Consider the following 115,343-nt stretch of genomic DNA (forward strand, 5'->3'; position numbering starts at 1 on the left):
GTGGCGAGGGAGCTTGCTCCCGCTGGGTCGCGCAGCGGCCCCTCTTTTTTGGGCCTGCTGCGCAGTCCAGCGGGAGCAAGCTCCCTCGCCACAGGTTTTGTGTTTTCTTGGCGGAGCCGCATTGCCCTATGCCGGCGCACAACCGCTGCCGATTCGGGATAACGGGAAAGTGCCCCCTGCCGCAAGATAACCTCGCCCACCGCTCAAACCGTGCTGGGCACAGAACAATAAAAATCCCCACGCGCAGGAAAACCTCAGCATGTCCTTCACTCGTCTCTCTATCCAATGGCGGATCACGCTCCTGAGCGGCCTGTGCCTGCTGGCCGTCGTCGGCGCACTGACCGGTGCCTCGCTGTATCAGAGCCAGCAAAGCGCAACGTTGCTCAAGCAGCAAAGCAGTCAACTGCTGGGGCGCTCGGCCCTGGAAGGTTTGCAGGCACAGGGCTTGGCACACGGTCAGCGGGTGGAACGGTTTTTCAGCGAAACGGCGATCTATGGGGAAGGTTTTGCCCAGCAAGTCCTGCAACTGCGCGCCCAGGCGTGGAACGGGCGACTGACACCGGGGCAACTGCGTCGGGACTTGATCGCCGCGACCCGCCAGGCTCTCCAGAACCGCGAAAAAGTGCTGGGCTTCTACGTGGTGCTGCTTCCCGACGCGCTGATCGGTGAAGATGCCGGCTTCACCGGCCAACGGGATCTGGCCGGCAATGAAATAGGTCGCTTTGCCCTGTACTGGTCGCAAAGCCAACCCGGCCATCTGGTGCAAGAAGTGCTCAGCGAAGCCCAGATCAGTGCCAACACCGCGCCACCGGGCAGCGAGCCGGCCAACGCCTGGTACGTCTGCCCCCAGACCCAAGGGCGCACCTGCGTGACCGAGCCCTACGCGATCGAGGTCGAAGGCCAGAAGACGCTGATGAGCAGCATCTCCATACCGCTGCTGGACCAAGGCAAAGTTATCGGTGTCGTCGGCATGGACATCAGCCTCGATACCCTCCAGCAACTCGCCGCCAGCCTGGCCAACGACCTGTATCCCGGCCACAGCGAAATCAACATCCTTTCCCCATCCGGGCAAATTGCCGGCCACAGCGGCACCGTGGCGGGTACGTCTGTCGATGTGCAGCAAACCGTGCAAACCGCTCCGGCAAACGCCCCTTGGCAATTGCAGATACGCGTGCCGGAAACGCTGGTACAAGCGCCGGCCCTGCACATGCAGGCCCAGTTGGACGACAAGCATCGCCAGGCCAATTGGTTCAATCTCAGCCTGGGCTTGCTGGCTGCCGGCTTGGGCCTGTTACTCATCTGGCTCACCGCCTACGGCGTGACCCGGCCACTGCTGAGGGTGGCGCAAATGCTCGATGCGATTGTCGACGGCGACGGCGATCTCACCCAGCGCCTGCCCGACGACCGCCACGATGAATTGGGCCATCTGGCCCAGGGTTTCAATCGTTTTCTCGATAAACTGCAGCCCATCATCCGCGATATCCAGCAAGCCTCCCTGGACACCCGCAACACCGCCGACACCTCGGCGCAGGTGGCCCGGGAAGTCAGCGCGGGCATGCACACGCAGTACCGGGAAGTCGAACTGGCGGCAACCGCCTTGCATGAAATGAGCACCAGCGCCCAGGAAGTGGCGCGCCATTCCCACCAGGCGGCCGATGCCGCCACCGTCGCCGAAAACGCTAGCCGATCAGGGCGGGAACTATTCGCCAACGCGGTCAACAGCATAGACAGCCTCGACCGCTGCCTGGAAACCACCCTCGAACAAGTGCAGGCACTGGCCGGCAACAGTCAGCACATCGGCCAGGTGTTGGATGTGATTTGTGCGATTGCCCAGCAGACCAACCTGCTGGCATTGAATGCCGCCATCGAGGCCGCCCGCGCTGGCGAACAGGGCCGTGGCTTCGCGGTGGTGGCCGACGAAGTCCGGCATCTGGCGAGCAATACGCAGAATTCGGTCGAACAAATACGCTCGGTGATCGAAGCGTTGCAGCAACTGAGCCAGGACGTCGTGCACAGCACCCAGTCGAGCCGCGAGCTGGCCAGGGACAGCGTCGTTCAAGTCGATAAGACCCAGGCGGCGCTGCAGCGCGTCACCGATGCCGTGGAAGTGATCGAACACATGAACCAGCAGATCGCCAGCGCGGCCTTGGAGCAAAGCGCTGTCGTGGAAGACATCAGCCATCGCGTCAGTGACATTCGCGGCATCAGTGAAACCTTGACCAGCCGCATGGAGGAAGCCTCGCAGGCGAGCCACTCGTTGCATGCCATGGCCAACCACCAGCAGCAGTTGGTGGGGCATTTTCGGATATAAGGGTGCTTGACGATTCACTGTAGTTGCCGGCACCCGCCAAACCCTGAGTGACACTCATTCGTCACTCGTGTCTGGCTTCGTCAGGCAGATCAACAACTTGAGTACCCAGATCGCCACCGCCGCTCTGGAGCAAAGCGCTATCGTGGAAGACATCAGCCATCGCATTAGTGACATTCGCGAAATCAGCGAGATCCTTGACCATTCGGATGGAAGAAGCAGCATCGCAGGCGTGTCACTCGTTGCACGCCATAGCCTCTTGCAATCTGCTTAACCAGCCTACGTGAACCGCCAATCTTAATTGAATCCAAATAAAGCTTGGCGAGCCACGGACGTTTGAAGGCCCGTGGCTTTCCACCTCATCGTGCTGCCGCTTTTCATCAATCGTTGGGTTTTTTACTAATAACGGGCGTGATCATCAGGATTCATTGAAGCATCAAGATGCCTCTGCGCGTCCTCGAGGGTGCGCTGAGGAAGCGTTATTTTGTTACCGTTTTTTGAGAAAACCTGGAATTGATTTGGATACTCCGGATCATCGGCGGAATATGCGCGAATTTCATATCCCCTATAATCGCTCGTTGTGTAGCTCATAACGTTCTCCTTGTCTGACGGTCTATTTCAAACTCAATCACCTTGATGGTGATTGCTGCATATTCTCAGCAAAAAAAAGATTGTCGCTACTGTCAGAACTAACAGGTGACGCCAAAAAATACGCCTACCTATAAAAATCAAATCCTCCTCCCCTGCATTCTGATGGGCCAACCATCATCAGCAAATGGTCGGTCAATTTCGGATCTAGCGGCCTGTGTGGTTACACAATTTCACAGAGCGCCTACAAAGCTTCACCCCTGCCACAGGCCTCGGTCCCTACCATGGGCGGCTCAATCGTGGGGAAGCACCATGTCCAAGACTCCTTTCGTCACACTGGGCCTGTTGGTCGGCGCGCTGCTGCTCAGTGGCTGTGACAGCGCCTCGAACCCGGAAGCCTCCGCCCCGCTGCCCAGCGTGCGTGTCGAAACCGTCCAGGCCCGGCCACTGTCGATCAGCAACGAGCTGAGCGGCCGGATCGCCGCGCCACGGGTCGCCGAAGTCCGGGCGCGGGTGGCCGGCGTGGTCTTGCAGCGGGTGTTCCATGAGGGCCGCGACGTCAAGCAGGGCGAGGTGCTGTTTCGTATCGATCCGGCGCCGTTCAAGGCCGACCTGGACAGTGCCGAGGCGGCGTTGCGCAAGGCCGAGGCCAATGCGTTCCAGGCCCGCTTGCAAGCCCAGCGTTATGCCCAGTTGATCGATGACAAGGCGATCAGTGGCCAGGACTACGACAACGCCCGGGCCAACGTGCGCCAGACGGCCGCTGACGTCGCCGCCAGCAAGGCCGCGGTGGAACGGGCGAAACTGAACCTGGGGTATGCCACGGTGACCGCGCCGATTTCCGGGCGCATCGGCCGCGCCCTGGTGACGGAGGGCGCCTTGGTGGGGCAGAACGAAAGCACGCCGTTGGCGCTGATCCAGCAACTGGACCCGATCCACGCCGACCTCACGCAGTCGACCCGCGAACTCAACGACCTGCGCCGCGCCTTTCGCGCAGGGCAGTTGCAAGCAGTCGGCCAGGGCCAGGCCAAGGCCACCTTGATCCAGGACGACGGCAGCCCTTACCCGTTGCCCGGCAAGTTGCTGTTCACCGACCTCAGCGTCGACCCGAGTACCGGCCAGATCACCCTGCGCAGCGAATTTCCCAACCCCGACCTGGACCTGCTGCCGGGCAGTTTCATCCGCGTGCGCCTCGAACAGGCGGTCAACAGCCAAGGCATCACCGTGCCGCAACGGGCCATCCTGCGTGACAGCGCCGGGGTCGCCCAAGTGTTGCTGCTGGACGCCGAGCAAAAGGTCAGCCAGCAACCGGTACAATTGGGCGCCGCGCAAAACGATCGCTGGGTCGTTACCCACGGCTTGAAACCCGGCGACCGCATCGTCATCGAAGGCCTGCAACACGCCCGTCCCGGCGAGCAAGTCCGGGTCGACGATTCCCCACTTCCCCTCGCCCAGGTTCCCGGGCCACAGGCAGGACACTAAGCCATGCCGCAATTCTTCATCGACCGTCCGGTGTTCGCCTGGGTCGTCGCCTTGTTCATTCTGTTGTCCGGTGTCCTGGCCATTCCACAACTGCCGGTGGCCCAATACCCGGTCGTGGCCCCGCCACAGATCGAGATCTACACGGTGTATCCGGGCGCTTCGGCGCAAACCGTGGACGACAGCGTGGTCAGCCTGATCGAGGAAGAACTCAACGGCGCCGACAACCTGCTGTATTTCGAATCCCAAAGCAGCCTGGGCAGCGCCACCATCACCGCGACCTTCCAGCCCGGGACCAACCCGGAACTGGCCCAGGTCGATGTGCAGAACCGCCTCAAGGCGGTGGAGTCGCGCCTGCCGCAAGCGGTCACGCAGCAGGGCTTGCAGGTGGACAAAGTCTCGGCCGGCTTCCTGCTGCTGATCACCCTCACCTCCAACGACGGCAAGCTCGACGACGTGGCCCTCAGCGACTACCTGGCGCGCAACGTGATGAACGAGATCAAGCGCCTGGACGGTGTCGGCAAGGCCCAGCTGTACGGCGCCGAGCGGGCCATGCGGATCTGGATCGACCCCCGGAAACTGGTGGGGTTCAACTTGACCCCGGCCGACATCAATGCCGCCATCGTGGCGCAGAACGCCCAGGTCTCGGCCGGCAGCCTGGGGGATCTGCCGAGCCGCAGCACCCAGGAAATCACCGCGACCATCGTCGTCAAAGGCCAGCTCAATACGCCGCAGGAGTTCGCCGACATTGTGCTCAAGGCCAACCCCGATGGCTCGACGGTGCGCATCGCCGACGTGGCCCGGGTGGAAATCGGCAGCCAGGAATACCAGTTTTCCACGCGCCTGAACGGCAAGCCATCCACTGCGGTGGCGGTGCAACTGTCACCGGGCGCCAACGCGCTGAACACCGCGACCCTGGTGCGCAGCAAGATGGACGAGCTGTCGCGCTACTTCCCGGCCGGTGTGGAATACAAGATTCCCTACGACACCTCGCCGTTCGTCAAAGTCTCGATCACCAAGGTGATCTATACCCTCGGCGAAGCGATGCTGCTGGTGTTCGCGGTGATGTTCCTGTTCCTGCAGAACATTCGCTACACGCTGATCCCGACATTGGTGGTGCCGGTGGCGTTGATGGGCACCTTCGCGACGATGCTGGCGCTAGGGTTCTCGATCAACGTGCTGACCATGTTCGGCATGGTGCTGGCCATCGGCATCCTGGTGGACGATGCCATCGTGGTGGTGGAGAACGTCGAGCGAATCATGGCCCAGGAAGGCTTGTCGCCCAAGGAAGCCACGCGCAAGGCCATGGGGCAGATCACCGGTGCGATCATCGGCATTACCCTGGTGCTGGTGGCGGTGTTCATTCCGATGGCGTTCATGCAGGGCTCGGTGGGGGTGATTTACCAACAGTTCTCGCTGTCGATGGCGACGTCGATTTTGTTCTCGGCCTTTCTCGCCCTGACCTTGACCCCGGCACTTTGCGCGACCTTGCTCAAACCGGTCGCCCAAGGTGATCACCACGGCAAAAACGGTTTCTTCGGCTGGTTCAACCGTGGTTTCGACCGATTCGGCGACCGCTACCAAGGATGGGTGGCCTACGCGCTGAAACGCAGCGGCCGATACCTGCTGATCTACGGCGTGCTGCTGGTGGGCATGGGCCTGCTGTTCAGTCGCTTGCCCTCCTCGTTCCTGCCGGTGGAAGACCAGGGCTACACCATCACCGACATCCAGTTGCCACCGGGCGCGAGCAAAAACCGGACGGTGCAGGTGGTGGAGCAGATCGAGGCGCACAACGCCGGTGAGCCGGGGGTCGGCGACAGCACGGTCATCCTCGGCTTCAGTTTCTCCGGCAGCGGGCAGAACGCGGCCCTGGCGTTCACCACCCTCAAGGACTGGTCGCAACGCGGCGCCGAGGACTCGGCGGCATCCATCGCCGACCGCGCGAACCTGGCACTGAGTCAGATCAAGGACGCCATGGCGTTCTCGGTGTTGCCGCCGCCCGTGGACGGCCTGGGCACCTCCAGCGGTTTCGAGTTCCGCTTGCAGGACCGTGGCGGCCTCGGCCACGCCACGCTGATGCAGGCCCGCAGCGAATTGCTCGCCGCCGCCGAAAAAAGCCCGATGCTGATCAATGTCCGCGAAAGCGCCCTGGCGGAGGCGCCGCAGGTGCAACTTGAAGTCGACCGCAAGCAAGCCAATGCCCTGGGCATTTCCTTTGCCGACGTCGGCAGTGTGTTGTCCACGGCGGTGGGTTCGGCCTACATCAACGACTTCCCCAACCAGGGGCGGATGCAGCGGGTGGTGGTGCAGGCCGAGGGTGACCAGCGCAGCCAGGTCGAGGACTTGTTGAAGATTCACGTGCGTAACAGCAGCGGGAAAATGGTGCCGTTGTCGGCCTTCGTCCAGGCCCGCTGGACCCAGGGGCCGGCGCAATTGACCCGCTACAACGGCTATCCGGCGGTGAGCATTTCCGGCGAACCGGCCCCGGGCTACAGCACCGGGCAAGCCATGGCTGAAATCGAACGGTTGGTGGCCCAAGGGCCGACGGGCCTGGGCCAGGAATGGACCGGGTTGTCCTTGCAGGAACGCCTGTCCGGCAGCCAGGCGCCGATCCTGCTGGGCCTGTCGCTGCTGGTGGTGTTCCTGTGCCTGGCGGCGCTGTACGAGAGTTGGTCGATCCCGACCTCGGTGTTGCTGGTGGTGCCGCTGGGTGTGCTCGGCGCGGTGCTGGCCGTGTCGTTGCGCGGCATGCCCAACGATGTGTTCTTCAAGATCGGGCTGATCACCATCATCGGCCTGTCGGCAAAGAACGCGATCCTGATCATCGAGTTCGCCAAGAGCCTGTACGACGATGGGCATGACCTGATCGACGCTACGCTCCAGGCCGCCCGCCTGCGCCTGCGACCGATCATCATGACGTCCCTGGCGTTCATTCTCGGCGTGGTACCGCTGGCAATCGCCACCGGTGCCAGTTCGGCGAGCCAGCAGGCCATTGGCACCGGGGTGATCGGCGGCATGATCACCGCCACCCTGGCGGTGGTGTTCGTGCCGGTGTTTTTCGTGGTGGTGATGAAGCGTGTCAGGCGTGTTGATTCAAAATGAGGCCAGGCCGGGCCACCGCTATCGCGAGCAAGCTTTGCTCCCACAGGGATTTGAGTTGAACGCCTATCCGGCGATCACCTGGGACAAACTGTGGGAGCGAGCTTGCTCGCGAAGAGGCCGGCACATTCAACATTTTTATTGACTAGGACGCCGCCTTCGCGAGCAGGCTCGCTCCCACAGTGGATCTTCAGCAGGCACAATATCTGCGTGCATCGGAAGTCCTTCTGTGGGAGCGAGCCAGCTCGCGAAGACGGCAGCGAGCCTAGCCCTCAGTCCGCCTGCACAGTCACCTGACACTGTTCGCCCAAGCCCTCAATACCCAAGCGCATGGTCTGGCCCGGGCGCAGGAATATCGGGTTGGGCTTGATGCCCAGCCCAACACCCGGTGGTGTGCCGGTGGAAATCACATCCCCCGGTTGCAGGCTCATGCAGCGGCTCAGGTAGGCGATCAGTTGCGGCACGCTGAAGATCAGCGTCCGGGTATTGCCGTTTTGATAGCGATGCCCGTCGACTTCCAGCCACAGATCCAGCGTATGGGGGTCGGCGATTTCGTCCCGGGTCACCAGCCAGGGTCCTAGAGGGCCGAAGGTGTCGAAGCCCTTGCCCTTGTCCCAGGTGCCGCCGCGCTCCAGTTGCCACTCGCGCTCGGACACGTCATTGATGACGCAATAACCGGCGACATGCTCCATGGCATTGGCTTCGTCGATGTAGCGCCCGCCCTTGCCAATGATCACGCCCAGCTCGACTTCCCAATCGGTCTTGAGCGAGCCACGGGGAATCTGGACGTCGTCGTTCGGCCCGCAAATGGCACTGGTCCATTTGTTGAAGATAATCGGCTCTTTCGGCACGTCCATGTTCGACTCGGCGGCATGGTCGGCGTAGTTCAGGCCGATGCAGATGAATTTGCCGACCTGGCCGACACAGGCCCCGATGCGCGGCTGCCCCTCCACGAGCGGCAGGCTGCGGGGGTCGAGGGCGGCGAGTCGCGCCAGGCTTTCCGGGCCCAAGGCCTGCCCGGCGATGTCCGCGACGTGGCCCGACAGGTCGCGGATCTGCTTGTCTTCATCCAACAGTCCGGGTTTTTCCGAACCTTTTTCGCCGTAACGCAACAGTTTCATGAAGTGCTCCTGCTCAAGTGAAAATTCAGAGGCTCATGCCGCCATCGATCACATGCACCGTCCCGGTGGTGTAGGCGGACGCGTCGCTGCCCAGGTACAACGCCAATTGCGCGATTTCCTCGGTGTGGCCAATACGACCCATGGGCTGGCGGTCGAGAAACTGCCGATAGACCTCTGCTTCTTCGACACCTTGTCGCGCAGCCTGGTCGGCGATGCGCTGGCGTAGCGAAGGCGAGTCCACCGTGCCGGGGCAGATGGCGTTGCAACGAATGCCCTGGCCGACAAAGTCGATGGCGACGGATTTGGTCAGCCCCACCACCGCCGCCTTGCTGGCAGCATAGGCGAAACGATTGGGCACGCCCTTGATGCTGGACGCGACCGACGACATGTTGATGATCGAGCCGCCGCCACGGGCGAGCATGCCCGGCAGGAACGCGCGGATCATGCGGTACATGGCCGTGACATTGAGGCCCATCGAACGTGCCCAGGACGCTTCATCGCATTCCAGGATGTTGCCGCTGTGCACATAACCGGCGCAGTTGAACAGCACGTCCAGCCCGCCGATGTGGTCGCGAGCAGCGTCGATGGCATCGGCCGAGGTGACATCGAGGATCATCGGCGTGATGCCTTCGATACCCGCCAATGCGCCAATATCAATGTCGCTGGCGAACACTTCGGCGCCCGCCTGGACGAAGGCAATGGCGCTGGCCAAGCCGATGCCTTGCCCGGCCGCCGTCACCAGGACTCGCTTGTTTTGCAGACTCATGCGGTCTCCAGTTGCGCTGCCGTGGGCGCGGTCTTGGGCGTCCTGCCGAGCATCGAGGCAGGGATCGCGAGGATCAATCCACCGCTGACCAACAGACACAAGGCCAACACGTAAGTACCGTTATTGATATTACCCGTCAGCGTTTCCGCCACGGCGGTAATCATCGAACCGGTGAAGCCCGACAGATTGCCGATGGCGTTGATCATGCCGATCCCGGCTGCGGCGGCGACGCCCGACAGCACGGTGCCCGGCAGCGTCCAGAAAATCGGCATCAGGCTGAGGATCCCCGAGGCGGAGACACTGAGGAACAGGACCGACAGCACCAGGTTATCGGCGAAAAACGCGCTGAGGATCAGCCCGACACCGCCAATGAAGGCCGGGATCGCCGCATGCAGGCGCCGCTCGCCGGTACGGTTGGAATGACGGGCGTTGAGCAGCATCGCCACCACCGCCACCGAGTAAGGAATGGCAGTGAGCAAACCGATATGCAGGCTATTGGTGATGCCGGTGCTCTTGATGATCGACGGCATCCAGAACGCCAGGCCATAGAAACCGGTGTTGAAGGTCAGCAGGATCAACACCAGCAACCACACCCGAGGGTTGAAAAACACTTCGCTCAAGCGCGTGGCCTTGCCCTGGTTGTCGGTTTGCAGATTGGCCTTGAGCAAGGCTTTTTCCGCGACGGAGAGCCATTTGGCCTTGTCTATGTTGTCGGCCAGGCAGACGATCACCACGAACGCCATGATGATCGACGGAATGCCTTCGATGATCAGCATCCATTGCCAACCGGACATCCCGTGGACGCCCTGCATGCTGTTCATCAGCCAGCCGGAGAGGATGCCGCCCAGGGTCAGGCTGACCGGCAGCGCCAGCAGGAACCCGGACATCACCCGGCTCTGCCGGTGGGTCGGGAACCAGTAGTTGAGGTAGAGGATCACGCCAGGGAAAAAGCCCGCTTCGCAGATCCCCAGCAGGAAACGCAGCACGTAGAACATCGTGCTCGATTCGAGATGGAAAAACGCCGCCAGCGGCACGGTGTAGGCCACGGCCATGGAGATCACCGCCCAGCTGAGCATGATCCGGGCGATCCAGAACCGCGCGCCAAAGCGATGCAGCAACAGGTTGCTGGGGACTTCGAAGAGGAAATAGCCCCAGAAAAACATACTGGCGCCCAAGGCATACACGGTGTTGCTGAATTGCAGCTCGTTGAGCATGTCGAGCTTGGCGAACCCGATGTTCACCCGATCGAGGTACGCCGCCATGTAGCACAGGAGCAGGACGGGAAGGATGCGCCAGATGACCTTGCGGTAGGTCCGTTCTTCGAAGTCGAGCTCGCCAGCTTGCGCCTGGGCGGGCAACTGCTCGGAGATGGTTTGCATAAGTAACCCCTGATTGTTTTTATTGGGTCACGTCGAATGAGCGAGTCATCCGGCGATTGAACGAGGACTCTACTGTCGGGGATCGATTCTTTCCCAATGGCATTTTTGGATTAGTTGATAACCATCTGTTATCGGAATCCAAAGGGGCTACTGCGTAGCCCAGCGGGAGCAAGCTCCCTCGCCACGGGGATTGCAGCAAGCCGCCCCACCGCTATCGCGAGCAAGCTCGCTCCCACACTGGATCTTGAGCAATTGCAGAATTCAGCTGAACCGCAGCCACCGGTGGGGGCGAGCGTGCTCGCGTTATCGGTGGGACAGTCCACCCCTCTGGCGGGCGTTGTCCTTGAGGATCTCGGCGAACTCCAGCGCCGCGCCCACCAATGGCTCATCCTTTCGCGTCAGGATCCCGTAATCCTGCGGCACCAGGTGCAGCGGCGTATCGAGGGTCTTGAGCTGGCCGCTTTCGAGCAGCGGATCGACCATGGCATTGGGCAGCATGCCGATCATGGGGCCGCGTTGCAGGACCTGGAGGAAGGTCTGCATGGAAATGGTGTCGATGGTGTTGCGCGGCATCCCCACCCCGGCTTCGGCGAAGGCCAGTTCCATGCGGGCGCGGATCGGCGTGCCGACCGGGTAGAGAATCCACGGCTGGTCCACCAGTTGCTGCAAGGAGGTCGGCCCGGCGTTCGCCAGGGGGTGGCGGTCGTTGACCACGATGCAGAACGGCTCCGGGGCCAGGGGCTGGAAATCGTAGCGCTGTTGCTGGCTTTGCTCGGTAAACCGCGCCACGGCCAGGTCAAGTTTCTTTTCTTCAAGCATCTTCATCAGATGGTTGCTGGTCTGCTCCACCACCTCGATGGACAGCAAGGGCCAGCGTTGCTTGATCTGCAGGATCGCCTCGGGCAAGGCCACCGCCGTCGCGGCAAAGATACCACCGACCTTGAGGTAGCCATGGCCGCCTTCGCGCAGGCTGCTGATTTGCTCGACGAACGAACGGGCGTCGTTCAAGGCGATCTGCGCGTAACGCAGCACATGTTCGCCCAGTGCGGTGGGCGGCATGCTCCGGGGTCGGCGTTCGAACAGGGCAAAGCCGAGCAGGCTTTCGATTTCCTTGAGCATCTTGCTCACGGCCGGCTGGCTGAGGTTCATCTGCTCGGCCGCCAGATGCATGTTGCAGGTGCGCCCCAAGGTATCGATCAGCAGCAGATGGCGAAATTTGAGCCAGCCGCAGAAGCTGGAGAAAGACAGGTCGGACATGGGCAATCCTCGACGATGCAATAACCGGACGTTATCAGATACTGAATATATCTCATTGGAGTTCATCAACAGCGCGCCCTAGCTTGAACGCTTTACTCACCAGGAAGACTGCCCATGTCGCTGATGCTGACTCCCGAGAACACCCTGCCCGTCGATGGCGTTGCCGGCACCCTGATTGGTCGTGCCTGGGTACCTGGCCGTATCGCTGGGCCTTCACCCGTGGTGCTGCGCAGCGACGGGGTGTTCGATCTGTCGGAGCGTTTTGCGACATTGAGCGACTTGCTGGAAACAGAATCCCCCCTGGCCGCTGTCAGGCAAACGCCCGGTACCTTCATCGCCAGCGTCGAAGCGTTGCTGGCCAATACCGGCATTGATGCCGACCCGACCAAGCCGTTCCTCTTGCCGCCCCTGGACTTGCAAGTGATCAAGGCCGCCGGCGTGACCTTCGCCGCCAGCATGATCGAGCGGGTGATCGAGGAACAAGCCGGCGGTGACGCGGCAAAGGCCGAGGCCGTCCGTGCCACCGTGCACAGCGTGATCGGCGACAACCTGCGGGCCATCGTGCCGGGGTCCGAGCAAGCCATGCGCCTGAAAGCCTTGCTCATTGAACAGGGCATGTGGTCGCAGTACCTGGAAGTCGGCATCGGCCCGGATGCGGAAATCTTCACCAAGGCACCGGTCCTGGCCGCCGTGGGCAGCGGCAGCCGCATCGGCATTCATCCGATCTCGCAATGGAACAACCCGGAACCGGAAGTGGTGCTGGCGGTGAACAGCCGTGGCCAGATCCACGGCGCCACCCTGGGCAACGACGTCAACCTGCGGGACATCGAAGGCCGCAGTGCGCTGTTGCTGAGCAAGGCCAAGGACAACAACGCGTCTTGCGCCATCGGCCCGTTCATTCGCCTGTTCGACGAACACTTCAGCCTGGATGACGTCCGCGCCTGCGTGGTCGATCTCAAGGTACAAGGCGAAGATGGCTACCGCCTGCACGGTTCGAGTTCCATGAGCCAGATCAGCCGTGACCCGCAGGACCTGGCGGGCCAGACACTCAACGCCAACCACCAATATCCGGACGGGTTTGTGCTGTTTCTCGGTACCCTGTTCGCCCCCACCGAAGACCGCGACCATCCCGGCAGCGGTTTCACCCACAAGCGCGGGGACGTGGTCAGCATCAGCAGCCCGTTGCTTGGCAGCCTGCATAACCAGGTCACCCACAGCTGCGACGCCGCCCCCTGGACCTTTGGTGTCGGTGCCCTGATCCGTAACCTCGCCGCCCGAGGACTGCTGGGCCGCTGACGCCACCACCGTGACCGATTCATCCAATTACAAGAGAGACATGAATCATGAGTGACACGCCTAAACGCCGCCTGCGCAGCGAGCAATGGTTCAATGACCCGGCCCACGCGGACATGACCGCGCTGTATGTCGAACGCTACATGAACTACGGCATGACCCGCGAAGAGCTGCAATCGGGACGCCCGATCATCGGCATCGCCCAGACCGGCAGCGACCTGACGCCCTGCAACCGTCATCACCTGGAACTGGCCCAACGGGTCAAGGCCGGCATCCGCGATGCCGGCGGCATCCCCATGGAATTCCCGGTGCACCCGATCGCCGAACAGTCGCGCCGGCCCACGGCGGCGCTGGACCGCAACCTGGCCTACCTGGGGCTGGTGGAAATCCTTCACGGCTACCCGTTGGATGGCGTGGTGCTCACCACCGGTTGCGACAAGACCACGCCCGCCTGCCTGATGGCGGCGGCGACCACCGACCTGCCCGCCATTGTCCTGTCCGGCGGGCCGATGCTCGACGGCCATCACAAGGGCGAACTGATCGGCTCCGGCACGGTGCTCTGGCATGCGCGCAACCTGATGGCCGCCGGCGAAATCGACTACGAAGGCTTCATGGAAATGACCACCGCGGCCTCGCCCTCGGTGGGTCACTGCAACACCATGGGCACCGCCTTGTCGATGAACGCCCTGGCCGAAGCCTTGGGCATGTCGCTGCCCGGTTGCGCGAGCATCCCGGCGCCCTATCGCGAGCGCGGACAAATGGCCTACGCCACTGGCAAGCGTATCTGCGAATTGGTGCTCCAGGACGTGCGCCCTTCCCAGATCATGACCCGCCAGGCCTTCGAGAACGCCATCGCCGTCGCCTCTGCCCTCGGCGCTTCGAGCAATTGCCCACCGCACTTGATCGCCATCGCCCGGCACATGGGCGTCGAACTGAGCCTGGATGACTGGCAACGAATTGGCGAAGACGTGCCGCTGCTGGTCAATTGCATGCCGGCGGGCAAGTACCTGGGCGAAGGGTTCCATCGGGCCGGCGGCGTGCCCTCGGTCATGCATGAACTGCAAAAAGCCGGACGCCTGCACGAAGACTGCGCCACGGTCAGCGGCAGGACCATCGGCGAAATCGTCAGCAGCAGCCTGACCAGCAACGCCGATGTGATCCATCCCTTCGAGACGCCGCTCAAGCACCGTGCCGGTTTCATCGTGCTCAGCGGCAATTTCTTCGACAGCGCGATCATGAAGATGTCAGTGGTGGGCGAGGCGTTTCGCAAGACCTACCTATCCGAGCCCGGCGCCGAGAACAGTTTCGAAGCCCGGGCCATCGTCTTCGAAGGACCGGAGGATTACCACGCCCGCATCGACGACCCGGCGCTGGACATCGATGAGCGCTGCATCCTGGTCATTCGCGGTGTCGGCACGGTGGGCTACCCCGGCAGCGCGGAGGTGGTGAACATGGCCCCGCCAGCCGCATTGATCAAGCAAGGCATCGACTCCCTGCCCTGCCTGGGCGATGGTCGCCAGAGCGGCACCTCGGCGAGCCCATCGATCCTCAACATGTCCCCTGAAGCGGCTGTGGGTGGCGGCCTGGCGTTGCTGAAAACCAACGACCGGCTGAAAGTGGACCTGAACACTCGCACGGTGAACCTGCTGATCGACGACGAAGAAATGGCCCGGCGCCGACTCGCGTGGACGCCGAACATCCCGCCTTCGCAAACGCCCTGGCAGGAGTTGTACCGGCAACTGGTGGGGCAACTCTCCACCGGGGGCTGCCTGGAGCCGGCGACGTTGCACCTGCGGGTGATTGCTCGTAGTGGTGAGCCGCGTCATTCGCACTGAGTGCGCGATTGTTCACGCACGTTGAATGCAGATGCCAACCCAGAGGGATTTATTCCACGGACCTAAAGGAGAAAGATGCGCGCCAGGGGCCCTCGCCCCTGCCGAATCTTTCACACCCACGGAGTCGATCCATGCCATTTGCCAACTACAAATTTCCCGAAGGAATCCTGGACCACGCGCGCAAGGAAGAGATCATCCACCGCACCACGGAGATGTTCGTCGAATACTTCGGCGAGGGGGTGCGTCCGTTCACCATGGTCCTGGTGGAAGAAGTGTCGGACGGTGGTTGGGGGCGCGCCGATGAAACGCTGACGCTGGAAAAGATGGGGCTGCCGGCCAAAGGGCAATAGCGCTGTTCACTTAAGACCTGTTTGAACCCCTGTGGCCAGAGATTGCTCCCTCGCCACAGGGCGGGTGTTTGGCTGGAACAGTCAGTTCTATGAGCCTCAGAAAAACCTGTGGGAGCGAGCTTGCTCGCGATGCCGGCCATATATTCAATGCCTTCATCGACTGTCATACCGCTATCGCGAGCAAGCTCGCTCCCACAATTGGATTTGCGGCGAAACGCAGGCAACAGGTTCATCGTTTTTCTTAAGCGAATAGTTTTTACAGGGTGGCCCTTGGCTTGAGCCACCCCTCGCCCTGCCTCAGAAATCGACCGTGGCCGACAACTGCAAGGTACGTGGAGAGCCTGGCGAGAAGGCACCATACGAGGCGACGCCCGACCAGTATTCACGGTCAAAGACGTTCTGGACCGTGGCCCTGAATGTCGTCGGTCGACCTTCGATCTTGGTGGCGTAGCGAGCCCCCGCGTCAAAGCGCGTCCAGGCATCCAGCTCCTGGGTGTTGGCCTGGTTCACGTATTGGCTGCTGGTGTAGATCGCACCGCTGGTGAGGGTAAAGCCTTCCACCCACGGGGTGTCCCATTCCGCCCACAGGTTGGCTTGGACGTCTGGCACGCCGACCGGTTTATTGCCACGGTTGGCCACCGTGGCGGAATCCGTCAGTTCGCCGTCGAGCAGTGTCACGCCGCCCATCAGGCGGGTGCCGGGGGCCACTTCGCCGAACACGCTCAACTCCACGCCACGGTTGCGTTGTTCGGCTTGCACCGAGAAGACATTGCCCGCGCCGATTTCGCCACTGGGCTTCTCGATCTGGAACAGCGCCAGGGTGGTCATGAAGGTGCCGTGCTCATACTTGACCCCAACCTCATGCTGCTTGGATTCATAAGGTGCGAACGTTTCGCCGGCATTGCTCGCGGTGCCTGGCGCGACGTCACCTTTACTCAGCCCCTCGACATAGTTGTAGTAGAGCGACACATCTTCCCAAGGCTTGACCACCACGCCGACCATCGGGGTCGTGGCGCTGTCGTCATAACGGGAACTGACCGAACCGGCGGCATTGTAATTACGCGACTCGATGTTCTGCCGGCGCAACCCCAAGGTCAGTTGGACCCGGTCATCCAAGGCCGATAACGTGTCACTCAAGGCAAAACCGGACAACTGCGACTCGGAGACGCGCAACACCTTGGGTGCGTTGATGGCTGGCTTGGCCACGTCCACCGGGTGATAAATGTTCGAAAGGACCGTTGGCCCGTTGGTGATCCCCCGAGACAATTCATCCTGATAAGTGCTCGCCATCAGCGTGGTGGTGTGGGTGACAGGACCGGTGTCGAACACGCCGCGCACGCCCACATCAGCCGTCGAGCGATCCACGTTGAACTTGTAATAGCCCGGTGTGTTGCTGATATCACCGGCATTGTTAAGAATCCTCGGCACCTGGTCCGACATCCGCTTGACGTCCGACCGACCGCCACCGGCATGGGCAAACACCGTGACCGCGTCCGTCAGGTCATATTCGCCACCGAGCAAGGCCGACTGCTCCTTGGTGTCCGACCAACCCCATTTCTGCGACGCGTTGGTTCGGCCGTTGGGGGCCGATGGAATCTCCACGCCAGGCGCGACGGTGAAGGGCCGCGAAGCACCTTCGAAGCTTTCTTTCTGGCTGATGAAGTCGAGGTTCAAGCGCAGGCGCTCACCCCGATAATCGAAGGCGATGGCGCCGATATCGAGCTCGCGCTCCTGATCATCGACGGCCGTGTCGCCCCCCTGGAGGCTGCCGTTGAAGCGCACGCCGAACTGGTTTTCCGCGCCGAATCGGCGGCTGACGTCCAGGTGCCCGCCCACGTAGGAATCAGACGCATAGCTGCCGGTAAAGCGCGTCAGGTCTTCTTCCAGCGGCCGCTTGGGGACGATATTGATCACCCCGCCCACGCCGCTGTTGGGCGACATGCCGTACATCAGCGCACCCGGTCCCTTGAGCACTTCGATCCGTTCGGCATAGTCGGTGAACACCCGATAGTTGGGCGCCACACCGTAGACACCGTCGTAGGCCAGTTCGCCAAGGTTGCCCTCGCCGATGGGAAAACCACGGATAAAAAACGAATCGACGATGCCGCCCACCTGGCCCGTCGATCGCACCGAAGGGTCGCGTTGCAAGGCATCGGCCGCGGTCACGGTTTGCAGGTCGGCCAGGGTCTTGGCGGTGTAGCTGGTCACGCTGAATGGCGTGTCCATCACGTCCTTGTTGCCCATCATCCCCAGGCGCGCGCCACGCGCCACTTGACCACCGGCCAGCTCGGCCGGCAGGGCGCTCGGGTTGTCGTGGGTGCCGGTGATGTTGGTGGCGTCAAGGGTCAAGCCTGGGCCGTTGTCGACCGCAGGGACGTCCGAGGTTTGCTCGGCGGCGGGCTTTTGGCCGGGGGTTGCCGCCCAGGCGGTGGCGCTTCCTGCGACCAGCATGAAACTCAGGGTGGCGGTACGAATCGCGAGGGATAACGCAGACTCACCACAAGGTCGACGTGCAACAGACATGGCTTAAGGATCCTTTCCGACGAGAGAAAATGGTAATCACTCCTATTGCCAGTCGACCTGCGGAAAAGTATCACCCCCCGGCGGTTATTTTTTTCAGCCGGCCCCCGAACGCTCGGGCACACAGCCGCTGTTGCGCTATCGACGCCTTGCAACCTTTCGTGCAGCCGGGCATCTTGCCGACCGAGTCATCGCCCGCAGCACACCCACCCGCTTGCCAGCGATTAACCACCGAGGTCGAGTCATGTCCCACGCAGGTGCCCTCCAGGGTTCGAACGTCAGAGTCCTGGTTTCCCTTCTGTTCGCGATCCAGCTCATTTCCATGGGCGCGATGGAAATGAGCGGGCCGTTCTGGCCGGTGCACCTGCGCGGGCTGACGTCATCGGAGTCGGTTTTCAGCTTCGCCAGCATCGCCGTGTATGTCGGGCCGATGCTGGGCATTATCCTGACCAGCGCGTTCTGGGGCCGTATCGGCGATCGCTACGGCCATAAGCTGATGATGATCCGCGCCCTGGCGGGCTTGTCGCTGACCCAGCTCGGGCTGGCGCTGAGCAGTGACATCTGGGTCATCCTGATCCTGCGTTTCCTGCAAGGCGCCTTTGCCGGTTACATCGCCCCGGCGCAGGCCTACGGCGTCAGCATCGAAGCCCCGTCACGTCGAGCGCGGCTGTTCGCGATCCTGCAAATATCCACCAACGTCGGCTCATTGCTCGGCGCGGTGGTCGGGGGGCTGATCCTCGACTACGCCACGTTCTTCTGGATCAACATCATCGCCTCGGCCTTGTGCGCGGTGTGCACGGTGGTCGCCGCGATGACCTTGCCGGACGTGCCACCGGTGACGAAATCCGCGACCGGCCAACCCCCGGCGGCGACCCGTCGTACCGACAGCGTCAGGCAAGGCACACCGTTACTGTCGTTGCTGTGCGTCATGGGCATCCTGCTGTTGGCGCGGATGCTGCCGCAGACGTCCTTCTCCTTGTACGTAAGCTCGGTATTCGACGTCAGCCACTCGGTGGTCGGCCTCTGCTACGGCTTGCTGGCGCTGGGTTTCATCCTCTCGGCCACGGCCTGGTCGCGCTATTTCGAGCACCGTACCCAGCAGGACACCTTGCACCGCATTCTCTACGTCGTGCTCGGTTGCATCGCCCTGACCGCCCTGGCAGGGACTACGCGCAACGCCATCGTTTTTGTCGTCGCCTACTTCATCTGGGGGGTGCTGCTGGGCGCCACCACGCCGGTGCTGATGGCGCTGATCTCGAAATCCGCCGCCAGCTCGCGACAAGGCCAGGTGCTGGGCATTGCCCAGGGCACCGCCCAATTCGCGTCGATCGCGGGCATTTCCGCCGGTGGGTTGCTCAGCCAGGTCTACGGCTTGCAGTACACCTACCTGTTCGTTTGCCTGGCTTATGGGTTGGCACTGATTCCCGTCGTCGCGTTGCGATACTGGCCGATAAACCCGTCGCCTACCTGAAACAGGGTTGTCGAATGCCGCTTGCGTCCCGGACAAGTTGTCCTTTAGCATTGGGAATACTTCTCAATTGCAAAAAAACGCAGCCATGAGCGAAACCCTGCCCGCGAACAACGACCATCATCTGCGCGTGATCGAAGCGCTGTACGCCGGCCATCATGGCTGGCTGTACGCCACGTTGAAGAAGAAACTGGGCAACGCCATGGATGCTGCCGACCTGGCCCAAGACACCTTCACGCGCATTCTCGCCTCCCAAGTCACCGTCATTGACCAGCCCCGGGCCTACCTGAGCTGCGTCGCCAAGGGCATTCTCATCAACTGGTATCAGCGCAAGGCCCTGGAACGCGCCTACCTGGAAGCGCTCGCGCATTTGCCGGCCCAGGAAGTGCCGTCTCCTGAATTGCGCTTCCTGGTGCTGGAAACCCTGCACGAAATCGACGCCATGCTCGACACGCTGCCGGCGCCGGTCAAACGGGCCTTCCTGCTGTCGCAGATCGGCGGCCTGAAATACGACGACATCGCCCAACAGCTGGACGTCTCGCTGATCACGGTCAAGCGCTACATGAAGCAGGCGTTCGTGCAGTGCCTGATGCTGGTGGAATGAATGCTCACCCGACGTCATGAGCCGCCGCTCGATCCCAAGGTCCTCGAAGAAGCCGCTGAGTGGCTGATGCGCTTGAGTGAGCGCGACCTCAGCGACAGCGAGCGCGCCGAGTGGGAATGCTGGAGAGCCAGCAGCCCCGAGCGCGGCCGGGCCTGGTCCCGTGCGCAAGTGCTGCAAGGCAAGCTCGGCGGTTTGCCACGCTCGCTGGCGATGTCGGCGCTGGATCGCCCGAGCAGCCCCGAACGGCGCACGGCCCTTGGCAAACTGGCGTTGCTGCTGGCCGTGGTGCCTGCCGGTTGGGGCAGTTGGAAACTGGCGCAATCGCAGCAATGGTCCGCCGACTATCGCACCGCCGTGGGCGAGCGTCGCGAGCTGACCCTGGCCGACGGTTCCCACATCACCCTCAATACCGACACGGCCATCGACGTGCTGTTCGACACCCGGCAGCGGCTCATCCAGGTGCGCGAAGGGGAAATCCTGGTGCAGACCGCACCGGATGCTTCACCCCAGGCGCGACCGTTCCTGGTCAGTACCCGTGAGGGGCGGATGCAGGCCCTGGGCACGCGGTTCACCGTGCGCCAATTGCCATCGACCACCCATCTGGCGGTACTCGAGGGCGCTGTGCGGATTGAATTGGCCGAGGCTCGCCAGGCCGCGCCGCTCGTTGTCAACGCCGGGCAGCGCACTGACTTCTCGGCACAGGCCTTCGGCCCGTTGAGCCCGGCAGACCGCAACGTCGGCGCCTGGACCCAAGGCATGCTGATGGCCGACAAGATGCGCCTGGCGGACTTCGTCGCCGAGCTGGCCCGCTATCGCCGGGGCTTCGTGCGTTGCGACCCGGCCATTGCCGAACTGCGAGTTTCCGGCGCCTTTCCCATCAGCGATACCCAGCGCACGCTCAATATGCTGGCGCAAACCTACCCGATCCTGGTCAGCGGCCATTTGAGCGGTTATTGGGTGACGCTCTCCCCCGCCTGACCCCGCAAAAAAAATTGCTGCCCTTGGTGATACTTTTTTCGATCTCAACTGGCAAAGAAAGGAATAACCATTTCATCTCGTCCATAGGGTCATCCATCCATGCTCGTTGCACGGCCCCTGCATTCGGATCGTCCGTCCAAGCTCGTCATGCGCAGTGTGCTGTTGAGCCTTGCCTTGGGCACGGTCACCGGGTCGTTCGCCTTGGCCGCCGTGCCCGCGCAACTGGAAGCCATCGCCCCGCGGGCCTATGACATCGCCCCCGGGCCGCTCGGCGCCGCCCTGTCGAGCTTTGCGATCACCGCTGGCATTGCCTTGTCGTTCCAGCCGTCGATCACCGAGGGGCTGCTCAGTCCGGGACTGTCCGGCACTTATCCGGCAGCGCAAGCGCTCACACGCCTGCTGGGTGACAGCGGTGTGGAGATGATTGCCCGCGACGATGGCAGCTACACCCTGGTGCTGCGCCAAGTGTCCCTGCCGGAGATCAACGTCGGTGCCGCCGGCAGACCCAGTACCGACTTGCCACCCACCGACGCCAGCGGCCAGGTCGCCCGCGGAGCACGCCTCGGCCTGCTGGGCAACGCCGATGTGATGGATGCGCCGTTCAGCGTCAGCAGCTACACCTCGACGATGATCAACGATCAACAGGCGGTCACCGTGGGCGATTTGCTGGAGCGTGATGCTTCGGTGCGCGCCACTGGCCAGGCGGGCGGCATTGTCGACTCGTTCTTCATCCGCGGTTTTCCGCTGGGGGAAGGCAATCTCGGTGAGTTGGCGTTCGACGGTGTGTATGGCGTGGCGTCCAACTACCGGGTGTTCACCGATTACGCCGAGCGTATCGAACTGGTCAAGGGCCCCGCCGCCCTGCTGTATGGCATGTCACCCAACAGCGCCGTGGGCGGCGTGATCAACGTGGTCCCCAAGCGCGCCCTCGATGAGGACCTGACCCGATTCACCAGCCGCTACGCCACGGATTCGCAACTGGGCGGCCACCTCGACGTCAGCCGGCGTTTTGGTGAAGAGCGCCGGTTCGGGATCAGGTTCAACGGCAGCCTGCAGCAGGGCGACACGGCCATCGACAAGCAGTCCCGAGAGGTCGGTACCGGCGCCATCTCCCTGGATTACCAAGGGGATCGCCTGCGCACGAGCCTGGACCTGATCAATCAAAAGGAAGCCTTCGACGCCGCATCGCGGCCCTTCAGGATTGCCCCCGGCGTGCAGATTCCCTCGGCCGCCAACGGCCGGACCAGTGTCAGCCAGGATTGGGGCCGCTCCCAAGCCCGGGACAAGTCGGCGTTGCTGAGTGGCGAATATGACCTCAGCGACCAACTGACGCTGTTTGCCCACGCCGGTGGCGGAAAATCCGAGGTCGAGCGCATGTCCGACCAGACCCCGACCATCATCAACGCGGCCGGCGACACGTCATCAGATCCCGGCTATTACCAATTCAAGGTCCGGCGCTACACCGTCGACGCCGGCGCACGCCTGGGCTTCGACACCGGGCCGGTCAGTCACCGCGCGGTGCTGCAAGTCAGCCGTTATCGCGACGAGTTGTCCCGGGGCATTATTTCCGGCCCCGCCATCCTCTCGAACATCTATCACCCGATCGACCGGCCCCGGCCCAACCTCGCCGAACCCAACACCCCGAAAGTCTACGAGAGCCAATTGTCCGGCGTCGCCCTGGCCGACACCCTGTCGGTGCTCGATGAACGCCTGCAAGTCACCCTCGGGCTGCGCAGGCAGAACGTCCAGTCGGAAAACTTCAGCACCACCGTTGCCATCCCGTCCTACGACAAAAGCAAAACCACGCCGCTGCTCGGTATCGTTGCCAAGCCCTGGGAGCATGTCGCGCTGTACTACAACTACATCGAAGGCCTGAGCAAGGGCGACATTGCGCCGTCCGCTGCAACCAACGCGGATGAGGTTTTCTCACCCTACATCTCCCGCCAGCAGGAGATCGGTATCAAGCTCGACTACGACCGTTTCATGGCCACGCTGGCGCTGTTCCAGATCAAGAAACCCAGCGGTGAATTGTCGAACAGGGTGTTTTCGGTCCAGGCCCAGCAACGCAACCGTGGCGTGGAACTGAACCTGTCCGGCGAGGTGGCCCGAGGCACGCGCCTGCTCGGTGGCGTGACGCTGCTCGATGGGGAGCTGACCCGCACTGTCGTGGCCGCCAACCGCGGCAACACCCCGGTGGGCGTGCCCAAGGTCCAGGCCAACCTCTGGGCCGAATGGGACACCCCGGGCATCGACGGGCTGACGTTGACCAGCGGCGCGATCTACACCGCCAGCCAGTACGTCGACCAGGCCAACACCCAGGCACTGGATGCCTGGACCCGCTTCGATGTCGGCGCCCGCTATGCCACGCGCATCGCCGAGCGGCCCACGACTTTTCGCGCCACGGTGCAGAACGTGTTTGATCGCGCCTACTGGTCGGGGGTTGCCTCCTATGGTGCGTTTTCCCAAGGCGCACCGCGCACGCTGCTGTTGTCCGCCACCGTTGATTTCTGAAACCCGCAGGCCGGGACGGCGGTTTGCGCCGTTGTCCCGGTCGGCTTCCGTAAAGGCCTGAACCATGGTTACCGTTTTGCGTCATCACACGCTCGCCATCCTGCTGTTCGCCGGGTGGCTCGGCTTGTCGTTGTTTTCCCTGGCGCCACGCAACGCTGTCGCCGCCGAGACGGATCCGGCCCTGGGCAGCGTGACCGATCTGCTCGGGCGCCAGGTCAAGGTGCACCTCCCGGTCCGGCGGGTGATCCTCGGCGAAGGTCGCCAGTTGTACCTGGTGGCGGCGCTGGACACGCAAAACCCCATCGAACGCATCGTTGGTTGGCGCAAGGACCTGATCCAGTCCGATCCGGACACCTACGGCGCCTACCTGCGCAAATATCCCGACATCGCCAAGATCCCGACCTTCGGTGGCTTCGAGGACGGCACCTTCGACATCGAGCAGGCGATTTCCCAGCGTCCGGATGTGATCATCCTCAATATCGAAGCCCAGCACGCCACCGAGGATGCGCGCTACATCGAAAAGCTCGACGCCTTGGGCATCCCGGTGGTCTACGTCGACTTTCGCAACAACCCGATGCAGAACACCGAGCCGACCATGCGCCTGTTCGGCCAATTGTTCGGCAAGCAAGCCCGGGCCGAGGCGTTCATCGACTTTCGCAACCAGCAGATTCGACGCGTCACCGACGTCATCGAGGCGCGCCACCCGGCCCGGCCAAAGGTCTTCATCGAGCGCATCGGCGGCTACACCGATGATTGCTGCCTGAGCTTCGGCAACGAGAACTTCGGCCTGTTCGTCGAAATGGCCGGTGGCGACAACATTGCCAAAGGCATCATCCCCACCACGTTCGGCCAGTTGAACGCCGAGCAAGTGGTGGTCGCCAACCCGGCGCAGGTGGTGGTCACCAGTGCCAACTGGGAAGCCTTTGCCCCTGGCGGCCATTGGGTCGGCGTCGGCCCGGGGGCGGACCTGGCCCAAGCCAGGCAAAAACTGGCGTGGTACACCCAGCGGCCGGCCTATGCCGGCATCAAGGCTCAGGACGACCAGGCGTTCCACGCCATCTGGCACCAGTTCTACAACAGCCCCTATCAGTTCGTCGCCATCCAGCAATTGGCCAAATGGTTTCACCCCACGTTGTTTGCCGACCTGGACCCGGACGCCTCGTTCCGCCAATTGCACGAGCAGTTCCTGCCGGTCCCTTATGAACCGGGCTACGCCGTCAGCCTGCGCCAGGCCGAGGACAAGCCATGACCACGCTGAACGAAACCCTGGTGATGCAACGTGACACCTACCGACGCCTGGTGCTGCGCAAGCGGCTTATCCTTGGCGGGCTCGCGCTGCTGCTGATCTGCAGCGTGCTGCTTGACCTGGCCCTCGGGCCGGCGCGCTACAGCCTCGACGAAGTGCTCGGCGCGCTGTTTTCACCGGACAGCGCATCGCCCCAGGTCCGCGTGGTGATGTGGGATATCCGCCTGCCCGTGGCGCTGATGGCCGTTGCGGTCGGTGCGGCGTTGTCCCTGGCCGGCGCGCAGATGCAGACGATCCTCAACAACCCGCTGGCCAGTCCGTTCACCCTGGGCATTTCCGCCGCCGCCAGTTTCGGTGCTGCCATGGGCCTGGCATTTGGCGTGGCCTTGTTCCCGTTGGCGGCGCAGTACATGGTGCCGCTGAACGCGTTCATCATGGCCATGCTGTCGGCCTTGCTGATCCACTTCCTGAGCCTGCGCCGTGGTGTCACTGCCGAGACCATCGTGCTGCTCGGCATCGCCCTGGTGTTCACCTTCAACGCGCTGCTGGCACTGGTGCAATTCTTTGCCACCGAGCAAGCCGTGGCCGCCGTGGTGTTCTGGACAATGGGCAGCCTGACCAAAGCCACCTGGCCCAAGCTCGGGGTGATCTGCCTGGTGATCCTGGTCACCCTGCCGATTTTCGCCCGGCGTGCCTGGGCCTTGACCGCGCTACGCCTGGGAGACGACAAGGCCGCGAGTTTCGGCATCAACGTGCGCAGCCTGCGCTTTCAAACGCTGATCATGGTCAGCCTGCTCGCCTCGTTCCCGGTGGCCTTTGTCGGCACCATCGGCTTCATCGGCCTGGTCGGACCGCACATCGCACGAATGCTGATCGGTGAAGACCAGCGGTTCTTCCTGCCGGCGTCCCTGCTGACCGGCGCACTGATTCTGTCCGCCAGTTCGGTGATCAGCAAAACCCTGATTCCCGGGGCGATTTTCCCCATCGGCGTGGTGACGTCGCTGATCGGCGTGCCCTTCTTCATATCCTTGATTCTCGGCGGAAAGAAAAACTCATGGTAACGATCCGGCTGGAGAATCTCGGCGCACGCTACGGCCAGCGCACGGTCATTCACGGCGTGACCACGGCAGCCTTTGTCGGCGGCCAGGTGGTGGCGGTGGTCGGCCCCAACGCAGCGGGCAAATCCACTTTGTTCAAGCGCATGGCCGGCTTGATCGACGGCCCCGGGCAAGTGGTTCTGGAAGACTCGAAAAAGGGACCGCAGGGCATCAGCTACATGCCCCAAGGCTTGAACGCCAGCGCCCGGTTGACGGTGTACGAGTCGGTGTTGCTGGCGCGAAAGCAGCTTACGCCGGGCTGGGTCGTCCACGATGATGAACTGAAGTTGGTGGATGACATTCTCGCCGCGCTGGGCATCACCGAACTGTCGTTCCGTAATCTCGGCGAGCTCAGCGGCGGACAGCAGCAACTGGTGTCGATCGCCCAGACCCTGGTGCGCGAACCGGAAATCCTGCTGATGGATGAACCGACCAGCGCCCTGGACATGCACCGGCAAGTCCAGGTGCTGAACTTCATGCGGGCCCTGGCGCGCAAACGCCAGGTCATTGTGTTCATCGCCATCCATGACCTGAACCAGGCGCTGCGCTTTGCCGACCAGGTGCTGGTCATCGCCGACGGCACCGCCCAGGGCAGCGGCCCAAGCGCCGAGGTGATCAGCGAATCGATGCTGCGCAAGGTCTACAAGGTCGAGGCGCGGATCGAGCAATGCAGCCGCGGCGAGCTCCATATCCTGATCGACGACATCGTCTGAGCGCACACCCGGGCCTTGCGTCGAAGGCCCGAGGTTGCAAGAGCTAGGCGACTTTGAAGCGATTGACCAACTGTTGCTGGTGCTCGGCCAGGCGCGCCAGTTCCTGGCTGGTGATGGCCGTCTGCTCGGCGCCGGCACTCACTTGGATCACCAGGTCGTTGATCTCGTTCACGTTGCGATTGATGTCTTCGGACACCGCGCTCTGCTCTTCGGCCGCGGAGGCGATCTGGATGTTACGGTCGCTGATCGTCGCCACCCCCTCGGCGATCTCCACCAGCAACTCCCCCGCGCGCTCGACTTTGCTCGCCCCGTCCTGGGCCTTGTCCAGGGTCTGCTGCATGGACAGCGCCGCACGATCCGAACCGGCCTGCAGGTTGCTGATCATCTGTTGAATGTTGCCCGTGGACTCCTGGGTCTTTTGTGCCAGGGTGCGCACTTCGGAGGCGACCACCGCAAAACCGCGGCCATGGTCACCGGCCCGCGCCGCTTCAATCGCCGCATTGAGCGCCAACAGATTGGTCTGTTCGGCAATGCCGCGAATCACATCGAGCACCGAGGAAATGGCATCGCTTTCCAGCTTGAGATCATCAATGATTTGCGCGGTCTCCTCGGCCTGCCCGGACAATTGGCGGATCAGCCCGATGGTGCTTTCGATTTCCACGCGCCCTTGGGCCGTGCTGAGGTTGACCTGTTGCGACATGTGCGCCGCATCGTTGGTACTTTGCGCCACCTCGCGCACCGTGGCGCTCATCTGATTGATCGCCGTGGCCACCAGCTCGGTGCCTTGGCGCTGTTGCTCGACACTCATGCTGGTCTGGACCGTCACCGTGGAAGACTCTTGCGCGGCGGTGGCCACTTGCGCCGTGGCGTTGCCGATTTCCTGCACGATCTCGCTGATCTCCTGCGCCATGCGATTGAGGTTGCGCGAGATCTGGCCGAACTCATCGCGGCCTTCATAGGTGGCCCTGGCGGTGAGGTCACGCTGTGCCAGGCCGTTCAGGGCCTGGTTCACATCGCGCACCGCCAGATCAATCAGGCGGATGATCACATACGACAACACCGTCACCGCCAGCAGCGCCACGACGACCGCAGCGACGGTCAGCCACAACGCACGACTTGCTTCATCGCGGCCGTGAATCGCCAAGCGGCTGATGCTTTGACCGAGGGCGTCTTCCACCTGGCTCATCATATCGATGCGCTGAGTGGAGAGTTCAAACCAGGCCTCTGGCTTGATGCCCAGCGACTGGCCCAATGGCACTTCGAAAGCCAGGCGCTGCAACTTACCGACTTCGACCGCAGCGGGCTTGAGCATCTGCTCGGTGAACTGTTGAAGCAAGACGGGTTGGGCCTGGCGGCGGAACGCGTCGGAATACGCAGAGAACTCACCAAGATTGCGGCTAAAGCGCGACAACAAGGTCTCATCGAAACGATCCTGGCTGAATACCAGGCCCAGCACGACCCGTTCGCGTCCGGCCCGCTCTTTCATCTCGATAAACTGATTGAGGGCATTGAGCGCATGAACAATGGTGGCGTTGTTGATCGTCGCTTCCAAAGAGTGGGTATAGCCCATGAGCGCTTGAATGATCTCGGTATAACGAACACCGGATTCGGTGCTGCTGATACCCAACTTATCCACTTGCCCACGAATGACGGGCAACTGGTCCAGTGCTTGGAGAACATTGTCCAATTGCGCACTGTCCGACCCAGACAACCCACGCACCACCTTGGCCGAGGCATTGGAATCCTGGCGCGCCTGGGCCATCCGTTCACCCATGGACTTGCCGCCGCTGCCCAGGAAAACCCCGCTGGCGCCGCGCTCGCGCTGCAATACCGTGATCAGTTGACTCAACTTCTGTGCCGTGGCGCTGGCGGCGACCGTGGCGTCCATATCGCGCAGGGTCTTGTAGTTGTCCACGATAAAGACGCCGGCCAAGGACAAGAATCCCAACAGGGGAAGTAGCAGGATCAATAAAAGTTTCAGACGCAGCGGTGCATTCCTGAGCATTTCCGTTCAAGCCTCATTTCATATTGAATTAATGACGCGTGAACTTGTTGTATGAGGGTTGTTATACACGCTGACGTGGGGCGATCTTAACGCAATACCAAATAGCCATCACCCCTGTTATTGCTCCGCTTGGCACTTATAACGGTCATGAAGCGGGAATGTTTATTTGCCTTGATCAGGATCAAGTTTTCGACAGATAACGGTAAGCATCCAAACATGGAACTACCAGCCGAGCTGCTTGTTGAAACCCAGGGCGTCATAGTAGTCGTGCTGCGTGAGAATCTTGCCCTCCTTGAGCCGGATGAAACTCACCCCCTTGAAGCTGAGGGGGCGCTGGGTGGCTGGGGTCTCGGTGCTCCAAGGCCCGGTATTGTGCCCTTTGAATTCCCATTCGAAGGCAATGCTGTCACCGTTGATGATCGGCTCGCCCAGCATCGTCCATTGCAGATCCGGCACTGCGCGCATGAACACTTCGATCACCTGGGTCTTGGCATTTTCCCGGCCGACCTGGGGTGTTCCCACCGAGGCGTCGAGAAACTCACCGTCCTCGGCGAAGTACTTCGCCGCAGCCTCCGCATCACGAGCGCTCCAAGCCTTCATGTAGTCATGGATCACGCCCAGGGTATCGTTTTGACTGGCCGCCAAAACCCCATGGCTGGCCAGAATCAGGAGCAACCCCAACAGCATCGAATGGATTCGAGACGTCATAAAATGTTCACCTTTTCTCATCAGAGGAATTTGCCTGCCGCGCCCGGCGGCAGGCCGTCATGTTCCTAGGCTTTTTTCCAGGCATCGGACGCCGGAGCGGTACCCTTCTCGTAGGGACGAAACACGACCATGTAGACGAGGCCGACGAGAATCACGATGGCGCCGACCAACACGATGCCGTAGTTCACGTACCAAGGCGCATCTGGCGTACGCGGCCAGGACATATTGACGATGGCGAACAAGCCATAGCAGAGCGCAGCGATGTTCACCGGCCAGCCCCAACGTCCCAAGGTGAACTGGCCCTTGGGTGTCCAGCCCCGGAGACGGGCATACATCACTCCCCCGACGATCATCTGGAACGCCAGGTAGATACCGATGGCGGCAAAACTCACCACCAGCGCGATGGCGTTCTGAAGATAAAAGCCGACACACACGATGATTGCCGGCAGCACCCCGCAGACCATCAGGGCGGCAGTCGGCACATGGGTCGTCGGGGAGAGTTTCTTCAGCACACCACTGCCCATGAGCATTTCGTCTCGAGCGTAGGCATACAACAAGCGGCTGGCGGATGCCTGCAAGCTCAGCACACAGGAAACGAACGAGACCGTGATCACCGCCATGACCACACGGGACATGACCGGACCGAACGCCGCGCCAAATATCGTGGCCATGGGATCCTTGTCCTGCCCGGAGACAACGGCGGCAATATCAGGCACGGCCAGGATCAAGGCCAGGGCGGCGAAGATCGAAGCAGCACCGCCGATCCAGATCGTCATTCGCATGGCCTTGGGGACCTGACGGCTAGGATTGGGCGTTTCCTCGGCGACATCGCCGCAGGCTTCAAAACCATAATAGAGGAACATCCCCGCCAGTGACGCGGCCAGGAAGGCCGGCCAGTACTCCCCATCGATGGAAATATCGAACGTGTCGAACAACACGCTCAAGGGCTGGTGGCGCTCGAAAATCAGCAAATAGCCGCCGATCAGCAAAGCCCCGACCAGCTCACACAGAAAACCGAACATCGCCACCCGCGCCAGCAGCTTGGTGCCGCTAAGGTTCAGGACCGTCGCGGCGGCGGTCAGGACCAGCGCAACCAAGGTATTAGTGACCGGCGACGACTCGAAACCCAGCAGGTTGGCAATGTAGGGACCAGCGCCCAGGGCTACGGCAGCAATGGTCACGCACAAAGAAATGGCGTAGATCCAGCCGACCATCCAGGCCCATTTTTTCCCCACCAGGCGGCGAGCCCACGGATAGACACCGCCGGAAATGGGGTACTGGGACACCACTTCGCAAAAAATCAGGCACACCAGCATTTGCCCGAACCCCACCAGCAGGTAGGACCAGAACATCGGCGGCCCGCCCGCTGCCAGGCACAGGCCGAACAACGTATAGACGCCGACCACTGGCGATAAGTAAGTGAAACCGAGGGCAAAGTTCTGCCAGAGGCTCATGCTACGTTCGAAATTCGAGGTGTACCCCAGGGCACGGAGTTGCTCCGCGTCCTGGTCCACGGCTGCCGTGGAGCTTATCGAGCTGTTCATTGCGCCATCCTTCAAAAAGGAATTCGTTTGAGTAAGCGTCAAGCAGGCAGAGCCATCCCGCCCGTAACGTGGTTCACCGGAAATGCCTCAGAGCTGAATCCAGGTGGCCTTGATCTCGGTGTATTTATCAAAAGCATGCAGGGATTTGTCGCGGCCATTGCCGGACTGTTTGTAGCCACCGAACGGCGCCATCATGTCGCCGCCGTCATACAGGTTGACCCAGACACTTCCGGCGCGAAGAGCCCGGGCCATGGTGTGGGCGCGCGACAGGTTGGCCGTCCAGACGGCTGCCGCCAGCCCATAAGGCGTGTCGTTGGCGATGCGCACCGCATCCTCGGCTTCGTCGAACTCGATCACCGACAGCACCGGGCCAAAAATCTCTTCCCGGGCAATGTTCATCGAATTGCTGACGTTATCGAATAGCGTCGGCTCCACGTAGCTGCCACCGCTGTCCGCCAGCGCCACGTGTCCTCCCAGCAACAACTGGGCGCCTTGATCCTGTCCTTGCCGAATGTGGTGCAACACGCCTTCCAGGTGACGCGCATCCACCAGTGCACCGACATTGGTGTCGGGGTCCAATGGATGGCCTGGCTTCCAGCTTTTCATGGCCTCGACCACCATCGGCACGAAACGCGCCTTGATGGAAGCCTGGACGAGCAAACGTGAACCGGCGGTGCACACCTCGCCCTGATTGAAAGCTATGGCGGCCGCTGCCGCTTCGGCGGCTACCTGTAGATCAGGGGCATCGGCGAAGACAATGTTCGGACTCTTCCCCCCCGCCTCCAGCCAGACCCGCTTCATGTTCGACTCGCCTGCATACACGAGAAGTTGCTTGGCCACTCGGGTGGAACCGGTAAACGCCAGCACATCAACGTCACCGTGCAAGGCCAGGGCCTTGCCCACCGTGTGCCCATAGCCTGGCAGCACATTGAGCACACCGGCCGGCAACCCTGCTTCCAGGGCAAGCTGTGCGATACGAATGGCCGTCAGCGGCGAACGCTCCGAAGGTTTGAGAATCACCGAATTACCGCTCGCCAATGCCGGCCCCAATTTCCAGGACGCCATCATCAACGGGAAATTCCACGGCACGATGGCAGCGACCACCCCGACCGGCTCCCGCGTTACCAGCCCTAGCTGATCCACAGCCGTCGCGGCCACTTCATCGTAGATCTTGTCGATGGCTTCACCGCACCAGCGAATGCTGTCGATGGCGCCGGGCAGGTCGACCGCCAGCGAGTCGGCGATCGGTTTGCCCATGTCCAGCGTTTCCAGCAGTGCCAGCTCTTCGACATGGGACTGCAAGAGGTCGGAAAAACGCAACATGACTGCCTTGCGCGCTTCCGGTGCCTGACGCGACCAAACGCCAGACTCGAATGCCGCCCGGGCGCTGGTCACGGCCAGCTCGGCGTCCGCGGCATCGCAACTTGCAACCAGGCCCAACAATCGCCCATCCACAGGACTCACGCATTCGAAGGTAGCGCCTGAACTGGCAGGCCTGTATTGCCCGTCGATAAAGGCACGGCCCTCGATGTCCAGCGCCTTGGCTCTGGCTTCCCACTCTGCTCGGGTCAAGTGACTCATGATTGAAGTGCTCCTGGGTTCGGATGAATGCGATCTCGGCTCGCTTAAACATATGGAACCATATCTTTTAACCCATGAGAACCCCAGGAAAACCAAATTCAACCAGGTTGTTTTGACTTCAACGCCTTTTCATCCCTAGAATTCCGCGCCAATGGCCCCTGAAAATGCCTTTGAACTATGAAATAGAATTTTTGAATCCAGGCGTCGACGGCGCCGCCAATGAATGAAACGACCATGAGTCCTACATCGAGCCTCATACGCCTCAATCAGGAAGGGAAAACGGAATCGGTCACCCGCCGCCTGGTTGAAATGATTGACCTGGGGTTGCTGGTCGAAGGTGAACAGCTCCCCAGCGAAAGTATCCTGGCCACCCAACTCGGCGTCGCCACGGTCACTCTGCGCGATGCGTTGGCTGCCTTGCGAGAACGCGGGGTCATCGAAACCCGCCGTGGGCGCAACGGCGGCAGCTTTATCTGCGCCGCCCCACAAACCACCGATCAAGCCTTGTTCGATCAATTGCGTGAAATGAGCACGCTTGAATTGCGTGACCTGGCCGACGAGCACGCAGCCATTTCCGGCGCTGCCGCCCGCTTGGCAGCCCAACGTGCCGGCCCTGAGCAACATGCGCGGCTGGGTGGCTACATCGATGCGCTGGCCAAGGCACAAGAACGGCTGGAGCGCCGACGTGCCGACGCCAGGTTCCACATCGAAATTGCCGTGGCGTCGCAGTCGGTGCGGCTGACCCACAGCGAGGCCCGCTTGCAGGCGGAACTGGGGGAGTTGTTATGGTTGCCATTTGATGAGCAACCGGATCCCCAAGTGATCGAGCGGGAACACCGGGGGATTCTGGAGGCCATTATTGCGAACGATGCCAATCTGGCCGGGGCCCTGGCCGAAGCCCATGTCGCTCGCGGCGTCCGGCGCTTGACCGCCATACGCTTGCAGCAGATGGCGCAGGATGCCTGATGACTGGAACAGAACTTGCTGAACAACTGACTCCAAACACCGCCCGACAGCCTGTTCGTGTCGCCAGCAAACACCGCACTGTCCCTTCCGAGGCATGAGTTAGAGCCATGGATAACGAAATGTCAGCAAATGGGTTATCCCAATGCGCAACGTTGATCAACGCTTCCATTGGTAACGTCTTCAAGGGTCTCAACGACCTGGGCGCCCAGGTATCGAGCATTTGGGAACGGCAACGGTGCAAGACCAAGCGACCCAATCAACGCGACCTCAAGCCATTGCTGGCTGGCGTCCGGCAGATTCTCGATTCCGAAAGCCTCAAGTTTCATGGCGCCGGCGTGGTCTTCGCCCCCGGTGAACTGGAAGATTGCGAGATGCACCTGCAGTGGTGGTGCCGGACCCAGAACGAACACATCCAGCCTTTGCAGCTGAATCTCGATAGCCGTAGCGATCGTTTCTACGATTACTTGCACATGCCGTGGTACACCCGTCCGCAGCAGACTCGCCAGCCTTCCATAGACGGTCCTTTCGTCGACTTGTACGGCACCGAGCAGTACATCGTCGCCTTTTCCGTGCCGATTTTTTTCGATGATCGCTTCATTGGCGTCGCCGCCGCCGACATCTCCCTGCACTCGTTGGAGCCTTTGCTCGTTCGCAGCCTGATGAGAGTCAGCAATGAAGCACTGTTGCTCAATGCCGAGGGCCGAGTGTTGGCCGCCAATACGGCGAGTTGGTTGGCCGGCGATCTGACCCGGGGCGTGCTGAACCAGGACATGGAACAAGGGCGCGTTTTGAGCCTCATCGACACGTCGTCCTATTGGAGCGTGGTGGAACGGCCGATACCCAGGCTCTGATTGCCGGGCGTTTCGATTTCCTCTGTGGTAAGCAAGTCCTCCTGTGGGAGCGGACTTGCTCGCGAAAGCGGTGGGTCAGCTTGCATCCACTTTGACTGGGCCAAGCTCGCTCCCACAGGGGTGATACGCGGCCTCATGCAATCCCGCCGTCAGGCACTGCAAGCGTGCCGGGCTGTGGAGCGCGGCTTGGCCGGAAAGTCTCGGGCATCGCCAGCAACAGGCCGAACGCCAAGACGGCAATCGCTGCCAGGGTCAGGAATGCAGCGCTGTAGCCAGCCCCCTGCACGACGAAGCCGGCCAGGCTGTTGCTCAACGCGGCGCCCAGCCCGAACACCGTCGACAACACCCCGAGGCTGACGTTGAAACGCCCGGTGCCCTGGGTCAGGTCCTTGACCACCAGGGGAAACAGCGCGCCAAACAGTCCGGCACCGATACCGTCCAGCAGTTGCACCGCCACCAACCAGTAGGGGTCGTCCGAAAGCACATACAGCACACCGCGGATGGGCAGGATCAGGAAGCCGGCCAGCAGCAACGGCTTGCGGCCCCAGGCATCGGCCTTGACCCCCACCAGCCACGCCATGGGCACCATGACCAGCTGCGCCGCAACGATACAGGCCGACGTCAGCGGCGTGGCCAGGTGCACGTTGGCCTGGGCCAGCTTCTGGCTGACCAGCGGGAGCATCGCCGCGTTCGCCAGGTGGAACAGCCCGCAGCACATGGCGAACAACAGCAGCGTGCGGTTATCCAGCAACACCCGCAGCGCCGAGGGTACCGGGCCGTGGCCCACCTGCCCCGCCTCCAGCCCTCGGGCCACGTCATGGTCGATGGCCTCGGCGGACACGCAACTGACCGCCACGATGCTGGCCAATGCCATCGCGGCCATCAGGTAGAACACCGCAATGGGACCGAACAGCCAGGCGAACCCACCCGCCAGCAGCGCTGCGCAGGCATTGCCCGCGTGGTTGAATGTCTCGTTGCGCCCAGTGCGCCGCGTAAAGGCCTTGGCGCCAGTAATGCCCAGGGAGATGGCGGCAATAGCTGGCGCAAAGACCGAGGCCGCCACAGCGCCAAGCGCCTGGGTCAACGCCACCAGGCCGAAGGACGACGTGAACGGCAGCACCAGGCAACCGAGCGTCACCATCAAGGCCGCCACGGCCACCACGGCACGTTTGCTGTGTACCCGGTCGATCAACGCGCCAGCCGGCGCTTGGGCAACGAGCCCGGCCATCGCCGCCACCGTCATGACCACGCCAATGCTGGCCGGGTCCCAGCGATGCACCGCCAACAGGTAGATCGCCAGGTACGGGCCCAAACCATCGCGGACATCCGCGAGGAAAAAATTCAGGCCATCCAGGGAAAGGTTGTTGCGTCGGTCTTGGTTTCGATCCACAGCGGCCTCGACGAGGGCTTTGCCCAAAGATGATTGGCGCCAAGGTGTACGGTCACACGAGACGACGGTTTGCGCCCTGCGTCACCAACGCTGCGTGACGGGGCGCGCAAAGCATCCTACCAAAAGGGTGTACTGTTCACTTAAGAGCGCTGATAAATCCGTGGCGAGGGAGCTTGCTCCCGCTGGGTCGCGAAGCGGCCCCAAAACCTGCCAAACGCGTAACACAGACACACCTCACCCGCCGGCTCACGACCGCTTCGCAGCCGAGCGGGAGCAAGCTCCCTCGCCACAAGTCCGTCGTTGTTTCTTAAATAAACTGCACGCCCTACCAAAGCGCGATGTCGTAGGTGAAGTAGATCCGATTACTGTCACGCCCCCGTGAAAAGTCCGAGCGATAGACGTAGTTTCGCACCTTCACCCCCAGCCCCTTGAACGTGCCCTGCTGCACCACGTACGCGATCTCCGCGTCACGTTCCCACTCTTTGACCGCGGTGTTGGACTTGCCATCGTTACCGCTCAGGTAGCGGGTGGAGAATGTCAGGCCAGGCACACCGAGGCGCGCGAAGTCGTAGCCGTAACCGAGCATCCAGGTCTTCTCATCTTCCTCGATGAACTTGCCGATCCCGACGTTGCTGAAGGAGTACACCGTGGCGCCACTGATGTAAGGCAGGCCCGCCTCGCCGCTGAGGGTCTGGTAACCGGCACTCAACGTATGGCCGACAACGGCGTAGGACAGCGACCCGCTGAGCATGTCGTTGTCGATCTTGCCGCCGTAGGCCGAACCCGAATCGACGCTGTTGAAATAGCGCAGGTCGCTGGTCAGTACCCCGGCACCCAAGGGCAGATCATGCTGGATGCCAGCAAAATTCTGCCGATAGAAATTCTCCAGCTCGCCATAGAAGTAGCTCAGGCGGACGTTCTTACCCAACTTGTAGTCGGCGCCGGCATAGCTGAAGTCACCGGACTCATCGCCGCCGTAGCCATCGGGCACGATGGGCATGCTGTCGCTCGAATCCCGCAGTTTGAAACGCTCCAGACGCCCGCCGGTGAGGGTGAGGTTATCGATGTCACTGCTGCTGACCTGGGTGCCTTGGTAGGTCTGGGGCAACAGCCGCGCATCGTTGTAGATCAGCACTGGGGTCTTGGGCAGCAAGGTGCCGTACTTGAGCGTGGTCTTGGCGAACCGGGCCTTGGCGGTCATGCCCGCGCTGGCGAACTCGTCGGCGGCGCGACCGTCGTCATGCACTGGCAGCAGGCCGGTGCCGCTGCGGCCACGCCCGGAGTCGAGCTTGACCCCGAGCAGGCCCAGGGCGTCGACGCCGAAACCGATCGTGCCCGGCGTAAAGCCCGACTGGTAATCCAGCAGGAAACCCTGGGCCCATTCGGTGCGCTCACTCTTGGCCGTCCTCGCCGCCCGTGCGCTCATGCCGTGCTCATCGCGGAAATTTTCGTTGAAATAGACGTTGCGCAATTGCAGCTTGAGCTTGCTGTCGTCGATGAAACCTTCGGCGCTGGCCGAGGCCAGGGGCAACAGGCCAAGGAGTGGAAACAAAGCCCCGCGGGTAAGCAAAGTGGTCATGTCGAGCTACTCGTTGTTGTTATTGGGCGTGCAGGCCGGCGCACACCCCCTTGCGGGGCGTGTCAGGCAGGCAGCTAAAAGTGCGGAGGATGAATCAGGAGAACAGCGTCAGCGCCCCGGTCAGCAGGGCCAATGCAGTAATGACCAGGGAGGTGAGCACCGCCCATTTGATGGTGGCTTTCTGAAAGTCGCCCAGGTCGCGGTCGACCATGCCCACCAGCAACAGGGTCGAGGCCACCAGCGGACTCATCAGGTGCACCGGCTGGCCAAGAATGGACGCCCGGGCAATTTCCACCGGATCGATCCCGTAGGCCGCCGCGGCGTTAGCCAGGATCGGCACGACACCGAAGTAGTAGGCATCGTTGGACAAGACGAAGGTCAGCGGCATGCTGGTAATCGCCACCACCAACGGGAACAGATGGCCCCAGGACGGCGGAATCCAGTCCACCAGGGTTTGCGCCAATGCATCGACCATCTTCGTCCCAGAGAAAATCCCGGCGAAGATGCCCGCGGCAAACACCAGCAGGACCACGGTCATGGCATTGCCCGAATGGGCGAGAATGCGTTCCTTCTGAATATCCAGTTGCGGATAGTTGATCATCAGCGCCAGGACAAAACCGATCAGGAACAGGATCGCCGAGTGCATGAGCCCCATCACCAGCGCGACCATCACCGCGACCACCAACAGCAGGTTGACGTAGGCCAGTTTCGGACGTTTGTGTGGCGTGTCTTCCATGATCGCGTTGATGTAGCAATTACCACCGCCGCTTTGCAGCTGGACATTGCCGATGCGCTTGCGCTCGGCACGGCCCAACAGGAACGCCGTGAACACCACCCATGCGGCCCCACCGATCATGGTCGGCAGCAACGGCACGAAGTACTCACCGGCATCCAGGCCCAGGGCTGCGATGGCACGGGTCGCCGGGCCGCCCCAAGGGGTCATGCCGCTCATGATGCTCAAGGAGAGCATGGAAACGGTCGCCAGGATCATCGGGTTCATGCCGATGCGCTTATACAGCGGCAGCATCGCGGCACAGGTGATCATGTACGTCGTCGTGCCGTCACCGTCCAGCGCCACCAACAGCGACAACAGCGCAGTGCCCACGGCGATTTTCATCGGGTCGCCATTGACCCGCTTGAGGATCTTGCGGATCAGCGGGTCGAACAGGCCGGCGTCGATCATCAGGCCGAAAAACAGGATCGCGAACAACAGCAGTGCCGCTGACGGCGCGACCATCTTCAGGCCATCCAGCATCATCTTGCCGGTGGTGCCGCCAAAGCCGCCAAGCACGGCAAAGACGATCGGCACCACCGTCAGGGCGACGATGGGCGACAGCCGTTTGGTCATTATCAGGAAGGTGAAGACCACCACCATGGCCAAGCCAAGTAAAGCGAGCATATGTCAGATCTCTTGTTGTTATTGAGTCGCTGATGCAATGACGAGGTCTGCCTGGCTAACCGGCCAGGCGCCGGGAAACCGTGGCGTATACAAAACCTGAAAAAAGTCGGCGGGCGGTGCGTACTACCGAGGCTCGAATGGTCTCACCCTTTTCGCCGGTGTAGGACAACACGACATCGATACCGCCGCTGGGGTGCTCGATGCGAACCTGCTCCAAACGAGGCTCGCCGCCGCCACCGATCAGGTTGGCCGCGACACTGCCGTGGGTCACGCAAGCCGTCGCCAGGCCGATGGAGCCGGTGATCGCCAAGGCGCGGTGACAGCTGTGGGGCATGAAGTAGCGCACCTGGAGGGTCCCGCCAGACTTGGCCGGCGACACCAGGACCGGCTTGGGGATCACCATGTCGCTGACGTCACCCAGGCCCATCGCCCGGCCGGCTTTGAGCCGCAAGGATTCCAGGCGCCGCATGAATGCCTTGTCGGCGTCCAGTTCAGCGGGGCTTTCGTCACCGCGCTTGCCCAGTTGGCTGGCCTCGACGATCAGCATCGGCATCGCCATGTCAATGCAGGTCACCGCAATGCCGTCGATCATGTCCAGGGGTTGCCCGGTCGGGAAGAGCTTCCCCGTCTTGCTGCCCGCGGCATCGAGGAAGGTCAGTTGCACCGGGGCGGCCGTACCGGGCACGCCATCGATGGCGGTGTCGCCTTCATAGCTGACCTTGCCTTTCGGGGTTTGCACGTCGGAATTCACGAAAGTCCCGGTATTGAGGTTGCGAATGCGCACCCGGGTCAGCTCGCCGGTAGCCTTGACCAGCCCCTGCTCGATGGCGAACGGGCCGACGGCGCAGAGCATGTTGCCGCAGTTGGGCGCGGTGTCGACCCGACGCTGGGAAACCATGACTTGGACGAACAGATAATCGACGTCGGCTTCCGGGTGCAGCGATGGGCTGACGATCGCCACCTTGCTGGTCTGTGGGCTGCCGCCGCCGATGCCGTCGATTTCCAGTTCGTGGCCGGAGCCCATCAGGTTGATCAGCAACTCGTCACGTTCGGCGATGGCGACCGGCAGATCCCAGGCGAGAAACACCGGGCCTTTTGACGTACCGCCGCGCATCAGCACACAAGGGATTCGTTTCATGAACATTAACTCTTGTTGATCAATCTGGATAATTGATGTTCTGGACACAAGAGTGGCAGGGTTTAAAAAGTGTTTCCAATGCAAAGATCGTCGCCATTATTGCGTTTCACAAAAGAATTATTCTAGGATTCGCCCGGGGCTCACCGCCCTTCCCAGCGAGAGAAAAACATGGAATATGAACTGCAGGACATACGATCTTTCGTGAAAATCGCCGAACTTGGCAGTTTCCACGAAGCCGCCGATGCGTTGCACCTGTCCCAACCCGCCTTGAGCCGGCGGATGAAAAAACTTGAGGAAGGCTTGGGGACCGCTTTGCTCGATCGCACCACCCGCAAGGTCAGTCTGACGAGCGTCGGCCGTGACTTCCTGCCCAAGGCGCGGCGCCTGCTGGATGATTTCGACGACTCGATCCTTAATATCCGCGAGCTGGCGGAGCGACAGATCGGCCGGGTGACCTTGGCCTGCATCCCCACGGCGGCGTTCTATTTCCTGCCTTCGGTGATCCGCCTCTACAACGAGCGCTACCCGAAAATCCGCATCCGCCTGCTTGACCTCAGCGCCAATGAAGGGCTCGAAGCGGTGTTGCGCGGCGAAGCCGATTTCGGCATCAACATGATGAGCGGCCAGCACCCGGACATCGAGTTCGTGCCCCTGGTCAACGAACCCTTTGTGCTGGCCTGCCGGCGCGACCATGAGTTGGCCGAACGCAGCGCGGTCACCTGGTCGGAACTCAGCGATTACCGGTTGATCGGCGTTGGCCGCCTGAGCGGCAACCGCATGCTCCTGGACCACGCGCTGTCGGGCCTGAGCTGGCGCCCGCAGTGGTTCTACGAAGTGCAGCACCTGTCCACGTCGTTAGGACTAGTGGAGGCTGGCCTGGGCGTGTCGGCGATGCCCAGCCTGGCGATGCCGGCCGGGGACCATCCAACGCTGGTCAGCGTGCCGCTGATCGAGCCGGTGGTAAACCGCTCGCTGGGCCTGGTCTACCGCCGGGGCGCATCGCTCTCCCCGGCCGCGGAGAAATTCGTCTCGATCCTGCTTGAACAGTGGCCGCAATGAAGCGAGAGCCGCCACACCACCAGCGCAGCGAGGCTGATCGAGACGCCCAGCAGGCTGACCGCCATCCAGCCCCATAGCGCGAAGACCTGGGTTGCGGCCATCGCGCCCAGTGCACTGCCCACCGAGTAGAAACACATGTAGGCGCCGACCATGCGGCTTTGGGCGTCAGGCCGTGCAGCGAAAATCAGGCTCTGGTTGGTGACGTGCACGGCTTGCACCGCGAAGTCGAGCAACACCACACCGCAGACCAGCGCAATCAGGGAGGTCTCGGTCAAGGCGATGGGCAGCCAGGAAAGCGTCAGGAGCCCCAGGGACCAGCCGGTTACCCGTTGTCCAAAGCCTCGGTCAGCCCAACGTCCGGCGCTTCTGGCCGCCAGGGCTCCTGCGACGCCGGCCAGGCCAAACAGGCCGATGGTGGTATGGGAAAGCGCCAGCGGCGCGGCGCTCAACGGCAGCACCATGGCCGTCCATAACACCGAAAAAGCGGCAAAGACCAGCAAGGCCAGCAACCCCCTGGTCCGTAGCATCGGCTCGGTCACGAACAGCATGAACAGCGAGCGGATGAGCGCCAGGTAGGGCTCCCGGTTGCGGGGCGACACGGTGGCAGGCACCACGGCCCAGAACACCACCGCGATGATCAGCATCAAGCCCGAGGAAACGAAATAAACCCCGCGCCAGCCCGCCAGATCGGCGATCACTCCAGAGATGAACCGCGCCAGGAGAATCCCCAGGACGACGCCACTGGTGACGGTTCCCACGGCCTGTCCGCGTTGGGAGGGCGAGGACAGCGCGGCGGCATAGGCCACCACCACCTGGACGACCACCGCCAGCAGCCCCATCACGATCAGGGCGCCCAGCAACGCCAACCAATGCTGGGCTGCGCCGACGGCCGCCAGCGCAATCGCAGACAACACCAATTGGGCGAACACCAACCGTTTACGGTCGACCTTGTCCCCCAGCGGGACGATGAACAGCAACCCCAGCGCGTAACCCACCTGGGTGGCCGTCACCACAACCCCGATCAACCCTGAAGCGACACCCAGACTCTCGGCCATCGACGCGAGCAAGGGCTGGGCAAAGTAGACGTTGGCGACGGCCAGTGCGCAGGTCACGGAGAACAATAATGTGAGCGACGGCGAAAGGCCCGGGCAATGGTCGCCATGTTGTTCACCCAAGGAACACGAGGACCCCGTGGCGAGGGAGCTTGCTCCCGCTGGGCTGCGAAGCGGCCCCTCTTGTGAGCACTTCGCACTCAAGCGGGAGCAAGCGCCTTCGCCACACTGATTTTCCGAAGGCTGCGGGGTGAAACAGTCGGCCTCTGCTGTCATGCACGTCTCCTTGGCGCTAAACTGGTTTCAATTAAAAACCTAACTGAATTGTTGCTCGATCAGGTTTCAATTTGCAACCACAAGATTCCGGCCAACTTGGCAATGCTTTTCCAGAGGGTCAATGAAATGGAAACGGCTCCATCGCAAAACAACGAATGCCCGGTCGCCAGGACACTCGGCGTGATAGGCGATCGTTGGTCGCTGATGATCATCCGCGACGCCTTCGACGACATCCGCCGCTTCAGTGAATTTCAAAAAAGCCTGGGCGTGGCCAAGAACATCCTGGCATCGAGGCTCAAAGCCTTGGTCGAGGTCGGCGTGTTCGATGTTCGCCCCGCCTCGGATGGAAGCGCCTACAAGGAATACGTCCTGACAGAGAAAGGACGGGAGATCTTTCCGGTGGTGGTCAGCCTGCGGCAATGGGGCGAACGCTTCCTGTTCGAGCCGGGAGAAACGCGCTCCGTGCTGCTGGACAACGCCTCCGGCCAGGCGCTCATGCCGATGGAGGTTCGCTCGGCAAGCGGGGCAAAACTTGGACCGTTTGATTGCCACAGATTGAGACGGATTGTTGGCGAATCGTAAAGCGACGGTAGAATCCCCCCTTGCCAGGACGATTTCGAGGTCATTACTTCACGGCCTTTTGACTCGACCCGGCCAGGTTTTCCAGCAACGCCAAGGCCTGGTCGAAATCGAAACGCTCGGCGTGCTGGACGACCCGGCGCAACTGCTCGGCCAGCCTGGGGTCGGAGGTCAGCCTCGGCAGCGGGTGCAGGACCGTCAGCGCCTGCGTATCACTCTCGACCAGCAAGTCCCTGGCTTGGGCCAGCCGCGCCTGTAACTCGGCGTCGGAATGTGACACAGGCAGCGACTCGGTGGCTGGCCCCGGCTCCGTTAGCCCCGCCAGCCCTTCCAGCACTAGATTTAGGCAGCGCTCCACCTCCACCAGCCGATCAGCCACGACCTCCTCCTGGGAGCCGGTCAGGCAGGCCTGCTCCAAGTCGGCGGCAGCGCTCGCGACGTCATTGGCGCCGATGTTGCCCGCTGTGCCGCGCAGGGTATGGGCCAGGCGTGTCGACACTGAACAATCATCATCGCTACGGGCGGCCAGGAACTCGGTGCTGAAGGCACGGTGACTGGAGATGAACTTGCGCAGCAGGCGCAGGTAAAGGTCGACCTTGCCCATGCAAGTGGCCAGGCCGGCTCTCTGGTCGATGCCCGGAAGTTCAGCGGACAAGTGCTTGCCAGCCGGTATGGGCAACGCTGAAGTTTCCTGCGCCTGGGCGTTACGACCGGGCGCAGGATGTATCCACTTGGCCAGTGTGACGAACATGCCCTCGACGTTCAGCGGCTTGGAGATATGGTCGTTCATACCGCTGGCCAAGGCCCGCTCCCGGTCTCCCGCCATGGCGTCGGCGGTCATGGCGATCACCGGCAACTCAGCCCAGCGCGACTGCTCGCGAATCTTGCGAGTAGCGGTATAACCATCCATGACTGGCATCTGGCAGTCCATCAGTACGCCGTCGAAATCATCATCGTGCGCCAACAGGTCGAGTGCTTCTTCACCATGGATGGCCACGCACAGTTCGATGCCAGCGCTGCCCAGCAGCTCGCAGGCCAACTCGCGGTTCAGTTCATTATCTTCAACAAGCAGCAGGCGCGCGCCACGCAGGCTAGCCATCGCATTGGCATTCTGCCCGGATCGCTCACCGGCCCGAGTGTCGGCCTGAGGGACCTTGCCGAGCACCGTGCCGATCGCCTCGAGCAGCGTGGACGGCGTCACCGGTTTGGTCAGCACCACCGGCAACTGGATGCCGTGCCGGCTGGCCTCTTCGCGCGCCTCCTCGCGCCCGAATGCGGTGACCATAATGACCGAAGGTGTTTGCGCCAGGTCGGTGGCATGCATCTGTCGCACCGTTTCCACACCGTCCATGCCGGGCATGCGCCAATCCATCAACACCAAGTCATAGGGCAGTGTCTTGCGCTCCGCCTCCACCAGCATCCCCAACGCCGCGCGACCACTCTGTGCCACGTCCACCTCGACACCAAAACTGCGCGCCATGCTGGAGAGAATCTCGCGCGCGCTGGCGTTGTCGTCAACCACCAGCACGCGAACGCCGAGTAGCTCATCGGCCGTAAACATTCGCCGCGGCACAGCGTCGCGCTGCACGCCGAGGCTCACCTCGAAATGGAAGACCGAGCCCTGGCCGAGTTCGCTTTCTCCCCAGATTCGTCCGCCCATCAGCTCCACCAAGTGCTTGGAAATGGCCAGACCCAGACCGGTGCCACCGTACTTGCGCGTGGTGGAGCTATCGGCCTGGCTGAAGGGTTGGAACAGCCGACTGCATTGCTCGGGGCTCATGCCTATGCCACTGTCGCGCACCCAGAAATGCAACTGTGCCTGTTCCTCGCCGCCACCCAGTCGCTCCACACCCACCACGACCTCGCCTTGCTCAGTGAACTTTGCCGCATTGTTGCCCAGGTTGATCAACACCTGGCCCAGGCGCAACGGATCGCCGATCAGCGCCGTCGGCAGCCCTGCCGGGGTATTGAACAGCAGCTCCAGGCCTTTGTCCTCGACCTTCAGGCCAATCATGCTGACGAAGCCGTCGAACACGTCTTCCAAGTGGAAGGGAATAGCCTCGATGTGCATCCTCCCGGCCTCGATCTTGGAGAAGTCCAGGATGTCGTTGATGATCCCCAGCAGATTCTCCGCCGAGCGGTGCACCTTCTCGATGTAGTTGCGCTGCCGATGGTCCAGCTCGGTGCGCAGGGCCAGGTGGCTCATGCCAATAATCGCGTTCATCGGCGTGCGGATCTCGTGGCTCATGGTGGCCAGGAATTCGCTCTTGGCCCGGGTCGCTTCCTCGGCGATCTCCCGCGCCAGGTGCACCTCGGCCTCGGCGGCCTTGCGATCGGTAATGTCGAAGTACCAGTTGGCGCGAATGACTCGCTCGCGCTGCTCCAGCGTCGCCGCCGAAACCAGTACCTCGAAGCGCTCACCCTCGCGACGCTGCAAAGTGGCTTCGAAGTTCAGCACCGCGCCCTGCTCTGCTGCTGCGACAAAGCGCTGGTGTGCCTGCTGATCAACCCAGAAACGCCCCGGATCGGTGCCTTCGAGTTGAATGATATCGACACCGAACAGGTTTTCGAACTGCGGGTTGCAGTAGGTCGGACGACCTTCAATGTCCCTGATCAACATGGCCACCGGGCTGCTGTCGAGTACCGCGCGCAGTTGTTCCTCGCTGACTTTGAGCGCCGCCTGCAACTGGCGACGCTCGGTGACGTCACGCACCGAGGCACACACGCATACCCCACGGCCCTCCAGGCTCGGCAGGCGCGACAGGCCGATCTCCACCGAAAACAGACTGCCATCCTTGCGTACCCCCTGCAGGTCGTCCAGGCCGGCACCCATCTGCCGAGTATCGCCGTGGGCAATGAAGCCGTTGCGCAACTCGACGTGGCGCCCGCGACTCGCCACCGGCACCAGACGCTCGATAGCCTCGCCCACCAACTCGCCAGCGCTGTAGCCGAACAACCGGTCCAATTGCTGGTTGGTCCGCAGGATGCGCCCGTCAGCCCCCACGACCAGCATGCCGTCCGGTGCCGCCTCGATGATCCCGCGATACCAGGCCTCGGTGGCGCGCAGTGCCGATTGCTGGGCTTCGAGCTCCTGGGCCTGACGCTCCAACTGCAGCGCCTGTTCCGCCATTTCATCGGCTTGCCGACGGGTTTCCGCCAGCAGTACCTGGACGGCCTGATTACGTTCCAGGATGGCCATCGCCGCAGCCAAGCGAGGGGTCGCCTCCTGAAGCAGCAGTGACTGATCATCATCCAAGGGTTTTAATCCAGCGAGTTCGAGCACGCCGAGCAGCCGCTCTCCACGCTGAATCGGTTGCAGCACCAGGCACGTGGCGGGGATCTCACCGAGCTGCGAATGCAGGCGCCAATAGTGCTCAGGCAACGCGTGCATCTGGCGTGCCTGACGATCAACCGCGCATTGGCCCAGCAAACCATCGCCGAATATGACCTGCGCCTGCGGTGGCCGCTCGGAATCGGTGGCATAGCCGCCCATCAGCACCAGTCGGGTAGCGTCCTGATGAGCGCTGTAGAGAACGCCCTGGCAAATGCCGAGCAGGTTCGCCATATGCTGTAGGAACACCTGCGCCAGTTCGTCGGGAGCCTCAGCTTGCTGCAGGTCAATCTGTAACTGAGCGATCTGCGCCTTGACCGACCGCTGGCGTTCCAACTGTTGAGACTCGATTTGCAGTTTGGCGATGGCCCGCGCAAGGTCGCCGGTCTCGTTATTCAAGTCCGTATGCGGAATCGGCTGATCGAGCTTTCCTGCGGCCAACTGGTCCACGGCGACTCGCACTCGGTTCAGCGGGTGGCGGATCGACTGGCTGACCAGCCAGCAAAGCAGCAGCGCCAGCGTCAATCCGCCGAGCAACAGGGTGTAGGTCAGCGTGGTGCTGCGCTCGGCAAAGTCGGCAATCTCCTTGGCCGTGTCGCGGATCGAAGCCTCCTTGACCTCAGCGATTGCATGCAACAGGGCATCGGCCTGCTGATCGAGGCGTTGGAACTCGCTGCTGTTGAGCAGTAACATTGCTTGGCTCTGGCGGCCCAGATCGATCAATGCAAAGGCCCGCTCCCCCTCTCGCTGCAACTGTTGCAGCAGCACATCGAACTCGGCGAGACGTGCCAGGTTCTCCGCGCGCCTCAAGGTTGACTTGGCCTCGGCCAGCGACCGGTGCAGCCGGGTTTGAGTGTTACGCAAATGTTGCAGCGACTCGACGCGCACGTCCGCGCTGTCCGTCCCCACGGCACGCTGCAGCGCCTGCACCAGATGCGGCAATTGCACCCGGGCTTCGTGCAGGTGTTCCATGCCCACCAGTTCCTGGGTATAGAGATTCTGCATGTCCCGCTTCAGCGACTCCTGAGTACGTAGACTCTGCACGCCGAGAACCAACACCAGGAGTAATAACGTGGCAAAACCGAGGATCAACTTGTGGCGAAGCGGGAGACGTTCAAGCAGGGTGCGTAATCTGACCATGACATACCCCGGTGACCACGATTAGGAAGTTGGAAAAACGGCTCGCAGTCGTTCGCTCAAGGTTTCTGGGCGATACACTCCAGAGCAGCCACCTGTTTGGCCATGTCCTGATCGCTGTCGGCAAAACGCTGCGCAATCGCCTGGAACTGTTCGACATGGGCCAGGAAGGCATCGCAGATGTCCGGATCGAAATGTGAGCCGCGCCCCTGCCGGATGATCTCGACGGCCTCCTCATGGGGCATGCCCAATTTGTACACCCGTCGGCTGATCAGGGCGTCATAGACATCCGCCACCGCCATCAGCCGGGCGCTGATAGGAATATCGTCGCCTGCCAATGCTTGGGGATATCCGCTGCCGTCCCATTTCTCCTGGTGGCTGTAGGCAATCTCTTTGGCCAGGCAGAGGAAATCCACTTGGACGCCGAGCTGATCCTCGGCGCGCTGGATGGCATCGCGCCCCAACGTGGTGTGGGTTTTCATGATCTCGAATTCCTCCGGGGTGAAGCGTCCCGGCTTGAGGAGGATATGGTCAGGAATGCCGATCTTGCCGATGTCGTGCAACGGCGCCGACTTGAACAACAGGCGGATCGTTTCGTCGTTGAGGAAATGCCTGAAGCGAGGATGGTCGCGCAGCTGCTCGGCCAGGACCCTTACGTAGTGCTGGGTCCGTCGAATATGGTTGCCGGTCTCGTTATCGCGGGTCTCTGCCAGTGAGGCCATGGCCTGGATGGTCACGTCCTGGATGGCCACGACCTCGCGGGTACGCCGCTCCACCTCCTTCTCCAGGTAGTCATTCTGATCACGCAAAAAATCTGCCGCCGCCTTGAGCTTGAGCTGCGTATCCACCCGCGCCAACACCAACGGTGGGCTGATCGGCTTGGTGATGTAGTCGACCGCGCCCAGTTCCAAGCCATGGATTTCGTCCTCGATCGCCGCCATAGCAGTGAGGAAGATGATGGGAATGTCACAGGTCCGCGGATCATGCTTGAGCTGGTCCGCCACTTCATGACCAGACAGCCCGGGCATCATCACATCCAGCAGGATCAAGTCCGGTAGCGAATCGCCCTGGAGCACTCGCAGGGCTTTCTCGCCACTGTTCGCGGCCTTGACCCGATAGCGGTCCTTGAGCAGGTCCGTCATCAACATCAAATTATCCGGCGTGTCGTCGACCACCAGAATGGTGGCGTGGGGATAGTGGCTATGTTCGGCGCTCATGGCTCGCGGCTCCCTTGCCAGAGATGTGGCGTCCCTAGGGAAACTTATTTTTGTCCCCTCAATGGCCGTGAGCTTAGCTGCACTTCTGCGAGGCTGCCGCCGATTCATCGGCCCAGCGCCCACCGCCTGCCGGTTGCAGAGGACGCTATCCGTTCAGTATCAGCGACAGGTCCGGATACCTGGCGCACATGAAATCGACAAAGGCCCGCACCTTCGGCGCAGCCAGCCGCCGGGACGTGTGCAGGACCCAGAGTTCGGCTTCCTTGCCCGTTACCGTGCCCCACTGGACCAACTCGCCACTGGCCAACGGGTTCCAGGCGATCGACTGTGGGAGAAGGGCCGCCCCACCACCGGCGATGGCCGCATCGCGGATCATCAGGAACGAAGAGAAGCGCAGCCTGGGGATCGGCTCCAGGACCAGGTGACCGCCATCGAGTGTCCAATGGGTAGGCTCGAAACTCGACACCACAATGCCGGGAACCGAACGGAGGGCGCCGGGCGCAGGCTTCGGTACTTCAGGCGCAGCCACGACAACCAGCCGGTCCTTGGCGAAGCAGCGGCCGACCAGATCGCTGTCCGGGCTCGGGTTGATCCGGATCGCCACGTCAAATTGTTCCTCGACGAGATCAACCACACGGTCCTCGGCAATGGCCTCGATCGTGACGTCAGGATAGGCCGCGCAAAACTCGGCGCCGATGCGTCCCATCGCGAGCTGCGAGAACAGGACCGGGGCAGCGACACGCAAGCGTCCGCGCGGCGTCGATACGCCCTCCTTCGCCGCCGCCATGGCTTCCGCCACCTCGGCCAATGGCCCCTCGGCCCGGGCCAACAGCAGTGCGCCGGCCTCGGTGAGCTTCAGGCCGCGGGCGCTGCGCTCGATCAGCCGGACACCCAATTGCTCCTCAAGGTCGGCGATACGACGCGACAAGGTGGCCTTGGATATGCCGCTGGCACGGCTGGCCTTGCCCAACCCTTCGTTGGTGGCCACGAGGGTGAAATCGGTCAACGCGTTCAGGTTCATGGTGTTCCACTTATGCAACGGAGTGTCTACATCCTGGCGTCTTCGTTTTACTCCTGCAACACAATATCGTTTGCCCATCGCCACGGGCCGACAAGGTCGTAGCGGACTTTTCTGACCCCACCCTACCCTTTTGCAGGAGATTCAAAATGAGCATTCTCGTTACCGGCGCCACGGGCACCCTCGGTTCACTCATCATTCAACGCCTCGCCGGCGCAGGCGCCGAGGTCAACGCCCTCGTGCGCCAGCCCGGCAAAGGCACGTTCCCGGCGGGCGTCGCTGAAGTCGTTGCCGACCTCACGGACGTCCCTTCGATGCGCAATGCGCTGGCGTCGGCACGGACGCTGTTCCTGCTCAACGCCGTGACCCCCGACGAGGTGACGCAAGCCCTCATCACCTTGAACCTCGCTCGCGAAGCCGGCATCGAGCGCATCGTCTACCTGTCGGTGATCCATGCCGACACGTTCACCCAGGTACCGCACTTCACCGGCAAGCACACGGTCGAGCGCATGATCGAAAGCCTCGACATCCCGGCAACCATCCTGCGGCCGGCTTACTTCATGCAGAACGAATCGATGGTCCAGCAGACGATCCGGGACTATTCGGTGTACCCGATGCCGATCGGCTCGGTGGGCGTGTCGATGATCGATGCCCGCGACATCGCCGACATTGCCGTCGCCGAGCTGCTGCGCCGCGACAGGGCGCCTTCGGCCCTGGATCGGGTCACCCTGGACCTGGTCGGCCCGCAAGTACTGACCGGTGCCGCCGTGGCGAAAATCTGGAGTGCCGCCCTGGGTCGCGAGGTCGGCTATGGCGGTGACGATGTGGCCGCCTTCGAAGCGCAATTGGCGGCGTACGGTCCCGCGTGGCTGGCTTATGACATGCGCCTGATGATGACTGGCATCCAGACGTTTGGCATGCAGGCGGCCGAAGGAACCGTGGAACGGTTACAGGCGATCCTTGGACGCCCGTTGCGCACCTATGAAGACTTCGTTCGCGAGGCCGTCGCCGGGGTTTGATCCCCTGGCGCGAGGGAGTGGGTCCGAATCATTTGGAGAGACCTACTCCTCGGCAGGCCTCATATGAAAAATCGTATAGGGCAGGATCAACGTATCGGCGACGATACTGAAAGGCAGGTCAATGATTGCAAACGGCGCCAGCGCGCGTGAGTAAACGTCGTTGTCGTTCGTCGCGCCCTTGATGATCTCGATATCGGTGGCCGCACCGCAGTATGGCTGGCGGCCGCAGAGTTGCCCCATGCCAAAGGTTTCGTTGGCCGTCGCACAGCCTGCCAGCAGCGCCATGATCAAAGTCATTATTACGATCCGCATGACGCTCGCTCTCCCTGAAAGGCTGGACTGTAGCACCGATGGCGGACGACCTATAGGGCATGTTGGAAGACTGAAGCGGCGACGCCAGGTTCTCCTGTAGGATGCTCACCCTGTCAATCAGTCGCGAATGTGAACAATGGAACTGCACTCGATTCTCGCCTTTACCCTGGTCGCGGCCATCGCTATCGCCAGTCCTGGACCTGCCACCTTGATGGCGATCAATAACAGCCTGGCCTACGGCCCGCGCTACGCGGTGTGGTCATCGGTGGGCAACGCCAGCGGGCTGTTCTGCCTGTCGGCCGCCGCCATGCTGGGCCTCGGCGCGTTGCTCGCCAGTTCCGAATGGCTGTTCAATGCGGTGAAAGTCCTGGGGGCCGGTTATCTGTTCTACCTGGGTGCCAAGCAGTTGTTCAAGAAGAGCCCGATACTTACGCCGGATGTGCAAGTGGATGGCACGACCCGCAAGCCATCGCGTTCAAAACTGTACAAGTCGGCGTTCCTGACGGCCATCACCAACCCAAAGGCGACGATGTTCTTCACCGCCCTGTTCCCGCAATTCATCGACCAGAGCGCCGCGCTGCTGCCGCAGTTCCTGATTCTGACATCGATATTCGCCGGCTTGTCGCTGGTGTCCTTGAGCCTGTATGCAGCCATTGCCGCCCAGGCCAAAGGCGTGTTGAAACGGCCCGAATTTTCCGTGTGGATCAGCCGGCTCGTCGGCTCGACCTTCATCGGCTTCGGTGCGGCCATCCTGGCGATGCGTCGGCCAGCCGCTTAGGAGGGGGGCTTGCTGCGTGAAATCCAGGTGACTGAACCACCGTCATCGCGAGCAAGCTCGCTCCCACAGGGGATTTGGGGCCGGGCACAAGATTTATGTGCACTGAGTATCCAATGTGGGAGCGAGCTTGCTCGCGATGAGGCCGGCCCATCCAACATCACCGCAAACTGACACGCCGCCTTCGCGAGCGGGCTCGCTCCCACAGGGATTGGGGGCCGGATATAAGATTTGTGTTCACTGAGTATCCAATGTGGGAGCGAGCTTGAACTCGCGATGAGGCCATCCCATCCAACATTACCGCAAACTGACACACCGCCTTCGCGAGCAGGCTCGCTCCCACAGGGGATTTGGGGCCGGGCACAAGATTTGTGTTCACTGAGTATCCAATGTGGGAGCGAGCTTGCTCGCGATGAGGCCATCCCATCCAACATCACCGCAAACTGACACACCGCCTTCGCGAGTTCAGGCTCGCTCCCACAGGGATTTGGGGCCGGGCACAAGATTTGTGTTCACTGAGTATCCAATGTGGGAGCGAGCTTGCTCGCGATGAGGCCGGCCCATCCAACATCACCGCAAACTGACACACCGCCTTCGTTGCGCCGAGGGATCTAAACCTCAAGCACCAACGGCTCGCTCCCTTGGGCCGGCACGGCGCAGCAGATCAGCACTTCACCTTCGCCCACCGGTTCGGCCGGCTGGCTCAGGTAATGCACCTGGCCGCGGCTCAAGCGGGTTTTGCAGGTGCCGCAGGAACCGCCGCGGCAACTGAATTCCGGCGTCAGGCCGCGCGCTTCGGCCAGCTCCAGCAGCGTTCCACTGCCAGGCTCCCAACGAGCTTCCTTGCCGGAACTGGCGAACAAGACCTTCACCGCCTCGCTCGCGGCCGGTACTTGCTGGGGCGCCGGGACACTGACTTCGATATCCCGCACGAGGGTGGAAGGCCCGAAGGTTTCCGCATGGATGCGGTCGTCAGGAATGCGCAATTTACGCAGCCCGTCATACAGCGCCTGGGTAAAGCTGCCTGGCCCGCACAGGTAGAAATCGTAGTCATTGAGCGGCAGCAGCCGCTTGAGCAGTTCCACATCGATCCGTCCTGCCAGATCGTAGCCTTCACCTGCCCCCGCCTCGGTGGGCGGTTGGCTGACCATGCGCAGCACCTGCAGCTTGTCGCCGGCACGGGCGGCCAGCTCGTCGATCTCTTCACGGAACGCCAGGTCGGCCACCGAGCGGGCGCTTTGCACCAGCCAGACCGGGCGCATGCGGCTGATACGCTGCCCCTGGTAAACCACCTCGCGCAACATCGACAACAGCGGCGTGATGCCCACCCCCGCGGCCAGCAATACCAACGGACGGCGCTCGGTGGGCTGGACCGTGAAGTGCCCCTGGGGCGCCCGCGCTTCGATCTCATGCAGCGCCCGCACTTGTTCATGCAGATGGGAAGACACCGATCCATCGCGCTTGACGCTGATGCGCAGGAAATCATCCGACGGTGCGCTTGAGACGCTATAGGTCCGGATCGACGGGGCTTTGTGCCCCTCCAACAGAATTCGCACCGGCACATGTTGCCCGGCTTCAAACCGGGGCAACCCCAAGCCATCGCTCGCCTGTAGGTAGAACGAACGAATGTCTGGGCTCTCGTCCACCACCCGCTCAACCTGCAACGAACGCCAACGGCTGCGCAGCGCCTCGGCCTGCAAGCGCTCGGCGGCCTGCTCCCAACTGCCGGTCATCAATGAATTGGGCGAGTCGCCCTCGTCCTGGTCCTTCCAACGCAGCGCGATGGCGGCCGGGCGATGGACGATGCGCTGCGGCGTGAAGCGCAGCAGCCGCTCGGCGCCCTGGAAGGCACTGATCTCGGGATCGTCCAGCAGCACTTGCGCCGAACCGCTCATTTGCAGCAGATCGCCGGTCTGGAAATCGACGAACACCAGCCCGGCCCGAGGGTTGAGCAGGATATTGCCCAAGGTGTTGAAGAACAGATTGCCGGAAAAGTCCGGGATGGTCAGCGATCCGTCTTCGTCCATGCGCACGAAACCCGGCTTGCCGCCGCGATGAGAGGCATCGACCTGCCGCTCGCCGTCACGCACCACATAGGTGGCGATATAAAACGAATCGGCCGCCGTCACCAGGCGCCGCACCAGCGGGTCCGAGACGGTCAATTGACGCGGCGCAACAGCCTGCGCATCGACAAAATGGTACTGGCGCAGATTGATGTAGCGAGGGCAGTTGCCGTAGGCCTGGCTCACGGCAACCTCCAACCCTGGGGCAAGCTGACGGCGCACGACGCCGTTCATGCGATTACGTCGCCGAGTGTGCAATTCGATCCCCAGCATGCCGATGGCATCGCCCTCGCCCATGCCTTCCTGGGCCGGGTCGTTCGGCTCGGGCTCGAGGTTGATGTGCAGGGTCTGCGGATCGGGCGAGTTCATGAAGCCCGGTTGTCCTGCGCGCAGGGTTGCCCAGACGTCGCCTTGTCGATCCACCGCACCCAGCACCACGAAAGGCAACTGGGCGTAGAACGCCCGGTGCTGGTCCGGCATCCATGTGCGGGCCAGTTGCCGTTGGCCGACACTGGCCATCATGTCGACGGCCCCGACGGCGCGCTGCAGGGTCAGCTCGCCTTCGTGCCAGGGCGAGGTTTTGGCTTTCACGACTTCGTCCATCTGCGACTCCTCGCACCCGCAGCATGAATGCCTGCGCCAGTGCGCTATGGTTAAGGACTCTCCGCCAGCTTCTGCACGGGCGTGCAAGTGGCTGGCGTCATCTTCTGCCCAAAGCGGCTGCGCAGGAATACGCACAAACTGCAATCCACCGTTTCATAAAATGGAAGGGTGGGCTCAGGTCCTGACACGGGCGAAATGCTTGGTCAATTCGAGCAGGGTCACCCGCAACTCCGGAGGTCGCACGGGCTTGGCCAGGATTGAAATGTTCATGTGGTGCAGCGAATGACGAATTCTTTCGATGTCATGGCCGGTCATGATCATGGCGGGGACTTCCCAGCCCCGTTGTTCGCGAATCGCGGCGATGCATTCGGAACCGGAGACCTTCGTACCCAGGTCGAAGTCGGCAATGATGATGTCGCAGTTACTGGTCACCCCGACCCCATCGCTGTGGATTTCCACTTCGCAGCCCCATTTTTCCAGTAGCGCTGACGTTGCCATCAGCACGTTGGCGTCGTCCTCCACCAGGCACACCCGCAAACCTTGCAAACGCCCTTGCGTGGGCACCGGCCTGTGCGCCACAACCCTTGGCGCGACCCTTTCCAGCCCCTGGATCATCGCGCGTGTCCCCTTGCCCAGGCGGGAGTCCAACCGGATCTCCAGGTTGATCAACTGGCTGATTCGCTTGACGATGGACAACCCCAGGCCCAGTCCTTCGACGTCCTTGTCCCGGACGTGGCGTACCCGATAAAACTCCTTGAACACCTCGGGCAGATGCTCGGCGGCAATGCCCCGGCCCTTGTCGTAAATGACAATGGCCAAGCCACGGCCTTTCGGACGCACGCCGATCAACACCGGTTGGCCGGGGGCGTATTTGAGCGTATTGGAGATCAGGTTCTGCACCATGGTCGCCAACAGCCCGGCGTTGACATTGACCCAGTGCCGACAAGGTCGCAGGCGCAATTCGACCCCGGCCCAGCGGGCGGCTTCGGTGTTTTGCTTGACCACGTCCTGGAGCAACGTGCCCAGGTGCACGGGTTCGGCCTGCGGTTCAAGTTGGCCGTTATCGAGGGTGTAGATGTCCAGGATCGAACGAAACAGCTGCGACACGATGTGCAACGAACGGTCGATATTGTCCACCAGTCGCAACTCTTCCTGCCCCAGCCGGGCATCGCGCAGGCAAGCGGTAAACAAACCGATCGAGTGAATCGGCTGGCGCAAGTCATGGCTGGCCTGGGCCAGGAAGCGGGACTTTTCCTGGTTCGCGGCAATCGCCTCTTCCGAAGCGATGCGGGTACGGGTCAACAGGATATGCGCGTAGGCAGGCACCACGATGGTGGTGACGATCAGCATCAGGAACAGGTAGGGCTGGCCACGCCAGAACGGCGTGAGCAGGAAAATCACCACCAGGGTCGACAGCGCGATAGCGGTCGCCAGCGCCAGGTAGCGCGAGCCGAAACGCATGCCATTGCCCAACGTGACCCAGAGCAATGCCGCGTACACCGGTAGCAGTCCCTCCCCACCCACGATCAAGGCGAAGGCGAGGCTTGCATAATCCAGGGTCATCGCAAAAAGACGACGCAGGAAGAAGTGCCCGGGCCAACGCTTGATCGCCATCCGCAGCGGGACCGCGGCGCCAAAGAAAAAGGCCATGTACCACAGGATCGGTACATACGTTTCGAAATCACTGGCCAGACAGGCCACCACAATGATGTAGAGCGCCGTACAGGCACCGACCGTCAATCTCAGCGTCGCTTGATCAAGCTCGCTATTCTTTTCCGTCATAACCACAGGATTATTCCACACGAAAGGTTGTTTCAAACTTGAAACCCGAGGGAGCAGTTTAGGTTACGATGCGCGAACTTGAACTCAGAAGGATCTGAAGCATGACCTGCCGAGTTATTGTGGCCGATGACCATCCTTTGTTTCGTGAAGGTATGTTGAGAACCATCGAACGGCTTCTGCCGACGGCCACCATAGAACAAGCTGGTAATCTGGACGAAGTGCTGGCTCTGGCGCGGTCCGGCGTGGAAGTGGACTCCTTGGTGCTGGATTTGCGCTTCCCCGGTATTAAATCGCTGCAGGTCATAAGCCAGTTGCGGCATGAGTTCAAACGCACCTCGATCATTGTGGTTTCGATGGTGGATGACAGGGATGTTATTTCCCAGGTAATGGCGCTGGGTGCCGACGGTTTCATCGGTAAGAATATCGACCCCGCCGATATCGCCGACGCCATCATGGCAATTCGCGAAGGCGAAGTAGTGGTCAAGTATCAGGCGGAAAACGCCATCTTGGATGATGCACTTTCGCAACTGACCGCTCGTCAGCGACAAGTGCTTGGTTTGATCGCCGCCGGCAAGACCAACAAGGAAATAGCCCGGGCGCTGGGCATTTCCCCCTTCACGGTACGCATCCATGTCTCAAGCCTGCTCAAATCCCTGGGTGTTCCCACACGTTCAGCGGCTGCGGCGCAATTTCCCAACGTTCCAGGCGATGGCGGATGGTTGGGCAAACCGCAGACGTGAAGGTATGACGTCGTGAATAATCATTGAGCGTTATCCCCCCTGCCCGCCGCCAAGGCCATAGCACACTTGTACTATAGCTTCGCTCCGTACTCTCCCCCTAAGCTGAAGACGCTCTGAAGAAAAGCGGCTCGAACAGCCAAACATAAAACAAAACCAACGCGCCCTACCTACGCCGTGCCGTATCACTGTGCCTATTGAAAAGTTACGGCGTGCCAAGCCCGTGGATTAAATAAATCGCTCGGCGGCGCAATGCTGGATCAACTTCACCGTCTGCCCGGTTGAAGTGGAAGGGTCCTGACATCAACTCAAGGAAAGTCATTATGTCCTTCAACTATGGAAAAACACTTGGAAATGGATTGGCACTGTGCGTGCTGGCGGGCGTACTCAACGGCTGTGCGAACACCGGTGACTTGGGTAAGTTGATGAACACCCTGAACCAGGGAACCCAGAAGTACGACGTCACCTACCTCAAGCAAACGATCATTCCGGGCAAGACGACAAAAGGCCAGATCACGCAGATGTTCGGTGCGCCGACCAATGAGGAACTCAATTCGACCAGCACCAGCAACGAGTCGAACTGGACCTATGAAAAGAATGATGAGGGCCTCGATAAGTACATGAAGTTGGCTCACAAGTACGTGTCGACCGAAACGAGCCTGAAGATGTATGAAACCTCGGCGCAACTGGCCAAGGCACAAACCGTGGCCAATGACGTCAGCAGCGTGACCGGCACGAAAACTGGCCAAAGCCAGACCCAAGGTTCGGTATTGACCATCTATTTCATCGACGATGTCGTGAAGTACTACAGGGTCTACTGACGCAATGGCGCCATCCGTTGGGGACAGCGCCAGCCTGTCCCCAGCCTTCACCGAGGCTAGCGGCTACGCTTGGAGGCATCAAAAGTCATGAGATGCCAAAGCCGGTGGAAAAGAACAGTGAACTCGACCAGGCCACGTTACGCCTGACCGTCAGCGCCTGTGCGCTCTTGTATATCGTCATCCTGGCCGGCCTGTATCCAGAAGACGCCGCCAGCTACGTGCCCATCATTATTTACATCGGCACGTTCATTTTCGTCTCGGTGTTCCTGCGCATGATCATCAAGCGCTGGCCAGGACACTTCTTCTGGCGACGCCTTTTCACGATGCTGCATGACTACACAGGCATCGCTTTCGCCATGGTGCTGGGAGGTGAAAGTGCACTGCCGATCTACGCAGCACTGCTCTGGGTAACCTTGGGTAATGGCATGCGCTTCGGCTCGCGCTACCTGGCGCTGGCCACCGTTATCGCGCTGTCGACCCTGGTGCTGATTTTCTGCCTTCAACCCTTCTGGCGCACCCAGCCCTACATGTTCCTCATGCTGATCGTCACCACCATCGTGGTGCCAGCCTATGCGCACATTCTGCTCAAGCGCACACGCATTGCCTCCGAGGAAGCGCTTTTGGCCAACCAGGAGAAGTCGCGGTTCCTCGCCCAGGCCAGCCACGACCTGCGCCAACCGATCCACTCCATCGGCCTGTTCACCGCCTGCCTGCGTGACGCCAGGCTGGGCATGGAAGAACTGCGGCTGGTGGACAATATCGACCGCTCGCTGCACACCGTCTCGCAGTTGTTCCGTTCGATCCTCGATATCTACACCCTGGATCACGGCAAGCTGGTACCCCAGGCCGACACCATTCACTTGGGGGCCTTATTGCAGGACGTGGTCAAGCAGAACACCGAGGCGGCTCGCTGGGCCGGGGTCGAGCTGCGCCTGCGCGCCTGCCCTTATTGGGTCAACGTCAATCCGGGCATGCTGACCACAATGATCCAGAACCTGTTGTCCAACGCCCTCAAATACGCGCCCGGCCAACCGGTACTCATTGGCGTGCGTCGCCAGGGCAAGCGCCTGGCGGTGGTGATCTACGACAAGGGCCGCGGCATCGCCGCCGAGCATCTGCCGCAAGTGTTCAAGGAGTTCTACCGCGTGCGCCATGTACGCGATAAAGATGTCGAGGGTCTAGGCCTGGGCCTGTCCATCGTCAAGCGCATCAGCCAGATCCTCGGTGTCGATATACACATCCGCTCCAAGGTCGGCCAAGGCACCCAGGTGGCAATCAGCGGCCTGGAACTGGCGGCTCCAAGGTTCATGGAACCCAAGGTAGCGCCCGTCCAGAATCGCCTGGACGGATTGCGCGTGTGCTTGGTAGAAGACGACGCCAACGTGCTGATGGCGACGTCGGCGCTCCTGGAAAAATGGGGTTGCGAGGTTGAAACCCACAGCGACGGCGAGGGGTTGACCAGCGATTGCGACATTGTCATCGCCGATTTCGACCTGGGCACGAAAGTCTCGGGCGCCGAGTGCATTGCCGCGATACGCGAGCAGCGCGGCTGGCAAGTCCCTGCGTTGGTCATCACCGGGCATGAGATCGAGCGGATACGCCAATCGCTGCACAGCCTGAACATCTCGGTGCTGGCCAAGCCCGTGCGACCGCCGGAGCTGCGAGCGGTATTGCTCGAGCTCGTCAAACGCATGGATCGCAGGGGCGCGGACTCAGCTCACCTCAACCCACCCAGCCGATAGCCGTCTTGGGAATCACCTCGGACTCGTCGAGCTTGGACGCAAACATGCTCACCGCATCGAGGGCATCGGTGGTCCCGTTCCGGATCTGCACGATGACCGATCCGGCCTGGTCTGCCAGGGTGACGCCACGCAAGGCGCCCTCATGGGTCACGTTCATGCTCGCGACGGCATCGCGGGTTTCGGAGAGGATCATGCCGATCATTTCGGCGATCTCCGACGTGGAGCGACTGGTGCGCCCGGCCAGTTGCCGGACCTCGTCGGCCACCACCGCGAACCCCCTCCCCTGATCGCCAGCCCGCGCCGCCTCGATGGCCGCGTTGAGGGCCAGCAGGTTGGTCTGGTCGGCAATGCCGCGAATGGTGTTGACGATGGCGGTGATCTCTTCCGAACGCGCCCCCAGTTGCCCAACCAGGCGCGCGGAGGCGCCGATGTTGTCGGCGATCTCGCGCATTTCCTTGGCGGTCTGATGGATCACCTGGGCGCCCTGTTCGGCCACCCGCTCGGTCTCGGCGGAGATGTGGTACGCCCGGGACGCGCCGCGGGAATCCTCTTCGAATTTCTCCACCCGCTCGGTGATGTCGCTGGCGAACTTCGCGATTTTGCACAACTTGCCTTCGGCGTCGTAGACCGGGTTGTAGCTGGCTTCCAGCCAGACGACTCTGCCGTTCTTGCCGAGGCGCTTGAATTGCCCGCTGAAAAACTCACCGGCGTTGAGACGACGCCAGAAATCGCTGTACTCCGAGCTGCCCACCAGGCTCGGTTCGCAAAACATCCGGTGGTGCTTGCCCTTGAGTTCAGCCAATGAGTAATTCATGACATTCATGAAGTTGTCGTTGGCGGTCAGGATGTTGCCGCCCAGGTCGAACTCGATGACTGCCATGGCCCGGTCGAGGGCCGCCAGCCGGCCACGGGTTTCGGCCTCAGCGGTCACTTTGGCAGTGACATCGAGTGCGTACTTGACTACTTTTACGACGCGGCCCTGTTCGTCCACCACCGGGTTATAGCTGGCTTCCAGCCACACGTTCTGGCCTGACGCGCTGCGGCGCTGAAACGTGCCGGAAACGAATTGCCCGGCGCGCAACTGGTTCCAGAATTCGCGGTATTCGGCGCTGCCCGCCAGCGCCGGGGTGCAGAAATCCCGATGGGACAGGCTGGTCACTTGCTCCGCACGGTAGCCCATCGTTTTCAGAAAGTTCTCGTTCGCCCGCAGCACCTTGCCGTCGGGACTGAATTCGATAACCGCCATCGATCGCTCAAGGGCGCCGACCAATCCCTTGTAGGTTGCCAATTCGGCCGTCCTAGCCGTCAGTTCGTTTTTTAGTGTTTTATTAAACATGACGTACCCTCGGTGAACCCTGAAAGTAACCGGACCTTCTATTCATATCGGCGGGTTGGCTGGGGGCTGAACGGTACGGCGTAATTATGTTTCGGCGCCAAAACCCACCGAATCCATCAACCAGCTTCTAAAGGCCTGCACTTTTGGCGAATCGGCCAGTTCATGGGGGGTGACGAAATAGAAGCCCAGGTCGGACCTCAATCGCAGGTCAAAGGGTGCAACCAGTCGTCCAGCCCTCAGGTCATCCTCGACATAGGTTGAGCGACCGATGCACACACCCAGGCCGTCCACCGCCGCCTGAACAGCCATCATGGCCAGGTCGAATGTCAGCCGGCTGCCTTCGGCCAGTTTTGTGGGTTGGCCGGCGGCGCTCAGCCACGCACTCCAGTCGCCGCTGGTCACCCCGCTGACCTGCAACAACGTGTGTTGGGCCAGGTCGCCTGGGGTCCGCAAGGCGGTCGGACCGTGCAGCAACCTGGGGCTGCACACCGGGAAGATGTCGTCGGCCATCAGCCAGTCGGCCCGCACGCCCTTCCAGTCGCCGACACCGTAACGAATGGCCGCATCGACACCGCCCTTGCGCAAATCCACCCGCTCCGTGGACGCCGTGACGTGCACATCGATAGTGGGAAACGCCTGCTGGAACGACGCCAGCCGCGGCAGCAGCCATTTGGAGGCAAATGAAACCAGCGTACTGATCGTCAAGACACTGTTGTTGCGGCTCTCCAGCAACATCCCAGTGCAATAGCGCAACTCATGGAAGGCCGAACGAACGCCGGGGAAATAGGCCTGGCCTTCGCTTGTCAGGGCCAAACCGTCCTTGAGCCGCAAGAACAAGCGCACACCCAGCTCCTCTTCGAGCCGGCGAATTTGATGACTGATCGCTGTCTGGGTGACGTTCAGCTCTTCGGCAGCCTTGGTAAAGCTCATGTGTCGAGCTGCCGATTCGAAGGCTTTCAGGCCGTTCAAGGATGGGATTCTGTCGGCCATGATGGGGGGGCATGCTCATGAGATTTTGTCATACGCTAGCACCGAAGATGTCCTTTGAAAATGTTCCGGCTCTCACGGATTCTGGCGGCATGTCCCCCATCCTTGAGGAAACCATGGAACTGTACTTCGCACCCCTGACCTGCTCATTGTCCCCGCACATCGTGTTGCGGGAATTGGGCTTGCCCTTTGAATTGATCCGGGTCGACAACAAGACCAAGCGCACCGCCGACGGACGCGACTTCCTTGGCATCAACCCCAAGGGTTATGTGGCAGCCCTGGTGCTGGATAACGGTGAGGTCCTGACCGAGGGGCCCGCCATCGTCCAGTACCTGGCCGATCGGGTCCCCGGGAATACACTTGCACCGGCCAATGGCACTTGGGAGCGAGTTCGTCTGCAGGAATGGTTGAACTTCATCAGCACCGAGATCCATAGCGGCTGTGCCCCGCTGTTCAATGCCGATATCGCCGAGTCAACCAAGGCAATCTTCAGGGCAAGACTGTTCAAGCGCCTGGACTACCTCAGCCAGGCCCTTGAGCAACAGGATTACCTGATGGGCCGCTTCGGCCTGGCCGACGCGTATCTATTCACCGTTTTGACCTGGTTGCCGTTGTTCAATATCGCGATCGGCGACTGGCCGGTACTGGCGTCGTTCATGGCCCGAATCGCGGCACGTCCCAGCGTCCGGGCGGCGATGGCGGCAGAAGCGGCATGATCCATCCCAGTGCAAACTGACCCACCGCTATCGCGAGCAAGCTCGCTCCCACAAAGGTCGGCGGTGGATTCCGATTTCTTCAACGCCTCAAAACCACTGTGGGAGCGAGCTTGCTCGCGATGACGGCGGCACATCTAACATCCTGCAAGCTGACCTACCGCTATCGCGAGCAGGCTCGCTCCCACAGAGGCCTGCGGGCGACTCAAAAATTGAAGGGCTTATTCGCCCAAGGCCTGGCTGAAGGACGTGTCGATAATTCCGGCGGTGACCAACGGGGCCGGCAGCGCCTTGACCTTGAACAGGAAGTCCGCCGTGCTTTGCAGGTCGGCGGCGGCCTGTCGGTCCACCGGGCCGATGCTCATGTGAGCCTGGCGCAACCAATGGCGCGAGACGTTCTGGTCGAGGTTGGCCTTTTTCGCCCACAGGTCCGCGTATGCGTCGGTGTGGGTGTCGACCCAGCCACGGGCCTGCTTCACCCGCCCCAGGAAGTCGGCGATGGCTTCGCGCTTGCTGTCGATGGCCGGTGTCGAAGCGGCAATGGCGCTGAGGCCGGGCATGAGGTTTTTCGCCGTCAGGATCGGCCGGGCGCCGGAGAACAGGATCTGCTGCGAGATGTAAGGCTCCCATACCGGAAAGGCATCAATGCTGCCCTGGGGCAAGGCCGCCGCCGCGTCGATCGGCATCAGCTTGATGAAGTCCACATGGTTCTCCGGCAGGCCGGCCTGTTCCAGGGCTCGCAGGGTCAGTTGCTGGCTCCAGGCGCCCGGCCAATAGGCGACCTTCTTGCCCTTGAGGTCGGCGATGGTCTTGACCGGCGAGTCCTTGGGCACCAGTAGCGCGATGGTGTCCGGGTTTTGCCGCGAGACTCCGATCAGTTTCACCGGAGCCTGTTTGGCAGCCAGGAACAGGAACCCCGAATCGCCGAGGAAACCCAGGTCCAGGTCGCCGGTATTCAGTGCCTCGGCCAGAGGCGCGGCGGCCTGGAAATGTTTCCAGTCGACGCGGTAGGGAGCGCCCTCAAGCACACCCGCAGCCTCCACCGAGGCCCGCACGTTGTAATAGTTCTGGTCGCCGACGTGCAGGACCAACGGCTCGCTGGCCTGGGACAACGGTGCGGCGAACAATGTGCTGAGGAGCAGAGAACGGAAGAACTTCATGAAGGCATTCCTGAATGGATTTCATAGAACATAACGCTCTTGTAATTCCATCCGAAATTCTTTTAACGCATAAGCTCATAGTCACAAAGCAGCGAGTGTCCAGGGTGCAACAGTGCCGCAACAAAACGATTTCATTGCAGATATTTCCCAGGCGACAGCTTCGATTCTTCGGTCATGGATATACCCTACAAAGCTATACCCATAACCGTAAGAAATAATCGATCTAAACTGAGGTCCTCAAATGCCCCCACCGCGCGGGCTCAGCCGATCAACCTCGCATACACCGGCCGGTCGATATTCCCCCCGGTCAGAATCACCGCCACCTTTTTCCCCCGCATCGCTTCACGCTCCTGCATGAGCGCCGCCAAGGCCGCGGCGCCCGCACCTTCGGCGAGGTTGTGGGTGTCGGTGTAATACACCCGCATGGCCTCGGCAATTTCAGCGTCGCTGACCGCTACGATCCGCGCCGCAGCGGCACCGTAGATGGCCAAGGCCTCGGGAATGGGTTTGCGCACGGCCAGTCCGTCGGCAAAGGTGTTGGCCGAAGGGGTCTCGCAAAGTCTTCCCGTTTCAAAGGACGACTTCGCCGCGTCGGCCTCGGTGGACACGACGCCCACCACGCGGGTTTTCAGGCCCAAGGCATCGCGGGCGGCGATGACTGCGCAAATCCCCGATCCGCAGCCTATCGGCACGTAGACCGTATCCAGGTCCGGCACGGCCTGGAACAGCTCAAGCCCGTAGGTCGCCACGCCCTTGACCAATTCGGGATGAAACGGCGGCACCAGGTAGAGTCCCTGGGCGTGGGCCAAGCGTAAGGCCTCTTCGCGGGCCTCATCGAAATCGCGGCCAAACTCGACCACCTCGCCGCCAAAGCCACGCATGGCGTTGTTCTTCTCCACGGAGTTACCTTGCGGCACGACAATCAGCGCTTTCAAACCCAAGGCAGTAGCCGCCAGCGCCAGGCTCTGGCCGTGATTGCCGCGCGTCGCCGTGACGATGCCTTTTGCTTCCGGGTGTTCGCGCTTGAGCCAATGCACGAAGGTCAGGCCACCGCGCGCCTTGAAGGCCCCGGTCGGGGTGTGATTCTCATGCTTGACCCACACTGTGCAACCCAACCGTTCAGCCAGCAACGGCCAAGCGTATTGGGCAGTGGCGGGCATGAATTGATAGAGATGGCGGGCAGCCTGTTCGATGTCGTCGCGGGTCAGTGTGTGCATGATGGGCCTCCAGGTTTTTGCCCAGTCTAATCAGCGCGCCATCGGCGGGCTTTCAGAAAACTGACCTGACTTTCGGGCTTGCTCTTCATTACTATGCGGTTCATGAGCCCGCGAAACCGCCAGTCGCCGCCCCCACCTGAACCGGTCCGTCGTATCGAGGCCGGACCCTGGGCGATCGAATTGCTGCCCGGCTGCGCCTACGCCACTCGCTATGTCGCGACCCAGTCAGCCATCGGCTTTGCCTTCGACAGCCAGCGCGGCCTGCATGCCATCGGCAGCGACCGCGTGCGGCCCTTCGAGGCGCTGCCCAACGGCCTGGCATTCGTTCCCGCCGGGTGCGACGTGTTCTCCGAATCTCCCGCCGGCGGTGAATACCTGCGAGTCGTGCGTACCGACGGTATGGCGTTACCGGGGACGCATGCATTCAACAATCGCATTGACCCGCAGGCCATCACCCTCGCGTTGAGAATGCGCAGCGCGCTGTTGCGTGCCACCGCAGAGGACGATTGGGAAGCCTGGGCGCTCGGTTTGGCTGAACGCGTGATCGACCACAAAGCGTTTTCACCACGCCCTCAAGGCTCCATCACGGACGGCCGGATGCGCCTGCTCGACGACTTCATCGACGCCAGTCTCGACAGCCCGGTGGGGGTCCAGGCCATGGCGGGGCTGCTTGGCTTGTCCGAGGGTTATTTCATCCGAGCCTTCAAGCAGGCGACTGGCAAAAGCCCGCACAGCTACCTGATCGACCGGCGCCTCGCCAAGGCACGGGCGCTGATGCGTGATTCAACCGCCCGGCTGACCGACATCGCACACACCTGTGGCTTCAACTCCCAGGCGCACATGACCACGCTGTTCAAGCAACGCCTTGGCATCAGTCCGGCGCAGTTGCGCAGGTAGTTGTTCGGGCCTGATACACCGTTATCGCGAGCAGGCTCGCTCCCACATTCGACCGCCAGCAGACAGAACAGCCGTGGGCAGCACTGCCCCCTGTGGGAGCGAGCTTGCTCGCGATGAGGTCTTGCCAGTCGGCATGGATACTGAATGAAAGACCGCCATCGCGAGCAAGCTCGCTCCCACAAGGCCCCCAGGCTAGCCGGCGGTGACGGTCATGCCGCCGTCCGCCATGACCACCGCACCGACCACAAAACTCGCACGGTCCGAGGCCAGGAACGCCACCACTTCGGCAATCTCTTGCGGCTGTGCAGCCCGGCCGATGGGCGCAGCTTCACCGTGTTGGGCGAGGAATGCCGGACCGTCCTCGACCACGTCATTGAGGATGTTGGTGACCACATCGCCAACACCGATGGCATTGACACGAATACCGTGCTCGATGGCTTCCAGCGCCAAGGTGCGCGTCAGTTGCGCCAGGGCCCCTTTGGAGGCGGTGTAGGCGGCAATGGTCGGGAAGGCAAAATAGGACGCGTAGGAGGCGATGTTGACGATGGCTCCCGACTGGTTGGGCATCATCGCCTTGACCGCTTCGCGCGAGTGCAGGAAGGCAGCGGTGGCGTTGACCGCCTGGATGCGCTCCCAGTCCTGGCGCGTCATGTCGATCACTAACTTGTTGATGATGATCCCGGCATTGTTGACCAGGATGTCCAGCCGACCGAACTGCTCGACGGCCAGGCCGACGGCGCGCTCGGCGGCGCCATCCGCGGTGATGTCGGCCTCCAGCGGCACCAGCCCCGGACGGGCCAGCTCATGGACGGCGGGGTTGATGTCTTCAGCCACCACCTTGGCGCCGCGGGCATGCAACAGCAATGCGACAGCCCTGCCGATGCCACTGGCAGCGCCGGTGACCAGCGCAACCTTGCCTTCGACTTCGTGGGGAATAGTGGGTTGGATATCGGTCATGATCGCTCTCCTGCGTGAGCGGGCAGACGAGACATTCGCCGGCCCGGCGCCCATGGGCGCTGTCGTTATCGACGGCTTCACTGTCTCCCATCGGCGACTGCCGGGCTTTCGCAGGCTTGCTGGGACTGTCGGGGTCTTGCGCGAATCTGTCCGTGAGGGCCAAAGCCGTGCTCTAGCTGAACCATCGCCATCGCGAGCAAGCTCGCTCCCACAGGGGAGTGGCGGTGGATGAGCCTCTCGCAGGCGCCCCAAAAAATGTGGGAGCGAGCTTGCTCGCGATGACGGTCGCACCGTCAACATCATTTCATGAGCAGTTGATCCAGGCAGCGGCATCAGCGAACCAGATGCTGGACGCCAATCGCTGGCCTGTCGGGGATAATAGCGGCGGACTACAAAGGCTCTGCAGTCTGGATGAGCGAATTGAGCACCAGCTTTATTTCAATCGCCGGATCTTTATGCCCTTGCAATATCAAGCCTTCGGCCAAGGCCGTGAAGGTCTTCGCAAGCGCGGCATGTTCCAGCGGTGGTTTCTTGCCAGCATGGTTGAATATGACAGTAATCAACTTGCCCAAGGCCTCGCTGTTTTCCTCATGCAAGTCGTAGTAATGCTGCGAGAACTCTTCATCACGCAGGGCAATCAATTGCAACTCGGCATCGAGGATCGCACAGCGGGTATTATTCTTCAGGGTGTCGATATAGGCATTCAAGCCATGGCTCAACTGCTCTGACGAATACCCCGACGTCAGGGTCGTACTCAATCGATCGATTTCAACGCGCTTGAAGCGTTGAGTCAGTTGCAGGAGCAAGTCCGATTTACTGGAAAAATTGGAAAAGAAGGCGCCTTTGGAAAAGCCGGCCTCCTCGGCAATGACGTTGACGCTGGCGGCATGAAAACCTTTGCTGATCATCAGCTCAGTAGCGGTGTCGAATAATTTGTCTCTTGTTATTTGCTGGCTCTCTTCTCGACCTAGTCTCTTTTTAATCACGCCCTCGGCTCCTTTGGCCAGTCAAAATATGCACCTGTATCTGAATGCGACGAAGCGATTACTCACTGTAGTGAACCGGTGTCCGCCATCATATCTTATACGCGCCTCATTCAATCATTTACATTTTAACTTTCAAAAAGTGCCATGTATGTGCCATGTAACCGGGACAGCCTGCCGTGATGCAAGATGGACTATGCAGTCACGTTTTTCACGCCGGGAACAGGTAAATCCAAACCATCGAGGCTCGTTGCTGGCGAGCGGGTTGGCCCCTCTTTGACCTTCCTCAACGCCGCATTTTCCGCACCTCCATGCCACGCTATCGGATGAAAAAATCCGCGTAACGGCCGGTTCAGAGCCATCGATTCGCTAGCCTTACGAAATACCGCTTGATTTCCAGATACCGAATGGTTTTTACTTGCGCCGTTGGTGGAGCCCAACGCCTGATCAGGGCATCGAGTCAGTGACACCGATCTCGATGCAATGACAGGTCACCTCACAGGAGCGGGATTTTAATGGAATATGCCTTCGTTACAGGCGCTACTGGCCTGCTCGGGAATAATGTCGTTCGTGCGCTGTTAAAACGAAACATCAAAGTAAAAGCCCTGGTTCGTTGCGCCGAGAAAGCCAGGAAACAGTTCAGCGGCCTGCCCGTGGAATGGGTCGAAGGCGACATGCTCAATGTCGACGCCTTCAGTCATGCACTGCAAGGGTGCGATGCCTTGTTCCATACGGCGGCTTATTTCCGCGACAGTTACAAAGGCGGGAAACACTGGCAAAAACTCTATGACACGAATGTGACCGGCACCGAGCGCTTGTTGCAAGCCGCTTATGACGCCGGCATCCGTCGTGCCGTGCACACCTCTTCCATTGCCGTATTGAAGGGCAATAAAGATCAAGTCATCGATGAAACCATGTCTCGCAGTGAACAGGAGGCTGACGATTATTACTTGAGCAAAATATTGTCCGAACAAAAGGTCCAGCAATTTTTGGCGCAGCACCCGGACATGTTCATTGCCATGGTATTGCCAGGGTGGATGTTCGGCCCGGGGGATATCGGCCCGACTTCCTCAGGCCAGTTCCTGCTGGACTTTGTCGGACAAAAATTGCCCGGTGTACTTCCTGGCAGCTTTTCCGTCGTCGATGCCCGGGACGTGGCCGAACATCAAATCGCGGCCATCACCCGCGGCAGGTCCGGAGAGCGTTACCTCGCCGCCGGCAATCACATGGACATGAAGAGCATCTTCCAGGCGCTGGCCAGCGTCAGCGGCGTAAAAGCCCCTGAACGAAAAGTGCCTTTGTTCATGCTGCGACTGATCGCACTGATCTATGAAGGCTATTACCGGATTACCAAGAAGCCGGTACTGATCAGTACGTCTACGGTCAAGCTCATGGCGCAAGAACAAGACCGCACGCATTTCAGCCACAACAAAAGTTCAAGGGAGTTGCAATGCCAATTCCGCCCTGTCGCTGAAACCCTGACCGATACCCTGGACTGGTATCGGAATAACAACTACACAGATGCTTAATTGAGACCATTCATATAAAGCCTGCCTCTGTAGTACTTTTTTGACACGCCCTATATCCAAGGATTGAAAGAGGTTGGTAAATGAAAAGCCTTTCATATAAAGAAGGTTTTCTGCATCGTTTTGTCGGTTTTTCGGAATCTTTTCCCGAGCAAGTTGCTATCCGGCACTTAGACACGGAAGAAGACACCGTTACTTATCGCGAGCTGCGCATCAAGGCCGAAGCCTGCAACGGCGCCCTGACGGCACTCGGTGTATTGCCAGGCGATAAAGTCGCGCTGGTGCTGCCCAACGGGGTGGCATTCATCGCTTATTACCTGGCGATTATCGGGCGGGGTGCCATTCCGGTCATCCTCAACCACAAGTTGACCGTTTTTGAAATGAACAGTGTGGTTAGCCTCGCCAGGCCAACCCTGGTGGTCACGACCGAAGCGTTATGGATGCAACACGACGAGATATTCCAGCCCAACAACGGCGTCAGACACGCCCTGGTGCTGGACGACGGGAGCGAACCTTCATCGCCCCTGCCCGCCAATGCAACGGCCGCCTCTCAATTGCCTCAACAGCTCGAACCCTTGTTGCTGCCCGAAGGCAATCCGATCGTCTCGGTGCAGTTCACTTATCGAGGCATCGGCAGGCCCCTGGCGGTTTCTCACCGCTACCTCGACCTGACGCAATCGAGCGATGGGCTGCACGAGCATTTTCACCTGCAGGGCGTCGGCTCCGTGCACCTGGTGACACTGCCGCTGTATGCCATCTTCGGCCTGTCGGTGATGATGGTGTTTCCCTTGAGCGTGGGCGCCACCCTGCTCATGACCAACACCCTGCTCAACCGGGACCTGGCAGAAGTCCTGTCCGAGCACCAGGTCAGCTTTGCCTGCCTGGTGCCCGATGTCATTCGCTACTTCAATACGCGGCTGGCCAAACGCAAAGGCCCGCGGTTGCCGTTGCACCCGCAACTGATGATCTACTCGGGCGGCAGCCACCTGCCGGCCGATGAAGCCGAAAAGCTGGGCACGCTACTGGGCTGCAATCCGGTACTCCAGGGCTACGGTTTGACCGAAAGCATGCCGGTGATCGTCCAGAGTTCGATTGGCCCGGTCCACCGCGGCGCCATGGGCCAGCCGATCAGCGGCGTGGAACTGCGCGTCGTCGATGCCGAGGGCCAAGACGTGGCACCCGGGCGCATCGGCGAGTTACTGATCCGCGGCGCGATGGTGATCGGCGGCTACAACGATGCCGAGGACACCAATGCCCGATTCTTCCGCGACGGCTGGTTCCACAGCGGCGACCTGGTCTGGCGCGACGACGATGGGCATGTATTTTTCTTTTGCCAACGCCTGCGCATCTCGAAGATCAAGGCGCAGATGGTCGATCTGGTGGAAATCGAATCCATCGCCCTCAAGCACCCCGACGTGGTGCGCGCCAGGGCCTATATCGTCCCGGATCACAAGGAAGTCAACGTGCTGCACCTGTGCGTCGAAGGGACCGGCGAGCTGACCCAGAACGCGCTGGGCACCCTGCTTTCCCGCGATCTGTCGGGCTTCAAGCTGCCCAAGACCATCGAGATCATCCCGCTCAAGGAAGAGGCACATGCACACTAACAGCACCCAACCGGTACTGGCCGTTTTTGACTTCGACGGCACGTTGACCGACCGGCACACCTTCTGGCGCTACATGCGCTACATCGTCGGCACCCGTTCGTTCTGGCTGCGGATCATTCCCCTGCTGCCCAAGATGCTCAGCGTGATCCTGGGCATCACCCCACTGATGCAAGCGCGCCTGGCCTTCATTGCCTGTTACCTGGGCGGGCTGTCGGTGGAGCAAGAACGCGAGCACGCCAAATACTTCATCAGCGAACAGCTGCCGCTCTGGCTCAGGCCCGAGGCGTTGCGGCGACTGCAATGGCATCAGTCCATGGGGCATATCACCGCGCTGGTCAGCAACTCGCCGGAAAACTACCTGATCCCTTGGGGCCAGGCCGCGGGGTTTGACTATGTGTGCGGCACGCGCCTGGCCACGGCAAAAAACAAACTCACCGGCGGGATCGCCGGTACCAACTGTGTAGAGCGAGAGAAAGTCACGCGCCTCAAAGGCTGCCTGAGCAATCTGGATGATTTTTATATTTATGCCTACGGCGACTCATCAGGCGACGCTGACCTGCTTGGCATTGCCAACTCTCCCTTCTACAGAAACTGGTACTGATCGATGAACACGCTGAGCAACTTGGCCCCCAAGCATTTCAAGCGCCCTGACAGCGCCCCGACCGTCATGATCGTCGGCGCCGGCCCCATCGGCCTGTCCTTGGCAATCATGCTGAAAAAATGGGGCGTGGCGTTTCGCATCATTGAAAAGAACGCCGGCCCCTCGACCGCGACCAAGGCGATGGCGATCCACTCCCGCACCCTGGAAATCTTTCGAGACCTGGGCGTTGCCGAGCAAGCCATTCACGACGGTTTCACGATCAACCAGTTTTCCGTGCAGTCGAATGCCAAGCGAGTGCTGAACTACAACTTCTCCTACCTGGACGCGACCTATCCCCTGCTCTTGAGCCTGCCACAGCCGCAAACCGAGAAGATTCTCCTGGAGCGGCTGAAGGAACTGGGCGCGGAGGTGGAGTGGGACACCGAACTGGTGGACATCGAAAACCTGCCGGGTTCGGTGCGTATGACGCTCAAGCATGCCGACGGCACCGAAGAAACCTTCGCCAGTCGCTGGGTGGCCGCCTGTGACGGTGCTCGCAGCAACATCCGAAAACGCCTGGACATGACCTTCGAAGGTTCGTCCTATGACCGCTTCTTCATGCTCGCCGATGCCGATATCCAATGGTCCGGCAGCCAGGATGAGGGCGCGTTTTTCCTCGGTGCACAAGACGGTTACGTGGCGGTTGCGCCGATCAGCGCCCAGTCCCGTTATCGGCTGTTCATCGAAATGCCCTACAACCTGCCGCCAGAAGGCGAGCGTCCGTCACTTAGCCTGGAGAACTTCCAGCGCCTGTGCGAAGGACGTGGGCAAAAGATGACGCTGTCCAATATTTCCTCGACGACCATCGCCTCGTTCCAGCATCGCCGCGTGCAAACGATGCAACAAGGCTCGGTGTTCCTGCTGGGGGACTCGGCGCATATCGGCAGCCCCATCGGTGGCCAATGGATGAACCTGGGGGTTTCCGAGGCCTATAACCTGGCCTGGAAAATCGCCTATGTCGATCAAGGCCTGGCGGATCCGTCCTTGCTCGACAGCTACAACGAAGAGCGTTATCCGGTTGCCCTGGAAGTCGAGAACACCGCCCACCGGTTGACGGGGTTGATTACCGTCCGGCGGCGCGCCCTGGTCTGGCTGCGTGACAACGTCCTGCCGTTGTTGAGCAACCGGAAAAAGGTCCAGCGCAAGTTGCCGTCCATGATTTCCGGTCATCAGTATCACTACGAAAAGAGTGACTACATCCAGGAATCGCTGACGAAGAAACAGCGCTACAACTGGAACAAGAAAGGCAAAAAAACCGAGTTCCCGAGCGCAGCGCCTCGCGCCGGGCAACTGGCACCTGATGTCGAGTTGTGGCAACTGCAAGGGCTGCCCACAAAGCACTTGATCGACCTGTTCCACGGAACGTTCACGCTGTTGATCTTCAGCGCGGCCGATCAGTTTTCACCTTTATTGCCGGGCCATTACGCCTTGGCCGAGTCGGTGGAAAAGGACTACCCCGGCATCAAGGCTTATTGCGTGATCGATGCCCTGAGCAGCGCCGGGCTGCCATCCTGGCACTCGACACTGCTGGACCCGGACTGGCGACTGCACAAGCGCTACCACGCCAAGGCAGGCACGTTGATGCTGATTCGTCCTGACGGCTACATCGCTTTCCAAGGTGCCGATGCAATAACACTGGCGACCTATCTGAACGTAAGGTCCGGGTTGCTCAAGGGCGCCAGAAAAACAACTTCGTGTGAGATCGACGCAGTGGAACTCCAACTTTAAGTCGCGCCATGGCTACAGCCAATTTGCTTCATTGATATAAACAAGGCCCAGTCCTGGGCCATGATTTTTGATTTTTCTTTTGTATAGAAATATCGACCGACTTGGTTAGGAGAACCTGATGCGTTTGCAACTTAACGATGTGGTGCAGGAATTCATCGTGTCCAACGGGAGAATAGCCCACAGCTATTTCTCTCTGTCCGAAAAGATCATTGAGTCATTGTGCGAATCCAATGTCGCCAAGGAAGCGATATTGCTGCGCGTGTTGGAACAAGCCGAAACCGTTACTGCCCATTACTTCAATGCTCATCAACAAGTTCTCGAGGGCGTTTATGCCCATGGGATCGAAACCTCCGTCAGCCAGAATGTTGCAGTGCTGGAGCCTGTTCAGGCTAAACCGACCATCTTGGCCCCGATGCCCGTCGCCGAAACCGTCGCAGAGACATCGGCACTCAACTACGGGCAATGGTTGCGCGGAGAAATCAGCGCCGTCACCGGCTTCCAGGCACAACAGATCGACTTCGATCAAAGCTTCGAGAGCCTGGGGATCGACTCGCTGGGACTGGTGGATATTTTCGAGTCCCTGGCCCAGCACTTCCCGGAAAAGAAAGCGCTCACCGCTCAGCTCTTCGATGCCCCTACCCCGACCGCCTTGCTGGCCCGACTTGAAGCCGATCCACAGGCGCCGGCGGTGGATGTCCAGGGTTGGGTACTCGATCAACTCGCGGCGATCACCGGCTTTACGGTTGAGCAGATCGACCCGACACAAAGCTATGAAAGCCTGGGCCTGGATTCGCTCGTGCAGCTGGATTTCCTCGAATCGGTCGTCGCCCTCTGGCCACAGCTCAAGGCTCACAGTTCCGAGCTGGCCAATGCCAAGTTCCCGCAGGCAACCATTGCCCTGATCCAAGCCACCCTGGCCGATCCCCAACCGCAAGCGGCGCCCTCACCTGCCGCGACCGCCACTCAAGGGCAGGCGGAAAACCTGCTGTTCAACGCCCTGTCGCCGTTGATCCCGGACGCCGCGCAGTCCATCGATATCCAGACGCCGTTCGCCCAACTGGGTCTCAACGGCTTCGCCCGAGAAGCGCTCTGCCATTCCATGGCGCAACAGTGCTCGGCCAGCGAGTTTGCCGGTGAAGCGCTGATGTCCCGTCGCACGCCTCAGGATGCCTTGTCGCTGCTGGCCAGACTGAGCTGAGCCCAGCAACGAGCGACAGGAATGGAATCCGGGTGACGAACCCGTCACCCAGCAGTTTGGCGATCAGGAGACAGGGTATGAGTGGCGCAGCAACAACAGCGGACGATTTTTGCTTCAGCGCGATGGCGGGCGAGTTTCCAGGAGCACCGTCAACGGAAGCGCTTTGGCAGTTGCTTTCCCAAGGGCAGGTCGCACCGATCGAATCGATGCCGACACGCTGGGACGTGGACAAGGCGTCGATCTATTCAACCAAGGCCGGCGAGAAAGATCGCACCTACCTGGACAGCGCTTTTTGCCTGACCGACGACGCTTCGACTCCGTCACGGCACGAAGGACGACAGGTCGCCATTGGCAAGAAAGTGCTCCAGACGCTGTTCAGCCAACTGGCCGCACAGGGCTCGCTACTGAGTAGCGAACGCACGGCATTGGTGGTCGCGACATCTTGGAGTGACGAGAGCTATTTCGTCACCGGCATGTCCGGAAAACCCGATGCACCGCCGGGCTTTACCCCGGGTGAACAAGTCGCGGCGCTGGCCGCGGCCTTTGCCTTGGGTGGGCCGGCGCTATCGGTGGACACCGCGTGCAGCTCGTTCCCCTATGCCTTGGACATGGCCCAGGCGCTGGTCAACAGCGGCCAGGCGGACAACGCGATTGTCATGGCCCTCAACACCGTGCTGCCACCGGCGCTGTTCCTGGGCTTCTCGCAGTTGACGGCGTTTTCCGCGCGGGCGCGGATGGAAGCCTTCGGCCAGGACGCCGACGGCATTGTACCGGGCGAATGTGCCGTTGCGTTCCTGGTCGAACCGGTCGTCCAGGCCCTGACCGCGCAGCGCCGTCCAATGGGTGTCTTGCGCGCCTTGGGCATGTCCGCCGACGGCGCCGAAGGCTCGGTGTTTGCCCCCGGCAAACAGGCCCAATACTCGGCTTACCAACGTGCTTATCGCGGCCTTGACCCAAGGGACGTGGACTACATCGAGACCCACGGCACCGGCACACCGCTGGGGGATGCGACGGAGCTGGCCTCGCTGGACAGCTTCTTCGCCCCCCATCGCCCGCACGGCGAGAAAATCACCATCGGTTCGATCAAGTCGGTCATCGGCCATCCCCTGGCCGCTGCCGGCGGCGCTTCGCTCGCCAAGGCCCTGATGATATTGCGCCACAAAGGCATCCCCCCGCAGCCGGGCTACCGCCCCAGCGCAAAAGTCGACGCCACCTGCCTGCGACTCGCCACCCAGCAGGTACATCCTCTGGAGGCGCGTCAGTCGGCGATCCGGATTGGCATCTCCAGTTTCGGCTTTGGCGGCGCCAACGCTCACCTGGTGGTGGATGAATACGTTCCCAACGAGCGGCCTGCCGCAGCCCCCGCCAACACCTGCGGCGTGGTGATGCTGGACCTTGCCATCGTCGAGGCTGAGGCCGCGCTGGGCAGCCACCGTTCGTTGCAGGCATTCCAGCAGCAGCTCGACCAACCCGCGGCGCCTTCGGTCGTGTTCCCTTATGGGCGCTTCGTCGATTACACCCCGGCGCCCGGTCAGCCTTTGCTGGGCAAATTCCTCGCCCAGGACCACGTCATCGATATCGATGGCTTCGGCATGGGGCCCAAGCCGCTGGCCCACGTCGACCCGTTCAAACTGTTGATCACCGATCGCGTCAACCACTTGCTGCGACGCTTGCCGGGCGTGGCCGGTTCGCCCGGCACCGCGATGGTCATGTGCTGCAACATGGGCGGCGAGCGCTTCAGCAACGCCTATAGCAGCGCCCACAACTTCTTTTCCCGGACACAAGGCGCGGCGCCGGGCGTCGAAGTGACTGACGTGGCAACCATGCTGCCGAACATGTTGTCCGGCTACCCGGCACAGATTTTTGACTTCAAGGGTTTCCATCAGACCCTGGTCGGCACCGCGGGCCTGTTCTGGCAAACCTTGCTGGCTTCGCCGCAATGGTTCGACAACGGTATCACCACGCTCCTGCTCGGTGCCGGGCGTTTTCTCAGTGGTGAAATCGAGGTCGAGCGTGCCCGGCGTACCGCGACCCAGCAGGGTGAAGGACTGGGGCTGCTGGCGGTGCGTCGCTATCAGCCGCAGGCCTCAGACAAACCGTTGCTGGTGATCCGCGCCGCAGTCCTCGCCCACGCCGCCGACTCGTTGGAAGCGGCTTGCCGGTTGGTGGGCAAAGCGCCGAACCACTATGCGAACGTTGAAATCTGCGAGTTGCAGCCGGTTGCGACACCTGCCAGCGGATCGCTGCGGGAAATCACCGGTTTCCTCGCCGAAGCCAGCGGCATCGAAACCCTGCTGGCGGTGATGTTGCGCAGCGCGACCCATAGCGTGATCGAGGTGCGTGAGGCCGGCAAGACGGTGATGTGGCTGTTTACCGAACGGCTTCGCCAGTGGACTCCGACCACGGTCGAGGCCAGCTCGCCCATCAAGCATCCGTTCATGCTGCGCTTTGCCCATTCGTCATCCCAGGAACTGCAGCAGGTCATCACGCCTGTCAGCCTGGTCCACGAGCCGCAGAACGATGGCGTCGATGTGCAGCAGCTCAGCGACATGCTCACCAGCACCCTGCTCTCCGGGCTGCGGGTGCGGGTGCGCGCCATGGAAAGCCTGTTCGCCCTGCACCGTGGCGATACCACCCAGCGCCCGACACCCTGGCAGCGCAGCGCGGAACATAGCGTGATCACCAACGCCCGGCGCAGCCCTCAGTCGCTGCACGCCCAACTGGTGGTGAATGAAGCGCACCCCTACTTCTTCGACCACCCCTTGGATCACATTCCGGGCATCTTGCTGCTGGAGGGCGTGCTGCAATTGCTCGAACTGGCCATGCCGCCACTGAGCGGACGGGTCGCCTACATCAAGACCCTGACGATCAAGTTCCAGCACTACGTACAGAAGCACGGCACGGTCGATCTGCATGTGGAGCAAGGCGAAGATTCCCAGGTGTTCCATGGGAAGGTCATGCAGGCCGGGAAAGTGATGTGCACCTGCATCCTCGAAATGGCCTACAGCTCGGCGTTCGAGACCTCGCCGGCCAGCGACTTCACCGCCACGCCCTGCCGCGACAAGGCCCTGTTGCACAAGGCCCGGGCGGAAAACGTCATCGTCAGTGACATGAGCGGTGTCGCCCAGGGCCTGAGCGTGGACACGGTGAAACTGCCGCCGGAGCACTTCTTCCAGGCAGGCGATCCCCAGCACTATTCCATGGTGTATTTCCTCGAGGTGGCTCGCCAGTGCTACATGCAGATCGCCCACAGCCATCTGCGCATCCCCCTCAACACCCCGATGAACCTGCTGGCCTTGAGCTTCACCCTGGATCGGCCCATCCCCAGGAACAGCCCGCTGTCATTGGCGCCGCAGGCCGGTTTTGACGCGGCGCTCCAGGCCTTCAAGACCAACCGCATCTACATCGACCTGTTCAACCGGGGCGAAAAAATCGGACAAGCCAGCATTACCGCCCAGGTGCTGAGTCAATCCGCACCGGCAGCCTGAGCATTGAATGGATCTGCCACCCCGCATGACCGTGCCCCCCACAACCAAGGTGTCACCGTGAACGACGTCAACGTGCAAGTCATAGTCAAATCGCCGCCTTCTGAAATCTGGAAGCTCTGGAGCAACTTTCCCGAAGCACCGCTATGGGATACCGACGTTCGCCAGTGCCAGCTCGACGGTCCGTTCCAGGCGGGAACGCGCGGCAGATGTGTCCTCAAGAATGGCTTGAACATGCCCCTGAAGCTGGAAGCCGTGAGCCCGCACGAAAGTTATCGCAACAGCGCACGGCTGCTCTGGATCGACCTGGAATTCGACCATCGGATGCGCCGGCTCTCTGCCGATGAAACCCATGTCATCCATAGCGCGAGGATTTCGGGGCCGTTGAGTTTCCTGTACCGCGCACTGCTGCGCAAAGCACTGGCCAGGGCGATGACCACCGCCCTGGACAACCTCTGCAAGCTGGCTGAACAACGGGCCGCCACCTCGGCGCGGGGGAAAACCGCGACGCCCTTGCACCTCGTGTGAGCGCCCTCGGACGTGTTTCGCCTACCTATCGATAACAGCAACATTTCGGATCTAGCATGAACCTACAGAAAAACACCCGCTATCTCGTCATGGGCATCGTTGGCCTGGGTGTGATCGCCCCAACGTCGAGTTTCGCCGACACGCTCGGCCCCTATGTCAGTGGCATGGGCGGCGTGAACTGGGTCGCTGAACAGGACCTTAACCAGAACGATCTTGATTTCGTCGAAATGGAATACAACCAGCCGTTGCATTCCGGCTTCGCCACCGGCCTCGCACTGGGCTGGCGCTTCCCGACCGGGCTACGGCCCGAAGTGGAACTGAGCTACCGCCGCAACACCCTGACCCAGTTCAATCAGCGGGTCTACGAGGGCGGCGGCAGCATCGACGGCAAAGGCGAACAGGAAGCCACCAGCCTCATGGCCAACCTCTGGTATGACATCTCGAACCTGCCGGCCCCCTTGAGCCGCTTCACCCCGTATGTCGGCGGTGGCCTGGGCTACGCCGTGCTGACCATCACCGGCCTGGAAGCCGGTGGCGTCGAGTTCGGCGACACCCATCGCGACACCGTCTCGGCCTGGCAACTCGGCGCCGGGGTCGCTTATGAACTCAGCGAACATTGGTCCATGTCCTTGGACTATCGCTACTTCAAGACCGGCGAAGCGCACTTCGGCGACATCCAGGGCCTGCCCCAGGGCGATGTGCAAACGGAGTACAACGCTCAGTCCTTGATGGTCGGTTTGCGGTACTGGCTGTAGGCGGTAGATGGATCGGCGCCTCAGGTGCCGATTCGTCTCTCACGGCTTCGCTGTCCAAGCCTGGGGCCATTTACTACGGGTGAAACGCATTGCTAGATCGAAAGCACAAAGCGGCTTCCACTCTCGATGTCCTCGCCATCCGACAACGCTCCAGGTACAAACCCGCACCGCTCAAGAACCTTCCTTGAGCCGACGTTGCTCTCATAAACATAAGCCACCAGCTGTGTAAGCTTCCAACGCATCCGCGCCGCCTCGATCAGATGTTTCAGAGCCAGCGTTGCCAGCCCTTGCCCGCAAGCGCGTTGATCAATGCGATAGCCCACCTCGGCGCATCCGTGTGGTGAATGGATGCTTTTCAAATTCGCCCGCCCCACGATTCTCCCGCTGGAATCCTCGATGACAAACGGGTGCCAGGCACCCTCAGCGAAATCGGCCAGATAGCTTTCGATGTGATCGGCGACGCCCGTCAATGAATAAAAGGCCGGGTCGCGTGGGTCGATCTGCGACTCGAACCATTCACGGTTGTGGATTTCGAAGGCCAGCAGCGCTTGCGCATCGGTGCTCTCCAACTCGCGAATTCTGAATGGTTTCACTGATTGTTTCTCCGGGGCCTGGAAGCGCAATCGTAAGGTCGGGTGATAGTTCATGGCCAGGGCTTCTGCTTGAGTCGTCTGGCGCTGGGGGCTGCTGCGCCCGAAGCGTCGGACCGGCCCAGCGGGAGCAAGCTCCCTCGCCACAAAAGCGGCGCAGGTGCGTCCGTGAGAACAGATAGATGGAAAAATCCGAAAGGCCTTTGTGGCTATGCAGATGGATGACTCACGACTCCCCCAAGCCAAACACAACTCCGTGGCGAGGGAGCTTGCTCCCGCTGGGCTGCGCAGCAGCCCCAAAAAGCCGAATGCGATCTGCCTGAAACACCACTGGGTCTGGCTTGAGGTCGCTTCGCGCCCCAGCGGGAGCAAGCTCCCTCGCCACAAAAGCGGCGCAGGTGCGTTCGAGAGAACAGATAGATGGAGAAATCCGAAAGGCCTTTGTGGTTATACCGGTGGATGACTCACGACTCCCCCAAGCCAAACACAACTCCGTGGCGAGGGAGCTTGCTCCCGCTGGGCCGGTCCGACGCTTCGGGCGCAGCAGCCCCAAAAAGCTCAATGCGGTCTGCCTGAAACGCCACAGGGTCGGGCTTCAGGGCCGCTTCGCGCCCCAGCGGGAGCAAGCTCCCTCGCCACGGGTTCATTTTGATGGGGACCCTAAACGAAAAATGCTCCGTACCTTTCGATACGGAGCATTTCTTCAAGACTCCCACTGATTGCCAGGTATTCACGCCTGGTTCAATCGCCTGCAGAATCCGGAGCGATTCTGCAGTTTCTATCGGGGAAGCCAAAGTGGAACCTGCCTGGCGTCCTTCAGGCGTTCTGGTTCCAGGGACGGTCTCCATGCTCGTCCTTGATACGCGTCGGCAAGCCCATCGCATCCAGCGCCTCGAGGAACGCCTCGGCAGGCAGCTCCTCGACGTTGACCATGCGCTGCACGTCCCACTCACCACGAGCCACCAGCAAGGCTGCGGCCACGGGTGGCACGCCGGCGGTGTAGGAAATGCCCTGGCTGTCGGTTTCGGCGTAGGCGTCCTCGTGGTCGGCTACGTTGTAGATGAACATCTCGCGCGGCTGGCCATCCTTGGTGCCCTTGACCAGGTCGCCGATGCAGGTCTTGCCGGTGTAGCCCGGCGCCAGCGAGCTCGGGTCAGGCAGCACGGCCTTGACCACTTTCAGCGGCACGACTTCCAGGCCTTCGGCGGTCTTGACCGGTTGCTCGGAGAGCAGGCCAAGGTTCTTGAGCACGGTGAACACATTGATGTAGTGCTCGCCGAAGCTCATCCAGAAACGCACGTTGGGCACGTCGAGGTTCTTCGACAGCGAGTGCACTTCGTCGTGACCGGTCAGGTACAGGTTCTGCGAGCCTACGACTGGCAGGTCGTCGGTGCGCTTGACTTCGAACATGGTGTTGCTGGTCCACTGGCTGTCCTGCCAGCTCCACACCTGTCCGGTGAATTCGCGGAAATTGATTTCCGGGTCGAAATTGGTGGCGAAATATTTGCCATGGGAGCCGGCATTGACGTCGAGAATGTCGATCGAATCAATGCGGTCGAAATGCTGTTGTTGCGCCAGTGCCGCATAGGCATTGACCACACCCGGGTCGAAGCCCACGCCGAGAATGGCGGTGATGTTCTTCTCCTGGCACTCCTGGAGATGGTTCCACTCGTAGTTGCCGTACCAGGGCGGCGTCTCGCAGACCTTGCCCGGTTCTTCGTGGATGGCGGTGTCCAGGTAGGCCACGCCGGTATCGATGCAGGCACGCAGCACCGACATGTTGAGAAAGGCAGAGCCGACGTTGATGACGATCTGCGACTCGGTTTCGCGAATCAGCGCCTTGGTCGCTTCGACATCCAGAGCGTTCAGTGCAAAGGCCTTGATGTCGGCGGGTTGCTTGAGGCTACCCTTGGCCTTGACGCTGTCGATGATGGCCTGGCATTTGGAGATGTTGCGCGACGCGATAGCAATACGACCGAGTTCGTCGTTGTGCTGCGCGCACTTGTGGGCCACCACCTTGGCGACACCTCCTGCACCAATGATAAGTACGTTCTTCTTCAATTTCTTTATTTCTCCTTCCGCCAGCTCAAGAGAGGCTGGACAAGTAGTCGTCGTAAACAAACTCGCGAACCACCTCGACGCTGCCGTCGAGTTGCTTCACAACGATGGACGGCATCTTCAGGCCGTTGAACCAGTTTTTCTTGACCATGGTGTAGCCCGCTGCGTCGATGAACGACAGCCGATCGCCGATGGACAACGGACGATCAAATTTGTACTCGCCAAAGATGTCTCCGGCCAGACAGGATTTGCCACAAACCATGTAGGTGTGTTCGCCCTCGCTCGGTGCCAGCTTGGCGTCCAGGCGATAGATCAGCAGATCGAGCATGTGCGCCTCAATGGAACTGTCCACCACGGCGAGGTGCTTGCCGTTGTAGAGCGTGTCGAGCACGGTGACTTCCAGCGACGCGCTCTGGGTGATCGCGGCCTCGCCCGGCTCCAGGTAGACCTGCACGCCATACTTTTGCGAGAAGGCCTTGAGCCGTGCGCAAAAGGCGTCCAGGGCGTAGCCCTCGCCGGTGAAATGGATGCCGCCACCGAGGCTGACCCACTCGACCTTATGCAGCAAGTGACCAAAGCGTTCTTCGATAGTGCCCAGCATCTCGTCGAACAGGCCGAAATCGCCGTTCTCGCAGTTGTTGTGGAACATGAAGCCGGAGATGTGCTCGATGACCTGCTCGATCTTCACCGGATCCCACTCGCCCAGGCGGCTGAACGGTCGCGCCGGGTCGGCCAGCAGGTAATCGGAGCTGCTCACCTGCGGATTGACCCGCAAGCCACGGACCTTGCCGGCGGACGCTTCGGTGTAGCGCTGCAACTGGCCGATGGAGTTGAAGATGATCTTGTCGCAGTTGGCGAGCATCTCCTCGATCTCTTCGTCGGCCCAGGCCACGCTGTAGGCATGGGTCTCGCCGGCGAACTTCTGCCGGCCGAGCTTGAGCTCGTAAAGCGACGACGAGGTGGTGCCGTCCATGTACTGCTGCATCAGGTCGAACACCGACCAGGTGGCGAAGCACTTGAGCGCCAGCAAGGCCTTGGCCCCGGACTGCTCACGCACATAGGCGATCTTCTGCATGTTCGCCAGCAGCTTTTGTTTGTCGATGAGGTAGTACGGCGTTTTGATCATTTTCGAGGCCTCCGGGCAAGGCGAGCCAAAAAAGGATGCGCATTGTGCCTTCACTGACTGCAGATCGAAAGAGCGAAAAGCCCCGTTCGCGCAATCATCCCGATCCAGGCCGACGCTTTGCGATAACCGGACGTACCGGCCGCACAGGCGACAAGAGGCTGGATCTGGCAACGGAGGGATAACCAAAAAGCGCTGACGCTCGACCTTGAGCCGTCATCGATAAGCGTCACGGCGGGCAACCGTTCGTGATCAGCTTTTATGCATCAGGCCATGAAGCACACCGAACCTGAGGCCCGCTTCGCTAGCGAGCATGTCTGTAATACCGAAGACCTTGAACGCCGCCAGCATGATCGCCAGGCCACCGGGCAAGATGCCCAGGCGATGACGCTGCAAGCCGGCCAACCTGAGTTGCTCGACATGCCCGACTTCCAGCAGCCGCAGCGACAGGCGCAGCAACCCGCCGTAGGTGATGCCGCCTTGTCCGAAGTCATTGAGACCATTGGCCTTGAGCACCTTGGCCAACATCCGCGCTGTACCGGATGAGCCGATCACCTGCTGCCAGCCCTGCGCGCGATAATGCGCCGCCACTGCTTCAAACTGCAGGACGGCCACGCGTTCAGCCTCCAGCAGCGCCTGAGCGGTGATGCGTCCGCCCGGAAAGTAACGCGCGCCAAAGGTGCCACTGCCAATGGCAATGCTTTCCGTCAACAACGGTTGGGCGCCCTGCCCCAGGATCAGTTCGGTCGAGCCACCGCCGATGTCCACCACCAATCGCGTCTGTTCGACGCCGGGCACCGTATGGGCCACGCCGGCATACACCAGCCGGGCTTCTTCATGCCCCGACAGCACGTCGATCCGAAACCCCAGGTGCCGTTCGGCACTGGCCAGGAACAACTGGGCATTGGCCGCTTCGCGCACGGCACTGGTCGCCACCGCCCGCACCCGTCCGGCTTCAAAGCCGCGCAGTTTCTTGCCGAATCGGGCCAGGGCCTGCCAGCCTCGATCCAGCGCCAGCTCGTCCAGCGCCCCGGCCTGCAGGCCCTCGGCCAATCGGACCGGCTCGCGCAAGGTTTTCACTTCCTGGATCATCATCTGTCGATTGCGCCTGACCGACTGGCCAATCATCAGGCGAAAGGCGTTGGAACCCAGGTCAATGGCCGCGAACAGGGGGGCGTCGCCTTTCATAGCGGTATTCCTTGATTCATCAGCCAGCAGGCACAAGCGCTGCCGAGCATCCCACGATGATTTGCGAGGATCCTGCCACGGGTTCGATGACACCTGGATGACACTCCCTGTTTTAGCCAACGACAAACTCATGAAGCGTAGATGACGTCACTACTATGTAACAAACTGCAGATAGCGTGGATCGCGCCTCCACGACCGAGTTTTCCACCATGCTTTCAACCCAGGACACCTTGGTACAGCGCATCCACCGCGAATTGCTCGATCACAGTGACGAAGAACTGGAGCTGGAATTGTCCGAAGACGGGCATGACCTGAACGCCCTGTTCGATGAACACGCTCCGCAAAGCAGCGAAAAGGAAAACCGCCGACTGTATTTCAGCGAACTGTTCCGCCTCCAGGGCGAACTGGTGAAGCTGCAAAGCTGGGTGGTCAAGACTGGGCACAAGGTCGTGATCCTGTTCGAAGGACGGGACGCCGCCGGCAAGGGTGGCGTGATCAAGCGCATTACCCAGCGGCTCAATCCCCGGGTGTGTCGCGTTGCCGCCCTGCCCGCCCCCAACGACCGTGAACGGACTCAATGGTATTTCCAGCGCTACGTTTCGCACCTGCCGGCGGCGGGTGAGATCGTGCTGTTCGACCGCAGCTGGTACAACCGCGCCGGGGTCGAACAGGTCATGGGCTTCTGCACCGACGACCAGTACGAAGAGTTCTTCCGTACCGTGCCGGAATTCGAGCGGATGCTCGCCCGCTCCGGCATCCAGTTGATCAAGTACTGGTTCTCCATTTCCGACCAGGAACAGCACCTGCGCTTTCTCAGCCGTATTCATGACCCGCTCAAGCAATGGAAGCTCAGCCCCATGGACCTGGAGTCCCGTCGGCGCTGGGAGGCCTATACCAAGGCCAAGGAAATCATGCTTGAGCGCACGCACATCGCCGAGGCCCCCTGGTGGGTGGTGCACGCCGACGACAAGAAAAAGGCCCGGCTCAACTGCATTCATCACCTGCTGGGGCAAATGCCCTATGAAGAAGTGGAACTGCCGACCATCGAACTGCCGCAGCGGGTACGGCAGGAAGATTATTCCCGCAGCCCGACGCCCCCGGAGCTGATCGTGCCCCCGGTCTATTGAGACCCGCCAGGCAGGGACGCCCACCAGGGTTGTCCCAAACGGCTCTGACCTCGTGCATCTCCTGCCCGCTACATACCCATGTGGGAGCGAGCTTGCTCGCGATGGCGGAGGATCAGTTGCCAAGTTTGTGACTGATACCCCGCCATCGCGAGCAGGCTCGCTCCCACAGGACTCTTCGCCATCAAGCCCCCACAAGGGGTTTGGGTGAGTTCATAGCCAGAAACGGTTAACATCCCTTTCCTTCGTCTACCCTCACAGAACGGCGTACCGCCCCTGTGGGCTGACGCTTCAATATTTCCTTGCCTTCCTGTATCGGAGATCCTTCATGCTCAAGCCGTCCTTGGCATTGGCCGCTGGTGTTGCCCTGTCGTTTTGCAGTTGGCTGGCGCAGGCCGCCGACACCCTGAAAGTCAGCGCGATTCCCGACGAAGCCCCGACCGAGCTGCTGCGCAAGTTCAAGCCACTGGGGGCTTACCTGGAACAGCAAACCGGCATGAAGGTCGAGTTCGTCCCCGTGAGCGACTACCCGGCCGTGGTCGAGGCGCTGGCCACCGACCGGATCGACATGGCCTGGCTGGGGGGCTTCACCTTCGTGCAGGCGCGCCTGAAAACCGGCAACGCCATCCCCTTGGTCCAGCGCGAACAGGATGCCCAGTTCACCAGTAAATTCATCACCGCCGACCCTGCCGTCAAATCCCTGGCCGACCTCAAGGGCAAGAGTTTCGCCTTTGGTTCGGTGTCGTCGACGTCCGGCAGCCTCATGCCGCGCTATTTCATGCTCCAGGACGGCATCAAGCCGGAAACCTACTTCAGCCGCGTGGGTTATTCGGGCGCCCATGACGCCACCGTCGCCTGGGTCCAGGCCGGCAAGGTCGACGCCGGGGTGCTGAACGCCAGCGTCTGGGAAAAACTGGTCGCGGCCGGCAAGGTCGACACGGCCAAGGTCAAGGTCTTCGCCACCACCCCCACCTACTTCGACTACAACTGGACCGTGCGCGGAACCCTCGACCCGGCGTTGGCGGCCAAGATCAAGGCGGCCTTCCTGGCCCTCGATCCGGCCAACCCGAAGGACAAGGAAATCCTCGACCTGCAAGCCGCCAGCCGCTTCATCGAAACCAAGCCTGAGAACTACAAGGGCATCGAGGAAGCCGCGCGCGCCGCCGAACTGCTCAAATGACCCTGCAACTGACCCAGGTCAGCGTGACCCATGCCAACGGCGTCCAGGCGTTGCGGGGCATCGACTTGCACATCGGCGCCGGCGAACAGGTCGCGGTCATCGGCCCGTCCGGTGCCGGCAAGTCGAGCCTGCTCAACCTGCTGGCCACCGCCCTGCGCCCGGGCAGCGGCGAGGTGCAGCTGCTCGGCGAGCGTGCCTGGCAGCTGCCTGCCCGTCAGCGGCAGCGCTTGCGCGCGCGCATCGGCCTGATCCACCAAGCGCCGCCCCTGCCGCCACGCCAACGGGTGGTCACGGCGGTCCTGGCCGGGAAGCTCGGTCAGTGGGGCATTGGTAAAAGCTTGTTGAATCTGCTGCACCCGCTGGACATTCCCGGCGCCAGGGCGGCATTGGCCCGGCTGGACCTGGGCGACAAACTGTTCGCGCAATGCCAGCAGCTGTCCGGCGGTCAACTGCAACGCGTGGGCATCGCCCGGGTGTTGTACCAGGCGCCGGAGGTATTGCTGGCCGACGAGCCGGTTTCGGCCATGGACCCGGTATTGGCCGAACATACGCTTTCGGTGCTTTGCCAGCATGCCCGGGAACACAACGTGACCCTGGTCGCCAGCCTGCACGCGGTGGAACTGGCCTTGGCGCACTTTTCCAGGGTCATTGGCCTGCGTGAGGGGCAGGTCCTGTTCGACCTGCCCACCGAGGCGGTCGACCGTCCGCTGCTCGACACGCTCTACGCCAACGATCAACTGCAGCCTTCACCAACGCCCCCTACTACCTTGAGCGTGCAGATCCCCCGATGCTGACACGCGATACCCGAGACCCCGCCACCCGCCCTCGCCTGCTGCTCAGCCTGCTGGCCCTTGTGCTGCTGTGGCCGGGCATCCGGTTCAGCGAATTGGACCTCAGCGTATTGGTGGCGAGTGACAGCCAAAGCGAGATGGGCCGCTTTGTCGCGGCGTTCTGGCCGCCCGCCCATGGCGACGAATTCGTTGAACTGCTGTGGCAGGCCACCCTGCAGACGCTGGCCATCGCCACAGCGGGCATGGCCCTGGCGTTACTGCTGGCGGTGCCCGCGAGCCTGCTGGCCAGCCGCGCCCTGTCACTGTCGGCGGCCTCCCGCGCCGGCCACCCGGGCTATTGGGGCCAATTGCTGCGCTGGCCGGTACGCGGCCTGTTGATCTTCTTGCGCAGCGTCCCGGAAATCGTCTGGGCACTGCTCTTCGTCCGCGCCGTCGGCCTCGGCCCAACGGCCGGCGTACTGGCGATCGCGATTACCTACAGCGGCATGCTGGGCAAGGTCTACGCGGAAATCTACGAATCGGTCGACCAGCGTCCGGCCCACGCACTCTTGCAGTCCGGCAGCAGCCGGCTCGCCGCCTTCTGCTACGGGATCCTGCCCAATGTCGCGGCGGAACTGTTGTCGTACACGGTGTATCGCTGGGAGTGTGCGATCCGCGCTTCGGTGGTGATGGGTTTCGTCGGTGCCGGGGGCCTGGGCCAGCAGATGGACCTGTCGCTGCGCATGTTCGCTGGCGGAGAAGTGGCGAGCCTGCTGCTGACGTTCCTGGCACTGGTGCTGCTCGCCGATCAACTCAGCCGCCTGCTGCGCTGGAGGCTGGCATGAATCGCCTGATCAACGCGGCCATTGTCCTGTGCCTCGGCGCGGCGGTCATCGCCTCGTTCGTTTACCTCGGCATCGACCTGGGCGAGCTCGGCGACAGTCGCAATCTGCACCAGATGGGCGCTTATGCGCAGCGTTTCTTCAGTCCAGACCTGAGCCCGGCCCATTTGAAGGCGATCGGTCACGGCGCCCTGGAAACCCTGGCCATGTCGGCCCTGGGCACCCTGCTCGCGGCGGTGTTCGGCCTGCTGTTGGCCTTGCCGGCAGCCGGGCGCTTTGGCTGGCCCCTGCAGAGCGCATCGCGCCTGGTGCTCAACGCCTTGCGTGCCGTTCCAGAACTGGTGTGGGCCGCGCTGATGGTCCTCGCCGCCGGGCTTGGCCCGAATGCCGGTACCCTGGCCTTGGCCCTGCACACCACCGGCGTGCTCGGCCGGCTGTTCGCCGAAGCCCTGGAAAATACCCCCTCGGAACCTGCCGACGCCATCCGCCTGCAGGGTGGCAACGCCGTGTTGGCGTTCTGTTACGGCACGCTGCCCAATCTCCTGCCGCAACTGCTGGCCTATGTCCTGTATCGCTGGGAAAACAATATCCGCATGGCCAGCGTGCTCGGCTTCGTCGGTGCCGGGGGCTTGGGGCAAATGCTCTACGTCAGCCTCAGCCTGTTCCAGGAAGCCCAAGGCAGCACGGTGATCCTGGCGATGCTGTTGCTGGTGTTGGCCGTCGACACGTTGAGCGGTTGGAGTCGCCAGCGTTGGGTCAAGGCTTGAGGGCTGTTGTGCGGCGATGAGCCGGGAGGTTGGTCATAAAGACCGCGACATGACGTAGGCCATCGACCAGGCCAGGCTGACACAACTGGCCGCCTCCACCGGCCCGGTGGAATGCCTGGTATCCAATGCGGGAATCGCGCCACTGGCCGACGGTCTGGACCTGGCCCCAAAAAAGACTGCGCAACCCTGTGGGAGCGAGCTTGCTCGCGATAGCGGCAGCCCAGCCGACATCGACGCTGGCTGACCTGGCCTATCGCGAGCAACCTCGCGCCCCCAGGGTTACAGGCTCAGCCAAACCTACTCATCGTCTCGCCCACAAAACCGTGGCGAGGGAGCTTGCTCCCGCTGGGCTGCGCAGCAGCCCCAACAAGCAACATGCAATTGACCTGAAACACCCCGCTGCTTGATTTCGGGGCCGCTTCGCGCCCCAGCGGGAGCAAGCTCCCTCGCCACCTTGGTGACAACTGTCGATGGGGCGGATACGCCGCTGGCGGTTTCGACGGGCCGGATTCAAGCCGGCGCCAGCCCAGCCGATAACCCTATCAATGATAGCCCCTGGCCTTGCCGGGCTCTGCCAGTTGCATAGGGTAATGATCAATGGGTTTGCCGCTGAATCGCCTGCTGATGTGGGGCGTCCTGATGTTCCTCGCTGCAAGCGCTTGCGCGGCAGAGACACCGCTGCGCATCGTGACGGAGGAGTTGCCGCCCTACAACATGACGCAGGACGGGCGCGTGACCGGCATGAGCACCGAGGTGGTCCAGGCCGTGCTCAAGGAAGTCGGCATGGACGCACCCATCCAGCCCATGCCCTGGGCCCGGGCCTACGAAATGGCGCTCAATGAAAGCAATGTGCTGATCTATTCGATCGTCCGCACGCCTGCACGGCAATCGCTTTTCCAGTGGGTGGGCACCATTGGCCCGACCCAGTGGTACATCTATTCCCTGGCAGACCGGCCGGTCAAACTCAACTCGCTGGCCGATGCCCATGGCCACCAGATCGCCACGGTCAATCAGGACGTGGGCGAGCAGTACCTGGTCTCGAAAGGCTTTCGCATCGGCGAAGACTTGCAGTCGAGCACCAAGTACGAACACAACTACCGCAAGCTCAAGGTCGACCACGTGGAGCTGTGGATTTCCAATGAGCTCAACGCGCTGTACCTGACGCGCCAGAATGGCGAAGACCCGGACAAGGTGCTGATCCGCTCCTTGGCGCTGCCCGAACTGAGCAGCCCGGACGGCCTGAGCATGGCGTTCAGCCGCAAGACGCCGGCCGAAACCGTGGAGAAGTTCCGCGTTGGCCTTGAGACCATCCGGCGCAACGGGGTCTACGACGCCATCCTGCGCAAATGGTTATGACATGGATAACCCTTTCCGCACGACGTCCTCCCTGCCACCAGAGACCAAGGCGTTCAGCTCCCTGGGCCGGCGCCTGGTGCTGGCAACGCTGTTGTTCTGCCTGGTCTTTACCCTGGCCATGGTCACCTGGCGCACCTGGCAGGCCTGGGAAAACAACCTGGCGGACATGAATTCGGAATTGGCCCTGATCGATCAGGTGTTCCAGAACACCCTGGCCTACGCCATTTGGGAACTGGACCGTGAATCCCTCGACCAGCAAATCACCAGCGTCGCCGCGGCCGCTCCCGTGGGTCGCGTGGTGTTGAACATCTTGCGCCCGGGACAAGCGCCGGAAGTCATCGAACTCAAGCGCTACGCCGTCGATCAATCGGGCGTGGTGCCGGTGCTGCATCGCCAGCTCATCGCCCACCCCTACGCCGGGGCCCATGAAAAAGTCGGTGAGCTGACCATTGAAGGCGACAACAACCTGCTGTGGGAGCGCCTCTGGAGCGAAGCACGCGGCATCGTCATCACCCAGCTCATCCAGTCCTTGCTGCTGGCTGGGTTGGTCATGACCATGTTCAACCGCCTGGTGACCGTGCATGTGGTGCATATCGCCCGTCACCTGGGTGAACTCGCGCCGCACACCCTCAAGCATCATCTCAAGCTGCAACGAGCGGTGCAGCGCCAGGACGAACTGAGCCTGCTCGAGTTCCAGGTCAATGAACTCCAGGACAATCTGCGCGCCCACCTCGAACGCCAACACTCGGACGAACTGGCCTTGGCCGCCAGCCGCGATCAAATGGCCGAACTGGTCGAGGCCCGCACCGCGGAACTGAAGGCGGCGAACCAGTCGCTTGAAGCGCTGTCCCGTCACGATGCCTTGACGGGCCTGGCCAACCGTCGCTATTTCGACGAATTGAAGGAGATCGAGTTTCGCCGGGCGATCCGCCACAACACCCCGCTGGCCGTGCTCATGTGTGACGTCGATTTCTTCAAGATCTACAACGACACCTACGGCCACATGCAGGGCGACCTGTGCCTGAAAGAGATCGCCGAAACCCTGCGCACTGTGTTCGGCCGCTCAGGCGAACTGACCGCCCGCGTAGGCGGCGAAGAGTTCGTCGTGGTCCTGCCCAACGTCGACGCGGCCCAAGCCTGCGAAGCCGCCCAACGCTTGCGCGCCAGCCTGGCGGAACGTGAGCTGCCCCACAGCGGTTCCAAGGTTTCGCCTTTCGTCACCGTGAGCATCGGCGTCGCCGAGCTGGACCCGCAGACCATGGACCATTTCGATCAACTGCTGCAACGCGCCGACCAGGCGCTGTACCGGGCCAAACACCAGGGACGCGACCGCGTCGCCCTGTAATTACTCTCGCGCGCCATGAGGTCTATCTATGCACTATCGCCTGATACTCTGCTCGTGCTTGCTACTCGCCTCGATCAGCCTGCACAGCCACGCCGACACAATCGAAGTGGTGACCGAAGACTCCCTGTACGCCCATCAGCGTGACGACAAGGTCATCGGGCCGGGCATTCGCATCGCCGAAGAAACGCTGAAAAGCGCGCAGCTCACCGATTACAGCCTGTCGCTGTACCCGTGGGCCCGGGCCTACGAAAAGGCGCTGCACGAGCCCAACGTGCTGATCTTCCCGCTGGACCGCACCCCGGCCCGCGAACAATTATTCAAATGGGTAGGTGAAATACATCGCGTGGCGAGCCGGCTCTATAAATTGCGCGACAATAAAGACATCGCCGTCAACAGCCTCGAAGAAGCCAAGCAGTACAGCATCGGCGTGGTGCGAAACGACGCCAAGCAGATCTACCTGCAACAACGTGGATTCACCCGGCTGGTCATCTCGGCCAACAACCACGACAACTTTGAAAAACTGCTGAATCGCCAGATCCAGTTACTGCCGATGCCGGAGAATACCGCGCGCCTGATGAGCAAGGATGCCCAGGTGGATTTCACTTCGCTGGAAGAGGTCTATACCCTCGACGAACAACCCCACAGGGTCCACTTGGCCTTCAGCCTGAGCACGCCGGATGACGTGGTCGCCAAGGCCCAACTCGCTTTCGAAAAACTCAAGGCGTCCGGTGAAGTCGCACGAATCATGAACGAACAGCGGTAGACTCTGGGGGATCACACCGCAAGCAACGATGAGGTATGTCCCGATGAGTAAAGCGTCCTACGTTCCGCCCAAGGTCTGGAAAAACGACGCCCCGTCTGGCGGCCAGTTCGCCAGCATCAACCGCCCAGTCGCCGGGCCGACCCACGAAAAAACCTTGCCCGTTGGCAAGCACCCGCTGCAGCTCTACTCCCTGGCCACGCCCAACGGCGTGAAGGTGACCATCCTGCTGGAGGAGCTGCTGGCGCTGGGTCATGCGGGCGCGGAGTACGACGCCTGGCTGATCCGCATCAACGAGGGCGACCAGTTCTCCAGCGGCTTTGTCGAGATCAACCCCAACTCCAAGATCCCGGCCCTGCTGGACCGCAGCGTGGAACCCGCTATCCGTGTCTTCGAGTCCGGGTCGATCCTGCTTTACCTGGCGGAAAAATTCGGCGCCCTCCTGCCCACCGATCCGGCAGGTCGCACCGAAACCCTGAACTGGCTGTTCTGGCAGATGGGCTCCGCCCCGTACCTGGGCGGTGGCTTCGGGCATTTCTACGCCTACGCGCCGGAGAAACTCGAATACCCGATCAATCGCTTCACCATGGAAGCCAAGCGCCAACTCGACGTCCTGGACCGCCGCCTTGGCGAAAGCCACTACCTGGCCGGCGATGACTACACCATCGCCGACATCGCGGTTTGGCCCTGGTATGGGCAACTGGTGCGCAACAACGTGTACGGCGCCGCCGAATTCTTGAGTGCTCACGAATACACCCATGTGCAGCGCTGGGCTGAAGAGATCGCCAAGCGCCCCGCCGTACAGCGTGGGCAGCGGGTCAACCGCACGTGGGGCGATGAAGCGAGCCAGGTGCCGGAACGGCATGAGGCTGGGGATTTGGGCTGAGGCCAGGTCCCATGTCGGATCGCTGGTAAACCCCGGTTTCTCGACTGGCACAAATCTCCTTGTGGGAGCGAGCCTGCTCGCGAAAGCGGTGGATCAGTTAGCCTCGATGCTGAATGTGCCGACGCCATCGCGAGCAGGCTCGCTCCCACATTGGAGGGGTGGTGCAACGCGGTTTCTCGACTGGCACCGCCCCCCTGTGGGAGCGAGCTTGCTCGCGATGGCGGTGGATCAGCTTGCATCAATACTGAATGTGCCGACGTCATCGCGAGCAAGCTCGCTCCCACATTGGATGGGTGGTGAACCTCGGTTTCTCGACTGGCACCGCCCCCCTGTGGGAGCGAGCTTGCTCGCGATGGCGGTGGATCAGTTGGCCTCGATGCTGAATTTGCCGCCGTCATCGCGAGCAAAGCTCGCTAATTCCCGCTCTGCAAAAAAATCTGTTTGACAGCTTACGAGGCCCATTGAGTTTTCTCAGGATATACGCCCTCCTTCCAGAGCCTCGCTAATTTGATGCTTGCCCTCTGCATCCATTCTCCGTCTTGGTCTAATGGGCACGCAGCAAGTACCGTTAGCGTTCCCCGCACTTTGTTTAGCCTAAGAACACCAACATCCGCACCCCGCCCAAAAGAGTAGTCAACGTACTCCTCGGTATCAGCAATCTTGTCCATTTCAATGTAAAAGGCCATATTTTTCAGTCCTACCTTCGTTACTTCGTTAACGGGACACCGCCGTTAACGCGGAACAGCGGACGATCGGAGCAATAATGAAATGGGGTGTGGCCGACGGTTTTTGCTTCTGATCGTTCGGTCATTTGCGACCTCCACTGACTGAGATGCAGCAGGACCGCGATACAGAGCTGCGGAGCAGATGAGGCTGTTTGCTTGATCTATTGATATGCATTGTTCAACTCCCTTGATTCGAAGAGCTGCCGCATCCGTTACCAAGCGAATGGGTGGCAGCTGTGCGCAGGTTGGTAAACCGGGGAATCAAGGAAACCGGCACGTCAGAAGACGTCCCACGCACAGCTGCCATAAAACAAAATCGCAGGCCTGAAAGCCTGCAATCCTGTCCGTGCACTGTTACGCCTTATTCCACCGGGTTACCAAGCCCGGTCGCTGAATGTGCAGCGACATCCAGAGCGTAACGCGACAGAAAACCTCCGGCGAGAGGCTTAGGGCTAGAATAGTGCTTTTGGTGGGATTTTCAGAAGCTTCCTACACGAGCCCCAATGCTCGCAGTCCATCAGGGACAGACACGTTTTGCGGACGCGGCTCAAATTCTCGAAGCACCTTTGAAAGGCTTGAGCACGCGTTGCGAGCAGGGGTACATCAAGAGGCACAGGTATTGGAGCAGATTTATGGGGATCCCTCAGGATTTGTCCCCCGTTATCCTGATACCTCCGACTGGCAAAACGTATCGCTCACCGAAGTGTCGATGATGATCTCGAAATGATCTTTGTCATGCTTGACTATCGGTGAAACTGAGCTGATTAGCATGAGTTCAACGAGCTTCCCACAGATCTTGATCTTTTGGCGATTGAATGACCTTAGCTTCTCTTCATCAGTGCGATTTTCGACGTACGAACTGAAAATTTCTCGCTCGTTCCCTCCGCTCTGGACAACGTTAGGACAAGACGTAGCTTCGAAGTCTTCACAGTAAGCTATTGGCACTGCGAGTTTATTTACAATGCGCAGCTCGTATAAAAAAACTTGCTCTTCCAGATTCTGTGCCAGAAAACAACCAGATAGCACCAGCGGCAGACCCAACGCTTTAAGGACGTTTAGAGATATAAATAAAATTTTTGACATCGTTCTCACTCGCAATAGATCGGTCAGATTTTGTGCCGCCAGACAAATTTTTGTAAAGGAAACCGGGAATAAACCACGATTACCGAAAAACGTGTTCTGTTCCTAAGGCCCACCCAGAACCTACGATGCTGAAGCTCTGCGCCGCTACTGTGACCGTTACCGGATGCAGCCAATAGTCCCTCTGCGACCCATGAAATGCAAAACCAAGCCCGGTCTGCCTAGCTTGTTTTATCGGCCAAAATGCCGGCAGCGAAACATCATCGAACGCTTGTTCGGCTGGCTTAAAGAAAGCCGCCGCATCGCCACACGCTTCGACAACCTCGCGAAAAGCTATGCAGCGATGGTCTCGTCAGTTTGTGCTATGCGGTGTTTGCGACATTCTCTTTTCGTACAGAGCCTAACTCTTCAGGAAGACCTCGACGTTTACCACCCCAGTCTTGCGATCAACTCGGGTTCGACTAATCACCTTTGCGTCTAACGGCTGCTCGGAAGGTATGTATATTTCAAACACGCCCTCGCCCTCAGTTTCGAATTTCCCCAGCGTCCAATTGAACTGATCCGCTTTCGAGGGCTCCGGATACTCATTTAACGCTAGACGCGTAGCCTCCTTAGCGATTGGCTCCATTTCATCCAAGCTCATCAACCTCTTAATCACCATGGCTTCCACCCATTCAAGCTATCACCGTTCGGCACAAATATGCCTCGTTGCCCCATAGCACGAAAACGGGACAGACCACGTTTTCTAAACTAAGACAGCAATCGCTGCCCCGGTCGATCTCGCTGAGTTCCGCGTCCGAAAATTGCTTAAACTTCATCAGAGAACGTGGTCTGCCCCGCTTCTCCCAAGCAAAAACCGTTCTTTCAATGCAGCCACAACATCACGCATTGCTAAAAGCGGAGGAATCTCATCTTGAGAATATACGCTGCAAGAAGACATATCCTTTGGGTAGTCAAAATCTGTATAAGCTTCCTGAAGGAAATTTATCTTCTCTTCGTAAGAGCCATCTAATGCTTCGATCCATAATAAGAATCCCAGTCGCCACTTATCTACGTCGGAAGCACTATTTGTACTCTCTAGCGTTGAAATTAGACCAATAAGCTCATCGTCACTTAAATCCTCGCCCCCGGCAATGATAGCGACATTCTCATTACTAGCATGACTGCCACTCACAAGCTGATTGACAGCGTAATCAAAAATGTCCTCTCTCTTTACCCACCCCCTTCTAAACCCAACAACAAGTGTCGACCAACTCATCAAACCCAACCCAATCAGTATCTTGAACGGAGACATTTTTTCCATCCTATTTTTGGGACTCTGGTTAGGCAGCCGGGGGAAACGGAGATAGACCACGTTTTCTAAATTAAGACAGTAATCGCTTTCCCAGGCGCCCCGGACGGCCTCGTTGAGCTCGCCGTCCAATCTTTGCTTCAATTTCATCAGAAAATGCGGCCTACTTCCATTTTTCCTGCCTGGCGGGAACGAATGGTGGTGGTTCCTTGGTTTACCGTAGAGAGGCCCCATTCCCAGCCGAGGGGTCTTCAGGCTTTCCCCATAGGAGTATCCTTGGCTCATCATGCACGATCTCTCCTTCATCCGCGGCGCCCTCATAAAAAGCCCCTTCAAACCGATGACTTACAGCGAGGAAAAAACAATGTATCAAACCGCTCTCCAACAAATCCGCGCTGTTTATGACGATAAAACCATTCGTGTTTATCAAGCCTATTCCGATGCTATTGCCGACAGTGCGTTAACACGCGGAACGTTTGTTTCGCCTCCCTTTAAAATGGAGCGCATGACGTGGATTAAGCCATCATTTCTGTGGATGATGTATCGCGCCGGTTGGGGATTCAAGGACGAAGGCCAAAAACGCATCCTTGCCATCGACATAACCCGCGAAGGTTTCGAGTGGGCACTGGCACATAGCTGCTCTAGCCATTCTGAACCTAACATGAGCCACGAGGAATGGAAACAACTCAAAAGCCGCTCCCCGGTACGTGTTCAGTGGGACCCAGAGCGCAATCTACTACTGCAACCACTGCCGTATCGCGCCATCCAGATAGGCCTCAGCCAAGAGGCCGCCCGTTTATATACCGAAGAATGGATTCAGCGGATTACTGACGTAACACCACTGGCCCACAAGATCAATTCACTTGTAATGAATCAGCAGATGGATGAAGCAAAAAAACTACTACCTCCAGAAGCTCCACTGCTAGGAATATGAACCAAAAGGCCCATATACCACTTTGTTGTTCTGCATCGCCTCTTCAAACTCAAGCTGCGTTGGCATAGACTCAAAGTGATCTACCCACTGCTCTTTTATGTGTTCGTACCAGTCTCCAGAGTTCATCTCATGGATTGGCTCCAAAATTTCAATTGGATACAGACCATCATCAGAGAGCCGCTTTAGCGCTTTCTGAGTAGCATCAACATAATCAATTCCAGACGCATAGCAACTTACATATGCCCCAGAAAAATCGGACGGCATGATTGACGACTCAAGCGGCCGAACATGAAAAGGAATAATAAAAACTATCGCCACCTTTACGCCTCTACTTAAGGAAAAAACGGAGACAGACTACGTTTCCAAACCAAGACAGCATCGCTTTCCGGGTGCCCCGGTCGGCCTCACTGAGCTCCCCGCCCGATCATTGCTTCAATTTCATCAGAAAGCGTGGTCTGTCCCCGTTTCTACTTTTTTATCGGGAACAAACAGTTCCCATGCCCCGGCCAATTTTAGATCCCTGATTACACTTAGAGTGCTAGGCCATCCATTGCCATAAACTTTTATATGAACAAGCTCAATTTGCTGATCAACATCGTAGAAAAAAGAAACCTCCAACTCAAAACCTGAATAAATTTCGATCTCAAGTTTTTCACTCAGAAAGCTCAACCCCAGGCTATCAATCAGGCATTCTTTAAACTCTAACGGCAAACGATTGCTCGTCTCAAACTCCCATCCATCCTCACCCAACTTTTTTCTTGCCCCTTCAGGAAGAATGAAAGCGGCCTGATATTTCCCCTTCATGACATCACTCCCATACAAGAACCGAAATTTTATTCAAACCTGCTTTCTTAGCGTCTGCGGTACGATGGTGCTCATCTTGGATCTCCAATCGACCAGCGGAAACCGGGGACACTAAGCCCTCAGGGTTTATCCCCATGCGCTCCCCTATTGACAAAATTTATCGCTTACCGCTCTGTTAATGATGATCTCTGAATGGTCTTTGTCATGCTTGACCACTGGGGACACGGTGCGAATCATCTTGATATCCAGGACCTTTCCACAGACCTTAATTTTTTGACGGTCGAATGCCTCTGAGTTTTCTTCGTCATTATCGACATGCGAATAGAACATTACACTCTCGGTTCCGCCACTCTGGATCACCTTAAAACAGCTCGCAGCATCAAACTCATCGCAATAAATTATTGGCGTTTCCAGATTATTCTTAATACGTAGCTCGTCTAAAAAAACCTGTTCCAAGTCCGGCATCAGAAAACAGCCAGACAACGCCAGCGGCAGACCAGACATCTTAATAACGTTTAGAAATATAGATAAGATTTTTGACATCGCTCTCACTCGCAATAGATCGTTCATATTTTGTGCCGCTAGACAAATTTCTGTAAAGGAAGCCGGGGATAGACCACGATTACCGAAAAACGTGGTCTGTTCCTAAGGGATCCCCAGAACCTACAATGCTGAAGCTCTGAGTCGCTACTCTGACCGTTACCGGATGCAGCCGATAATCCCTCTGCGGCCCATGAAATGCAAAACCAAGCCCGGCCTGCCTAGCTTGTTGTATCGGCAAAAATACCGGCCGCGAAACATCATCGAACACATGTTCGGCTGGCTGAAAGAAAGCCGCTGCATCGTCACACGCCTCGACAAGCTCGCGAAAAGTTATGCTGCGATGGTCTCGTTAGCTTGTGCTATGCCGTGTTTGCAACATTCCTTTTCGTACAGAGCCTAACTCTTCAGGAAGACCTCGACGTTGACCGCCCCAGTCTTGCGATCAACTCGGGATCGACTAATCACCTTTGCGTCCAACGGCTGCTCAGAAGGTATGTATATTTCAAACACGCCCTCGCCCTCAGTTTCGAATTTCCCCAGCGTCCAATTGGACTGATCCTCTTTCGACGGTTCCGGATACTCACTTAACGCCAGACGCGTAGCTTCCTTAGCCATTGGCTCCATTTCATCCAAATTCATCAACCTCTCCATCACCATGGCTCTCACCTATTCAAGCTATCACCGTTCGGAACAAATATGCCTCGTTGCCCCATAGAATTGAACGCAAGAATACGCCAGGTATCGAGACGCATGCGTGGCATATGGAGAGTCCTTTCGTACAAGCCGGACCAAAAACTTAGTCAACTCCAGAAGAGACAGCACCCTTTTCTATTCCCCTACTGTTTCAGTCAATCAAAATACATCAGAAAACTTGATCTGCCCGCACTACCCCAAAGCTGCCAACTGGTTTTCACCATATAACAGACTGCAACGAAACCGCCATCTCTAATGCAACCTTCGAATAATTCACACTACCATCAGAAGCTGGCTGCTGTTTCAATTCATCTAGCGCATACACAACACTAACTTTGTAACCAGGCCGAAATAATCGAACGTCCTCCCTGTCGTTGACATAAATACCAACAGCTCGCACCGAGCCGTCTTTTAGCTTTAAATCAAGCATATTATTCGCTTGATGCTTATCTTGCCCCGCAACATAAGCCCGCAAAATGACGCCAGAAACGAATAACAGCGGCATTTGTCCTTGGCGGATGCTATCCCACCAATCTACTGATCCAAAAAGCCCATAGGTTCCTTTAAGCCCTATAAGCGGGCGAGTTTTATCCATTGTTAAAGCTTGAGTCAACGATACTCTTTCGTGATCTCTTTCCAAGTCATGTTCAAGACGATAAATCAACCTCATTGAATCATCATCCTCGCCCAAGCCAAAAATAATTGGAGAACTCATCCATCCAACCCTCAAAATAAGATCCCTCAGTGACAGACCACGTTTTCTAAACTAAGACAGCAATCGCTTCTCCGAGCCCCCTGGTCGACCTCGCGGAGCTCCCCGTCCGATTGCTGCTTCAGTTTCATCAGAAACGTGTCTGTCCCCGTTTCTCTGTCTCCGTTCCTCCCAGGCAGCGAACTACTTTCCCATACACAAAAAATCATAGGGGAACTATTTTCATGAAATAAGCTCGAGTTTCAACAAGACGTTTTCGCACTTGATTCACATTAAAAATAAAATCTCCGCCTTCAGGGCGATAGCACGCTAGGACTTCCACCGTCTCTTGCAGAAAATCATCGTCCGGATAAGCGCTATCAATCAACACCTCTAAACGATTTGCAGCCTCAATACTTGTATCGCCCCCATCAATAAAATTACCTAATAACATCACAACATCTGTCACTTCCATATTAGCTCCCCGTTGATAAATTAAAGCGGAATTCATTCCCCACTTCCGGTTCAGGAAAAAAATCTTGCCGTAACGGTCAGCAAGCACAACGGGACAGACCACATTTTCTAAACTAAGACAGCAATCGCTTTCTAGGGTGCCGCTGAGCGGCCTCGCTGAGCTCCTGGCCCGATCATTGCTTCAATTTCATCAGAAAAACGTGGCCTGCCCCCATTTCTCTTCATCCAAAAAGCCCATAGGTTCCTTTAAGCCCTATAAGTGGGCGAGTTTTATCCAATGTTAAAGCTTGAGCCAATGATACTCTTTCGCGATCTCTTTCCAAGTCATGCTCAAGACGACAAATCAACCTCATTGAATTATCATCTTCGCTCAAGCCAAAAATAATTGGAGAACTCACCCAGCCAACCCTCAAAACAGATAATTTTTATCGCCAAACTCAGAATCTACTTGTGCGCAATGCTTTTACCCGACAATCGCTAGCATTCTACTTAGCCTTTAAAGAGCGTAACAAAGCGTTAATAGCACTACTTCAAGCGAGCCAGAATTTTGCCCCCCGTCAAGCGCTCTTGATCTTATTCTACGACCAACTGCCAACCTCCACTCCTTGCCTCTTCTTGCGTCAGATCCACAACATCTCTTATTTCAAAAGCCTTTTGATCAAGATTCGACTGTTGATTTAGCATCTTACGCTCACAAACTATCGTCAGAGGCTGTCGAACCTTATCACCAGAAACCGGATAAAATCGTTTTCCGACAACATCAACATTTGAGTTACAGCCTTTACAAGCGAGGATCGTAACTCCATCTGACAACTCAAATTTTTCGACTATGCTCATTGTAAACTTCATTTATTAGAGCCTTATCTTTCTGTTGCCTTCTGATTTCTCAAGGGCGTTGGTCGCCGTGATCCAATCTGAAAATCTCGCCATTGGCAAAATCCGTCATCACAACGCTACCAATAACAATATTATCTTTATCACGCTTGACATGTCAGTAGTCAATTCGCAGCTCACCTCGCTTACCGAAGTTAACAATACGGTCCAACTGAAACCCCAGTGGAAGTACCTTATCTCGAATCAACTGAGAAACCGCATCTTCCAGAGCGTCAGGTGTGACCAAGTCCGCTGAAATGTGAATCCAGTACGGTACGTTTTCATGCGCATCTTCGTCTGAAATAGCGACGGAGAAAGTCATGCCACCAAGGGAACCCTTAAAGTAATAACCATCAATGTAATTACTGCTCTCACGCTCTTCCCTATCATTAACACCTAGGGCGTCAAAGAATTTTTTCGCAAATGGTCGCAGTTCCACGCAACCAGGGTGCACACCAAGCAGGTTTACATATTGCATTGAATTCAACCTCTAGGAACGATTGGTTTCACAACAATTGACAGCTGAAACCCTCAGGGACAGACCACGTGTTCTACATAACTGGTGGATTTTAGGCACCTAGTGGTTTGTTGAACAAGGCCAGCAACAATAGCCGTTGACGGGCATTTCCGCCAGGATCTGGGTAGCACTCACACATTCTTTACAGGCCTAAACATTTTTACTACATGGGCTGATTGAAGCTTAAACCAGTTTCGAAATGCGACCCATCTGTCCAGACAAGTCGGTTATACCTGAACTTGAAATGACGTAATATTCCCCGGTAGTTTCGTACCCTGAGATCTGCCGCCTAATCTCCTCCATCACACCGTTTGACAGGCAGGCAAAGACGCCTACAATCTCCTTATCGGAGTATTTTTCTGTGGCGCGAATTATTGCGAGTGCCAATTTTGACTCTGAAAAATTTAACACTTTGCAGTCTTCAATTATCTGGCGAACTTCGTTGAGCAGTTCGGATCCCATAGTTAAAGCCCTCTATCTTTGCGCAACTGCCATACAGCCTGATCGCCAATATCGACTACAAAAAGGCGAAAACCCTGTTTTCTATAGAAAAACACCACAAAACAATAGAGCTCCTTTGGGCTTCACTATAGAAGCACTCATCACCCTACTTACTATCCTGTCATCTAGGAATGAATTTAGGATTCAAAATAAATTCACCCACAATGAGTCCTTCCTCATTAACTTTCCAGGCACCCACAATAGCTTCAGGCGGGACTGCATCGCTTACTCCATAGTGGCCATATATTCTATATACCCAGCCATTGGGATTGCGCTTCGCCTCTTCGACTTCTCGAGACTCAGGTAATATTTTTTCATTATTCATTTCGCAATAACCTCAGCCACTCGCTATAAAATTCGAATCGATTGTTCAACAGCAAAAAACGTGAACAATACGGAACAACGGGGACAGACCACAGAGACATAAGAAATGGAGACAGATCCCGAGAATCCGCTACCCCGCGTAAACAGTAGCAGCAATTAACATTTCCGCAGCAATCCGCCAAGTTATTTTATCAACATCAACAACCTCCCCCATATTTTTGTAATATCCACCCATGTCATTTGCAAAACCTGAGAGCCCCAAAAGAAACTGATCCAGAGTTTCATTCTGCCACTCACCACGATTGCTTACATAATCCCAGCTTAACATCCGAACAAAATCGACAAACCCCTCTCTAGTTGAAACAGCCTTTGCGTAATCACATAACTCATCACTAGTCATCATTTCTCCCCCCAGATCAAATGTAATACGGAGACAGATCACGATTATGAAACGGACCAATCAAAGGTGAGCTAAAATCGTGCCCGTTCCTCTCAACAAGCTCATCAGAAGAATATACGACCACACCACTTTTTCAATGAAAACCCGTTGGCTGACCTAAGCATTTGCACATAGAACCCTGGCAGTTCCATATGCAATTTTCTTTGTAACTCAGCCAGCTGAATACCAAATACAGCTTCGTTAGCTACAACACACCCTTGAACATTCAAGACACTCATTTCAACACCCAAAGCATCACGGCTTTTATATCTAAACTACTCCGAGCAAATCCCGATACAGCTTTGTGTTTGTTCAAGAGTTGTCTCTGCAAAAAGGGCGATAACGAACCAGCCCTCCTCTCACGCCAAGGATTGCTTCTTTCGGCCATAAAAAGTAGCAAGAGGCCATCACCGAAGCATAGCGGCTACCATTTTTTCGTCTAGAGGTCAGAGACTGTTTTTTCATCGCCCTCCCCTGGCCCCCCTACGAAAGTCGCTAACCAACAGACCCAACAAACCCCAACCAAAAGCCCCTATGGACCACCCCCGCAACTAGCACAAGCTCACGCTCACAAGCCCCCCAGCCGTGACCGCTACAGCGAAAGGACTCCCCACGCATCCCTCGTACGCATCACGTCGCGCTCAACCGAGTCCAGCCATGAACCTACCGAACCTCTTCAACAAAGCCCGAACCCGCACTCAAGGGACGGTCAGCGTGGCCTGCATTTCGGGTGAACTTGACCAAACGCTGGCCAACCTACGTATCACCCCAGTACTGATCACCGGTTTCGTCTCCCCTCACCTGGACATCGACCAGGTCGCCGCCAAGATCAAGAAGCGCTTCGCCCACAGCACCATCAGCCTGTGCACGACCTCGGGTGAATTGTGCAACGCTGCGAACACGCTGTACTGCCAGACCGGCGAAACCTGGGATCGGGTGGTGCTGCAGTTGTTTGACGCCAGTGTGATTGTGTCGGCCGAGGTGGTGATGGTGCCGCTGGAGTGCGAGGACATTCGCGGTGGCGGCAAGCGTTTGGCCATGCGTGAGCGAATCACGCGGTTGGTGAATAACATCAAGCAGGCGCAGGTGAGCACGCCCATCGATCATCGCGACACGTTGGCCTACGTGGTGTTCGATGGTCTTTCGGCTTCCGAGTCGTTCTTTATGGAAGCGCTGTATGAATCTGGCCGCTTCCCCTGCCTGTTCGTTGGCGGCTCGGCCGGTGGCAAGGCTGATTTCAAGAAGACCCTGATCAGTGATGGGCAGCGCAGTTATCAGAACCATGCGCAGATTGTCTTCCTGAAAACCGCGGCGGATGTGCGCTTCGGGGTGTTCAAGAGCCAGAACTTCCAACCGGCGGGACTGACGTTCAGCGTGCTGACCGCGTCGGTCGAAGACCGTACCATCGACCAGGTCATCGACAGCCGTGGCAATATCAAGAGCATGGTCCAGGCGCTGTGTGATGCATTCGAGTGCAGCGCCCAGGCGTTGGAGAAGAAGCTGGCCGATTATTCATTTGCCATTCGCGTGGGCGAAGAATTGTTCGTGCGTTCCATTGCCCGCATCGACCATCAACAGCAGATCATCCAGCTGTTCTGCGACGTTGCGCCTGGCGAAGAGTTGGTGATGGTCAAGCGCACGCCCCTGCGCGAGGCGACTCGGCTCGACTACGAGAAATTCCTCAAGGGCAAAGGCGGCCAGCCGGTGGCCGCTATTCTCAATGACTGCATCCTGCGTCGGCTTAACAACAGCAGCGACCTGGGCAGCATGGCCGGTATTTTCGGGGACGTGCCTTTGGCTGGTTTCTCGACATTTGGGGAAATTCTCGGCCTGAACCTGAACCAGACGCTCACGGCGATTTTCTTCTTCAGGGTCACCAAGGGCGCCTGTTTTGTTGACGAGTACGTCGATAACTTCATCGCCCACTATGGCGAGTTCAAGGCGTTTTTCCTGCGCCGCCAGATCAAGAAGTTGGCGGGGCTGAACCATGTGGTGGTCAAGCAGATCAAGGCGTTCAAGCTGAATGATTTCAGCAGCGCCTTGGACACTCGCGGCCTGGACCCGACGATCCTGCCGGTGTTCGACGGCCTGACGGACCTGGGCCAGGTATTGGCGCAGGCCAGCCAGCAACAGGCGCAGATGGCGACGCAGGTCAAGCATTACTCCGGCGAGCTGCACCTGTCGATGGATGACCTGACAGGCACGATCGACCGGCAACATAGCGTCGCCGAGCAGGCCGGCACGACCGTCGAGCAGCTGGCCACGCAAGCGGGTGAAGCGGTGGTCGGCGCCCGTGCGCTCGCCAGTTCGAGTTTGCGCATTCAGTCGATTGTCCAGGTCATCCAGCAAATCGCCGGTCAGACCAACCTGTTGGCCCTCAACGCCGCCATCGAGGCCGCGCGGGCCGGTGAAATGGGCAGAGGGTTTGCGGTGGTGGCCGATGAGGTCCGCAAGCTGGCGGAGATCACACGTAAGAATGCGGCGGAAATCGGTGTGGACATTGATCTGCTCTCGACAGAGATCCAAGGGGTCGCCCAGCAGATCGAAGACCAGTCCGTCGCTGTGAGCGCCTTGCGGGCGATGCTCGATGCCCTGGAAGACTCGAGCCGGACCACCGAAGGCACGGCGCAACGCACGAAAGCCATTGCGGATACCTTGACCGGGCTGACCCATGCCAATGCTTGAGATCGAATCGCCCAGACAATGAATCAAGGTTAGCGCCCGCCACAGTTCCCCTTGTGGAAGATTCCTTTGTGGGAGCGAGCTTGCTCGCGTTAGCGGTGGATCAGCTGGCATCAATGCTGACTGTGCCGCCGTCATCGCGAGCAAGCTCGCTCCCACAGTTTTTTGAGTCGCTCGCAGACATCACCATCCCCCTGAATCCCTTGTGGGATCTGGGGTGCTGCGGGTGTTACCGTCAGGGAATCAACATCTGCACCTGCCCCGGCACGACGATCTTGATCACCCCGGCCCAGCTGCACATCAAGGTGCTGTTGGCGTCGATGGCTGGCATGTTGCCCAGCAACAGGGTCGGGGCGCCGCCGGGGATCCACGGGGCGGCGGTGGCCGGGATGCAGGGCATGGGGGTCAGCACGCCCAGGGCCGCTGCGGTGGCGGCGGCCACGGTGGGGTTTGCCAGGCTCATGCACATGCCGAAGGTAGTGATGTTCACCAGCGGGATGTGATCCATGATGTTCGCCGCCGGCATCCCGCCGGTCAGCAGGCGATTGACCGGCAGCACATTGAGCACCGCCGGGGCTGCGCCGAAGCTGCATTGAAGGGTCGCGGTGCCACAGACTTGCGGGCATCCCATCGCGGTTGCTCCTTTGAAAGCGACAGACCCCAAAACCTTAGCTCGCCCCTATCCAACGCGCACGCCGCCATGCATCAAGCCCGCTGATTATCCGGCAACACGCTAACCTATAAGACCCTGGCGTGCTTGTGACGCCTCCCACGCGCCATTAGATTAGCCAATGATCGATGGCCTCCAAAATAAGCAGAAGGGATAAGCATGGCGTTTACTGATCAGTCCACCCGCGTGCGCGACGGTGAAGAACTCGATGCCAACCTGATCGACCCGTACCTCAAGGCCCACATCCCCGGCCTGACCGGCCTGCCGAAGATCAGCCAGTTCCCCGGTGGCGCGTCGAACCTGACCTACCTGCTGGAGTACCCCGAACAGGAATTCGTCCTGCGCCGGCCGCCGTTCGGCCAAAAGGCCAAGTCCGCCCATGACATGGGCCGTGAGTTCCGCATCCTCAACCAATTGCGCGATGCTTTCCCGTACTGCCCCAAAGCCTATGTGCACTGCACCGACGAGTCGGTGATGGGCGCGGAGTTCTACGTAATGGAGCGGGTCAAGGGCATCATCCTGCGCGCCGAGCTGCCGCCGGAGCTGGGTTTTGACGCCGAGCGCACCGAAGCGCTGTGCAAGAGCTTCATCGACCGCCTCGTCGAACTGCACCGCGTCGACTACAACGCTTGCGGCCTGGCCGACCTGGGCAAGCCCGAAGGCTACGTGGCCCGGCAGATCCGTGGCTGGAGCGATCGTTATGAAAAAGCCCTGACCCCTGACGCGCCGAAGTGGGAAGCGGTCAAGGCCTGGCTCAACGACAAGATGCCCGCCGACCACCCGACGTCGAGCATCGTCCACAACGACTACCGCTTCGACAACGTGATCCTCGACCCGGAAAATCCGATGCGGATCATCGGCGTGCTGGACTGGGAGCTGACCACCCTTGGCGACCCGTTGATGGATTTGGGCAACAGCCTCGCCTACTGGATCGAGGCGGACGACCCGGCGCCGGTACAACTGTTGCGCCGCCAGCCCAGCCACGCGCCGGGCATGTTGACCCGCCGTGAGTTCGTTGATTACTACGCCGAGCGCGCAGGGATCCGCATCGACAACTTCGACTTCTACTACACCTACGGCCTGTTCCGCCTGGCCGGTATCGTCCAGCAGATCTACTACCGCTTCTTCCACGGCCAGACCCAGGACAAACGCTTCGCGCAGTTCGTTCAGATGAACAAATTGCTGGAGCAGATGAGCCTGCAGGTCATCGCTAAATCCACGCTCTGAGCGCCCTCATAACAAGGAAACAGCATGTCCAAGACCCAGTTGTTCGACCTCGACGGTAAAATCGCCTTCGTTTCCGGCGCCAGCCGCGGCATCGGCGAGGCCATCGCCAAACTGCTGGCCCAGCAAGGCGCCCATGTGATCGTGTCCAGCCGCAAGCTCGACGGTTGCCAGCACGTGGCCGATGCGATCATCGCCGCCGGCGGCAAGGCCACCGCCATCGCCTGCCACATCGGTGAAATGGAGCAGATCAGCCAGGTGTTCGCCGGCATCCGCGAACAGTTCGGGCGCCTGGACATCCTGGTGAACAACGCCGCCACCAACCCGCAGTTCTGCAACGTCCTGGACACCGACCTGGGTGCGTTCCAGAAAACCGTGGACGTGAACATCCGCGGCTATTTCTTCATGTCCGTGGAAGCCGGCAAGCTGATGCGCGAGAACGGCGGCGGCAGCATCATCAACGTGGCGTCGATCAACGGTATTTCGCCAGGGATCTTCCAGGGCATCTACTCGGTGACCAAGGCTGCGGTGATCAACATGACCAAGGTCTTCGCCAAGGAATGCGCGCAGTTCGGCATCCGCTGCAACGCCCTGTTGCCGGGCCTGACCGACACCAAGTTCGCCTCGGCACTGGTCAAGAACGACGCCATCCTGAAGACCGCCTTGGCGCAGATCCCCCTCAAGCGCGTGGCCGACCCGAGCGAAATGGCCGGCGCGGTGCTGTACCTGGCCAGCGATGCGTCGAGCTACACCACGGGCGTGGCGTTGAATGTGGATGGAGGGTTTCTTTCCTGAGGATATAACCTTGTGGGAGCGAGCCTGCTCGCGAAGGCGTCAGGTCAGTCGGCCTCGATGTTGACTGGACTATCGTCTTCGCGAGCAGGCTCGCTCCCACAGGAATGTTTGCCAGCAACGAAATGAATATTTATTCCAATATTTGCAATTAGAGAATATTTATTCCATAAAGAACCCTTCTGAAAATAAAAACTCAAAAGGGCTCTTTCTCATGCGTGAACTCGGCATCGGTCTGATTGGCACCGGCTTCATGGGCCGTGCCCATGCCTTGGCGTTCCACAATGCCAAGGCGGTGTTCGACCTTCCCTTGAACCTGAAACTGGCGGCCCTGGCCGACGCCGATCCGCAGCGTGCCCGGCAATGTGCCCAGAGCTGGGGGTTCGAGACGGCCCACAGCGACTGGCAGCAGTTGATCGACGACCCGAAGGTTCACCTGGTCGCCATCACCACCCCCAACCACCTGCACTTCCCGATGGCCATGGCCGCGTTGGCGGCGGGCAAGCCGGTCTATTGTGAAAAGCCGTTGGCGGTGTCCCTGGAACAGGCCGGGCAGATGCGCCAGGCGGCCAAGGCCGCCGGGGTGGTGACGCGAGTCGGCTACAACTACCAGCACAACCCGATGATTCAATGGGCGCGGGACATGATCCAACGCGGCGAACTGGGGCGGATCATCAGTTTCCAGGGCGAATTCAGCGAAGACTTCATGGCCGATCCGACCTCACCGTGGTCATGGCGCTGCGAAGCGAGCCATGCCGGTGGCGCGCTGGCGGACCTGGGCAGCCATTTGCTCGCCATGGCCCGGCACTTGTTGGGCGATGTCGAGGCCGTCTGTGCCGACAGCCAGACCGTGCACCACCAACGCCCTGCCAGCGCCAGCAACGCCGAACAGCGGGTCATCGCCGTGGATGATCAAGTCCATGGGCTGCTGCGTTTCGCCAATGGCGCCCGGGGCACGGTGAGCAGCAGTTGGCTCAAGCACGGCTACAAGAATCACCTGAATTTCGAGATCAGCGGCACCCTTGGCACCCTGGCGTTCGATCAGGAGCGGTTGAATGAACTTCGCCTGTGCCGCGCCGGCCAGCCCGGCTTCCAGCGTTTGCTGGCCGGCCCGGATCTGCCCGGCTATGCCGCGTTCAGCCCGGCTGCCGGGCACCAGTTGGGCTACAACGAATTGAAGACGTTGGAAGTGCAGGAGCTGATCATGGCGCTGGCCGGCAAAGGCTCCGGCGGGACGGACTTCGACGAGGCCTGGGAAGTGGAACGGCTGGCGGCGGCGATTCGCGTTGCGGCGCGGGAAGAACGTTGGGTGAGGGTGAGTGAGCTATAACCGCTCACCTCAGCGAACACCGTGGCGAGGGAGCTTGCTCCCGCTGGGCTACGCAGTAGCCCCAAAACCATTCACCCCGGTGTGTCAGGTTGATTGCATTTGGCTTCTTTGGGGTTGCTGCGCAACCCAGCGGGAGCAAGCTCCCTCGCCACAGGGTTCAACGCAGGGTTTGCAATTCAACTAGCCTTACTGCCAACGCCTTGGCCTGGCTCGCCACATCAGTCACCGCCGTGCTTTCCCACCACATCCCCCGCAGCGGCGGGCCCATGGCGAACAGGCGGCTGGCCGGTTCGCCTTGGGCATCCAGCACCGCACCATCAGCACGCGCGGCGATGCCCAAAGCCAGCGGCCCCGGTTGGATCAATCCTCGAGCCAGCAACTGTTGCGGCAACGGTCGCGCAACACGACGCCAGTCATATTCAATGCCACTGGAGTTGATCAACGCGGCGCCCTGCACCACTTCCAATCCAGCCTCGCCCCGTCGACGAATATTGATCGCTACCGATCCTTCGCCAGACGCGGCCAGCCCCTTGAACGACGCCGCCTGAATCCGCAACCGCCCTTCCCCATGCAGGCGCGCCACCAGCTCCGCGCTCAACGGTGGCGAGCGATGATGATGACTCTCCCACCACGGCCGCACATGCCGCACGAATTGCCGGCGCTGCACATCGCTGGCCTGGTTCCACAAGCGCCCGATGTGCGCGCGCACCGTGTCCAGCGGCGCCTGCCAGTCGATGCCCTGGGCTTGGGCCTGGCGGCATTGCTCGCGTAGAGCGCGCATCAACTGGCGTGGCGAACGCAGGCTGTGATCTTCGGCGAGGAAATCCACCCAGGCGGGTGGCTGGCGGCGCACATGGGGCAGCAGGCCATGGCGGGAAAACACTTCAATCGGCCCGCGATGCCCGGCCTGTTCCAAGGACACGACGGCATCGACCATCGTCAGACCCGAGCCGATGATCAGCACCGTGGACTGCGGATCGAGCTGGCGCATCGCAGCGACGTCCCAAGGATCGAGGGCTGCGGCGTTCAAGCCGCTGGATTCGGTCTGCGGGGTGCGGGCCGCCGGGAACATGCCAGTGGCCAGCACTGCAAAACGGCCGTGCAAGATTTGACCGTTGTCCAGCGTCACCCTCACGCCATCGTCGGCAAGCCGAAGGTCCACGGCTTCCCCGCGCACATGCTCGGCGGTCGAACCGTTCTGCGCGCCCAGTTCGCGAGCTTCGGCCAGGCGTTGCTGCACATAAAGGCCAAACATCCCCCGGGGTGGAAACAACTCGCTGATGGGCACGTGCTGCTGATCCGACTCGGGCCAGCCGCCGGCCTCGATGAAAGCGGTGAGCCATTGGGTCAGGTCATCGGCGTTGTCCGGGTCGACGCTCATGCGCGCCGCGTTGCCGTTCAAGGTGTGACCCAGTTCCACGGCACTGTAGGCCTCGCCCCGGCCCAGTTCGCTGCGCGGCTCGACAATCAGCACTTCGCGCCGGCCCGGCAGGCGCAGCAGTTGCGCGGCGAGCATGGCGCCGCTCAAGCCGCCACCGATGATCAGGATGTCGGCTTCGCGGATGAGGCCGCTCCCCTGTCGCTCCAGCGCTGTGTCCATACCGCTCTCCCCAGGCATCAAATCACCACGTTGCGTACGAATCTCACCGCCACCGAGCCATCGTTGCGATAGGCATGGGGCTGGTTGCTGGCGAACATGAAAAACTCACCAACGCCTATGCGGCGCTCTTCGCTGCCCAGCAGCAACGTCAGGCAGCCTTCGAATACATAAAGTTGTTCGCTCCATCCATCTGCGTCGCACTCGGAATGGTAGTGCTCGCCCGGCTCCAGCCGCCATTCCCAGAGTTCTACCTCACGGCTGGCGGTGGCCTTGGCGAGCAACACAGCTTTGCTGCCCGGGATCACACCGGCCCAGACCAGTTCGTTGATGCGGCTCGAGTCGCGGGCTTCGGGGGCTTGGATCAAGTCGCTGAAGGCGACATCGAGGGCTTCGGCGACCCGGTCCAGGGTCGTCAGGCTGACGTTCTTTTCGCCGGCCTCGATGGCCACCAGCATCCGCCGACTGACCCCCGACAGCTCGGCCAGCGCCGCCTGGCTGAGCTCGGCGGAATGCCGCAGACGACGGACGTTCTGGCTGACGTGTTGCAGGACGGAGGCCCGCTGGCCGGATTCTTTGTGCACTATATTGCTCACATGGCAGGGTTGCGCATTATACTGCCCAACTTCGGGCGCATTGTGCGTCCGCCTCAAGTGGCGCGCAAGGTCATGGCATCGGTGAATTCCCCCCAAGCTTCCTCCCGTTTCTCAAGGTTCAGCAAGGCCGAATGCGTGCTGGTCCTGATTACCATGATCTGGGGCGGGACTTTCCTGTTGGTGCAGCACGCCATGACGGTCAGCGGGCCGATGTTTTTCGTCGGCCTGCGCTTCGCTGCCGCGGCCGCGTTTGTCGCGCTGTTCTCCTGGCGGCATCTGCGTGAACTGACGCTGTTCGAACTCAAGGCGGGGTGCTTCATCGGCGTGGCGATCATGCTCGGCTACGGTTTGCAGACCGTCGGCCTGCAAACCATTCCCAGCAGCCAGTCGGCGTTCATCACCGCCCTCTACGTGCCGTTCGTGCCCCTGTTGCAATGGCTGGTGCTAGGCCGGCGGCCAGGCTTGATGCCGAGCATCGGCATCATGCTGGCGTTCACTGGGCTGATGCTGGTGTCCGGTCCGGCCGGGGCCTCGCTGAACTTCAGCCCCGGTGAAATCGCTACGCTGATCAGCGCCATCGCGATTGCCGCCGAAATCATCCTGATCAGCGCCTATGCCGGCCAGGTCGATGTGCGCCGAGTGACCGTGGTGCAACTGGCGAGCACGGCGGTGCTGGCGTTCCTGATGGTGGTGCCGACCCAGGAAGCGATCCCGGATTTTTCCATGTTGCTGCTGGTCAGCGCCGTGGGCCTGGGGGCCGCCAGCGCAGCGATCCAGGTGGCGATGAACTGGGCACAGAAAAGCGTCTCGCCGACCCGCGCCACGCTGATCTATGCCGGTGAGCCGGTATGGGCCGGCATCGCCGGGCGCCTGGCGGGCGAGCGGCTGCCGGCGATTGCATTGTTCGGCGCGGCGCTGATCGTGGCGGCGGTGATTGTCAGTGAGCTGAAGACCCGCAGCAAAGGTGTTGTCGAAGTAGATGAGGGGCTTGAGCGCGAGCAGTGAGGCCGGTTACCGGCAACGGTGATTGAACCTGTGGCGAGGGAGCTTGCTCCCGCTGGGTTGCGCAGCGACCCCAAGGAAGCCGAATGCAATCAACCTGACACACCCGGGTGACTGGTCTCGGGGCTACTGCGTAGCCCAGCGGGAGCAAGCTCCCTCGCCACAGGGATAAGCGCGACATTGCGCAAGACCTCGCCCCAGCGGCTCCAATACGCGTGCTGATTCCTGAGCGGTGTCCGCTGACCCAAACACGCAAAGTCAGAAAACTCCACCTACCTTGTAGGATTCTGCGACACCCTTGCGGTTGGTGATCGGGAATACGCCACGTATGATCCCTCACAACCTTCCGCCGAATAGAAGCCTATGTCACTGATAGTTCTATTGCTTTTGCCCTTCATCGGCAGCTGTGTCGCGGCGCTGCTGCCGCATAACGCCCGTAACGCCGAATCACTGCTGGCCGGCCTCGTCGCCCTGGCCGGCACGGTTCAGGTGGCCTTGCTGTACCCGCAGATCGCCGACGGTGGCGTGATCACCGAGCGCTACACATGGCTGCCCAGCCTGGGCCTGGATTTCGTGCTGCGCCTGGACGGTTTCGCTTGGCTGTTTTCGTTGCTGGTGCTGGGCATCGGCACGCTGGTGTCGCTGTACGCCCGCTACTACATGTCGCCGGACGATCCAGTACCACGCTTCTTTGCCTTTTTCCTGGCGTTCATGGGCGCCATGCTCGGGTTGGTGATCTCCGGCAATCTGATCCAGATGGTGTTTTTCTGGGAACTGACCAGCCTGTTCTCGTTCCTGCTGATCGGCTACTGGCATCACCGCGCCGACGCTCGACGCGGTGCCTACATGGCCTTGATGGTGACCGGCGCCGGCGGGCTTTGCCTGTTGGCCGGGGTGATGCTGCTCGGCCATGTGGTGGGCAGTTATGAACTGGACAAGGTCCTGGCCGCCGGCGACCTGATTCGTGACCACGCCCTCTATCCGATCCTGCTGCCGCTGATCCTGATCGGCGCATTGAGCAAAAGCGCTCAGTTCCCTTTTCATTTCTGGCTCCCCCACGCCATGGCCGCCCCCACGCCGGTGTCGGCGTACCTGCACTCGGCAACCATGGTCAAGGCCGGGGTGTTCCTGCTGGCGCGGTTATGGCCGTCGCTGTCGGGCAGTGAAGAATGGTTCTACATCGTCAGCGGCGCGGGGGCCTGTACGTTGCTGCTGGGCGCCTACTGCGCGATGTTCCAGAATGACCTCAAGGGTCTTTTGGCCTACTCCACCATCAGCCACCTCGGGCTGATCACCCTGCTGCTGGGCCTGAACAGTCCGCTGGCGGCCGTGGCGGCGGTGTTCCATATCCTCAACCACGCCACGTTCAAGGCGTCGCTGTTCATGGCCGCCGGGATCATCGACCACGAAAGCGGCACCCGGGACATTCGCAAGCTCAGCGGCCTGGTGCGGCTGATTCCGTTCACCGCGACCCTGGCGATGGTCGCCAGCGCGGCGATGGCCGGGGTGCCGCTGCTCAATGGCTTCCTGTCCAAGGAAATGTTTTTCGCCGAGACCGTATTTATTTCCGCCACGGCCTGGGTCGAGCTGGCGCTGCCGATCATCGCCACCATCGCCGGGACGTTCAGCGTCGCCTACTCCCTGCGCTTCACCGTGGACGTGTTCTTCGGTCCCACCGCCAGCGACCTGCCCCATACCCCCCACGAACCGCCACGCTGGATGCGCGCGCCAGTGGAGTTGCTGGTGTTCACCTGCCTGTTGGTGGGGATTTTTCCGGCCCAGGTGGTCGGCTCGTTGCTCGCCGCCGCCGCGTTGCCGGTGGTGGGCGGCACGCTGCCTGAATACAGCCTGGCGATCTGGCACGGCCTGAACGCGCCGATGATCATGAGCCTGGTGGCGATGTCCGGCGGCATCGTCCTGTACCTGCTGCTGCGCAAGCAATTGCGCCAAGGCCACATCAAGCACCCGCCGTTCATTGGCCGGCTCAGCGGCAAGCGCCTGTTCGAGCGCTGCCTGGTGTTGATGATGCGCCAGGGCCGGCGACTGGAGCGCAGGATCAGCACCCGGCGCCTGCAAGCCCAACTGTTTTTCCTGGTGCTGGCGGCAGTATTGGCCGGGCTGATCCCGATGTTGCACAGCACGCTGGTCTGGGGCGACCGGCCGAAGATTCCCGGTTCCATCGTCTTCGTGACCCTGTGGCTGCTGGCGATCGCCTGCGCCCTGGGCGCGGCCTGGCAGGCCAAGTATCACCGGCTCGCGGCCCTGACCATGGTCAGCGTCTGCGGCCTGATGACCTGCGTGACCTTCGTCTGGTTCTCCGCCCCTGACCTGGCCTTGACGCAACTGGTGGTGGAGGTGGTCACCACGGTGCTGATCCTGCTGGGCCTGCGCTGGCTGCCACGGCGGATCGAGGACGTCTCGCCGCTGCCCAACAGCGAGCGGCGGGCGCGTATCCGGCGCGTGCGGGACTTGCTGCTGTCCATCGCCGTCGGCGGCGGCATGGCGCTGCTGTCCTATGCGATGCTCACGCGGCAGACACCCAACGACATTTCGTCGTTCTAC

Annotated in this window: 93 protein-coding genes and 6 pseudogenes (1 of these 99 running past the window's edge); 52 read left to right on the plus strand and 47 right to left on the minus strand. The window is 60.3% G+C overall.

Annotation, left to right across the window (positions count from 1 at the left end):
- Positions 1-259: 259 nt before the first annotated feature.
- Positions 260-1,453, plus strand: a pseudogene (locus tag ACIPQ1_RS12095) (PDC sensor domain-containing protein); the annotation flags it as partial.
- Positions 1,454-1,720: 267 nt separating this feature from the next.
- Positions 1,721-2,311 (plus strand): annotated as a pseudogene (locus tag ACIPQ1_RS12100) (methyl-accepting chemotaxis protein); the annotation flags it as partial.
- Positions 2,312-2,707: 396 nt separating this feature from the next.
- Here the strand turns inward: ACIPQ1_RS12100 and ACIPQ1_RS12105 are convergent.
- Positions 2,708-2,899: a hypothetical protein gene (locus ACIPQ1_RS12105; RefSeq protein ID WP_250964397.1), complete on the minus strand. Its 192-nt coding sequence runs from the start codon at positions 2,897-2,899 to the stop codon at positions 2,708-2,710.
- A gap of 309 nt (positions 2,900-3,208) precedes the next feature.
- Here ACIPQ1_RS12105 and ACIPQ1_RS12110 point away from each other — a divergent pair, with 309 nt between their 5' ends.
- On the plus strand, positions 3,209-4,378 hold the full coding sequence (locus ACIPQ1_RS12110; protein WP_446534176.1) for an efflux RND transporter periplasmic adaptor subunit: 1,170 nt from the start codon (positions 3,209-3,211) through the stop codon (positions 4,376-4,378).
- 3 nt (positions 4,379-4,381) lie between these two features.
- Complete coding sequence (locus ACIPQ1_RS12115) at positions 4,382-7,477, plus strand: multidrug efflux RND transporter permease subunit (protein ID WP_446534177.1); 3,096 nt, start codon at positions 4,382-4,384, stop codon at positions 7,475-7,477.
- A gap of 269 nt (positions 7,478-7,746) precedes the next feature.
- Here ACIPQ1_RS12115 and ACIPQ1_RS12120 read toward each other — a convergent pair whose 3' ends face one another.
- The 4 genes from ACIPQ1_RS12120 to ACIPQ1_RS12135 form a co-directional block, all read right to left on the minus strand.
- Entirely contained in the window at positions 7,747-8,595 is an 849-nt protein-coding gene (locus tag ACIPQ1_RS12120) for an ureidoglycolate lyase (protein ID WP_446534178.1), read from the minus strand.
- Between the two features lie 25 nt (positions 8,596-8,620).
- Positions 8,621-9,361, minus strand: a complete 741-nt coding sequence (locus tag ACIPQ1_RS12125) for an SDR family oxidoreductase (RefSeq protein WP_411384938.1) — start codon at positions 9,359-9,361, stop codon at positions 8,621-8,623.
- A complete protein-coding gene (locus tag ACIPQ1_RS12130; protein WP_411384939.1) occupies positions 9,358-10,740 on the minus strand; it encodes an MFS transporter in 1,383 nt (460 codons plus the stop codon). Before ACIPQ1_RS12130 ends, ACIPQ1_RS12125 begins: the two co-directional genes overlap by 4 nt.
- A gap of 303 nt (positions 10,741-11,043) precedes the next feature.
- Complete coding sequence (locus ACIPQ1_RS12135; RefSeq protein WP_446534179.1) at positions 11,044-11,997, minus strand: LysR family transcriptional regulator; 954 nt, start codon at positions 11,995-11,997, stop codon at positions 11,044-11,046.
- A 114-nt stretch (positions 11,998-12,111) separates the two neighbouring features.
- On the opposite strand from ACIPQ1_RS12135, the gene ACIPQ1_RS12140 reads away from it, so the two are divergent.
- From ACIPQ1_RS12140 to ACIPQ1_RS12150, 3 genes are all read left to right on the plus strand, one after another.
- Positions 12,112-13,293 carry a fumarylacetoacetate hydrolase family protein gene (locus tag ACIPQ1_RS12140; protein ID WP_411384941.1) on the plus strand — a complete coding sequence of 394 codons (1,182 nt, stop codon included), beginning with the start codon at positions 12,112-12,114 and terminating at the stop codon, positions 13,291-13,293.
- Between the two features lie 47 nt (positions 13,294-13,340).
- Entirely contained in the window at positions 13,341-15,125 is a 1,785-nt protein-coding gene (locus ACIPQ1_RS12145) for an IlvD/Edd family dehydratase (RefSeq protein WP_446534180.1), read from the plus strand.
- Positions 15,126-15,256: 131 nt separating this feature from the next.
- On the plus strand, positions 15,257-15,475 hold the full coding sequence (locus tag ACIPQ1_RS12150) for a tautomerase family protein (RefSeq protein ID WP_250964823.1): 219 nt from the start codon (positions 15,257-15,259) through the stop codon (positions 15,473-15,475).
- Between the two features lie 297 nt (positions 15,476-15,772).
- Here the strand turns inward: ACIPQ1_RS12150 and ACIPQ1_RS12155 are convergent, their stop codons facing one another.
- The gene (locus tag ACIPQ1_RS12155) at positions 15,773-17,998 is read right to left on the minus strand and encodes a TonB-dependent receptor (protein WP_446534181.1); all 2,226 of its coding nucleotides are present in this window, start codon (positions 17,996-17,998) and stop codon (positions 15,773-15,775) included.
- A 241-nt stretch (positions 17,999-18,239) separates the two neighbouring features.
- Between ACIPQ1_RS12155 and ACIPQ1_RS12160 the strand changes: the two genes are divergently transcribed.
- The 7 genes from ACIPQ1_RS12160 (at position 18,240) to ACIPQ1_RS12190 (ending at position 26,612) form a co-directional block, all read left to right on the plus strand.
- Positions 18,240-19,466 carry an MFS transporter gene (locus tag ACIPQ1_RS12160; protein ID WP_250964821.1) on the plus strand — a complete coding sequence of 409 codons (1,227 nt, stop codon included), beginning with the start codon at positions 18,240-18,242 and terminating at the stop codon, positions 19,464-19,466.
- 85 nt (positions 19,467-19,551) lie between these two features.
- Entirely contained in the window at positions 19,552-20,067 is a 516-nt protein-coding gene (locus ACIPQ1_RS12165) for a sigma-70 family RNA polymerase sigma factor (RefSeq protein ID WP_186705849.1), read from the plus strand.
- On the plus strand, positions 20,068-21,045 hold the full coding sequence (locus ACIPQ1_RS12170) for a FecR domain-containing protein (protein WP_446534182.1): 978 nt from the start codon (positions 20,068-20,070) through the stop codon (positions 21,043-21,045). It abuts the gene before it with no gap.
- Between the two features lie 99 nt (positions 21,046-21,144).
- Positions 21,145-23,556 (plus strand): TonB-dependent siderophore receptor, encoded by a 2,412-nt coding sequence (locus ACIPQ1_RS12175; RefSeq protein ID WP_446534183.1) that lies wholly within the window; start codon positions 21,145-21,147, stop codon positions 23,554-23,556.
- 64 nt (positions 23,557-23,620) lie between these two features.
- On the plus strand, positions 23,621-24,805 hold the full coding sequence (locus ACIPQ1_RS12180) for an ABC transporter substrate-binding protein (RefSeq protein WP_250964818.1): 1,185 nt from the start codon (positions 23,621-23,623) through the stop codon (positions 24,803-24,805).
- Positions 24,802-25,863: a FecCD family ABC transporter permease gene (locus ACIPQ1_RS12185; RefSeq protein WP_411384946.1), complete on the plus strand. Its 1,062-nt coding sequence runs from the start codon at positions 24,802-24,804 to the stop codon at positions 25,861-25,863. The genes ACIPQ1_RS12180 and ACIPQ1_RS12185 overlap by 4 nt, the downstream gene beginning before the upstream one ends.
- Positions 25,857-26,612, plus strand: a complete 756-nt coding sequence (locus tag ACIPQ1_RS12190) for an ABC transporter ATP-binding protein (RefSeq protein WP_250964816.1) — start codon at positions 25,857-25,859, stop codon at positions 26,610-26,612. The genes ACIPQ1_RS12185 and ACIPQ1_RS12190 overlap by 7 nt, the downstream gene beginning before the upstream one ends.
- A 43-nt stretch (positions 26,613-26,655) precedes the next feature.
- Here the strand turns inward: ACIPQ1_RS12190 and ACIPQ1_RS12195 are convergent, their stop codons facing one another.
- From ACIPQ1_RS12195 to ACIPQ1_RS12210, 4 genes are all read right to left on the minus strand, one after another.
- A complete protein-coding gene (locus tag ACIPQ1_RS12195) occupies positions 26,656-28,617 on the minus strand; it encodes a methyl-accepting chemotaxis protein (protein WP_411384947.1) in 1,962 nt (653 codons plus the stop codon).
- Between the two features lie 222 nt (positions 28,618-28,839).
- Positions 28,840-29,304 carry an ester cyclase gene (locus tag ACIPQ1_RS12200; protein ID WP_446534269.1) on the minus strand — a complete coding sequence of 155 codons (465 nt, stop codon included), beginning with the start codon at positions 29,302-29,304 and terminating at the stop codon, positions 28,840-28,842.
- Positions 29,305-29,390: 86 nt separating this feature from the next.
- Entirely contained in the window at positions 29,391-30,869 is a 1,479-nt protein-coding gene (locus ACIPQ1_RS12205; protein ID WP_434576224.1) for an APC family permease, read from the minus strand.
- Positions 30,870-30,956: 87 nt separating this feature from the next.
- Positions 30,957-32,450 (minus strand): aldehyde dehydrogenase, encoded by a 1,494-nt coding sequence (locus ACIPQ1_RS12210; protein ID WP_446534184.1) that lies wholly within the window; start codon positions 32,448-32,450, stop codon positions 30,957-30,959.
- Positions 32,451-32,684: 234 nt separating this feature from the next.
- Between ACIPQ1_RS12210 and ACIPQ1_RS12215 the strand changes: the two genes are divergently transcribed.
- Together ACIPQ1_RS12215 and ACIPQ1_RS12220 are read left to right on the plus strand one after the other, a co-directional pair.
- On the plus strand, positions 32,685-33,416 hold the full coding sequence (locus ACIPQ1_RS12215; RefSeq protein WP_446534185.1) for a FadR/GntR family transcriptional regulator: 732 nt from the start codon (positions 32,685-32,687) through the stop codon (positions 33,414-33,416).
- 107 nt (positions 33,417-33,523) lie between these two features.
- Positions 33,524-34,267: a PDC sensor domain-containing protein gene (locus tag ACIPQ1_RS12220; protein ID WP_446534186.1), complete on the plus strand. Its 744-nt coding sequence runs from the start codon at positions 33,524-33,526 to the stop codon at positions 34,265-34,267.
- Between the two features lie 133 nt (positions 34,268-34,400).
- Here ACIPQ1_RS12220 and ACIPQ1_RS12225 read toward each other — a convergent pair whose 3' ends face one another.
- From ACIPQ1_RS12225 to ACIPQ1_RS12240, 4 genes are all read right to left on the minus strand, one after another.
- Positions 34,401-35,657: an MFS transporter gene (locus ACIPQ1_RS12225; protein WP_446534187.1), complete on the minus strand. Its 1,257-nt coding sequence runs from the start codon at positions 35,655-35,657 to the stop codon at positions 34,401-34,403.
- A 325-nt stretch (positions 35,658-35,982) separates the two neighbouring features.
- Positions 35,983-37,236 carry an OprD family porin gene (locus ACIPQ1_RS12230; RefSeq protein ID WP_446534188.1) on the minus strand — a complete coding sequence of 418 codons (1,254 nt, stop codon included), beginning with the start codon at positions 37,234-37,236 and terminating at the stop codon, positions 35,983-35,985.
- A 94-nt stretch (positions 37,237-37,330) separates the two neighbouring features.
- A complete protein-coding gene (locus ACIPQ1_RS12235; protein WP_186705833.1) occupies positions 37,331-38,635 on the minus strand; it encodes a CitMHS family transporter in 1,305 nt (434 codons plus the stop codon).
- Between the two features lie 55 nt (positions 38,636-38,690).
- A complete protein-coding gene (locus ACIPQ1_RS12240; RefSeq protein WP_446534189.1) occupies positions 38,691-39,773 on the minus strand; it encodes a 4-oxalomesaconate tautomerase in 1,083 nt (360 codons plus the stop codon).
- Between the two features lie 168 nt (positions 39,774-39,941).
- Here ACIPQ1_RS12240 and ACIPQ1_RS12245 point away from each other — a divergent pair, with 168 nt between their 5' ends.
- Complete coding sequence (locus tag ACIPQ1_RS12245; RefSeq protein WP_003200706.1) at positions 39,942-40,832, plus strand: LysR family transcriptional regulator; 891 nt, start codon at positions 39,942-39,944, stop codon at positions 40,830-40,832.
- On the opposite strand, the gene ACIPQ1_RS12250 is transcribed toward ACIPQ1_RS12245, so the two are convergent.
- Positions 40,757-42,007, minus strand: coding sequence for an MFS transporter (locus ACIPQ1_RS12250; RefSeq protein ID WP_446534190.1), 1,251 nt, complete (start codon positions 42,005-42,007; stop codon positions 40,757-40,759). The two genes, ACIPQ1_RS12245 and ACIPQ1_RS12250, sit on opposite strands and share 76 nt — an antisense overlap.
- Before the next feature lie 279 nt (positions 42,008-42,286).
- Between ACIPQ1_RS12250 and ACIPQ1_RS12255 the strand changes: the two genes are divergently transcribed.
- Positions 42,287-42,742, plus strand: coding sequence for a winged helix-turn-helix transcriptional regulator (locus ACIPQ1_RS12255; protein WP_446534270.1), 456 nt, complete (start codon positions 42,287-42,289; stop codon positions 42,740-42,742).
- Positions 42,743-42,785: 43 nt separating this feature from the next.
- On the opposite strand, the gene ACIPQ1_RS12260 is transcribed toward ACIPQ1_RS12255, so the two are convergent.
- The 3 genes from ACIPQ1_RS12260 to ACIPQ1_RS12270 all read right to left on the minus strand — a co-directional run bounded on the left by ACIPQ1_RS12260 (position 42,786) and on the right by ACIPQ1_RS12270 (position 49,445).
- Entirely contained in the window at positions 42,786-47,210 is a 4,425-nt protein-coding gene (locus ACIPQ1_RS12260; protein ID WP_446534191.1) for a response regulator, read from the minus strand.
- Positions 47,211-47,266: 56 nt separating this feature from the next.
- Entirely contained in the window at positions 47,267-48,424 is a 1,158-nt protein-coding gene (locus tag ACIPQ1_RS12265; protein WP_446534192.1) for a response regulator, read from the minus strand.
- A gap of 145 nt (positions 48,425-48,569) precedes the next feature.
- Positions 48,570-49,445, minus strand: coding sequence for a LysR family transcriptional regulator (locus ACIPQ1_RS12270; protein ID WP_446534193.1), 876 nt, complete (start codon positions 49,443-49,445; stop codon positions 48,570-48,572).
- A 146-nt stretch (positions 49,446-49,591) separates the two neighbouring features.
- Between ACIPQ1_RS12270 and ACIPQ1_RS12275 the strand changes: the two genes are divergently transcribed.
- Positions 49,592-50,461, plus strand: coding sequence for an SDR family oxidoreductase (locus ACIPQ1_RS12275; RefSeq protein ID WP_446534194.1), 870 nt, complete (start codon positions 49,592-49,594; stop codon positions 50,459-50,461).
- 42 nt (positions 50,462-50,503) lie between these two features.
- Here the strand turns inward: ACIPQ1_RS12275 and ACIPQ1_RS12280 are convergent, their stop codons facing one another.
- A complete protein-coding gene (locus ACIPQ1_RS12280; RefSeq protein ID WP_225917585.1) occupies positions 50,504-50,758 on the minus strand; it encodes a YceK/YidQ family lipoprotein in 255 nt (84 codons plus the stop codon).
- A 151-nt stretch (positions 50,759-50,909) separates the two neighbouring features.
- Here ACIPQ1_RS12280 and ACIPQ1_RS12285 point away from each other — a divergent pair, with 151 nt between their 5' ends.
- On the plus strand, positions 50,910-51,551 hold the full coding sequence (locus ACIPQ1_RS12285; protein ID WP_250964806.1) for a LysE family translocator: 642 nt from the start codon (positions 50,910-50,912) through the stop codon (positions 51,549-51,551).
- A 608-nt stretch (positions 51,552-52,159) separates the two neighbouring features.
- Here ACIPQ1_RS12285 and ACIPQ1_RS12290 read toward each other — a convergent pair.
- Together ACIPQ1_RS12290 and ACIPQ1_RS12295 are read right to left on the minus strand one after the other, a co-directional pair.
- Positions 52,160-54,214 (minus strand): 2Fe-2S iron-sulfur cluster-binding protein, encoded by a 2,055-nt coding sequence (locus ACIPQ1_RS12290; protein WP_446534195.1) that lies wholly within the window; start codon positions 54,212-54,214, stop codon positions 52,160-52,162.
- Positions 54,215-54,388: 174 nt separating this feature from the next.
- Positions 54,389-55,996: an ATP-binding response regulator gene (locus ACIPQ1_RS12295; RefSeq protein ID WP_446534196.1), complete on the minus strand. Its 1,608-nt coding sequence runs from the start codon at positions 55,994-55,996 to the stop codon at positions 54,389-54,391.
- 101 nt (positions 55,997-56,097) lie between these two features.
- On the opposite strand from ACIPQ1_RS12295, the gene ACIPQ1_RS12300 reads away from it, so the two are divergent.
- The 3 genes from ACIPQ1_RS12300 to ACIPQ1_RS12310 all read left to right on the plus strand — a co-directional run bounded on the left by ACIPQ1_RS12300 (position 56,098) and on the right by ACIPQ1_RS12310 (position 59,296).
- On the plus strand, positions 56,098-56,736 hold the full coding sequence (locus ACIPQ1_RS12300; protein ID WP_250963691.1) for a response regulator: 639 nt from the start codon (positions 56,098-56,100) through the stop codon (positions 56,734-56,736).
- A gap of 320 nt (positions 56,737-57,056) precedes the next feature.
- The gene (locus ACIPQ1_RS12305) at positions 57,057-57,554 is read left to right on the plus strand and encodes a hypothetical protein (RefSeq protein ID WP_250963690.1); all 498 of its coding nucleotides are present in this window, start codon (positions 57,057-57,059) and stop codon (positions 57,552-57,554) included.
- A 92-nt stretch (positions 57,555-57,646) separates the two neighbouring features.
- Positions 57,647-59,296 (plus strand): ATP-binding response regulator, encoded by a 1,650-nt coding sequence (locus ACIPQ1_RS12310; RefSeq protein WP_446534197.1) that lies wholly within the window; start codon positions 57,647-57,649, stop codon positions 59,294-59,296.
- Here the strand turns inward: ACIPQ1_RS12310 and ACIPQ1_RS12315 are convergent.
- The 3 genes and pseudogenes from ACIPQ1_RS12315 to ACIPQ1_RS12325 all read right to left on the minus strand — a co-directional run bounded on the left by ACIPQ1_RS12315 (position 59,277) and on the right by ACIPQ1_RS12325 (position 61,622).
- A complete protein-coding gene (locus ACIPQ1_RS12315; protein ID WP_411387523.1) occupies positions 59,277-59,861 on the minus strand; it encodes a methyl-accepting chemotaxis protein in 585 nt (194 codons plus the stop codon). The two genes, ACIPQ1_RS12310 and ACIPQ1_RS12315, sit on opposite strands and share 20 nt — an antisense overlap.
- 3 nt (positions 59,862-59,864) lie before the next feature.
- Positions 59,865-60,632 (minus strand): annotated as a pseudogene (locus tag ACIPQ1_RS12320) (PAS domain-containing protein); the annotation flags it as partial.
- Between the two features lie 84 nt (positions 60,633-60,716).
- On the minus strand, positions 60,717-61,622 hold the full coding sequence (locus tag ACIPQ1_RS12325) for a transcriptional regulator GcvA (protein WP_446534198.1): 906 nt from the start codon (positions 61,620-61,622) through the stop codon (positions 60,717-60,719).
- 113 nt (positions 61,623-61,735) lie between these two features.
- On the opposite strand from ACIPQ1_RS12325, the gene gstA reads away from it, so the two are divergent.
- Positions 61,736-62,335 carry a glutathione transferase GstA gene (gene gstA / locus ACIPQ1_RS12330; protein WP_446534271.1) on the plus strand — a complete coding sequence of 200 codons (600 nt, stop codon included), beginning with the start codon at positions 61,736-61,738 and terminating at the stop codon, positions 62,333-62,335.
- Between the two features lie 218 nt (positions 62,336-62,553).
- On the opposite strand, the gene ACIPQ1_RS12335 is transcribed toward gstA, so the two are convergent.
- The gene (locus tag ACIPQ1_RS12335) at positions 62,554-63,492 is read right to left on the minus strand and encodes an ABC transporter substrate-binding protein (protein ID WP_411384964.1); all 939 of its coding nucleotides are present in this window, start codon (positions 63,490-63,492) and stop codon (positions 62,554-62,556) included.
- A 260-nt stretch (positions 63,493-63,752) separates the two neighbouring features.
- Positions 63,753-64,709, minus strand: coding sequence for a threonine dehydratase (locus ACIPQ1_RS12340; protein ID WP_250963680.1), 957 nt, complete (start codon positions 64,707-64,709; stop codon positions 63,753-63,755).
- Between the two features lie 93 nt (positions 64,710-64,802).
- Between ACIPQ1_RS12340 and ACIPQ1_RS12345 the strand changes: the two genes are divergently transcribed.
- On the plus strand, positions 64,803-65,606 hold the full coding sequence (locus tag ACIPQ1_RS12345) for a helix-turn-helix transcriptional regulator (RefSeq protein ID WP_411387525.1): 804 nt from the start codon (positions 64,803-64,805) through the stop codon (positions 65,604-65,606).
- Between the two features lie 192 nt (positions 65,607-65,798).
- On the opposite strand, the gene ACIPQ1_RS12350 is transcribed toward ACIPQ1_RS12345, so the two are convergent.
- Positions 65,799-66,563, minus strand: a complete 765-nt coding sequence (locus tag ACIPQ1_RS12350) for an SDR family NAD(P)-dependent oxidoreductase (protein ID WP_446534199.1) — start codon at positions 66,561-66,563, stop codon at positions 65,799-65,801.
- Positions 66,564-66,952: 389 nt separating this feature from the next.
- Positions 66,953-67,549 carry a TetR/AcrR family transcriptional regulator gene (locus ACIPQ1_RS12355; protein WP_353050731.1) on the minus strand — a complete coding sequence of 199 codons (597 nt, stop codon included), beginning with the start codon at positions 67,547-67,549 and terminating at the stop codon, positions 66,953-66,955.
- 512 nt (positions 67,550-68,061) lie between these two features.
- Between ACIPQ1_RS12355 and ACIPQ1_RS12360 the strand changes: the two genes are divergently transcribed.
- From ACIPQ1_RS12360 to ACIPQ1_RS12395, 8 genes are all read left to right on the plus strand, one after another.
- Positions 68,062-69,075, plus strand: coding sequence for an SDR family oxidoreductase (locus tag ACIPQ1_RS12360; protein ID WP_250963677.1), 1,014 nt, complete (start codon positions 68,062-68,064; stop codon positions 69,073-69,075).
- A gap of 80 nt (positions 69,076-69,155) precedes the next feature.
- Positions 69,156-70,676, plus strand: a complete 1,521-nt coding sequence (locus ACIPQ1_RS12365) for a class I adenylate-forming enzyme family protein (RefSeq protein WP_446534200.1) — start codon at positions 69,156-69,158, stop codon at positions 70,674-70,676.
- Positions 70,666-71,277 (plus strand): HAD-IB family hydrolase, encoded by a 612-nt coding sequence (locus ACIPQ1_RS12370; protein ID WP_186729113.1) that lies wholly within the window; start codon positions 70,666-70,668, stop codon positions 71,275-71,277. The genes ACIPQ1_RS12365 and ACIPQ1_RS12370 overlap by 11 nt, the downstream gene beginning before the upstream one ends.
- 3 nt (positions 71,278-71,280) lie before the next feature.
- On the plus strand, positions 71,281-73,044 hold the full coding sequence (locus ACIPQ1_RS12375) for an FAD-dependent monooxygenase (RefSeq protein ID WP_446534201.1): 1,764 nt from the start codon (positions 71,281-71,283) through the stop codon (positions 73,042-73,044).
- A gap of 118 nt (positions 73,045-73,162) precedes the next feature.
- Complete coding sequence (locus ACIPQ1_RS12380) at positions 73,163-74,242, plus strand: phosphopantetheine-binding protein (protein WP_446534202.1); 1,080 nt, start codon at positions 73,163-73,165, stop codon at positions 74,240-74,242.
- A gap of 77 nt (positions 74,243-74,319) precedes the next feature.
- Complete coding sequence (locus ACIPQ1_RS12385) at positions 74,320-77,730, plus strand: beta-ketoacyl synthase N-terminal-like domain-containing protein (protein WP_446534203.1); 3,411 nt, start codon at positions 74,320-74,322, stop codon at positions 77,728-77,730.
- A 57-nt stretch (positions 77,731-77,787) separates the two neighbouring features.
- On the plus strand, positions 77,788-78,255 hold the full coding sequence (locus ACIPQ1_RS12390; protein ID WP_250963671.1) for an SRPBCC family protein: 468 nt from the start codon (positions 77,788-77,790) through the stop codon (positions 78,253-78,255).
- Positions 78,256-78,311: 56 nt separating this feature from the next.
- Complete coding sequence (locus ACIPQ1_RS12395) at positions 78,312-79,010, plus strand: outer membrane protein (protein WP_446534204.1); 699 nt, start codon at positions 78,312-78,314, stop codon at positions 79,008-79,010.
- 92 nt (positions 79,011-79,102) lie between these two features.
- Here ACIPQ1_RS12395 and ACIPQ1_RS12400 read toward each other — a convergent pair whose 3' ends face one another.
- The 4 genes from ACIPQ1_RS12400 to ACIPQ1_RS12415 all read right to left on the minus strand — a co-directional run bounded on the left by ACIPQ1_RS12400 (position 79,103) and on the right by ACIPQ1_RS12415 (position 83,969).
- Positions 79,103-79,603, minus strand: a complete 501-nt coding sequence (locus tag ACIPQ1_RS12400) for a GNAT family N-acetyltransferase (protein ID WP_446534272.1) — start codon at positions 79,601-79,603, stop codon at positions 79,103-79,105.
- 813 nt (positions 79,604-80,416) lie between these two features.
- The gene (locus ACIPQ1_RS12405) at positions 80,417-81,661 is read right to left on the minus strand and encodes a saccharopine dehydrogenase family protein (RefSeq protein WP_250963669.1); all 1,245 of its coding nucleotides are present in this window, start codon (positions 81,659-81,661) and stop codon (positions 80,417-80,419) included.
- Positions 81,662-81,686: 25 nt separating this feature from the next.
- The gene (locus ACIPQ1_RS12410) at positions 81,687-82,784 is read right to left on the minus strand and encodes a carboxynorspermidine decarboxylase (RefSeq protein WP_411384975.1); all 1,098 of its coding nucleotides are present in this window, start codon (positions 82,782-82,784) and stop codon (positions 81,687-81,689) included.
- A gap of 249 nt (positions 82,785-83,033) precedes the next feature.
- Positions 83,034-83,969: a Ppx/GppA phosphatase family protein gene (locus ACIPQ1_RS12415; RefSeq protein WP_411384976.1), complete on the minus strand. Its 936-nt coding sequence runs from the start codon at positions 83,967-83,969 to the stop codon at positions 83,034-83,036.
- A 209-nt stretch (positions 83,970-84,178) separates the two neighbouring features.
- On the opposite strand from ACIPQ1_RS12415, the gene ppk2 reads away from it, so the two are divergent.
- From ppk2 to yghU, 9 genes are all read left to right on the plus strand, one after another.
- Positions 84,179-85,096: a polyphosphate kinase 2 gene (gene ppk2, locus ACIPQ1_RS12420; RefSeq protein ID WP_250963666.1), complete on the plus strand. Its 918-nt coding sequence runs from the start codon at positions 84,179-84,181 to the stop codon at positions 85,094-85,096.
- A 325-nt stretch (positions 85,097-85,421) separates the two neighbouring features.
- Complete coding sequence (locus ACIPQ1_RS12425; RefSeq protein ID WP_186707370.1) at positions 85,422-86,273, plus strand: putative selenate ABC transporter substrate-binding protein; 852 nt, start codon at positions 85,422-85,424, stop codon at positions 86,271-86,273.
- Complete coding sequence (locus ACIPQ1_RS12430) at positions 86,270-87,067, plus strand: phosphonate ABC transporter ATP-binding protein (RefSeq protein ID WP_446534205.1); 798 nt, start codon at positions 86,270-86,272, stop codon at positions 87,065-87,067. The genes ACIPQ1_RS12425 and ACIPQ1_RS12430 overlap by 4 nt, the downstream gene beginning before the upstream one ends.
- Positions 87,061-87,888, plus strand: a complete 828-nt coding sequence (gene phnE, locus ACIPQ1_RS12435) for a phosphonate ABC transporter, permease protein PhnE (protein WP_186707368.1) — start codon at positions 87,061-87,063, stop codon at positions 87,886-87,888. The genes ACIPQ1_RS12430 and phnE (ACIPQ1_RS12435) overlap by 7 nt, the downstream gene beginning before the upstream one ends.
- Positions 87,885-88,652: a phosphonate ABC transporter, permease protein PhnE gene (gene phnE, locus ACIPQ1_RS12440; protein WP_186707367.1), complete on the plus strand. Its 768-nt coding sequence runs from the start codon at positions 87,885-87,887 to the stop codon at positions 88,650-88,652. The genes phnE (ACIPQ1_RS12435) and phnE (ACIPQ1_RS12440) overlap by 4 nt, the downstream gene beginning before the upstream one ends.
- Positions 88,653-89,249: 597 nt before the next feature.
- Positions 89,250-90,008, plus strand: coding sequence for a substrate-binding periplasmic protein (locus ACIPQ1_RS12445; RefSeq protein ID WP_250963663.1), 759 nt, complete (start codon positions 89,250-89,252; stop codon positions 90,006-90,008).
- A gap of 1 nt (position 90,009) precedes the next feature.
- Complete coding sequence (locus tag ACIPQ1_RS12450) at positions 90,010-91,353, plus strand: GGDEF domain-containing protein (protein ID WP_411384979.1); 1,344 nt, start codon at positions 90,010-90,012, stop codon at positions 91,351-91,353.
- Positions 91,354-91,381: 28 nt separating this feature from the next.
- The gene (locus ACIPQ1_RS12455) at positions 91,382-92,116 is read left to right on the plus strand and encodes a substrate-binding periplasmic protein (protein ID WP_186707364.1); all 735 of its coding nucleotides are present in this window, start codon (positions 91,382-91,384) and stop codon (positions 92,114-92,116) included.
- 43 nt (positions 92,117-92,159) lie between these two features.
- Positions 92,160-92,999, plus strand: coding sequence for a glutathione-dependent disulfide-bond oxidoreductase (yghU, locus tag ACIPQ1_RS12460; protein ID WP_446534206.1), 840 nt, complete (start codon positions 92,160-92,162; stop codon positions 92,997-92,999).
- A 706-nt stretch (positions 93,000-93,705) separates the two neighbouring features.
- On the opposite strand, the gene ACIPQ1_RS12465 is transcribed toward yghU, so the two are convergent.
- Positions 93,706-93,810, minus strand: a complete 105-nt coding sequence (locus ACIPQ1_RS12465; protein ID WP_186707362.1) for a DUF3077 domain-containing protein — start codon at positions 93,808-93,810, stop codon at positions 93,706-93,708.
- Between the two features lie 1,118 nt (positions 93,811-94,928).
- On the opposite strand from ACIPQ1_RS12465, the pseudogene ACIPQ1_RS12470 reads away from it, so the two are divergent.
- Positions 94,929-95,208: pseudogene (locus tag ACIPQ1_RS12470) on the plus strand (IS5/IS1182 family transposase); the annotation flags it as partial.
- Positions 95,209-95,621: 413 nt separating this feature from the next.
- On the opposite strand, the gene ACIPQ1_RS12475 reads toward ACIPQ1_RS12470, so the two are convergent.
- Positions 95,622-96,383, minus strand: a complete 762-nt coding sequence (locus tag ACIPQ1_RS12475) for a DUF2247 family protein (RefSeq protein WP_446534207.1) — start codon at positions 96,381-96,383, stop codon at positions 95,622-95,624.
- On the opposite strand from ACIPQ1_RS12475, the gene ACIPQ1_RS12480 reads away from it, so the two are divergent.
- Positions 96,382-97,029 (plus strand): DUF4291 domain-containing protein, encoded by a 648-nt coding sequence (locus ACIPQ1_RS12480; RefSeq protein ID WP_446534208.1) that lies wholly within the window; start codon positions 96,382-96,384, stop codon positions 97,027-97,029. The genes ACIPQ1_RS12475 and ACIPQ1_RS12480 overlap by 2 nt on opposite strands.
- On the opposite strand, the gene ACIPQ1_RS12485 is transcribed toward ACIPQ1_RS12480, so the two are convergent.
- The 3 genes from ACIPQ1_RS12485 to ACIPQ1_RS12495 all read right to left on the minus strand — a co-directional run bounded on the left by ACIPQ1_RS12485 (position 97,018) and on the right by ACIPQ1_RS12495 (position 98,403).
- On the minus strand, positions 97,018-97,293 hold the full coding sequence (locus ACIPQ1_RS12485) for a hypothetical protein (protein WP_446534209.1): 276 nt from the start codon (positions 97,291-97,293) through the stop codon (positions 97,018-97,020). The two genes, ACIPQ1_RS12480 and ACIPQ1_RS12485, sit on opposite strands and share 12 nt — an antisense overlap.
- A gap of 177 nt (positions 97,294-97,470) precedes the next feature.
- Positions 97,471-97,833: a hypothetical protein gene (locus ACIPQ1_RS12490; protein ID WP_446534210.1), complete on the minus strand. Its 363-nt coding sequence runs from the start codon at positions 97,831-97,833 to the stop codon at positions 97,471-97,473.
- A 144-nt stretch (positions 97,834-97,977) separates the two neighbouring features.
- Positions 97,978-98,403 (minus strand): hypothetical protein, encoded by a 426-nt coding sequence (locus tag ACIPQ1_RS12495; RefSeq protein WP_446534211.1) that lies wholly within the window; start codon positions 98,401-98,403, stop codon positions 97,978-97,980.
- Positions 98,404-98,497: 94 nt separating this feature from the next.
- Between ACIPQ1_RS12495 and ACIPQ1_RS12500 the strand changes: the two are divergent.
- Positions 98,498-98,776 (plus strand): annotated as a pseudogene (locus ACIPQ1_RS12500) (IS5/IS1182 family transposase); the annotation flags it as partial.
- On the opposite strand, the gene ACIPQ1_RS12505 reads toward ACIPQ1_RS12500, so the two are convergent.
- The 7 genes from ACIPQ1_RS12505 to ACIPQ1_RS12535 form a co-directional block, all read right to left on the minus strand.
- Positions 98,773-99,015, minus strand: a complete 243-nt coding sequence (locus ACIPQ1_RS12505) for a hypothetical protein (RefSeq protein ID WP_446534212.1) — start codon at positions 99,013-99,015, stop codon at positions 98,773-98,775. The pseudogene ACIPQ1_RS12500 and the gene ACIPQ1_RS12505 overlap by 4 nt on opposite strands.
- A 271-nt stretch (positions 99,016-99,286) precedes the next feature.
- The gene (locus tag ACIPQ1_RS12510; protein ID WP_446534213.1) at positions 99,287-99,784 is read right to left on the minus strand and encodes a hypothetical protein; all 498 of its coding nucleotides are present in this window, start codon (positions 99,782-99,784) and stop codon (positions 99,287-99,289) included.
- Between the two features lie 202 nt (positions 99,785-99,986).
- Positions 99,987-100,271 carry a hypothetical protein gene (locus ACIPQ1_RS12515; protein WP_446534214.1) on the minus strand — a complete coding sequence of 95 codons (285 nt, stop codon included), beginning with the start codon at positions 100,269-100,271 and terminating at the stop codon, positions 99,987-99,989.
- Between the two features lie 536 nt (positions 100,272-100,807).
- A complete protein-coding gene (locus ACIPQ1_RS12520) occupies positions 100,808-101,071 on the minus strand; it encodes a hypothetical protein (RefSeq protein ID WP_446534215.1) in 264 nt (87 codons plus the stop codon).
- Positions 101,072-101,225: 154 nt separating this feature from the next.
- Positions 101,226-101,585, minus strand: coding sequence for a hypothetical protein (locus ACIPQ1_RS12525; RefSeq protein WP_446534216.1), 360 nt, complete (start codon positions 101,583-101,585; stop codon positions 101,226-101,228).
- A 661-nt stretch (positions 101,586-102,246) separates the two neighbouring features.
- The gene (locus ACIPQ1_RS12530) at positions 102,247-102,450 is read right to left on the minus strand and encodes a hypothetical protein (RefSeq protein ID WP_446534217.1); all 204 of its coding nucleotides are present in this window, start codon (positions 102,448-102,450) and stop codon (positions 102,247-102,249) included.
- 129 nt (positions 102,451-102,579) lie between these two features.
- A complete protein-coding gene (locus tag ACIPQ1_RS12535) occupies positions 102,580-102,852 on the minus strand; it encodes a DUF7660 family protein (RefSeq protein ID WP_446534218.1) in 273 nt (90 codons plus the stop codon).
- A 693-nt stretch (positions 102,853-103,545) separates the two neighbouring features.
- Here ACIPQ1_RS12535 and ACIPQ1_RS12540 point away from each other — a divergent pair.
- Positions 103,546-104,700, plus strand: a pseudogene (locus ACIPQ1_RS12540) (FIST signal transduction protein); the annotation flags it as partial.
- Between the two features lie 372 nt (positions 104,701-105,072).
- Positions 105,073-105,573: a methyl-accepting chemotaxis protein gene (locus ACIPQ1_RS12545; RefSeq protein ID WP_411387527.1), complete on the plus strand. Its 501-nt coding sequence runs from the start codon at positions 105,073-105,075 to the stop codon at positions 105,571-105,573.
- 232 nt (positions 105,574-105,805) lie between these two features.
- On the opposite strand, the gene ACIPQ1_RS12550 is transcribed toward ACIPQ1_RS12545, so the two are convergent.
- Entirely contained in the window at positions 105,806-106,201 is a 396-nt protein-coding gene (locus ACIPQ1_RS12550; RefSeq protein WP_053122765.1) for a DUF4280 domain-containing protein, read from the minus strand.
- A gap of 198 nt (positions 106,202-106,399) precedes the next feature.
- On the opposite strand from ACIPQ1_RS12550, the gene ACIPQ1_RS12555 reads away from it, so the two are divergent.
- From ACIPQ1_RS12555 to ACIPQ1_RS12565, 3 genes are all read left to right on the plus strand, one after another.
- Positions 106,400-107,467: a phosphotransferase family protein gene (locus ACIPQ1_RS12555; protein ID WP_446534219.1), complete on the plus strand. Its 1,068-nt coding sequence runs from the start codon at positions 106,400-106,402 to the stop codon at positions 107,465-107,467.
- Between the two features lie 24 nt (positions 107,468-107,491).
- Positions 107,492-108,259, plus strand: a complete 768-nt coding sequence (locus ACIPQ1_RS12560; protein WP_003180553.1) for an SDR family oxidoreductase — start codon at positions 107,492-107,494, stop codon at positions 108,257-108,259.
- Between the two features lie 211 nt (positions 108,260-108,470).
- Complete coding sequence (locus ACIPQ1_RS12565) at positions 108,471-109,586, plus strand: Gfo/Idh/MocA family protein (protein ID WP_411384983.1); 1,116 nt, start codon at positions 108,471-108,473, stop codon at positions 109,584-109,586.
- 157 nt (positions 109,587-109,743) lie between these two features.
- Here ACIPQ1_RS12565 and ACIPQ1_RS12570 read toward each other — a convergent pair whose 3' ends face one another.
- Together ACIPQ1_RS12570 and ACIPQ1_RS12575 are read right to left on the minus strand one after the other, a co-directional pair.
- Positions 109,744-111,186 (minus strand): FAD/NAD(P)-binding protein, encoded by a 1,443-nt coding sequence (locus ACIPQ1_RS12570; protein WP_446534220.1) that lies wholly within the window; start codon positions 111,184-111,186, stop codon positions 109,744-109,746.
- Between the two features lie 17 nt (positions 111,187-111,203).
- On the minus strand, positions 111,204-111,767 hold the full coding sequence (locus ACIPQ1_RS12575) for a helix-turn-helix domain-containing protein (protein ID WP_446534221.1): 564 nt from the start codon (positions 111,765-111,767) through the stop codon (positions 111,204-111,206).
- A 12-nt stretch (positions 111,768-111,779) separates the two neighbouring features.
- Between ACIPQ1_RS12575 and ACIPQ1_RS12580 the strand changes: the two genes are divergently transcribed.
- Both ACIPQ1_RS12580 and ACIPQ1_RS12585 read left to right on the plus strand, forming a co-directional pair.
- Positions 111,780-112,784, plus strand: coding sequence for a DMT family transporter (locus ACIPQ1_RS12580; protein WP_434576540.1), 1,005 nt, complete (start codon positions 111,780-111,782; stop codon positions 112,782-112,784).
- Between the two features lie 360 nt (positions 112,785-113,144).
- Positions 113,145-115,343, plus strand: partial view of a monovalent cation/H+ antiporter subunit A gene (locus ACIPQ1_RS12585; RefSeq protein WP_411384986.1) — the 5' portion only. The gene runs 726 nt beyond the window's last position; 2,199 of the gene's 2,925 nt are visible here — the first part of the coding sequence; its start codon is at positions 113,145-113,147; its stop codon lies off the right edge, out of view.

The organism is Pseudomonas sp. LARHCG127, assembly GCF_052871455.1.

What these genes read in the sequence shown, in the direction of transcription:
- ACIPQ1_RS12105 (WP_250964397.1), bottom strand. Translation starts at nt 2,899, where the DNA reads ATGAGCTACACAACGAGCGATTATAGGGGATATGAAATTCGCGCATAT.
- ACIPQ1_RS12110 (WP_446534176.1), top strand. Translation starts at nt 3,209, where the DNA reads ATGTCCAAGACTCCTTTCGTCACACTGGGCCTGTTGGTCGGCGCGCTG.
- ACIPQ1_RS12115 (WP_446534177.1), top strand. Translation starts at nt 4,382, where the DNA reads ATGCCGCAATTCTTCATCGACCGTCCGGTGTTCGCCTGGGTCGTCGCC.
- ACIPQ1_RS12120 (WP_446534178.1), bottom strand. Translation starts at nt 8,595, where the DNA reads ATGAAACTGTTGCGTTACGGCGAAAAAGGTTCGGAAAAACCCGGACTG.
- ACIPQ1_RS12125 (WP_411384938.1), bottom strand. Translation starts at nt 9,361, where the DNA reads ATGAGTCTGCAAAACAAGCGAGTCCTGGTGACGGCGGCCGGGCAAGGC.
- ACIPQ1_RS12130 (WP_411384939.1), bottom strand. Translation starts at nt 10,740, where the DNA reads ATGCAAACCATCTCCGAGCAGTTGCCCGCCCAGGCGCAAGCTGGCGAG.
- ACIPQ1_RS12135 (WP_446534179.1), bottom strand. Translation starts at nt 11,997, where the DNA reads ATGTCCGACCTGTCTTTCTCCAGCTTCTGCGGCTGGCTCAAATTTCGC.
- ACIPQ1_RS12140 (WP_411384941.1), top strand. Translation starts at nt 12,112, where the DNA reads ATGTCGCTGATGCTGACTCCCGAGAACACCCTGCCCGTCGATGGCGTT.
- ACIPQ1_RS12145 (WP_446534180.1), top strand. Translation starts at nt 13,341, where the DNA reads ATGAGTGACACGCCTAAACGCCGCCTGCGCAGCGAGCAATGGTTCAAT.
- ACIPQ1_RS12150 (WP_250964823.1), top strand. Translation starts at nt 15,257, where the DNA reads ATGCCATTTGCCAACTACAAATTTCCCGAAGGAATCCTGGACCACGCG.
- ACIPQ1_RS12155 (WP_446534181.1), bottom strand. Translation starts at nt 17,998, where the DNA reads ATGTCTGTTGCACGTCGACCTTGTGGTGAGTCTGCGTTATCCCTCGCG.
- ACIPQ1_RS12160 (WP_250964821.1), top strand. Translation starts at nt 18,240, where the DNA reads ATGTCCCACGCAGGTGCCCTCCAGGGTTCGAACGTCAGAGTCCTGGTT.
- ACIPQ1_RS12165 (WP_186705849.1), top strand. Translation starts at nt 19,552, where the DNA reads ATGAGCGAAACCCTGCCCGCGAACAACGACCATCATCTGCGCGTGATC.
- ACIPQ1_RS12170 (WP_446534182.1), top strand. Translation starts at nt 20,068, where the DNA reads ATGCTCACCCGACGTCATGAGCCGCCGCTCGATCCCAAGGTCCTCGAA.
- ACIPQ1_RS12175 (WP_446534183.1), top strand. Translation starts at nt 21,145, where the DNA reads ATGCTCGTTGCACGGCCCCTGCATTCGGATCGTCCGTCCAAGCTCGTC.
- ACIPQ1_RS12180 (WP_250964818.1), top strand. Translation starts at nt 23,621, where the DNA reads ATGGTTACCGTTTTGCGTCATCACACGCTCGCCATCCTGCTGTTCGCC.
- ACIPQ1_RS12185 (WP_411384946.1), top strand. Translation starts at nt 24,802, where the DNA reads ATGACCACGCTGAACGAAACCCTGGTGATGCAACGTGACACCTACCGA.
- ACIPQ1_RS12190 (WP_250964816.1), top strand. Translation starts at nt 25,857, where the DNA reads ATGGTAACGATCCGGCTGGAGAATCTCGGCGCACGCTACGGCCAGCGC.
- ACIPQ1_RS12195 (WP_411384947.1), bottom strand. Translation starts at nt 28,617, where the DNA reads ATGCTCAGGAATGCACCGCTGCGTCTGAAACTTTTATTGATCCTGCTA.
- ACIPQ1_RS12200 (WP_446534269.1), bottom strand. Translation starts at nt 29,304, where the DNA reads ATGCTGTTGGGGTTGCTCCTGATTCTGGCCAGCCATGGGGTTTTGGCG.
- ACIPQ1_RS12205 (WP_434576224.1), bottom strand. Translation starts at nt 30,869, where the DNA reads ATGAACAGCTCGATAAGCTCCACGGCAGCCGTGGACCAGGACGCGGAG.
- ACIPQ1_RS12210 (WP_446534184.1), bottom strand. Translation starts at nt 32,450, where the DNA reads ATGAGTCACTTGACCCGAGCAGAGTGGGAAGCCAGAGCCAAGGCGCTG.
- ACIPQ1_RS12215 (WP_446534185.1), top strand. Translation starts at nt 32,685, where the DNA reads ATGAGTCCTACATCGAGCCTCATACGCCTCAATCAGGAAGGGAAAACG.
- ACIPQ1_RS12220 (WP_446534186.1), top strand. Translation starts at nt 33,524, where the DNA reads ATGGATAACGAAATGTCAGCAAATGGGTTATCCCAATGCGCAACGTTG.
- ACIPQ1_RS12230 (WP_446534188.1), bottom strand. Translation starts at nt 37,236, where the DNA reads ATGACCACTTTGCTTACCCGCGGGGCTTTGTTTCCACTCCTTGGCCTG.
- ACIPQ1_RS12235 (WP_186705833.1), bottom strand. Translation starts at nt 38,635, where the DNA reads ATGCTCGCTTTACTTGGCTTGGCCATGGTGGTGGTCTTCACCTTCCTG.
- ACIPQ1_RS12240 (WP_446534189.1), bottom strand. Translation starts at nt 39,773, where the DNA reads ATGAAACGAATCCCTTGTGTGCTGATGCGCGGCGGTACGTCAAAAGGC.
- ACIPQ1_RS12245 (WP_003200706.1), top strand. Translation starts at nt 39,942, where the DNA reads ATGGAATATGAACTGCAGGACATACGATCTTTCGTGAAAATCGCCGAA.
- ACIPQ1_RS12255 (WP_446534270.1), top strand. Translation starts at nt 42,287, where the DNA reads ATGGAAACGGCTCCATCGCAAAACAACGAATGCCCGGTCGCCAGGACA.
- ACIPQ1_RS12260 (WP_446534191.1), bottom strand. Translation starts at nt 47,210, where the DNA reads ATGGTCAGATTACGCACCCTGCTTGAACGTCTCCCGCTTCGCCACAAG.
- ACIPQ1_RS12265 (WP_446534192.1), bottom strand. Translation starts at nt 48,424, where the DNA reads ATGAGCGCCGAACATAGCCACTATCCCCACGCCACCATTCTGGTGGTC.
- ACIPQ1_RS12270 (WP_446534193.1), bottom strand. Translation starts at nt 49,445, where the DNA reads ATGAACCTGAACGCGTTGACCGATTTCACCCTCGTGGCCACCAACGAA.
- ACIPQ1_RS12275 (WP_446534194.1), top strand. Translation starts at nt 49,592, where the DNA reads ATGAGCATTCTCGTTACCGGCGCCACGGGCACCCTCGGTTCACTCATC.
- ACIPQ1_RS12280 (WP_225917585.1), bottom strand. Translation starts at nt 50,758, where the DNA reads ATGACTTTGATCATGGCGCTGCTGGCAGGCTGTGCGACGGCCAACGAA.
- ACIPQ1_RS12285 (WP_250964806.1), top strand. Translation starts at nt 50,910, where the DNA reads ATGGAACTGCACTCGATTCTCGCCTTTACCCTGGTCGCGGCCATCGCT.
- ACIPQ1_RS12290 (WP_446534195.1), bottom strand. Translation starts at nt 54,214, where the DNA reads ATGGACGAAGTCGTGAAAGCCAAAACCTCGCCCTGGCACGAAGGCGAG.
- ACIPQ1_RS12295 (WP_446534196.1), bottom strand. Translation starts at nt 55,996, where the DNA reads ATGACGGAAAAGAATAGCGAGCTTGATCAAGCGACGCTGAGATTGACG.
- ACIPQ1_RS12300 (WP_250963691.1), top strand. Translation starts at nt 56,098, where the DNA reads ATGACCTGCCGAGTTATTGTGGCCGATGACCATCCTTTGTTTCGTGAA.
- ACIPQ1_RS12305 (WP_250963690.1), top strand. Translation starts at nt 57,057, where the DNA reads ATGTCCTTCAACTATGGAAAAACACTTGGAAATGGATTGGCACTGTGC.
- ACIPQ1_RS12310 (WP_446534197.1), top strand. Translation starts at nt 57,647, where the DNA reads ATGCCAAAGCCGGTGGAAAAGAACAGTGAACTCGACCAGGCCACGTTA.
- ACIPQ1_RS12325 (WP_446534198.1), bottom strand. Translation starts at nt 61,622, where the DNA reads ATGGCCGACAGAATCCCATCCTTGAACGGCCTGAAAGCCTTCGAATCG.
- gstA (WP_446534271.1), top strand. Translation starts at nt 61,736, where the DNA reads ATGGAACTGTACTTCGCACCCCTGACCTGCTCATTGTCCCCGCACATC.
- ACIPQ1_RS12335 (WP_411384964.1), bottom strand. Translation starts at nt 63,492, where the DNA reads ATGAAGTTCTTCCGTTCTCTGCTCCTCAGCACATTGTTCGCCGCACCG.
- ACIPQ1_RS12340 (WP_250963680.1), bottom strand. Translation starts at nt 64,709, where the DNA reads ATGCACACACTGACCCGCGACGACATCGAACAGGCTGCCCGCCATCTC.
- ACIPQ1_RS12345 (WP_411387525.1), top strand. Translation starts at nt 64,803, where the DNA reads ATGCGGTTCATGAGCCCGCGAAACCGCCAGTCGCCGCCCCCACCTGAA.
- ACIPQ1_RS12350 (WP_446534199.1), bottom strand. Translation starts at nt 66,563, where the DNA reads ATGACCGATATCCAACCCACTATTCCCCACGAAGTCGAAGGCAAGGTT.
- ACIPQ1_RS12360 (WP_250963677.1), top strand. Translation starts at nt 68,062, where the DNA reads ATGGAATATGCCTTCGTTACAGGCGCTACTGGCCTGCTCGGGAATAAT.
- ACIPQ1_RS12365 (WP_446534200.1), top strand. Translation starts at nt 69,156, where the DNA reads ATGAAAAGCCTTTCATATAAAGAAGGTTTTCTGCATCGTTTTGTCGGT.
- ACIPQ1_RS12370 (WP_186729113.1), top strand. Translation starts at nt 70,666, where the DNA reads ATGCACACTAACAGCACCCAACCGGTACTGGCCGTTTTTGACTTCGAC.
- ACIPQ1_RS12375 (WP_446534201.1), top strand. Translation starts at nt 71,281, where the DNA reads ATGAACACGCTGAGCAACTTGGCCCCCAAGCATTTCAAGCGCCCTGAC.
- ACIPQ1_RS12380 (WP_446534202.1), top strand. Translation starts at nt 73,163, where the DNA reads ATGCGTTTGCAACTTAACGATGTGGTGCAGGAATTCATCGTGTCCAAC.
- ACIPQ1_RS12385 (WP_446534203.1), top strand. Translation starts at nt 74,320, where the DNA reads ATGAGTGGCGCAGCAACAACAGCGGACGATTTTTGCTTCAGCGCGATG.
- ACIPQ1_RS12395 (WP_446534204.1), top strand. Translation starts at nt 78,312, where the DNA reads ATGAACCTACAGAAAAACACCCGCTATCTCGTCATGGGCATCGTTGGC.
- ACIPQ1_RS12410 (WP_411384975.1), bottom strand. Translation starts at nt 82,784, where the DNA reads ATGATCAAAACGCCGTACTACCTCATCGACAAACAAAAGCTGCTGGCG.
- ACIPQ1_RS12415 (WP_411384976.1), bottom strand. Translation starts at nt 83,969, where the DNA reads ATGAAAGGCGACGCCCCCCTGTTCGCGGCCATTGACCTGGGTTCCAAC.
- ppk2 (WP_250963666.1), top strand. Translation starts at nt 84,179, where the DNA reads ATGCTTTCAACCCAGGACACCTTGGTACAGCGCATCCACCGCGAATTG.
- ACIPQ1_RS12425 (WP_186707370.1), top strand. Translation starts at nt 85,422, where the DNA reads ATGCTCAAGCCGTCCTTGGCATTGGCCGCTGGTGTTGCCCTGTCGTTT.
- ACIPQ1_RS12430 (WP_446534205.1), top strand. Translation starts at nt 86,270, where the DNA reads ATGACCCTGCAACTGACCCAGGTCAGCGTGACCCATGCCAACGGCGTC.
- phnE (WP_186707368.1), top strand. Translation starts at nt 87,061, where the DNA reads ATGCTGACACGCGATACCCGAGACCCCGCCACCCGCCCTCGCCTGCTG.
- phnE (WP_186707367.1), top strand. Translation starts at nt 87,885, where the DNA reads ATGAATCGCCTGATCAACGCGGCCATTGTCCTGTGCCTCGGCGCGGCG.
- ACIPQ1_RS12445 (WP_250963663.1), top strand. Translation starts at nt 89,250, where the DNA reads ATGGGTTTGCCGCTGAATCGCCTGCTGATGTGGGGCGTCCTGATGTTC.
- ACIPQ1_RS12450 (WP_411384979.1), top strand. Translation starts at nt 90,010, where the DNA reads ATGGATAACCCTTTCCGCACGACGTCCTCCCTGCCACCAGAGACCAAG.
- ACIPQ1_RS12455 (WP_186707364.1), top strand. Translation starts at nt 91,382, where the DNA reads ATGCACTATCGCCTGATACTCTGCTCGTGCTTGCTACTCGCCTCGATC.
- yghU (WP_446534206.1), top strand. Translation starts at nt 92,160, where the DNA reads ATGAGTAAAGCGTCCTACGTTCCGCCCAAGGTCTGGAAAAACGACGCC.
- ACIPQ1_RS12465 (WP_186707362.1), bottom strand. Translation starts at nt 93,810, where the DNA reads ATGACCGAACGATCAGAAGCAAAAACCGTCGGCCACACCCCATTTCAT.
- ACIPQ1_RS12480 (WP_446534208.1), top strand. Translation starts at nt 96,382, where the DNA reads ATGCACGATCTCTCCTTCATCCGCGGCGCCCTCATAAAAAGCCCCTTC.
- ACIPQ1_RS12475 (WP_446534207.1), bottom strand. Translation starts at nt 96,383, where the DNA reads ATGATGAGCCAAGGATACTCCTATGGGGAAAGCCTGAAGACCCCTCGG.
- ACIPQ1_RS12485 (WP_446534209.1), bottom strand. Translation starts at nt 97,293, where the DNA reads ATGCCGTCCGATTTTTCTGGGGCATATGTAAGTTGCTATGCGTCTGGA.
- ACIPQ1_RS12490 (WP_446534210.1), bottom strand. Translation starts at nt 97,833, where the DNA reads ATGAAGGGGAAATATCAGGCCGCTTTCATTCTTCCTGAAGGGGCAAGA.
- ACIPQ1_RS12495 (WP_446534211.1), bottom strand. Translation starts at nt 98,403, where the DNA reads ATGAACGATCTATTGCGAGTGAGAGCGATGTCAAAAATCTTATCTATA.
- ACIPQ1_RS12505 (WP_446534212.1), bottom strand. Translation starts at nt 99,015, where the DNA reads ATGAATTTGGATGAAATGGAGCCAATGGCTAAGGAAGCTACGCGTCTG.
- ACIPQ1_RS12510 (WP_446534213.1), bottom strand. Translation starts at nt 99,784, where the DNA reads ATGAGTTCTCCAATTATTTTTGGCTTGGGCGAGGATGATGATTCAATG.
- ACIPQ1_RS12515 (WP_446534214.1), bottom strand. Translation starts at nt 100,271, where the DNA reads ATGAATTCCGCTTTAATTTATCAACGGGGAGCTAATATGGAAGTGACA.
- ACIPQ1_RS12520 (WP_446534215.1), bottom strand. Translation starts at nt 101,071, where the DNA reads ATGAGCATAGTCGAAAAATTTGAGTTGTCAGATGGAGTTACGATCCTC.
- ACIPQ1_RS12525 (WP_446534216.1), bottom strand. Translation starts at nt 101,585, where the DNA reads ATGCAATATGTAAACCTGCTTGGTGTGCACCCTGGTTGCGTGGAACTG.
- ACIPQ1_RS12530 (WP_446534217.1), bottom strand. Translation starts at nt 102,450, where the DNA reads ATGAATAATGAAAAAATATTACCTGAGTCTCGAGAAGTCGAAGAGGCG.
- ACIPQ1_RS12535 (WP_446534218.1), bottom strand. Translation starts at nt 102,852, where the DNA reads ATGATGACTAGTGATGAGTTATGTGATTACGCAAAGGCTGTTTCAACT.
- ACIPQ1_RS12545 (WP_411387527.1), top strand. Translation starts at nt 105,073, where the DNA reads ATGGATGACCTGACAGGCACGATCGACCGGCAACATAGCGTCGCCGAG.
- ACIPQ1_RS12550 (WP_053122765.1), bottom strand. Translation starts at nt 106,201, where the DNA reads ATGGGATGCCCGCAAGTCTGTGGCACCGCGACCCTTCAATGCAGCTTC.
- ACIPQ1_RS12555 (WP_446534219.1), top strand. Translation starts at nt 106,400, where the DNA reads ATGGCGTTTACTGATCAGTCCACCCGCGTGCGCGACGGTGAAGAACTC.
- ACIPQ1_RS12560 (WP_003180553.1), top strand. Translation starts at nt 107,492, where the DNA reads ATGTCCAAGACCCAGTTGTTCGACCTCGACGGTAAAATCGCCTTCGTT.
- ACIPQ1_RS12565 (WP_411384983.1), top strand. Translation starts at nt 108,471, where the DNA reads ATGCGTGAACTCGGCATCGGTCTGATTGGCACCGGCTTCATGGGCCGT.
- ACIPQ1_RS12570 (WP_446534220.1), bottom strand. Translation starts at nt 111,186, where the DNA reads ATGGACACAGCGCTGGAGCGACAGGGGAGCGGCCTCATCCGCGAAGCC.
- ACIPQ1_RS12580 (WP_434576540.1), top strand. Translation starts at nt 111,780, where the DNA reads ATGGCAGGGTTGCGCATTATACTGCCCAACTTCGGGCGCATTGTGCGT.